This window comes from Aeribacillus sp. FSL K6-8394, from assembly GCF_038008865.1.
GTDB lineage: Bacteria > Bacillota > Bacilli > Bacillales > Aeribacillaceae > Aeribacillus > Aeribacillus composti.
The window spans coordinates 1,614,803-1,730,145 of sequence record NZ_JBBPAA010000001.1 but is presented as its reverse complement, the minus strand read 5'-3'; the positions used below and the strand labels follow the sequence as shown (position 1 = coordinate 1,730,145).

Genomic DNA, 115,343 nt, shown 5'->3' with positions numbered 1-115,343 from the left:
GCAAATTGTAAATGATGCTTCGTTAAAATTATTAGCCAAAACAGCTGTCAGTCAGGCAAAAGCCGGGGCGGATATAATTGCTCCATCCAATATGATGGACGGATTTGTCGCAGCCATTCGGGAAGCGCTTGATGAAGAAGGATTTGTTCATATTCCAATTATGTCATATGCGGTCAAATATGCCAGTGCTTTTTACGGACCGTTCCGGGAAGCAGCTGAAAGCACGCCGAAATTCGGTGATCGGAAGACGTACCAGATGGATCCGGCTAACAGGCTGGAGGCATTAAGGGAAGCAGAAGCAGATGTTGAACAAGGATGCGATTTTTTAATTGTGAAACCGGCGCTTTCTTATTTAGACATTGTCCGTGATGTTAAAAATCATTTTAACCTTCCTGTCGTTGCTTATAATGTAAGCGGCGAGTACTCAATGATTAAAGCGGCAGCTGAAAATGGATGGATTGATGAAAAAGGCACTGTCCTTGAAATGCTTACAAGCATGAAAAGAGCCGGCGCGGATTTAATGATTACGTACCATGCAAAAGATGTTGCCCGTTGGTTAGATGAACAGTCTGATTATTGAAAAGGGGGCTCATTTCATGAAATATGAACGTTCGAAAAAAGCATTTGAAAAAGCGAAGACGTTGATGCCCGGCGGGGTCAACAGCCCTGTGCGCGCGTTTAAATCCGTTCAAATGAATCCGATCTTTATTGAGCGCGGAAAAGGTTCTAAAGTGTATGACATTGATGGCAACGAATATATTGATTATGTTCTTTCATGGGGACCGTTAATTTTAGGACATGCCAATGACAGAGTTGTTGAAGCATTAAAGAAAATAGCGGAACAAGGAACGAGCTTTGGGGCGCCGACCTTGATTGAAAATAAGCTGGCGGAGCTCGTTGTGGAGAGGGTTCCTTCCGTTGAAATTGTGCGGATGGTGAACTCTGGTACGGAGGCGACAATGAGCGCATTGCGCCTTGCCCGCGGATATACGGGAAGAAATAAAATTTTAAAATTTGAAGGATGTTATCATGGCCATGGAGATTCGCTGCTCATTAAGGCTGGATCAGGAGTTGCCACATTAGGGCTTCCGGATAGTCCAGGGGTGCCGGAAGGAATTGCCCAGCATACGATTACTGTTCCATATAATGATTTAGAGAGCGTCCGCTTTGCTTTTGAAAAATTTGGCGAAGACATAGCTGCCGTGATCGTCGAGCCAGTAGCCGGAAATATGGGTGTTGTACCGCCTAAAGAAGGCTTTTTAGAAGGCTTGCGCGAGATCACCAAACAATACGAATCGCTTCTGATTTTTGACGAAGTGATGACCGGTTTTCGCGTTGACTATCATTGCGCTCAAGGATACTTTGGAGTGACCCCGGATTTGACATGTTTAGGAAAAGTCATTGGAGGAGGACTTCCAGTCGGAGCCTATGGCGGACGGGCGGACATCATGGAAAAAATCGCTCCTGTCGGTCCTATTTATCAAGCGGGGACACTTTCAGGAAATCCGCTTGCGATGACAGCCGGATATGAAACACTCATTCAGCTTACACCAGACACATATAAAGAATTTAAAAGAAAAGCGGATAAATTAGAGGAAGGATTGCGCAAAGCTGCTCAAAAATATGAAATCCCTCATACGATTAATAGAGCGGGATCAATGATCGGATTTTTCTTTACAAATGAAGATGTTGTCAATTACGAAAAAGCAAAAACATCAAACCTTGATTTTTTTGCAAAGTATTATCGTGTTATGGCGGATGAAGGCATTTACTTGCCTCCTTCCCAATTTGAAGGAATGTTTCTGTCAACAGAGCATTCGGATGAAGATATTGAAAAAACAATTGAAGCATGTGAAAAAGCTTTTTCGGTTTTGAGATAACGAGCTAAAAGGACTAGCTTCTGATTGAAGCTGGTCCTTTTATTTTTGTTTCCCGTGCATATTTTGTCATCCTCCTTCATACATCTTTAATGGCACGATAAATTAGATTGATTGGAGAAAGGAGGAAGTCCGCATGTCCATTGAAGAAACGTCCGTTTTACGATTTTCGGTAGAGGAATCGGTCTTGTTTCGCCATCATTTTCAACCTTCTGAACTATTGTCCATTTCACTGGAACCTGACATCTCAATTGAAGAACATGATGGATATGTAACGATAAAAGGTGCTCTAGAGCTTTCCGGAGAATACAAATTCGATGGAGAGGAGCAACAGAATGATAAACTTCTTCAAACCTCCTCCATCGCCCGTTATATACAAAATGTAGAAGCGAGAAATGACGGTGTAATGGAATTTAGACACGAGCTTCCGGTCGATATTACAATACCGAAAAAAAGAATTGCCAATTTAGAAGAGGTGTTTGTGGCGATTGAATCATTTGATTATGATTTTCCGGAAGCAAATGGTTTAAAGCTTATAGCTGATCTATCCATTTACGGAATTCGAGAAGAGCAGGCGGAAGAAACTGCTGTAAATGAAGTGGACGAGATCATAGATGCTGAAGCGGAAATCTCATCCGTTCGACAGTCTGATGAAAGGGAAGAAGATGAAACCGAATCAACGCTCAAAGAAAATCGTTTCAATGATGAACCAATCAACAAAGCGGAAAATATTGAAAAAGATAATGAACAGAAAAGTCTTGATGAATATTTCGAATTCGATACAGCCGAACGCGATCAAAATGAGCAAATCGAACATGATCGTGATGCTGTTCAAAAGGATGACAATGAAGAGACGGCAGACATTGTTTTTATGATGCCATTAAAGAGAGAAGAAGAAACGGAAACGGATTACGATACATTCACTGTTGAAGCGAAGAAAAATCAAGTCAGTTTGGAAGAGAAAGGCCGCATTGAAGAAGAAAAGCCAGTGATCAATAAAATTTCCAATTATGTCGAAAAAGACGATGAAGAAAAAGAATCTGTAAGGAAAAATGATAACACCTTATATTTAACAAAATTGTTTACGAAAAATGAAGAAGAAGAATTTTCTAAATTAAGAATGTACATTGTCCAGCAGGGAGACTCGCTCGAAAATATTTGCGAACGCTACAACATTACGCTCCAGCAGCTCAATCGAGTAAATCAATTTCACCATGATAAAGAGATTAGTGAAGGAGACATTTTATATATCCCGGTTCTTGAAACACAACAAACGTAATTTTTGCAAGCGGCTTGAGAGGGATCCAACCACCTCAAGCTTTTCTTTATTTTCTTTAAAGGCGTGTGGGAAGATGAGCGATGATCTGAAAACGGCCATGAGGATTTTGCAGCATTATCCAATCAAACCGATTTATTTAGAGAAAAAAACAAAAAATGTCTTGAAAATTCATTGTGAAAAAAGAACATATGCTTTAAAACGAACAACGATTAAAAAGCAAAGAAACATTCTAAAATTATATTCAATTTTTCACGACTTTCCATCTTTAGGAATCGTGCCGATTTATAGGACAACGAACGGAAATGTGTTTGTTAATGACTCAACACAATCGTTTTATTTAATGCCTTGGATGGAAGGTTCAATCGTTGATGAAAAAAATGCCTCAATCCTTTTTTACCACTTAGCGAAACTCCATAAAAAAACAAAACAGGAAATCAACATACCTCTAGTTCAGCTCGAAAATGTGTATCAACAGATTCAGAACAAGTGGAAGAGAAATTTCAACCTGCTGGAAGCATTTATGGAACAAATCGAAAAAAAATGGTATATGTCGCCTTTTGAATTGGCGGTCTTCAGTTATTATTTTGAAACGAGGCAAGCCATCTTATTTGCTGAAGCAAAGCTTGATGAGTGGTATAACGAAATAAAGCAATCCCCTCACATGCGAATTGCACTGAACAAAGTAAATGTCTCCTTATCTCATTTTCTGTTAGATCCAAAAGGGAAAATTTATTTTATTAATATGGAAGATGCAGCATTTGCTACTCCAATTTATGACCTTTTCTTAATGTTTATGAACCTCTCCGAAGCGGAACCAACCGTTAGTGATGAAAATGTGCAATATATATCAGATTACGAAAAAGTGCTTCCTTTAACAAAAACTGAGAGATTGCTGTTGGTAAGCTATTTATCCTATCCAGCTAAATTATTAAAGCTTGTCCGGCAATATCAAAAAAAGAAAAGCGAAAAGGGAGAATTAGAATATTGCAAACAGCTGTTAAGAGCATACTGGCAAATGAAAAATACCAGGTACATTGCTTTAAAATGGAATGAAAAACTAGAAAACGATTCATTGGCATCAGAATGAATGGGGGATCTGGCAGCTTTAGCCCCGTTCCATATACAACGCGGCTGCTAGAAATAGTAAAATGGCTAATAAAATAATATCAAACATAGTTGGTAAAAGAATTGTTCGAATTCCCTGAAAAATCGTTAAAGGAATGATGAACTGTTCAAGAGCAGATCGGAATTGTTTAATAAACGATTGAATATAGTATGGTTTTATTTTTTTTCTCATGCTGATCACCTTCAACTTTGTTAATTTATATTATGAAATAAAGAACATTTTGTGATTTTTGTTTAAAGGCTAAGGAAGATGGGGAAAATATTGACGAAAAAAACAATTTTTTAGTACTATTAAATATAGAAATTTATATAGTTTGTGAAAATGTGTTGAAGGGGAGTAGTACAACGAACGACTCCTTCCAGAGAGGGAAATCGCAGGCTGGAAGATTTCCTAGGAGATCCCGTTGGAAAGTCGCCCTGGAGCAGCTTCCTTGAAAGCTTTTTAGTAAAGGGAGCCGGCATTAGCCGTTACCTGAAAGAAGTGCACAGACGTATCTGTGAAAAAAGGTGGTACCGCGAAAACATCTCCTTTCGTCCTTTTAGGATGGAAGGAGTTTTTATATTTTAGAATGAAAATAAGGAGGTTTTCATAAATATGTCGAATTCAGAAATCACTCTTTCCCCAAAATACGATCCGAAAACGGTTGAAGAGGATCGGTATGCATTTTGGCTCGAGGGGAAATTTTTTGAAGCAAAAGATGATGAGGGGAAAACTCCTTTCACGATCGTTATTCCTCCGCCAAACGTCACCGGTAAGCTTCACCTTGGACATGCATGGGATACAACTCTTCAAGATATTATTACCCGAATGAAGCGAATGCAAGGGTACGATGTTTTGTGGCTGCCAGGGATGGATCATGCGGGAATCGCCACACAAGCCAAGGTGGAAGCAAAGCTGCGAGAAGAAGGGAAAAGTCGGTATGATCTCGGGCGGGAAAAATTTGTAGAAGAAACATGGAAATGGAAGGAAGAATATGCAGACCATATTCGCAAACAATGGGCAAAATTAGGCCTAGGTCTTGACTACACAAGAGAGAGGTTCACCCTTGATGAAGGTCTTTCAAAAGCTGTAAGAGAGGTTTTTGTATCGCTTTATAAAAAAGGTCTTATTTACCGAGGAGAGTACATTATTAACTGGGATCCGGTGACAAAAACAGCCCTTTCCGATATCGAAGTCATTTATAAAGAAGTGAAAGGGGCACTTTATCATTTAAAATATCCGCTGGCTGATGGATCCGGATATATTGAAGTCGCGACCACTCGCCCGGAAACGATGCTTGGGGATACAGCAGTGGCAGTTCATCCTGATGATGATAGGTATAAGCATTTAATCGGAAAAACAGTGAAGCTGCCAATAACAGGACGGGAAATTCCGATCGTCGCAGATGAATATGTCGATATGGAATTCGGTTCAGGAGCAGTAAAAATAACTCCTGCACACGATCCGAACGACTTTGAAATCGGAAACCGCCACAATTTAGAAAGAATATTAGTCATGAATGAAGACGGGACAATGAATGAAAAAGCTGGAAAATATGAAGGAATGGACCGCTTTGAATGCCGGAAGCAGTTGGTGAAAGACCTGCAGGAGGAAGGAATTTTATTTAAAATTGAAGAGCATATCCATTCCGTAGGCCATAGTGAACGAAGCGGAGCAGTTATCGAGCCGTATTTATCAACTCAATGGTTTGTGAAAATGAAGCCTTTGGCCGAAGCTGCTTTGAACCTTCAGAAAACAGAAGGGAAAGTTCATTTTATTCCTGAACGATTTGAAAAAACGTATTTGCATTGGCTGGAAAACATTCGCGACTGGTGTATTTCCCGTCAGTTATGGTGGGGACATCGCATTCCAGCTTGGTATCATAAGGAAACAGGCGAAGTTTATGTTGATCATGAGCCGCCTAAAGATATTGAAAATTGGGAGCAGGATCCAGATGTGTTAGATACATGGTTCAGCTCTGCTTTATGGCCGTTTTCAACAATGGGCTGGCCTGATAAAGAGGCAAAAGATTATAAACGCTATTATCCGACAGATGTCCTTGTTACCGGGTATGACATTATTTTCTTTTGGGTTTCGCGGATGATTTTCCAAGGATTGGAGTTTACTGGGAAAAGACCGTTTAAAGATGTTTTGATTCATGGACTTGTGCGCGATTCAGAAGGAAGAAAAATGAGCAAATCATTAGGCAATGGCGTCGATCCGATGGATGTTATTGACAAATACGGTGCGGACTCTTTGCGCTACTTTTTAGCTACCGGCTCAAGCCCAGGACAGGATTTAAGATTCAGCTTTGAAAAAGTAGAAGCCGTGTGGAATTTTGCCAATAAAATATGGAACGCCTCCCGCTTTGTACTGATGAATTTGAACGGTTTAACATATGAAGAAATTGATTTAAACGGAAAAAAATCAGTGGTAGATAAATGGATTCTCACACGGTTAAATGAAACGATTGAGCTTGTCACAAGACTTGCGGAAAAATATGAATTTGGCGAAGCCGGTCGGGTGCTGTACAATTTTATTTGGGATGATTTTTGCGACTGGTATATTGAAATGGCAAAAATTCCGCTGTACGGAAATGATGAGGAAGCGAAAAAGACAACTCGTTCCATTTTGGCATATGTGTTAGATCAAACATTGCGACTCCTTCATCCTTTTATGCCGTTTATAACAGAAGAAATTTGGCAGCACCTTCCTCATCAGGGAGAATCGATTACAATTGCTTCATGGCCGGTTGTACGTCGGGAGCTTTCTGATGAAAAAGCTGCAAACGAAATGAAGCTTCTAGTTGATGTGATTCGCTCAGTCCGTAATATTCGCGCTGAAGTGAACACGCCGATGAAGAAGCAGGTGGATATGATCATTCATGCTCATAGTGAAGAAGTTAAAAACCAGTTGGAGAAAAACCGCAGCTATTTAGAGAGATTTTGCAATCCTAGCTCATTAACAATTGATACAAACATTGAAGCTCCTGACAAGGCTATGACAGCTGTTGTGAGCGGGGCAGAAGTATTTCTTCCTCTTGAAGGACTCATTAATGTGGAAGAAGAAATCAAACGGCTTGAAAAAGAATTAGAGAAATGGAATAAAGAAGTCGAGCGCGTTCAGAAAAAGCTTGCCAATGAAGGATTTATTAAAAAAGCACCGAAAGAAGTCGTAGAAGAAGAGCGGGCAAAAGAAAAGGACTATTTAGAAAAACAGCAGGCGGTGTTAAAACGCCTTCAGGAGCTGAAAGGCTAAAACAAATCCGGGTATGCCCCGGATTTTCTTCCATCAAAACGTTTATGATACATCCGGCCATTCAAATTCATTGAAAATGTTCGAGAGTTCAAGGAGGGGAATTTATATGTTTCAAACATATGAAGAAGCACTCAAGTGGATACATTCCCGCCTAACCTTTGGAATAAAGCCTGGTCTCCAGCGAATGGAATGGATGATGGAAAAGCTTGATCATCCGGAAAGAAGATGCCGCTTCATTCATGTAGCCGGAACAAACGGGAAAGGATCAACGATTGCTTTTATGCAAGAGGTGTTAAAAGCCGCTGAATATAAAGTAGGTGCTTTCACCTCGCCTTATTTGGAATCATTCAATGAACGAATTACGATAGATGGCAATCCCATTTCTGAAGAGGAAATATTGCAGCTATCCAATGTGATCAAACCGGTTGTTGACGAGCTTGAGAAAACGGAGCTTGGAGCACCGACAGAGTTTGAAGTCATTACTGCGATGATGTTTTATTATTTTGGTAAAATCAACGTGCCGGATGTTGTTTTATTAGAAACAGGACTCGGGGGAAAATGGGATTCTACGAATATTGCGAATCCTATTCTTTCAGTGATTACAATGATTGGACATGATCATTTAAACATCCTTGGCTCAACGATAGAAGAGATTGCAGAGCAAAAGGCAGGCATTATTAAAAACGGAGTTCCTGTCATTACAGCTGTGGAACAAAAGGAAGCCCTTGATGTCATTGAGCGTGTTGCAAAAGAAAAAAAAGCAAAGCATTATTGGCTCACTAGGGATTTTCACGCAGGAGATTTTGATGAATTTTTTGTACAAACCCCCTTTAAACGATATAACAGCCTTTCATTACAGATGAAAGGAAACCATCAAGCGATCAATGCTGCACTGAGTGTCATGACGCTTGATTATTTAAGAGTTTATTATTCGTTTATTATTGAGGAGGAGCATATACAGGAAGGATTGAAGCGCACTTTTTGGAAAGGGCGGTTTGAAGAAGTAAAGGAAAAACCGAGAGTCATTTTGGACGGAGCACATAATCCGGAAGGAATGGCAGCGTTGAAAGAAACTGTACAAAAGTTTTACCCTGATAAGAAAATCATCATGTTATTTTCTTGTGTGAAGGACAAGCAATATAAAGAAATGATCGAGCAGGCTGCACAAATAGCAAATCGAATCATTTTTACAACCTTTCATTTCCCGAAAGCAGCTGATGCGAAAGAATTATACGAGGCTTGCGACATGAAGGATAAAGAGTATGAAGACAATTGGGAGCTTGCCTATGAAAAGATTATCAACACAATGGATGACGAAACGGTTCTCATTATTACAGGTTCCCTTTATTTTATCGGTGAAGTGAGAAAACATATAAAACATAGCTCATGAGTACGAGGATGTCGAAAAATAACGACAACAATTATGAACGAGGCGACAAATGTCTCGTTCTTTTTTATTTTACATATGTTAGCATAAAAAAAAGTTTGTCCAGCATAAAAAGGGCGGTGATCATTTTGGACAAGCCATCATCGAAAATAACCATTAAAATCAACGGTCAGGAAAACAATTTTTCCAACGATACGGATGTTTCTGCTGAACCAAGTGAAACTGGCAAACAATTAAAAGTATCCAGCTGGGAGGAGAAGGTGAAGGCTGAAAAAGAAATGGCAGCATCAGAGGATAAGAACGAAGAGGAGACATCTTTTCCTTGGATTTTGCCGGATGATGAGGAGGATAAGAAAGAAAACCCGAAAATAGCCTTCTCAAAGAACAATAGCAGAACGCTGCCTCCTAAAATAAAAAACTATGTGATATCGATCATATTTGCTGTTATTCTTGGACTGAGTTTTGGTGTTTTAGCCCTGCAATTTATTTCAAACGATTCAATGCCTGTATCATCTGAATTGAGGGATGTGTCAAAGTCTCCTCAAAGACAGAATGTTAGCAATGCTTCAGCGCCAAGCGGTGCGGAAAACATCGTTTTTGAAGTTTATATGGTACAAGCCGGAAAATTTACAAAAAAAGAAGGAGCGGAAACCGTCAGCGGGCAGATAAAGGCTAAAGGATTGCCTTCTGTTATCGTTCCACAAGGCGGCGATCATTACGTATTCGTTGGGGCAGCGTTGGATAAAAAGACAGCAGAAGAGTTGAAAAACATGGCTGAATCACATCAAATTGAAACGTTTGTGAAAAAGATGAAATGGGAAGGAAAGGTGGAAAACGAAAAAACTAAAACGGTCGTTGAGGAGATGCTGAAGCTGTCTTCGTCTTTTGTGAATGGAACCGCCCCGGAACAAGAGAAAGTAGAGTCATTATTAAATGAGGCTGGTCAAATAAAAGACGATTCAATTTTGGCAGCAGTAAAAAAACTGCAAACAGAAAAATCGGCAAATGAACAGCTATGGAGTCTGCAGCAGTCGCTGCTAGATTTTTTTGAAAAACTTTCTTGATAACGGGAAAGCGTTTGCTCGAGCATACGTTTTCTTTTTTTATTTTCACAAGCAGTTTTCCTTAGATAATGTAGTTTTTTCTGTAAATTGAATAAATGTTTTTATTAATGGCGATTAGATAATTCTTTTTTGAAAAATTGTTTGCAAAAGCCTTTTTTGATAACATACGGATAGTATTGGTTGAAAGGATGAAATAAAAATGGAACGCCTCATACTTGCATCAAGCTCTCCGCGAAGAAAAGAACTCCTCAAGCTGTTAGGAATACCATTTGCTGTGATTGAAAGCAATTTGGAAGAGAGGCTGGACGAAGAAGCTGAACCCGAAAAAGCCATTCAAAAACTTGCCTTTCAAAAAGCCTTTCATGTAGCCGAAAGGTATAAAGATGCATATGTCATCGGAGCAGATACGGCGGTGATCCTCGAAAATCGAATACTAGGAAAGCCGAAAGACCGCCGTGACGCCTATTACATGTTAAAATCACTTTCTGGGAAAACACATACTGTTTTAACAGCAGTTTCGATTATTCATGGTGAAAAGCATACGACATTTTCTGCATCAACAAAAGTTACTTTTTGGCCGCTTTCAGACGATGAAATCCTGGAATACATTGAGACAAACGAACCGATGGACAAGGCGGGTGCTTATGGAATTCAACATTTCGGCTCATTGCTAGTGAAAAAAATTGATGGCGATTATTTTACAGTTGTCGGTCTTCCTGTTTCAAGACTGTACAGAGAATTAAAAAATTTTGGATTTCACTGGTAACAAACAAGGGGGAAAGATATGCTCGCTATTCGAGATTTTCCAGAAGAAGAAAGACCAAGGGAACGATTGATACACAACGGACCAAAAGGCCTTTCCAACCATGAGCTGCTGGCAATTTTATTGAGAACAGGGACAAAGGGAGAATCAGTGCTTGAACTGGCGAATAAGCTTTTAAAAACTTTCGGGGGTCTTAGAATGTTAAAAGAGGCGTCAGTTCAGGAAATTATGGGCATACCCGGCATTGGAAAAGCAAAAGCGGTGCAAATTATAGCAGCATTAGAATTGGGAAAAAGAATTCATCAGCTCGCATACGAAGATCGGTATGTCATTCGTTCTCCACAAGATGCCTCCAATTATGTCATGGAAGAAATGCGCTTTTTAAAACAAGAGCATTTCGTAGGTTTATATTTAAACACAAAAAACCAAGTGCTGCATAAGCAAACGATTTTCATCGGCAGTTTAAATACATCAATTGTTCACCCAAGAGAAGTCTTCAAGGAGGCATTGAAATGTTCAGCTGCATCTTTTATTTGTATCCATAATCATCCATCAGGAGATCCCTCCCCGAGCAAAGAGGATATCGAAGTCACGAGGCGCTTGTCCGAATGCGGAAAGTTGATCGGGATTGAACTTTTAGATCATATCATAATCGGAGAGCGTAAATACGTCAGTTTAAAAGAAAAGGGATATTTATAACGCTTTTTAAAAGGTTTTATGTCAATTGTTGGGGTGCACTGGATATGAAGTGCACCTCTTTTTATGATGTGTGAAGATTAGATCTATGAAATTATTGATAAATGACTTCCAATTTTTTAAGCTTAAAAATGACATTCGCAGTTTTATGAATTTTTATCTTTGAATATCTATTGCTGATGGAGAATGGCTTGATATATAATCAATAGCATCCCTTTACTTTATTGGAAAACTTCCATATATAAGGTTCTATTTTATATTACTCATATGATGCTCCTGTCTTTTATAATAAATTGTAAGGAAGCATGTTTTCATTTAAGATTACAGACTTCTGAATTAAGATCCTCGTCGCACTGCTGCCTATGTGATTGTGCACTTGAATTTGTAGTGATGTTCTTTTTTTGGCAACCACATCAGATCAGCTAACTTATTATTGAAAAACAATTCATTTTACTCTAGTCATTCTACCTCAGTTTCAGCAACAAAGTTTTATGAAAACCACTTATATGTATAATCATTACATTTCACCCAAAATTTTGTCATTGCGAAAAAGGAGTTATTTTTACACACTTTATATGGTTAAAAAACTTATTTTCCCGAGTTATAAATGGGTGAAAAAGTATGCCTTCATTTAAAATCAATCCTAACACGTATTACAGTTAATAGCTTTGGATTCTGAACTGCTAGCGCTTTTTCGGACAGATTTTTGCGCTTCTAGATACGTAATGCGAGCAACCACCGTTTTGCTGAATTTGCAGGGGGACTGATGGGAGACAGCACAACGGTATATAACATACTGACCAGCCTCGCAAAGACACGATAAAAAGCTGCTTGAAGCAGGGCAGTAACGTTATTACAACGCGTAAGTGCATGATAGAAGGAATTTCAAAAAACATTTGCACGGCCTCGCGAGCTCCAAATGATGTCCGCATTTACAAAGGGTTTGCGACTTAAGAAGAGCCAAAGTTGGAGAAAAATCTCATATTTTAGTGATTTTCAATAATAGATGAACTTGAAACTTCGGCAGAATTGTTATGTAATACTTTATTGGAGTCATTTGAATTGAAACACAATCAACTGAAAAAACCATTATTTTTTATGACATTCTAAACCATTGCTAATAAAGAGTGCAAAGGGGGGATTTGTAAACATAAAATAATATTTTTTGTATGGACTTGTAATATTTTTAAGTTATTATTCTCAATCACTAGCGTCGCATTAAAATAATTTAACACCTTCAAATAAACCGAATTTTCTGAAACATAATCTAAACACAAAAAAATCCTTTATAATGGTTGGGTGGTAGTAAACCATCCAAATCCAATACAAAGGACAAAAGCATGGATAAGTTTACACGAAAAACATCATTTGAACAATGGTTTTCACCGATTAATCGTCCATTATTTGACGACCTAGTGAAAACACATCAATTAAATCACTATACCAAGAAGCTTTATATGGCTTCATTTATGAAACTGCTTTTGTATGCAGGGCTCCATGAAACCGAGAGTTTACGGGCGCTGAGTGACGCTGTCTTTTTAGAAGAATTACAACGAGCAACGGGATTGGAATCGATTAGTTTTTCACAGTTAGGGAGACGAATCAACGCCATTCCAACGGTTTTCTTTCAATCGATTTTTCTTAATTTAGTGGCTCAAATTCATGAGAAAACACATTTTCAAAAGCGAAGAAAGCTGACAACGCCACTAAAAATCATTGATTCGAGTACATTACCGCTTAATTTGACCAATCATAAGTGGGCAGAGTTTCGAAAAACAAAATCAGGAGTAAAGCTTCACTTACGACTTGTTTTTATGGAAAAAGGACTCTCCTATCCAGATCAAGCCGTACTCACGAATGCCAACGAACATGATCGTGGTCAACTAGAAGTATTCGTGGATGACAAAGAATGCCTGTACGTGTTTGATCGTGGTTACTTAGATTATGAACGTTTTGATCGTATGACAGATGATGGCTATTTCTTTGTTTCACGATTACGGAAAAACGCTGTAGTTCGTGTATTGGAGACCTTTTCTCTGCCGGAAAATTCATCTGTTTTGTCTGATGAAATGGTGGTCATTGGCACCACACAAAATCGTTCTGAGAATGCGTTCCGTTTACTGAAATTGGTTGATACAAAAGGAAACACACTGCATTTACTCACAAATCGTTTCGACATAAGTGCAGATGAAATAGCAGAAATCTATAAATCGCGCTGGGCGATTGAATTGTTTTTCAAATGGATGAAACAACATTTAAACATTAAAAAGTTCTATGGTCACAGTGAACAAGCTGTACACAACCAAGTGTACGTAGCCATGATAGTGTACTGTCTGAATGTTTTAGCTCAGTTGAACACAAATAGCGAACGCAGTTACTTACAAATTAGTCGCTATTTGAAGGCTTCTTTGTGGAAATCCGCTCACATTTGGTTACGAAAAATCGAAGGAAACGGCGTCCCATAAAGGTTTGCCAGTCGTTGTTGCACAAGTCATAGGTTATAGTAAAAAAATGGATGTTTACTACCCTCGCTTAGGTGTTTTCGTTTTTTCTCTAAAGTCCAGAAAAAAATAAAACTGAAAATTCAGACATCATTTATGCGACGGTAGTGATTCTCAATGGATAAATTAAATCAAGGCTTTCATACGGGCGGTATTTGCTGTGACATCTATTTTTCATCCTCTATTCTCCACTAGGAAAATTTTTTAGTAAAAATTTTTGAGATATCCAACACAATGATCAGCTTTTCATCAAGTTTCATGAAAAATACCTCGCAAATTTTTATTTTACGCAGGGTATTGATAGCACTTTTTTTTTTGAAAAATTACGTTATAATATAATTTATGGGTTTTTTCAATAATGATTAGACATTTACATGAATATAAAAACGTATTTATTTTGGAAGAAAGGGAGATACATCAGCTATGTTTGGAATTGGTACGAGAGACCTTGGAATAGATTTAGGGACAGCCAATACGTTAGTGTTTGTGAAAGGAAAAGGTATTGTAGTGCGTGAACCATCTGTTGTTGCTTTGCAAACTGATACAAAGCAAATTGTTGCAGTTGGTAATGATGCAAAAAATATGATCGGGCGTACGCCTGGAAATGTTGTAGCACTTCGACCAATGAAAGACGGAGTGATTGCTGATTATGAAACGACTGCTACGATGATGAAATACTACATAAAACAGGCAACAAAAAATGCAGGTATTTTTTCGCGAAAACCTTATGTGATGGTTTGTGTTCCTTCGGGAATAACTGCGGTTGAAGAACGTGCGGTCATTGATGCAACGAGACAAGCAGGCGCTAGAGATGCGTATACGATCGAAGAACCATTTGCGGCTGCTATTGGAGCCAACCTTCCAGTTTGGGAACCGACCGGAAGCATGGTTGTAGACATCGGCGGGGGAACAACGGAAGTTGCCATCATTTCTCTCGGCGGAATTGTGACAAGCCAATCTATCCGTGTTGCCGGTGATGAAATGGATGAAGCCATCATTAACTATATCCGTAAAACCTACAACTTAATGATTGGTGATCGGACAGCGGAAGCGGTGAAGCTTGAAATCGGTTCTGCAAGCGCTCCGGAAGGTGTTGAAAACATGGAAATTCGCGGAAGAGATTTGTTAACAGGCCTTCCGAAAACGATTGAAATTACTGCGACAGAAATTTCAGAGGCATTACGCGATACTGTCTATGCGATCGTAGATGCTGTAAAAATTACTTTGGAAAAAACTCCGCCTGAACTTGCGGCGGATATTATGGATCGAGGAATTGTTTTAACTGGTGGGGGCGCCCTTCTTCGCAATTTAGACAAAGTTATAAGCGACGAAACGAAAATGCCTGTAATCATTGCGGAAAATCCTCTTGATTGTGTAGCGGTCGGAACAGGAAAAGCTCTTGAACATATCCACCTATTCAAAAATCGTACAAAAGACCACAGATAAGTTAGAGGTGTAAATCATGCCACAATTTTTTCTAAATAAACGATTAATTGTGCTCCTTGTCGGGATCATTATTTTGGTGGCATTGATTGGTTTTTCCCTAAAGGAAGACCGCAATCTTTCGTGGCAGGAGAAGTTTATTCAAGATTCGGTTGGACTAGTCCAGAAGGTATTTCATCAGCCCGCACAATATATTGCGGGCTTCTTTGAGAATTTGAATCATTTAAAAAATACATACGAAGAAAACGAGCTGCTTCGCAAACAACTGAATAATTATATTCAATTGGAGGAAAAGCTGCAGGAATTAGAACAGGAAAACAAACAATTAAAAGAAGAATTAAAATTATCTGCTGATAACGATATAAGAAAATATAAGTCGATCCAAGGGACAGTCATCGCAAGAAATCCTGATCGTTGGCATGATTATATCAAAATTGATAAAGGCGAACAGCACGGAATCAAAAAAGACATGGCGGTTATAACGGCAAAAGGATTGATCGGGAAAGTGAAAAATACTTCTGAATTTACGTCCACCGTTCAGCTTTTAAGTGCTTCCGATAGAAAAAACCGGATTTCAGCAATGGTTCATACGAATAACGGAAAGGTATTCGGCCTCATTGTCGGCTACAGTGAGCAGGAAAATGCTCTTGAAATGAACATCATTGAATCAAATGCCCAAATAAAAGAAAATCAAATTGTAGCGACTTCTGGCCTTGGCGGAGTGTTTCCTGAAGGTTTAGTGATCGGAAAAGTAAAAAAAGTCGAACTTGATTCGTACGGATTAACAAAGATAGCTTATATAACCCCATCAGCTGACTTTTATGATATAGATCGTGTCATGATCATCGAGCGGGTTCTTCCAACAGTTGATATCAATCAATTGGAAGAGGAGGAAGACTCTTGAGAACATTTTTCCTCCCCGTAATGGTTATGTTTATTTTCGTATTGGAAAGCATCATCGTTGATCTTGTTCCGATCCCTTTTCTTTCAGATCATCAAGTGGCAGTTCCCCATCTTTTACTATTGATGATTGTCATCTTGGCGGCGTACGGCTCTCGGAAAATTGCCGTCATTTATGGAATTGTTTTCGGTTTATTGTTCGATGTTGTTTACACGCAAGTTATCGGCATATATGCTTTCGCATTTCCGACCTTGGCATATTTAGTGATGCAAGCTTTGCGGGTGCTCAATCCCAATATTTTTGTTTTAATTTTTTTAACTGAGCTTTCCGTTGCATTGCTTGAATTTTTTACATACGGTATTTATTTACTAATCGGGATGACAGCTGTTCCTCTGCAATTGTTTACAATTGATCGCCTGCTACCGACACTTGCTCTGAATTTTGTATTAGCTTGTGTGTTAATCTATCCTTTAAAGAAATTCGTTTTGGGCTTGAAAATAGGTGAACACAACGATTAAGTTTTAAAGTTTGATAGAGGAGTTTTTGTTATTGCTGTCGAAATAGATTTTTGTTGGGGTGAACTTCGTGAAAGCTCAAAGACCATATTATGTAACGATTAAAGGCACAAAGGATGGATTGACATTATATTTAGATGATTCCTGTTCGTTTCACGATATTGTGAATGAACTGGATTCGATGCTCTCCAAAAGGCAGTATGTTCAGGAAAATGAACCGATGATCAGGGTGACGATAAAGGCTGGAAATCGTTTTTTGACGGAGGAACAAGAAGAGAAAATAAAAGACGTAATAAGAAAAAAAAGAAATTTAATTGTCGATGCAATTGATTCAAATGTCATCTCAAAGGAAGAGGCGTTGAAGTGGAAAGAGGAAGCAGATGTTATCTCAGTTGCTAAAGTCGTCCGTTCTGGGCAAGTGTTGAAAATTAGAGGGGATTTGTTGCTGATAGGAGATGTCAATCCTGGCGGGACAGTCATGGCAACGGGCAATATTTTTGTCATGGGGGCTTTAAAAGGCATAGCTCATGCTGGTTTTGAAGGGAATCGAAATGCAGTGATTGCCGCCTCCTTGATGAAGCCGACACAGCTGAGGATCTCCGATATTTTAAGTAGGCCACCCGATCAGAAGGAGCCATCATTTCGAAATGATATGGAATGCGCATATATTGATGAAAATGGGACAATCATTATTGAACGGATTCAACAATTAGCTCATCTGAGACCCAATTTAACTAGGCTTGAAGGGGGAATAATGAATGGGTGAGGCAATTGTGGTCACTTCTGGCAAGGGCGGGGTCGGCAAAACAACAACTTCTGCAAATGTTGGTACAGCCCTTGCCATTATGGGAAAGAAAGTTTGTCTAGTTGATACAGATATCGGCTTGCGGAACCTCGATGTTGTCATGGGATTGGAAAACAGGATTATTTATGATTTAGTTGATGTTGTCCAAGAACGATGCAAAATTCATCAAGCTCTCGTAAAAGATAAACGCTTTAATGATTTTCTTTATTTGCTGCCTGCAGCGCAAACTAGCGATAAAACTGCCGTAACACCTGAGCAGATGAAAAAATTAATTGATCAGCTAAAACAAGATTTTGATTATATTATTATCGACTGTCCTGCCGGGATTGAACAAGGATATAAAAATGCCGTATCCGGTGCGGATCAAGCGATTGTCGTGACAACACCAGAAGTTTCCGCTGTGAGAGATGCGGATCGAATTATCGGTTTGCTGGAGAAGGAAGATATTGAGCCGCCACGATTAATTATTAATCGGATCCGAAATCATTTAATGAAAAACGGTGATATGCTGGATGTCGATGAAATTGTCAGCCATCTTTCTATTGATTTGTTGGGGATTGTAATTGATGATGATGAGGTAATAAAAGCGTCTAATAATGGTGAACCGATTGTAATGAACCCTGACAATCGTGCTTCCATTGCCTACCGCAATATTGCGAGAAGAATTTTAGGTGAAGCGGTTCCGCTTCAATCATTAGATGAGCCTGAAAAAGGTGTTATCGCAAAAATCAAAAAATTTTTTGGAGTACGTGCTTAATCCTAATCAATTTAAAAATCACACTTCCTTGAATAAGGCATTAGCTTTTTTCTTTGCACACATTAGAATCACTGCCATCACACTGATATATCTCCCACCTGCTGATCGGTTTTTTCTTCTATCTCTTGAGGTGGGAGATTTTTTGAAGGCTGTACAAAATATTTCCTCTTGAATCTTTTCCCTTTCAATATGATTCAATAATCGTCAATTTTTCTTCTGCGTTTGTCCGCTGTTTTGGTTCTGGGATTGAGGCAGGATAGCCAATATGTAGAAGGCCGACAATTTTTTCTCCTGGTTCTACTCCAACTTTTTGTCGGAAAGATGGTGAATAAATATAAGCACCTGTTTTCCATATAACGCCAATACCTTTTTCCCATGCAGCTAGTTGAAAATTTTGGATTAATGCACTTGTCGCTTTTAAATCCTCCTCCCACTGCTTTTGACGCGGATCCTCTTTCATGATTACTAATAAATGTGCTGGAATCGGCAGCAGCTTTTCTCGTAATCGATCGATATTTTTTCCATTGTTCGTTTCTTGTGCAATAGCAGCAACTAATTTTTCTTTTCCTTCATTCATAAACAGCACGAACCGCCATGGCTCTCTTAATCCATGATTAGGAGCCCAAACAGCCGTATTTAATAATTCACATATTACTTCTTTAGGGATTGGATCTTTCTTAAATTCTTTAATCGATCGACGCTCTTTAATTATATTGGCTACTTTGTATGTTTCCATTGGTATTTCTGATGCCTCCTTAATAATAATGATTTTCAATTAGAATTATTTCAAAATTGAGGCGATATGTAAATGTTTATTTCTACAGTCGTAATCGTTTACAAAGGGAAGGAGATAGGTGCGAGAAATCATTTCAAACAGCTGGTACAAGAGCAATGAAAACGATCGACCTAAAAATACAGAATATTCAATTAATAAAATATGAATTCTTTACATAAGAACTATAAATGAGAAAGTTTCGCATGGATGAACAATTGCTAAAACTAGATATAACAGGATGATGCGAAAATATGTTCATCCAGCAATTGATTCATGCACATTTATATTCCCTAATGAGAAAGATCATTCATAAGAAATATTAGATGACTCATTTCTACGTTCAAATCTCAGATGGAAGGTGACAGTGATGGAACATGGCAAATCCACAAAAAAGTGGCCGGCCGTTGGTCCGGGGTTAATTGTCGCAGCAACGGGCGTCGGAGCCGGTGATCTAGTTGCTGCCTTAGTTGCCGGTACAAATTTTGGACTTGTCTTTTTATGGGCAATCATGATCGGGGCTATTTTAAAATTTGCCTTAAATGAGGGTGTTGGCCGATATCATTTGCTGACTGGAAAAACTATTTTAGAAGGCTGGCATTCTATGGGATTATGGGCAACAAGCTATTTTGGCGTTTATTCGGTTATTTGGGGATTTGTTTATGGAGCGGCTGCGACTTCATCTTGTGCATTGGCTCTGTCTGCATTATTTCCTGTCTTGCCTTTATGGGTATGGGCGGTTATAAGCGGTTTGTTAGGTTTTTTATTAACATGGATGGGGCAATATAAGCTATTTGAAAAAGTTATGAATCTTTTAATTCTACTTATGTTTATTTCGGTTGTCGGCTCAGCTGTTATTGTTCTGCCGGAACTTTCTGATATCATGGACACTGCTGTTCCGGCGTTGCCGAAAGGGTCACTGCTTTACGCACTCGGATTAATTGGGGGAGTTGGCGGATCCATTACCATGGCGTCTTATGGCTATTGACTGCAGGAAAACAATTGGAAGGATCGATCCTACCTCCGCTACGTTAGATTTGACTCCATGATTGCCTATATTACTACAGCAGTTTTTACAATTTCTTTATTAATTTTAGGGGCTGCATTACTATATGGAACGAATACAAACATTAACGGTGAGCAAGGTCTCATATCATTTGCTACCATTTTAGGAAACGAGTTGTCCCCAACTGTACGTATCTTATTTCTCATCGGTTTTTGGTCAGCTTCCTTTACATCAGTATTAGGTGTTTGGAATGGCGTCTCTTATTTATTTGCTGATTTTGTCTATACAGTTAAAAAACATGATGTGAATAAAGAACAATTAAGTAAGACAAAAGCTTATAAATTTTTTGTTTTTTGGTTAACATTCCCGCCAATGCTCTTGCATTTTATAGGAAAACCTGTGAGCCTCATTATTTTGTATGGTGCCCTTGGTGCGCTATTTATGCCCTTTCTGGCGCTGACCCTTATCTATTTGCTTAATAGTAAAAAGCATCTTCCTCATACGGAAGATCGAAATAAATGGTTTTTCAACGTACTTTTGAGTTTAAATATTGTTTTATTTTTCATTTTATCGATCAATGAACTAGTCAACCTATTTCGTTAAGCGGCTTCAAATAAAAGGCAGTCTAGCTTTTGTGTTAATTCACCATATACTACTATTTCAAAAAGAGGACGACAAAAGCATTTTGTGGTCTTCTTTTTGATTTCAAAATTTTGCTTTTCTCGGATAGCGCCATATTTTATTTTTCCTTTGAATCAGAAAAGAGTGAAGAACCTGCTTACTAGGAGAATTTTGGCTTGTAGGTAAAAGTTCTTTATCAAGGTCAAAGATAAACATTTGCCTAGATATCGCTTTAAGAAATGCAAAATGGCTTTATTGTCATAAACGGTAAGGACAGGGCATAAACTTGTACAAAATTGCAAAAGGATGATGGATGATGAATCGTCGAGCAAAAGAAATAAAAAAACGAATAGCAAAGCGTAAACGAAAAAGAATGAACAGCATGCTTTCGAGCAGTTCAAGCAGCAGTGATGATATATCTGTTCCATTTATCAATCAAATCACACAAGAAAACGTGCAAGTTGACGCGGACTCCCCTCTTTATGTAGAGGCAGAAGGAAGTAAAAATTTTCATCCATTGTTCCGTTCGGACGTTTTTATAACAAAATTGCTAATCTCTGCCTGCATCGTCCTGATGATCGGTATTATTTTTAAAAATGACCGGGCAGAATTTCTGAAAGCTAGAGATTTCGTCAGCCATGTGATGGAAAAGGAGTTTAACTTTGCATATGTTTCCAAATGGTACGAAGAACAATTTGGGAATCCATTAGCGTTTTTGAAAAAACAATCGAAAGAAGAAAGTGGATCTAAAGAAAGTCAATATGCGGTTCCGGCATCAGGAAAGGTGCTTCAGAGCTTTAAAGATACCGGGCAAGGCGTGATGATCGAAACAAATAATAAAACGGTAGAGGCCATGAATGAAGGAATTGTTATTGAAGCTGGAAAGAAGGAGGATACTGGTCTGACTGTGGTGATTCAACATGCTGATGGAATAGAAACCTGGTATGGGAACCTGGAAGAGCTAAATGTAGCGCTGTATGACTTTGTTGAAACAGGAAAACCTGTAGGCAAAGTAAAGCAAAGCCAAAACCAGCATGGAACATACTATTTTGCCATAAAAAAGGGCGACACATTTATTGACCCGAGTCAGGTGATCTCATTTGAATAAATATTTTTCCTTATTGTCGAAAATACATATTCATCCTATCTTTTGGGTGTTGATTGCAATCGGAGCAATGACAGCGCAATTTAAAGCTCTTTGCATCCTTTTCTCAATAGTTTTTATTCATGAAATGGGGCATGCTGTTTGCGCCAGTTTTTTTTCATGGAGGATCAAGTCCATTCAGCTTCTTCCTTTTGGCGGTGTAGTGGAAATGGAGGAGCATGGAAATCGTCCCTTGAAAGAAGATCTGTTTGTTGTTATATCTGGACCGATTCAGCATTTATGGATGCAAATAGCTGCATGGATTTTTTGGGAAGCGAATTTCATAAACGACTCTACATATGAAATGTTTATTTTTTTTAATATGTCTATTTTCCTTTTTAATCTTGTTCCCATTTGGCCCCTTGATGGAGGAAAGCTTCTTTTTATTTTGCTGAGCAAACAAAAACCTTTTTCAGTTGCTCATAAGGAAATGCTTCGCATATCTGCAGTTGTTTTTTCATGTTTGTTCCTTTTTTTGCTTTTTTTTAACCCTACTCTTTTAAGCGGGTGGATTATCGCAGCCTTTATCGTCCACTCCATTTATACGGAATATAAACAAAGACAATTTGTATATATTCGCTTCTTGATGGAAAGGTATTATGGAAATCATCAAGCGTTTACAGTGTTAAAGCCGATCATTGTTGATCGCGATGATTTGATTTACCACGTGCTGCTGAAATTTCAGCGGGGTTGCAAGCACCCTATTATAGTGGAGGACGATGGAAAAAAACTTTTTCAGCTTGATGAAAATGAGCTGCTGCACAGTTTTTTTTCGGAAAAAAAGACGGACAGAAAAATGGGCGATTTACAGTACGTTTATTGACGCCTGCAGGAAAACATGATATTGAAATAGGAAACAATACATGAAAAGAGGTTGTTGGGTTGCGGCAATTAATTATAAATAAAAAAACGGATGATGAACGCATTGCATTATTGGAAAACGGACGACTGGCGGAAGTATGGATAAAAGAAAAAAACACGATTGTCGGCAACATTTATAAAGGAAAAGTAACAAAAGTCCTTCCTGGTATGGAGGCTGTTTTTGTTGATTTAGGTCAGGGAAGAAACGGCTATCTTCACCGGAATGACATTATGTCATATTTTGAGACGTCCCGAACGAATGAGGCATTAAAAAATAAAAATGTCCGACATTTTATTTCTCAAGGTGAAGAGGTAATCGTTCAAGTTGTAAAAGAATCAGGAGAATTTAAAGGCCCTAAAGTCACAATGAATATTGAATTGCGATCCCCTTTTTTTGTATATCAGCCCTTTGGCCGCACGGTAGCAATTTCCAAAAAAATTATTTCCCAGGAAGAAAGAAAAAGATTGCAGCTTCTCGGGGAAACGTTATGCTCAAACAAAGGGGGCATCGTTTTCCGAACTGCTGCTGAAAGAGCGGATGACCAAACAATAAAAAAATGGTTCGATGACATGCTGAGCAGTTTTGAACAACAGCTGAAAAGCAAAAAAGTGCCGAGCTTATTATTCGGTTCAGAAAGTTTTGTAGAGCAAATTATCGCTGAAATTTCACCGCATGTATTGGATGAAATTGTCATTGATGACATAAGCACTGTAAAAGAATTGAAAAAAAATTACGGAGATTTGTTCCCATTTTCCATTGATTTTTATTCCGAAAACGAAAATATTTTTTCTTATTATGCAATCGAACATGAAATCGAAAAGGCGCTGAAAAAAATTGTTTGGTTAAAAAACGGCGCGTTTATCGTAATTGAAGAAACGGAAGCAATGATTGTCATTGATGTTAATACAGGGAAATTTTCGGGGAAAAATACGTACCGAGATACGGTTTTAAAAACCAATGAGGAGGCGGCAAAAGAAATTGCCCGGCAGTTAAGATTAAGAAATTTGAGCGGAATCATTTTGATCGATTTTATTGATATGGAGAAGGAAGATCGAAGCCGGATTTTGAGATTGTTTCAAAAAGAATTGGAAAAGGACCGCATTTTCACAAAAGTCATCGGTTTTACCGAATTAAATATATTGCAATTAACAAGGAAAAAAACTCGAAAATCTCTTTCCGAGCTTTTGCTCGAACCATGTCCAGCATGCGGCGGAACAGGAAGAAAAAGGACGGTTGAAAGCATTGCTTTTGAACTTGAAAGAACCCTTCTTGAACATGCTGGATCAGATGACGAAGCCGTCCTTGTAGAAGCGGCCCCGGAAGTTTGCGATTTTTTTACATGTGAATATGAGAAACATTTAAAAAAGCTTGAAGAACTAATAGGCATGAAGATTTTCTTCAGTCCTTCCGATCATGTAAAAGGATTCGAAATTCGCCAATGGGGAACAGAAGAGGAAGTGGCTTTACGGATCTCCAAAATGTATTGACATATACATTCATATTTTGTTAAGATCAATTTGTTATTGTTTTTTGTAGCACCCGTGCTACAACCGCTCAGTTTGGGTTTGAAGCTCGGTTATCCGACACCCTAATCTGGCGAGTCTTAGTTAAATAGGAGGTGCAGAATATGTACGCAATCATTGAAACTGGCGGGAAACAAGTGAAAGTTGAAGAGGGTCAAGCCATTTATGTGGAAAAATTAGACGCTCAAGAAGGTGAAACAGTTACTTTTGACAAGGTGCTTTTCGTTGGAGGAGACAACGTAAAGGTAGGTAACCCGCTGGTAGAAGGAGCTACGGTTACGGCAAAAGTTGAAAAGCATGGCCGAGGTAAGAAAATTATCGTTTTTAAATATAAACCGAAAAAAAATTACCGTAGAAAACAAGGTCATCGCCAACCGTACACAAAAGTTGTCATTGAAAAAATTAATGCATAATAAAGGCTGTTTCATATGATACATGTGACCATCCATCGTTCGAAAGAAGGATTCATCCGGTCGTTTACAATGAAAGGGCATGCGGACTTCGCAGAGCACGGGAAGGACATCGTATGTGCAGGCGCTTCAGCTGTTTCTTTTGGAGCAGTAAATGCGATCAAAGCTTTAGCCAATGTCGATATGAATGTTGAACAATCGGAAGAAGGCGGATTTTTGCACGTACAGGTTCCTGATCAAGTTGACACGGATTCATTTGAAAAAATCCAATTATTGCTTGAAGGAATGCTTGTTTCATTACAAACGATCGAGCGAGGGTATGGAAAGTTTATTCGAATCGTTACAAAAAAAGATTAGGAGGTGGCACTCATGTTAAAATTGGATCTTCAATTTTTCGCATCGAAAAAAGGAGTTGGATCCACGAAAAACGGACGTGATTCCATCGCAAAACGATTAGGTGCAAAACGTGCGGACGGCCAATTTGTTACAGGCGGCTCCATTCTTTATCGTCAAAGAGGTACAAAAGTTTATCCTGGTTTGAATGTTGGCCGCGGCGGGGATGATACGCTTTATGCGAAAGTAGACGGCATCGTCCGTTTTGAACGATATGGACGCGACAAGAAAAAAGTCAGCGTGTATCCGATAGCAAAAGAAGCATAAGCAAACACTTGAAAAACTCTAGCCTTTTTGGTTAGAGTTTTCTTTTTCGGTGTTTTTTTAATGGAAAGTTGATATAATTTTTGTACATGTTTAAAAAGATAGCTTGATGGGAGTGGAACCATGGCTGATCAAAGAGAGAGATGGAGTATTGTTGACGCATTAAGCCACTCCAGACATGATTGGATGAATAAATTGCAATTAATTAAAGGCCATTTATCATTAAAAAAATACGATCGGGTGAAGGAAATTATTGATGAAATTGTCGTGGAAGCAAAGCAAGAATCAAAACTTTGCAATTTAAACATGCCCAGTTTTGCAGAGCTGCTTTTAACATATAACTGGAAAGGACACCTTCTCATTTTGGATTATGAAGTGCTAGGGGAAGCGATGGATTGTTCTGGTCTAGATGAAGAAATGTTCCATTTTACAACAGATCTTTTTCAAATCCTTAATCAAAATATTGATAAAAAACAAGAAAATCATATAACCATTACATTAGAACTCTTTAAAACAGAAAACAATGTCCGGTTCTTTTATGATTTTAATGGTATACTAACGGATGATAAGACTCTTTTAACATTTTTAGAGCAGTACCAATCAGATGCAATCACCATTCAACAAATACATTTTGATACATATGAATTTACATTGATGGTCAGTAAGTCGTGATGAAACAATGAAAGGAGGCTGAAGCTCAATGTTTGTCGATCAAGTGAAGGTATATGTGAAGGGCGGAGATGGCGGGAACGGCATGGTTGCTTTCCGCCGTGAAAAATATGTTCCGAAAGGAGGCCCTGCAGGGGGGGACGGCGGAAAGGGCGGAGATGTGATTTTTGAAGTGGATGAAGGTCTCCGGACGTTAATGGATTTTCGCTATAAAAAACATTTTAAAGCTCCAAAAGGCGAAAACGGGATGTCTAAAAATCAGCACGGGAAAAATGCCGACCCCCTTGTTGTGAAAGTTCCTCCCGGTACTGTTGTAATAGATGATGATACAAAAGAAGTGATCGCAGATTTAACCGAGCACGGGCAAAGAAGCGTGATTGCCAAAGGAGGACGGGGCGGTAGAGGAAACACCCGATTTGCCTCGCCAACGAATCCGGCGCCCGAAATATGCGAAAAAGGAGAGCCGGGCGAAGAACGATATGTAACATTGGAATTAAAGCTTTTGGCTGATGTCGGGCTTGTCGGATTTCCGAGCGTTGGGAAGTCCACTCTTTTATCAGTTGTATCAAGTGCTAAACCAAAAATCGCTGCCTACCATTTTACAACGATAGTGCCGAATTTAGGTGTTGTTGAGACCGAAGACGGACGCAGTTTTGTGATGGCAGATTTACCGGGTCTTATTGAAGGCGCTCATCAAGGAGTAGGTCTTGGACATCAATTTTTGCGTCATATTGAAAGAACAAGAGTCATCGTTCATGTCATTGATATGTCCGCAATGGAAGGCCGTGATCCGTATGAGGATTACCTGACGATCAATGAAGAATTAAAACAATATAATTTAAGGCTGACGGAGCGGCCGCAAATTGTTGTCGCCAACAAAATGGATATGCCAAATGCTGCTGAAAATCTTTCACAATTTAAAAGAAAGCTGCAAGACAAAAATGTCAGCATTTTTCCAATATCAGCCGTTACACGCCAAGGAATTCGCGAGCTGTTATTTGCTATTGCCGATTTATTGGAAAAAACGCCGGAATTCCCTCTTTACTTTGACGAAACGGAAACATCTGCTCCGAATCGTGTCGTGTATACATTAAAGGATGAAAAGCCGAGCTTTACCATCAGCCGTGACAGCGATGGAGCGTTTATTTTATCAGGTGAAAAGGTTGAAAAGCTGTTTAAAATGACCGATTTTTCAAGAGACGAATCCGTTCGCCGTTTTGCAAGACAGCTTCGCAAAATGGGGGTAGACGACGCATTAAGAGAGCGCGGTGCAAAAGATGGGGATACAGTAAGGCTGCTGGAATTTGAATTTGAATTCATTGAATAAAACATTTTGCACATAAAATCTGTGTCCTTCATGCTTCATCGCATATGGGTAGGAAAGGAGACGGTAGATGAAAGACGAAATTTTTTATTTGGTAAGGGAAGATGTGCTGCCGGAAGCAATGAAAAAAACGCTCGAAGTGAAAAAGCTTCTTGAACGAGGCAAAGTCTCGTCCGTTCAAGAAGCAGTGCAGCTCGTTGACTTGAGCCGAAGTGCGTTTTATAAATACAGAGACGCGGTTTTTCCTTTTCATACTGTTGTCAAAGAAAAAATCATTACGTTGTTTTTCCATTTAGAAGATCGTTCCGGAACGCTGTCGCATTTGCTTAAAGTTGTGGCTGAAGCAGGCTGCAATGTGCTGACAATTCACCAAACCATTCCGATTCAAGGGAGAGCCAATGTGACTTTATCATTAAACACGAACGGAATGAAAGAAGATATGAACGTTTTATTATTAAAATTGCGGAAGCTAGAATTTGTAGAAAAGGTCGAACTATTAAGTTCAGGTGCATAGAATTAGGAAGGAAGATATACAGATGAAAATCAGCTATTTGGGACCGAAAGCAACATTTACTCATTTGGCCGTGTCAAAATTTTTTGAAAACGATGTAAAACTAGTCCCTTACCGAACAATTCCACATGTCATGGATGCAGTCGTCAAGCAAGAAACAAACATTGCCGTTGTTCCGCTTGAAAACGCGCTTGAGGGGTCGGTCAATCTTACAATTGATTATTTAATTCATGAAAATACACTGCATATTGTCGGTGAAATTGTTGTTCCAATCAAGCAGCATTTAATGGTTCATCCTTGCAGGAAGGATGATTGGAAAAAAATCGAAAAAGTATTTTCTCATTCACATGCTATTGCACAATGCCATAAATTTTTACATGAGCATATGCCGGATGTTTCGATCGAATATGCCACATCGACAGGAGCCGCTGCAGAATATATCCATCAACATCCGGAAGAAAATATGGCTGTCATTGCCAATGAGTTGGCGGCAAAAGAGTATGATTTAGCTATTGTGAAATATAATATTCACGATTATGATTACAACCATACACGATTTGTTATTTTACATCCGGATCAAGATTTTCAAATAGAAAATAACCACCATAATAAAGTCGGTGAAAAGACGACATTAGTTGTAACGTTGCCGACAGACCATGTAGGCGCCCTGCATCAAGTATTGTCTGCATTTGCATGGAGAAAACTGAATTTATCAAAAATTGAATCTCGTCCAATGAAAACGGGATTAGGAGATTACTTGTTTATTATAGATATAGAATCAAAAATGGATGATGTTTTAATACCCGGGGCAATCCAAGAACTGGAGGCTTTAGGCTGCGGCGTCAAGATTCTCGGAAGCTTTCCGGCTTATAAACTATAAAAAAAGCCGAGCATCCATTGCAGGATGCCTGGCTTGATTAATCAATGATCGTCACGAATTAAAAATCCTGCTTGATCAAGAGCTGCACAAACTTCATTTAAAGTTTTTTCATTGTCGGCAAGAATGGTGTGCAAATGAATGCCGTTCGTTAATTCCGACAAATAAGAGGCGTTTGTTGTTTCGATTTTTTTTATGAACTCATCTACTTCTTTTCGATTGCTTACCATAATCGATGCGGTCAAGTCCCCATACACTGGATGTTCAACGATCACATCTTTTACGGTCGCTCCGTAATCAACAATAATGTTCAATTCCTCCTTTGTTTTTTCCGGAGCGTGCTTGCAGGCAATAAGACGTTTCGCTTTTTTTGCCTCATTCGTTCTTTCTTTTAAATACATATATCCCTGACTTGTGGCTAAAATCGGTTCTCCGAGTGCTTTTAAAAGAGAAATATCTTGAACGATGACTTGACGGCTGACATTCGTCCGTGAGGCCAATTCCCCGCCCGTGATCGGCCGATTTTCATTTTTTAACCATTCGAGAATCACTTCCCTCCGCTTGTCCCCTAATATTTTTTCCATAAACACCAACCTTTCAAAACTCTTATCGAACGATGGATAGAATCGCATTGATAAGCTCATCGACTTCCGAGATTGTATTTGTAATTCCAAAGGAAATACGAATAAATTGATGAGCGGAATCTTTGTCAAAGCCGATTGAAAGAAGGGTTTTAGAAGGATGACTATTTCCAGCTTGACAGGCGCTTCCAGTTGAGACCGCAAATCCTTTTCGGTTCAATTCGAGCATTACAAATTGACCTTCTAAACTGTTTGTGACAACACCAACAATATTTGGGAGAACCTCTTTTTTCGTTTCATTGACAATCGTTATCGTGGGCAGCTGTTTCTTTAATTGACTGATCAAATGCTGCTTGAGCTTGATGAAATGGTTAAAATACTTCTCTCTTTGATTATAAAACTCATTTGCGGCAGTGACAAAGGAAAAAATGCCTGGAACGTTGACAGTGCCTGGACGAAATCCGTCCTCATGTGTTGTTCCGGGAATCACTGGCGACCAGCTTGCTGCTGGATGAATATACACTGCTCCTACGCCCTTTGGACCGTAAATTTTATGTGAAGAAAATGTATAAGCATCAGCATTCATCTCATCGACGGGAATCAACAGTTTTCCAAACGTTTGCACACAATCGGTATGAAAGTATATTTTCCTCTTTTTTAAAAACAAGCCAATTTCCTTTATATTTTGAATTGTTCCGATTTCGGAATTGCCGTGCTGGATGGTGACAAGGGCCGTATCTTCACGGATTTCTTCTTCAAGATGCTCCATTAAAATATTTCCATTTTGATCATGCTTTAAAAATGTAATGTCATATCCTTTCGCACGCAATAAAGACAAATAATGGTCAATGGATGCATGTTCAAGTGAAGAAGCAATAATATGCTTTTTGTTTGGCGTGCTATTTAATAATGATTGGATGGCCAGTATGTTGCCTTCAGAACCGCCGCTAGTAAAATAAACACCGTTTGGATCTCCTCCTAATAACGCTGCAAATGCTTTCCTTGACGCTGTCAATAGTTCATACGCTTTGCCGCCGATATCATGCAGACTGCTTGAGTTTCCGTAAGCAAATTTTGCCGCTTCGGTGTATGAAGCAATCGCTTTTTCACTCATGGGGGTCGTTGCTGCAAAATCAAAGTATATCAATTGTTTTCGCCCCTCTCTATTCAAGCCTTAAAAATTTTGTGAAAAATTCCTCTTGTCAATATTGTATTTTTGTGTAAATATATGTGTCAAGACATGTGTAAATTTATAAGGGGGGTTGTTGATGACCCATTATGATGTCATCATCGTCGGAAGCGGTATTGCCGCATTAACGGTTGCAAGCGAATTATGTGAAAAAATGAACATATTAATGATTACAAAAACGATGAAAACTAGTTCTAATTCTCATTTGGCTCAAGGTGGAATTGCATGTGCCATACATGAAAATGATCATAGCTGCCTTCATTATGAAGATACATTATATGCTGGGCGCTACCACAATAAAAAGGAAGCAGTTGAGCTGCTCGTACAAGAAGGAAAGGAAATTATTTCATCCCTTATGGATGAGGGCTTTCCATTTGACAAGGACGAGCAAGGAAATGTGGATTTAGGAAATGAAGGGGCGCACTCCTTTCGCCGCATTCTCCATGCAGGAGGAGATGCGACGGGAAGGAAAATGGTAGAGCATTTTTTAAAAAAAATAACAAACCGGATAACAATCAATGAATATCAGTTTGTTTGTGATGTCGTTGTAAAGGACGGAAGGGCAGTTGGCATTATTACCAAAACAGCAGATGAAAATATACATGTCTATACAGCCTCCCATATTATTTTGGCAACCGGCGGCTGCGGTCAAGCTTATGAATGGACATCCAATCATCCGAACGCAACGGGAGACGGACTTGCCATTGCTTTTCGGGCTGGATGCAGGCTGATCGATATGGAGTTTACACAGTTTCATCCAACAATGCTTTATATAAACGGGACATGCAGAGGATTGATTTCTGAAGCGGTCAGGGGTGAAGGCGCTGTATTGATCGATGAAACGGGGCAAAGATTTATGAGCGAAATTCACCCATTAGGTGATTTGGCTCCTCGAGATGTTGTTGCCCGCGCAATTTATCGTAAATATCGGGATGGACATCAAGTGTATTTGGATATTTCAGAAATTCAATTTTTTTCCGAACGTTTCCCGACGATTGCTGAGATGTGTCGGAAAAATCGGGTAAATTTGAGCGAGAAGAAAATTCCTGTAGTGCCTGGCATGCATTTTTTAATGGGCGGAATTGAAACCGATTTAGTCGGCAGAACGAATATCGATCGGCTTTATGCTGTAGGCGAATTGGCGTGTACCGGTGTCCACGGGGCAAATCGTCTAGCATCAAATTCTCTTTTAGAAGGTCTTGTATTCGGAAAAAGGATTGCAAAATTTATACTGGATCAGCGGCTGTCTTCACAGGAGAGTTTTGGGGATTTCCATTGGAACGAACATGAAAAAACAGAGGTTCCAGAAAAAGGAGAAATACGCAAAATATTGACAAAATGGGTTGGAATCGAACGGACGCATGGAGAACTGGCATGGGCTGTTTCATGGCTGAAGCGATATGTCAAATATTTTCCATTAAATGCTATAAATTATTCAATTGAAGAAATCGAACGGATTAACATGATCACAGCCGGATATTTAATAGCTAAAGGAGCTCTTTTACGAAAGGAAAGCCGCGGCGGCCATTTCAGGATCGATTATCCAGGGGAAAAACCTGAATGGCTGGAAAAACGAATTGTACAAACAAACGAGCAAAGGATAGGGGCGGTTGAAACATGAATCAAATAAAACTCGAGCAGGCATTGAAGCAATTTTTTATGGAGGACATAGGAGACAATGATTTGTCCAGCGATGCGATTTTCTCAGAAAACGACCGAGGATCGGGCGTCATAAAAGCAAAACAAAGCGGAGTTTTTTGTGGAGAAAACGTGGTGAAAACCGCTTTTTCGATGTTAAACCCCAACCTTGAAGTTCACATGTTTGTAAAAGATGGACATGAGCTGACAGCGGGGGAAGAGATTGCCGTCATAAAAGGTTCTATTCGTTCCATCTTACAAGGAGAGCGCGTAGTGTTAAATCTGCTGCAGCGAATGAGCGGGATCGCAACTTTGACAAAACAAGCGGTGCTGACGTTAAATTCAACGCATACAAAAATTTGTGATACAAGAAAAACAACACCTGGGCTTAGAATGTTTGAAAAGTATGCTGTCCGCATAGGGGGAGGATATAATCACAGATTTGGTTTATATGACGGGGTGATGATTAAAGACAACCATATTGCCTTTTGCGGTTCGATTACAAAAGCAGTTGAAAGGATAAGAAATCGGGTCGGTCACATGGTAAAAATTGAGGTGGAGGTTGAAACGGAAGAGCAATTGAAAGAAGCAATTTCAGTACATCCCGATATTATCATGTTTGACAATTGCCCGCCTGAACAAGTGAAAAAATTTGTTGATATGACTCCGCCTGATATTATTACAGAAGCTTCAGGCGGAATTACGTTAAAAAATTTAGCGGATTACAAAGATACAAATGTTGATTTTATATCGCTTGGGTTTATTACCCATTCAGCACCTTCAATAGACATTAGTTTATCTTTTTCGGGGAGGAATGAGCTATGAATCTTTTTGAATTGTTGGATGCTTCAAAAACAGAAATGATGCCTGAAGATTATAAACATCGATCTGTGGAAGAATTGGAAAACCGTGTGATAGAAATTAAAAAGAAATTCGGAACAAGACTGATGATCCCAGGTCATCATTATCAAAAAGACGAAGTGATCCAATTTGCCGATGTAACAGGAGATTCGTTAAAGCTGGCACAAATAGCGCAAGAAACAAAAGATGCCGAATATATTGTCTTTTGTGGTGTTCATTTTATGGCAGAAACAGCAGACATGCTGACATCGCCTTATCAAAAGGTGATTCTTCCGGATATGAGAGCTGGCTGTTCGATGGCGGATATGGCAAATATCAAACAAACAGAAGCCGCTTGGAGCAAGCTGCAAGAGCTTTTTGACGACACGATTTTGCCATTAACATATGTCAATTCATCAGCAGAGATTAAAGCTTTTGTCGGTAAAAATGGCGGAGCAACGGTAACCTCCTCAAATGCTGAAACGATGCTGGCTTGGGCGCTGAAGCAAAAAAAGAGAATTTTGTTTTTACCTGATCAGCACTTAGGGAGAAATACTGCCTTTAAACTGGGTATTCCCCTTAATAAGATGGCTGTCTGGGATCCGATTGAACAAAAGCTGCATTATGATGGAACAAGGGAAGATGTCGCCATCATCTTATGGAAAGGCCATTGCTCAGTGCATGAGAAATTTACAGTAAAAAATATTGAACATATTCGCAGCAAATATCCCGATATGAAAATTATCGTTCATCCTGAATGTACATTTGAGGTTGTTCAGATGGCCGATTATTCGGGATCCACGAAATATATTATTGATACGATTCAAAACTCCCCGAAAGGAAGCAAGTGGGCAATCGGAACAGAAATGAATCTAGTGAATCGGTTAATACAAGATAATCCCGACAAAGAGATCGTTTCTTTAAATCCATATATGTGTCCGTGTTTAACAATGAATCGAATTGATCTGCCCCACTTAGTTTGGGCGCTGGAATCAATCGATAAAGGAAAAATAATTAATCAAATCATTGTGGATGAATCAATTAAAGAGTATGCAGTTCTTGCATTAAATCGCATGCTGGATCATAGCTCATAAAAAGGAAAAAATTGCAATCGCCCATATGCATGCGGGATAGCAAAAGTACGAAGAACAATTTGAATGCCTGGGGTCCTCCCCGGGTATTTTTATTTTTGTAATTTTTGCAGCATAAATCAGCAGCTGTGTACTGATATCGATATCAATTGGCTTTTAAAAAAGAGGATCGTTTTTCTTAGCCTTCATTTTTAAATCATAATCCCACTAAAATTTGCATAAGTTGTGATGAAGAAGATTTATGAATGTTTTGATTCGAAAGCTGTATAGGCAGTACGTTTTCACAGGAGGGGGAAACAGTGAAAATCCACATTGTTCAAAAAGGCGATACACTATGGAAAATTGCTCAAAAATATGGAGTCGATTTCCAGGAGTTAAAAAAGTTGAATTCCCAATTGAGCAATCCTGATCTTATTATGCCAGGAATGAAAATAAAAATTCCAACTGGCGATGTGCCAATTAAAAAGGAAGTGAAACATGAATTAAAGAAAGAAGTGCCAAAAGTAGCTTTTAAAAAGGAAGCAAAGGAACATCCTTTTGCAGAGGAAAAACCTGTTGCTCCTATTGAGACGGAGGAACCGGAAGCAAAGGAGAAGCCGTCTAAACCATATGTGCCTCCCGTTCCAAAAGTTTATCAGCCTTACTATCCGAAAAAAACTGATGTAAGCAATTATTTTATGCTCAATATGCCGATGATGAATATCCATGAAGAAGCGGAAAAGGCTCCAACGCATCCCTATGCTTCAAAAGATTCCAAACCGCAGCTTCCGAAAAAGCCTGAAAATGTGTTTCATGAAGTTTTGGATAAAGGAGAAGAAAGTAAAGAGGAGGACAACAAAGATATGACGAATCCGCAATTTTCGAATGTCAATCCATATTATGGGGCCCAATGGCAGCCTTATTACGCGCCTGTCTGGCCAAACATTCCGAACCCTGCCCCGAATCAATTTGTAAGCCCACAACAATATGACGAAGATTTTAATGATGATGAAGAATATGATGAAGCGTATGGTTACGAAAACGTTGCACCTAATATCCCGCCCAATATTCCACCTAATGTTGCACCTAACATTCCGCCAAACGTTTCACCAATACAATACAGTCCGCAACCCGTAGTTCCATATGTACCATATCCTGTTCTTTGTCCACCGTTTCCATTCTTAGGATGCCATCCGGTATCTCCTGTATATCCAGGATCAGGATTGGCGCCGACACCTTATGCTGCACCTTATGGAATACCGCACGGTCAATGGGTAAGCCCGGAGGCGGCGGAAAATCAAGAATTTGCAGAGAATATACCTCATACTGGAGCTTTTCCGAGTCATCAGGATGACTGCGGCTGCGGAGGTCCTGTACCTTATGGATATCGAGCGGCTCCATTTGTACCATATGGAATACCGCATTACCCTTATGCTGTGCCTTACTATGATTATAACCAGTTCGTTGCACCGCAAGATGAAGAAGATGAAGATTAATTTTATTGGAGACGATGATAAAAATCGTCTCTTTTTTCTTTGAAAATTTCATGACATGATTTATTTTTCGTAAAACACAATATGATACAATGGATAATAAAAAGAAATGATGCTAAGGAAGGTGCATGACATAATGCAGGAAAAAATTGCAAAACTAATCGAATGGCTTCAAAATCAAGTAAAAAACGCAGGATTAAACGGTGCAATTGTCGGAATAAGCGGGGGAATTGATTCCGCCGTAGTTGCTCATCTCATTAAGCGAGCGTTTCCTGAGCATTCGCTTGGCCTAATCATGCCATGTAAAAGCAATCCGAAAGATCAAGAAGATGCTTTAAAAGTAGTGAAAAGCTGCAACATTGATTATATGGTGATCGACTTGACCGAAACTCATGAAACGCTTTTTCACGCCATTCAAAAAAATATTCAAGCTAAAAACGATTGGAATGAAGAAGCATCAAGATTAGGCGACGCGAATACGCGCGCGCGGCTCAGAATGACAACATTATACGCTGTGGCAAACAATTATCGTTACATGGTTGTTGGCACTGATAATGCAGCTGAATGGTATACGGGCTATTTTACGAAATACGGAGACGGCGGTGTAGACCTTGTTCCTCTTGTACATTTTACAAAAGGCGAAGTAAGGGAAATGGCAAAAATTTTAGGAGTTCCGGATGAAATTATTAATAAAGCTCCAAGCGCCGGTTTGTGGGAAGGACAAACGGATGAAAACGAAATGGGAACAACATATGATATGATTGACAAATTTTTAAAGGGAGAGGAAATTCCTGAGAAAGATAAAGAAATCATTGAAGCGCTGCATAGACGTTCTGAGCATAAACGAAATTTAGCGGCAGCACCGCCAAAATTTTAATTAATTGCCGGGAACTAACAGCAATAAACCTCCCCTGATAGAACAAGCTATTGATGAGCTATTATGCTCAAATTGTTTTTCAGGGGGTTTTTTCATTGAGAAAATCAGTTTCCGCAGCTATTGCCCTTTCTTTTATGACAATTGGTCTTGCGGCGTGCAACAACAATAATGGTGCATTGGATGACCGTGATCGAAATGGTGCAGCACCAATTGGCTACTATTCAGCTGATCGGGATCGCAATTTTGATTACGTTGATAATGATGGACCGATCACTGAAATGTTTGACGGCGGAATGGATGACAATGACATGCTCCGCGATGCAAATGACCGCAATAGAGACCGCTCGCTGACAGTGAACGATAGAAGAAACAACGGCTTCCAAAGAAGCGATGTCAATTATCATAATCATTTACGGGATGTGGGCTCGAATAATGCTCAATTAGCCGAACGAATTTCTGATCAGGTAAGCCGGCTGAAAAACGTGCAGGATGTTGATACGCTCGTAACAAATGACAGGGTTGTAGTAGCGATCAATACAACTGATCGAAACGAACAGAATGTAAAAAATCGAGCCAAACGAGTTGTATCAAGACTGGCTGGAAATAAAAGCATCCATATTGTAACAGACGAGGAAACTTTTACTCGCGTGCGAAACATTAATAATAACTTGAATAACGGTACGGATGTTGGGGAAGATATCCAACGTCTATTCAATGATATTGGAGAAGCTGTAACAGAGCCTTTTGACGGAAATAACCGCTAACGAGACAGGGAGAACTCCTCCCTGTTTCTTTTGTGAAGAACAATTTTTCCCGCTAAATAAAATATGTTATATTAAAAATCGAGATTTGTTTATGAGAGGGGATTTTTAGAATGGCAGGACATTCTAAATGGAAAAATATTCAAAGAAGAAAAAATGCCCAAGATGCGAAGCGGGGCAAAATTTTTATGAAATTGGCAAAAGAAATTTATGTTGCGGCTAAACAAGGCGGAGGAGATCCTGACGCGAATCCGAGCCTCAGACTTGCCATTGACAAGGCTAAAGCTGCCAACATGCCGAACGATAATATAGAACGAGCAATTAAAAAAGCGACCGGCAGCCAAGATGGAGCCAACTATGAAGAAATTACATATGAAGGATATGGCCCCGGCGGTGTCGCTGTAATGGTAAAATGTCTGACGGACAATAAAAACCGTACAGCAACAAGTGTTCGCACTGCCTTTAATAAAAACGGAGGAAACTTAGGAGAAACTGGTTGTGTATCCTATATGTTCGAACGAAAGGGATATATTGTTATTGAAGGTAACGGAATTGAAGAGGATGACTTGTTTCTTGAAGCAATTGACGCTGGAGCAGAAGAATTAGAAGCGTCAGGTGGTGAGGCGTTTGAAATTTATACCGCTCCTGAAAATTTGAATAATGTAAAAACCGCTTTAGAAGAAAAAGGATATAAACTGGAAACAGCGGAAATCACATGGATTCCTCAAACGTACACGCAACTAGATGAAACAACAGCTGAAAAAATGTACAAATTAATCGATGTCCTTGAAGATGACGACGATGTCCAAGAAGTCTTCCATAATATGCAGGAAGATGAGTGATTGAAAATTTGTTGATATTAACGATTTAAAAAATCTAACAGCCGAAAAAAAATGAAATTGTTAAGTTATCCATTTTACTTTTTCTAATTGAAACGTATTAATATACAAGCATGCCATGATATACAAGGTAGTTTCCATAATATGTAATAAGATGAAGAATCAGGACTAAGGGTTAAAACTTCTCATGATGGCTACAATAAATAAAAACAAATGTGTTATAAGTTCAGGAGTGGTGGCATGTGAAAAAGGTATTTTGCCTCTTTTGTTATACTTTGATGATCTTAGCTTTTTGTCATTTCCATCCTGAAGCATCTTTCGCAAATGCGAATCATCATTCCTCGACAGTTGAAGTCATCTTGAGAAGAGTTTATCTTGATGGCGAAGTGAGCGAAGAGGTCAAAACAGAACATCTTCATTCTATCGCAGATGTAATTGCGAAATATCAAGATTGGCAGGTTGTTCGTCAGGATGGAGACGAAATTGTCTTTCAAAAGCAAATTGATGACCTCTCTCCTTTATTAAAAACAAATGGTTTTTTCGGTATTATGGAAGACGGGACTTTGTCGATTTTTAACGGGAAGCCTGACGCAGACAATGAAGTCATTCAGTCTTTTTTTCAGATCGATATAAAAAAACTGGAAAGCTATCGCCACCTGCAACTAAAAAGAGGAATTCCCGTAAAAAATAAAGAGAATTATTTAAATGTCATCAATACCTTTAAAGCTTATTCTGCTGATGAATTCAAATAAAAGGACCGATGCTTTTTGCATCGGTTTATTTTTGCAGTTCTATCCCTGACGGAGCGAGTTCTTTATGTTAAAATAGGTTAAGTGATGAGAGGTGAACGCAGTGATTGAGTTTATCCGCGGAGTTGTAGATCATATATCAATAGATTCAATTGTGATCGATCGGAACGGAATCGGCTTTCAAATTTTCACTCCCAATCCTTTCAGCTATCAAAAACATATCAAAAAAGAAGTGACAGTTTATACATATCAATATGTAAGGGAGGATCTCCTCGCTCTGTACGGATTTTCAAGCCGTGAAGAAAAGACTCTCTTTTCCAAGCTTTTAAACGTAACAGGAATCGGTCCGAAGGGTGCTCTGGCGATCCTGGCTTATGGGGATGCAAAGCAAGTAGTGGAGGCCATTGAAAATGAAGATGAAGCATTTTTAGTAAAATTTCCTGGTGTTGGAAAGAAAACAGCGAGGCAAATCATCTTAGATTTAAAAGGGAAGCTCGTCGAATTCGTTTCAGAACCGTCTTCCAACATGTTAGCTAATCATGTACAAACAAACCAAAAACATAGCAATCATTCGCTTATGGAAGCGATCGATGCACTGAAAGTTTTAGGATACAGTGAGAAAGAGATAGCAAAAATCAAGCCGTCATTGGAAGGTGAATCGCTCTCAACTGATCAATATGTGAAAAAAGCATTGAAACTGCTTTTGAAATAAGGTGATAGCAATGGAGGAAAGAATTGTTGCAGGCGAAGCTGAAGCGGGAGAAAAAGATTTTGAATTCAGCCTTCGTCCTCAATCTTTCGATCAATATATCGGTCAATCAAAGATTAAGGAAAACTTAAAAATATTTATTGAAGCGGCAAAGCTTAGAGAAGAAACGTTGGATCATGTTCTTTTATATGGACCTCCAGGGCTCGGGAAAACAACACTTGCAACGATTATCGCAAATGAGATGGGGACGAATATCCGCCATACTTCAGGGCCCGCGATTGAACGGCCGGGAGAATTAGCGGCTATTCTCACTTCTTTAGAACCGGGGGATGTTTTATTTATTGATGAAATTCACCGGCTACATCGTTCGATCGAAGAAGTCTTGTACCCAGCGATGGAAGATTTTTGTATAGATATCGTCATTGGAAAAGGATCAAGCGCCCGCACGCTCAGGTTGGATCTGCCACCGTTTACACTTGTTGGTGCAACAACTAGAGTCGGCTTATTAACTGCTCCTTTAAGGGATCGATTTGGTGTGTTAAGCCGCTTGGAATATTATCAAGAGCACGAGCTCTCAAAGATAGTCAAACGAACGGCCAATCTGTTAAATATCGAGATTGAAGAGGAGGCAGCCGTTGAAATAGCCAGAAGATCGCGGGGAACGCCAAGAATTGCGAACAGACTTCTTAAAAGGGTCAGGGATTTTGCGCAAGTGCTCGGATTTGAAAAAATCAGCGCCCATCTTGCTGAAGACGCCTTGGAGCGTTTGCAAGTGGATAAACTTGGATTGGATCATATCGATCATAAACTTCTTTTAGGGATCATTGAAAAATTCCAAGGAGGACCCGTTGGAATTGAGACCATTTCAGCGACAATCGGTGAAGAAGCGCACACAATTGAAGATGTTTATGAACCGTATTTATTGCAAATCGGTTTTATTCGGCGAACACCGAGGGGAAGAATAGTAACAGATCTTGTGTATAAACATTTTCAAATGGAGGTGCCGAAAAGATGACGGAATTTCCAAAGCTATTGATGGTGCTTGGCGGTATTTTGCTTTTTATCGGCTTATTTATGCAAGTTGTCGGAAGACTGCCAGGAGATATCGTAGTAAAAAAAGGAAATTTCACCTTCTTCTTTCCGATTGTCACATGCATTGTCATTAGTTTGCTTTTAACGTTCATTTTTTCTTTTTTAGGACGGTTTAAATAATGGACAGAAGCTAGGTGAACAGGATGAATATCGAATTATTTGACTTCGAATTGCCAGAGGAACTGATTGCCCAAACTCCGTTGAAGGAGAGGGATGCTTCAAGATTAATGATTGTTGATAAAAAAAGCGGAGATATTACGCACAGCAGATTTAAAAGCTTAATTGAGTATGTATCTCCGGGTGATTGCCTTGTTTTAAATGATACGCGGGTCATGCCGGCCAGATTGTACGGGGTGAAAGAAGAAACCGGGGCCAAAGTGGAAGTTTTATTGCTAAAAGAAAAAGAAGGGAATGTTTGGGAAACCCTTGTAAAACCTTCAAAGCGAGTCAAAGTAGGGACAACATTAAATTTCGGAAACGGCCTTTTAAAAGGAACATGTGTAGGAACTCTTGAACACGGCGGTAGAATCATTGAATTTCAATATGAAGGCATTTTTTTGGAAATTTTGGATCAGCTTGGGGAAATGCCATTGCCGCCATACATTAAAGAGCAGCTTGATAATAAAGAACGATATCAAACCGTTTATTCCCGAGAAATTGGTTCAGCAGCTGCACCGACTGCAGGTTTGCATTTCACGGATGAAATACTCGAAAATATAAAAAATAAAGGGATTCATATCGCTTTTATAACGCTGCATGTTGGGCTTGGGACATTTCGTCCAGTCAGCAGCACAAACATTACAGAACATAAAATGCATGCGGAATTTTATCAAATGACAGAGGGAACGGCCCGCTTATTAAATGAAGTAAGAGAAAAGGGAGGACGTATTATCGCAGTCGGTACGACTTCAACAAGAACGCTGGAAACAATTGCTGGAAAACATGAAGGCAAATTTGTCGAAGAAAGCGGTTGGACAGACATTTTTATTTATCCGGGCTACAATTTTAAAGGAATAGACGGACTCGTTACAAATTTTCATCTTCCTAAGTCTTCTCTGATCATGCTTGTCAGTGCGCTGGCTGGAAGAGAAACAATTCTTCGTGCGTATGAGGAGGCTATAAAGGAAAAATACCGTTTTTTCAGCTTTGGAGATGCCATGCTGATTATTTGAAGCAGAATAGAGGTACACTGAATAAAGGAGGGGCTTTCATTGAATAAGCCACCTATTCGATATGAATTGATCAAAACATGCAAACAAACAGGCGCCCGCCTTGGAATCGTACATACACCTCACGGTTCGTTTGAAACTCCGGTGTTTATGCCTGTAGGAACATTAGCGACCGTCAAAACTATGTCACCGGAGGAATTAAAAGAAATTGGCGCAAAAATCATTTTGAGCAATACATACCATTTATGGCTCAGACCAGGGGAAGATATCGTTAAGGAGGCAGGAGGTCTCCATTCTTTTATGAATTGGGATGGAGCGATTTTAACCGACTCCGGCGGATTTCAAGTGTTCAGCTTAAGCGAATTCCGGCGAATTGAAGAAGAGGGAGTATATTTTCGCAATCATTTAAACGGGGACAAGCTGTTTTTATCTCCAGAAAAAGCAACTGAAATCCAAAATGCTCTCGGATCAGATATTATAATGGCATTTGACGAATGCCCGCCTTACCCGGCATCATTTGATTATATGAAACAATCTGTAGAACGAACCTCCAGATGGGCTGAACGCTGTCTAGCAGCTCACAAAAGAGAAAATGAACAAGGGATGTTTGGAATTGTACAAGGCGGCGAATATGAAAACTTGCGGAAGCAAAGCGCACGCGATCTTGTCTCGCTTGATTTTTCGGGATATGCGGTTGGTGGTCTTTCTGTCGGTGAACCGAAAGAAGTGATGAATCGTGTGCTAGAATTTACCGTGCCTTTATTGCCAAGCGACAAACCTCGTTATTTGATGGGGGTCGGTTCTCCAGATTCACTGATAGATGGAGCGATTCGGGGCATTGATATGTTTGATTGCGTGCTTCCTACTAGAATTGCGCGCAACGGCACCTTAATGACATCAACAGGTCGGCTTGTCGTAAAAAATGCGAAATATGCGCGCGATTTCGGTCCATTGGATGAATCTTGTGATTGCTACGTTTGCCGAAATTATTCACGTGCTTATATCAGACATTTAATTAAAAGCAATGAAACATTTGGGATTCGATTAACATCTTACCATAATCTCTATTTTTTGATAAAATTAATGGAGCAGATTAGGGAATCAATCCGTGAAGACCGTTTAGGAGATTTCCGAGAAGAATTTTTTGAACGGTACGGATTCAATAAACCAAATGCGAAAAACTTTTAATGCTTAGAAAGGGGTGAAGAAATGTCAGAGAATTTTGTAGCAACAGTGCTGCCTTTTGTGCTGATGATTGCTATTTTTTACTTTTTGTTGATCAGACCTCAGCAAAAAAGGCAAAAGCAAATCCGTGACATGCAGGCAAACTTGAAGAAGGGTGATAAAATCGTAACGATTGGCGGTTTGCATGGGACGGTTGATTCATTGGATGAAGATAAAATCGTCATCCGTACGGGAGACGGCTCCCGCTTAACTTTTGACCGAAATGCTGTGAGAGAAGTCGTAGAACAATCATAGTTCTACAAAAAACAGGGCTGACTTAAATGTCAGCCTTTTTCTTTTTAAGCCTGCCGTTTTGGCGACGAAATATTGACACCCAGCATTCCTCCAACTATTGAAGTGATTAAAAATCCACCGTGATATAATAGCGATTCTAGCGAAAGCGTTTTTCCGTAACCTAAAAATTGAAACAACAACACAATTCCCGTGTAAGCGACCGCTGTCGCACCGCCTAAAAGCCACCCTTTTTCTTTACCTTTTCCGCCAGCTATAAAACCTCCGATAAAAACGGCTAAAAAACTTATAGATGTGATGACCCAAAAGAGCGAATCTTCTGTTAAACTAGTAAATCGTAATAAAATAGATAAAAGAAAACTGGAAATCAAAGCAATGATCAAAATGGTAAAAACACCGTAAAATACAGCTTTCCCCCACCGCTTTGCTTCAATCATCCATTCATCTCCTCCCATGTTCACCCGTACAAGGGTAATCACTTTTATACAAGCATATTCATAAAAAAAAGATTTAGAATTAAAATTGCCAGATCAGGGTGAAAGGAATGAAACGGATAGATTTTAACGATTTTTCTGCATCGGAATAAAGATTGCTATATACGGACCGATTAGGGGAATTCGCTTTACTTCTTCCTTTTCGACTAGTCGAAAGATGATGAGAAACAGACTGTAAATAACTGTTGTGATCATGCATGCATACATTAACTTTGGCAGCAAATGCAGTTGTTCCAATAAGATATCGTAAATATGATAGGAGATCCAACCTGTTAAAAATATGGCTGCAAAAGATAGAACATAGTCTCTTAAATAAATTGTGAACTTAAACACTTTCAGCACCGTTGCATAATGAAGAAGAGTAACGATCATAAACCCGCTTATAATGGCAAGAGCTGCGCCGATAATGCCGAGCTCAGGCCTAGTTGCGAAAACAAAAATGAGCGCTGTTTTTAAAATGGAACCGATTAAACTGTTGGTCATCGCTGCTTTTGCTAAATTTAATGCTTGCAATGCTGCTTGCAGTGGACCTTGGAAATAATAAAAGATGAAAAAAGGAGCCATAACTTTCACATAGATGGCAGATTGAGCATTTCCATACATAAAGATCATGATCGGTTCAGCGTACACGTATAAAATAACAACTGCTAGTCCGCCTGTAACAAGCGAGAGCCTTAAAGCTTGCCTCAGCCGATATTCTGCTAATCGAATCCTTTTTTGGGCAATCGCTTCGCTTAATGCGGGCACTAATGATGTTGACAGCGAAAAAGTGATGAAAGAGGGAAGCATTAATAAAGGAAGCGCATACCCCGTCAATTCCCCATATTGTTTTGTAGCTAAAGATGAATGAACGCCGGCGATCAGTAAACTGTGTGAAACAACGATCGGTTCGAGAAACCATGAAATGTTGCCGATAAATCGGCTGCCGGTTGTCGGCAGGGCAATTTTCATGAGCTGACTGAATGTTTCTTTTCCCTTTTTTAACGAACGGAAAAACGATTTTCTCACTCGAATTTGCTTTTTGAAACGGAACGCTATTAGTAAGTAAAGTAAGGAAGCAAGTTCTCCAATTGCTGCCGCAACAAAGGCGCCAGCGGCTGCATATTCGATTCCGTAAGGCAGCATAGCTTTTGTACAAACGGCGATAAAGGCGATTCTGACCGCTTGCTCAAGCACCTGGGAGAATGCCGCAGGCGTCATGTTTTGTTTTCCTTGAAAGTAGCCTCTCAAAACAGAGGATACAGCAATAATAGGAATAACAGGAGTGATGGAAATCAAAGGAAAGAATGTTCTTGGGTCTGTAAGCAATGTTTCAGAAATATATGAGGCGGAAAACAACACAAGCGGTGCGATGATAATGCTTAAACTGCACGTAATTGTTAAAGATACAACCAGTATTTTTTTAACCTTTTTGCTGTCTCCTTTTGCATCCGCTTCCGCGACCAGCTTGGAGATGGCAACCGGCAAACCGAGCTGTGTAGCTGCTGCGACAAGGCCAAACGTAGGCATCGCCATCATGTAGAGGCCAACCCCTTCTTCTCCAATCATTCTGGCTATGACAATTCGATTAATAAAACCGAGAATTCTTGTGATGAGGCCTGCCGTCATTAAAATGAGCATTCCTTTTAAAAAGGTTTGCTTCGGCATTTTTCTCCCTGCCTTCTCAAAAAACTTGATATCATATACAATTACTATATGCAGACTCGAAGTACAGGCATGACAACCTTTTAAGAAAGGAGCATAAAAGTGGAGAACTATTCGGTAGATGCCTATCGCAAGTATTTAAGGCCGTTTTTGAAAAGCAAGCTCGAAGAATTCCGGCTGTATGGATACGATAAAATGACAGAGGATGAATTGTGGGTTTTTTTGAAAAGAAAAAAATGGAAAAAAATTGAGGGTGTCAGAGTACATCGGTTAGTAGAAGGGATTATGTCAGTGAAAGTGTCCGATTTCATGAATTATACGACCATTGAGTTTATGAAAGATGCAAAATGGTTAGATAGTAAAGAAGGACAAGAAATATTAAAAGAATTAACCTAAAGATGATAAGGCGATGTTTCGCACATAAGCTTGAGGAGGATCAACATGGCAAAAAAAGGCCGAATTATATCATTTTTTATCATTGTTTTCGCCCTTTTAGGTTTGACTGGCGCAACGGCAAAACCAATCGTAGAAGGCATTACGCTTGGTCTTGATTTAAAAGGCGGCTTTGAAGTTTTATATGAAGTGAAGCCGGTAAATAAAGGAGATAAAATTGACCGTCAAGCCCTTTTAAGTGCAGTTGAAGCGTTGGACAAAAGGGCGAATGCACTCGGAGTGAGCGAACCAAATATCCAAATAGAAGGAAATGACCGAATTCGCGTTCAGCTTGCAGGCGTGAAGGATCAGACTGAAGCTCGGAAAATTTTGTCGACGCAGGCAGAGCTGACCTTTCGTGATGTCAATGACAAAGAATTACTAAACGGTTCAGACTTAGTGCAAGGCGGTGCCAAGCAATCATTTGACCAAAACGGTAAACCGAACGTTGTCGTTGAGCTAAAGGATGCGAAAAAATTTAAAGAAGTGACAGAAAAAATAGTAAAAATGGCGCCTGAAAATAAGCTGATCATATGGCTTGATTGGGAAGAAGGCGACTCGTATAAAAAAGAAGCAGCCAAAGCGAATCCGAAATTTTTGTCCGATCCGTACGTAAATGAAGTGTTTGATACAACTACGGTCACGATTGAAGGACAGTTTACGGTAGAAGAAGCGCAGCAATTAGCGAGTTTGCTGAATGCTGGAGCATTGCCAGTGAAGCTGCACGAAATTTATTCAACTTCTGTCGGGGCAAAATATGGGGAACAAGCGATGCAATCAACCATTTATGCGGGTTACGTCGGCGTAGCTCTCATTATGCTGTTCATGATCTTTTACTATCGCTTGCCGGGATTGGTCGCATCTATCACGCTTGTTTCATACATATACCTCATTTTAGTTGTGTACAATTGGATGCATGCGGTGCTTACATTGCCGGGGATCGCCGCACTTATTTTAGGGGTTGGGATGGCAGTTGACGCGAACATTATTACAGCCGAACGAATAAAGGATGAATTAAAGCTTGGAAAAAGTGTCCGATCTGCTTTTAAAGCAGGAAACAAAAGATCGCTCTTGACCATTTTTGATGCCAATATTACGACAATACTTGCAGCTGTTGTTTTGTTTATTTTTGGGACAAGCTCTGTAAAAGGCTTTGCGACAATGCTCATTGTCAGCATTATTATATCCTTCCTTACGGCGATTTATTTAAGCAGATTGCTGCTCGGATTGCTCGTGGAGAGCCGGGCATTTGACAAAAAGCCGCATTGGTTTGGCGTGAGGAAAAGCGATATTTTGGATATTACAAAAACGAATAAAGATACCGATGTCCCAACTCGCTTTGATCATATTGATTTTGTTAAACATCGGAAAAAGTTTTTCGTTTTATCTAGTGTTTTAATTGTCGCAGGCATCATCCTCCTCTTTGTTGCTAAATTGAATCTAAGCATCGATTTTACGAGCGGAACGCGGGTCGAACTGGCGACAAATGAGCCGCTATCGGCTGATACAATCGAAAAAGAATTCAAATCAATCGGCCTGGAGCCTGATGAAATTGTATTATCTGGTAATGACAAAAGCACAGCAGTTGTACGATTTGTAGGCGCATTTGATAAAGAAACGATTTCAAATGTAAAAGAACATTTCACAGAGCTGTATGGGATAGAGCCAAATATAAGCACGGTTTCGCCAACAGTCGGAAAAGAGCTGGCGCGAAATGCTCTCATCGGTGTTGCAATTGCTTCCATTGGGATTATCATATATGTATCCATCCGCTTTGAATTTTATATGGCGCTTGCAGCTGTGCTTGCCCTATTGCACGATGCCTTTTTTATCATTTCCTTTTTCAGCATCACCCGTCTTGAAGTAGACATTACATTTATCGCGGCCGTGTTGACGATTATTGGTTACTCGATCAACGATACGATTGTTACGTTTGACCGTATAAAAGAAAACATGGGAAAAGCGAAAAAAATAAAAACATTTGAGCAGCTTGCGGAAATTGTCAACAAAAGCTTGCGGCAAACCTTTACAAGATCGATTAACACCGTTTTAACCGTGATCTTTGCTGTTGTCGCTCTCATTTTATTCGGAAGCTCGTCCATTTTAAATTTCTCGATTGCTTTGTTGGTTGGATTGATCGCAGGCGTTTATTCCTCTTTGTTTATCGCTAGCCAGCTTTGGCTCGTTTGGAAATGGAAGCAAATTGAAAAACGTTCTGTAAAAGAAAACTAGTGAATAGCCGCTGTAAAAGTTCGAAGGGGCTGTCCAAAAAGTCAGGGTTAACTGACTTTTTGGGGCTCCTTCATTTTAGGGATTTATCGGACAGACTATTTTTCCTATCTTGTGTTTAGGGGCTGTCTTTGAAAGTCAAATCGCCATTGAAAACAAAAAATCATAAACACCGATATATCAACGTTTCTAAAACATTAATGGGGGCGTCAATAAGCCGTAAAAACGACTTATTAGACATCTCCCTTTTCTTATGCTCTCTTTCTTCATTACGTTCTCCAAAAGTTTTATAACGGACATTCAGCGCATACAATTTATTCCAGTTGGACTTCATTGCCTTTATGAAGGACATTTACAAATTTTATTCGATTATTTTTGTCCTTCACAATGTATTTCTCCAAACTCCTTCATTTTAGGAACTCATCGGACAGCCCCTCTCTTTCTTATGAAGAAACATAACCTTGAAAATAGTGTTTGAAAACATTTCATTTCGTTCTGTATAATAGGAGAAGTTGAGGGGTGAAATTATGCTGAGATCTAAATTTCGTTGGAATCGTTTATATAGGGATGAGTCCAACGAAGAGGCTGTTCGAGCATTAATCGACTCTTTGAATATTACATATTTGACTGCTCGATTACTTGTGAATCGCGGCATTCAAAATGTTGAAGAAGCAAAAGAGTTTTTACATATAAAGGAACCTTCATTTCATGATCCTTTTTTGTTGGATGGGATGGAGCGGGCATGTGAGCGTATTTTTGCAGCAATCCGCGCTGGTGAAAAGATTGTCGTATACGGTGATTATGATGCGGACGGCGTTTCCAGCACTGCCGTCCTGTTGATGGCATTAAAGGAATTGGGGGCAAACGTCGATTTTTACATACCGAATCGATTTTCAGAAGGATACGGGCCAAACGAACATGCTTTCCGAATGATTCATGAAAAAGGATGCAGGCTGATTATAACAGTTGATACCGGCATCGCGGCAATCAATGAAGCGGATTTAGCCAAAAGGCTTGGAATCGACCTCATTATCACAGACCATCATGAACCGGGGCCTGTTTTGCCTGATGCGTATGCGATCATTCATCCGAAATTGCCAAATTCAACATATCCTTTTAAGGAGCTGGCAGGTGTAGGCGTTGCTTTTAAAATGGCCCATGCCCTTTATGGCAAGGTTCCAGAATCTCTGATAGAGATCGCAGCCATTGGAACAATTGCTGATTTAGTACCTCTATACGGAGAAAATCGGCTTCTTGCGAAAAAAGGGATTGAAAAATTAAAAACGACGACAAGACCTGGCATAAATTCGCTTCTTTCCATTGCTGGAGTGGACAAATCTTCCGTAAATGAGGAAACGATAGGATTTGTTTTAGGACCGAGAATCAATGCGGCAGGGAGGCTGAAAGAAGCCGATCCTGCCGTTGAATTGTTGTTGACAGATGATGAAGAAAAAGCTGATATGCTTGCTAAGGAAATCGCTCAATTAAATAAACAAAGGCAGAAGCTTGTACAAGAGATAACGGACGAAGCGATTAAGGAAATTGAAAAAAATTTTCCAATCGAAGACAATCCTGTTTTAGTCGTCGCAAAAGAAAACTGGAATTCTGGAGTGATCGGAATCGTTGCTTCCAGATTGGTCGAAAAATTTTACCGTCCTGCCATCGTGTTGAGCATTGATCGTGAGACAGGTCTTGCCAAAGGGTCTGCGCGAAGCATTCAAGGGTTTGATCTATTTAAAAACTTATCGGAATGCAGGGAGCTTCTCCCTCATTTTGGAGGCCATACGATGGCTGCTGGCATGACGCTGAAAGCAGAGCATATTGACGAGCTGCGCCAAAAAATGATCGATCTTGCAAATAGCCAGCTTTCAGATGAAGATTTTATTCCTGTAAAAAACATTGAATGTGCCTGTTCATTGGAGCATGTCACAATAAAAGCAGTCGAAGAGCTGGAGAAGCTTGCCCCTTTCGGAGTCGATAATCCGAAGCCGCTCTTTTTACTAGAAAATGTCAATGCGGCAGATGTTAGAAAAATTGGGGTAAACGGAAATCATTTGAAAATGAAGATTGAGGAGAAGGAATTTGAATTAGATGTCGTCGGCTTTGGACAGGGAGAATTGGCAGAAGAAATATCTCCTTTCGCAAACGTTTCTATTGTCGGTGAGCTTGCGATCAACGAATGGAATTATGTAAAAAAGCCGCAGCTATTGCTTCAAGACCTTGCCGTGCCAGCGTGGCAGCTTTTTGATTGGCGAGGTTCAAGAGGAACGGAGGCTTTGCTCTCTAAACTTCCTGCTGAAAAACGATTGCTGATCGCCTTTCATGAAGAATCTATAAAATTATATAAAGATCAACCGTACATTCATGAAATTCATATAATATCAGAAATAAAGGATTACAAAAATATAGATGTTTCCAATAAGTATGTTGTATTTCTCGATATGCCCCCGGCAATCGAATTTCTTGTTTCAGCATTTGAGCAAGGAATGCCTGAAAGAATTTATGCTATTTTTTATCAGCATGCAGACCACTTTTTTCAAACAATGCCGACAAGAGAGCATTTTAAATGGTATTACGCATTCTTAACGAAAAAAAATTCTTTCGATTACAAAAAATATGGGGAAGATTTAGCCAAATACCGTGGCTGGACGAAAGAAACGATCTTTTTTATGACAAAGGTGTTTTTTGAACTTGAATTTGTTACAATAAACAATGGTGTGATTACATTAAACAAAAAGGTGAAAAAACGGGATTTATCAGAATCCGGGACATATCAGCAGAAGCTGGATCAAATGAAACTGGAACAGCAGCTTCTCTATTCTTCTTATCAAGAACTGAAGGAATGGTTTGAAAAGGCAGTCTTGAAACGAGATGCCGATAAATTTTTACAAGTTCATGAATGGTAAACAACCGAGGAGGACGAGTGATGGATTTAAAAAAATACGTGACAATTGTTGAAGATTTTCCAAAACCGGGCATTTCTTTTAAAGATATCACAACATTAATGGACAACGGGGAAGCATTTAAATATGCAACAGACCAAATTGTTCAATATGCGCGTGAAAAGAAGATTGATATTGTTGTCGGTCCAGAAGCAAGAGGGTTTATCATCGGCTGCCCAGTTGCTTACTCTCTCGGAGTTGGTTTTGCACCTGTTCGAAAAGAAGGCAAGCTTCCGCGCGAAACGATCAAGGTGGAATACGGGCTTGAGTACGGAAAAGATGCATTAACCATTCATAAAGATGCGATTAAGCCTGGCCAGCGAGTGTTAATAACCGATGATTTGCTGGCGACTGGAGGAACGATTGAAGCTACCATTAAATTAGTGGAACAGCTTGGCGGAGAGGTTGCCGGCATTGCCTTTTTAATTGAATTGTCTTATCTTGAGGGCAGAAAAAGGCTTGAAGGCTATGATATATTAGCATTGATTAAATATTAATCTGCGCAAATCTATAAATGAAGCACTCTTAATGGGTGCTTTTTTTTAAAACAATAAAATGAAAAACTTTAGAAATTGTAATATTTTCCATCCGCTCGCAAAATAGCTGCAGCAGCTCTATTTTTTTTACCCCTTTTCAAAAGGATCGTATTCTTCTCTTTACATGTTTGTTAATTTTATTTAATAATAAAAACAATAACGTATATACAATTAAAGGTGATCCCATGGCAAACGAACAAATGTTGACAGCTGAACAGATCTTCGAAAAAGCGGAAAAGTATCTTCCGCCTGACGATATAGAGTTTATAAAAAAAGCATACGAGTTTGCAAAAAACGCCCATCATGGGCAATATCGCAAATCAGGCGAACCATATATTATGCATCCGGTGCAGGTTGCCGGGATTCTAGTAGATTTGGAGCTGGATCCTACAACGATTGCCGGCGGCTTTTTACATGATGTTGTGGAAGATACGGATGTGACATTAGACGAGCTTCGACAAGAATTTAACGATGAAGTCGCTATGCTTGTGGATGGAGTAACAAAGCTGGGAAAAATTAAATATAAATCAAAAGAAGAGCAGCAGGCGGAGAATCACCGGAAAATGTTTGTCGCTATGGCGAAGGACATTCGGGTCATTTTAATTAAACTGGCAGACCGTCTTCACAATATGCGTACGTTAAAACATTTGCCGCAGGAAAAGCAGCGAAGAATCGCCAATGAAACGTTGGAAATATTTGCTCCTCTCGCCCATCGCCTCGGAATCTCAAAAATCAAATGGGAACTTGAAGATACAGCCTTGCGGTATTTAAATCCGCAGCAATACTACCGAATTGTCAATTTGATGAAAAAGAAACGTGCAGAACGGGAAAAGTATGTTGAAGAGGTAATTGAAGATTTAAAGAAGCGAATTGAAGAAGTAAAGATAAAGGCAGAGCTGTACGGCCGGCCGAAGCATATTTATTCCATTTATCGAAAAATGGTTCTCCAAAATAAACAATTTAACGAAATATATGATTTGCTGGCTGTGCGAATTATTGTGAACAGCATAAAAGACTGCTACGCAGTGCTTGGCATCATTCACACATGCTGGAAGCCGATGCCTGGCAGATTTAAAGATTATATTGCAATGCCAAAAACAAACATGTATCAATCCATTCACACGACTGTCATCGGTCCGAAGGGGGATCCCCTTGAGGTTCAAATTCGCACATACGAAATGCATGCGATCGCTGAATACGGGATTGCTGCCCATTGGGCTTATAAAGAAGGAAAAAGCATTACATCTTTTGATAAAAAACTGAGCTGGTTTAGAGAAATATTGGAGTTTCAAAACGATTCTTCCAACGCCGAAGAATTTATGGAGGCATTGAAAGTTGATCTGTTCTCTGACATGGTGTTTGTATTTACTCCAAAAGGAGATGTCATTGAGCTTCCCGCCGGGTCGATTCCGATTGATTTCGCCTACAGAATTCATTCTGAAATAGGCAATAAAACGATCGGAGCAAAAGTAAACGGAAAAATAGTGCCTCTTGATTATAAATTAAAAACCGGAGATATAGTGGAAATATTGACGTCGAAGCATTCTTACGGTCCGAGCCAAGATTGGCTTAAATTGACGCAGACCTCTCAAGCGAAAAATAAAATTCGCCAATTTTTCAAAAAGCAGCGCCGAGAGGAGAATGTTGAAAAAGGAAAAGAATTAATTGAAAAAGAAATTAAAGCGATGGATTTTGATGTGAAAGAAGTCCTTACTCAGGAAAATATAAAACGTGTCGCGGAAAAATTTAATTTTTCAAACGAGGACGATATGTATGCGGCAGTTGGCTTCAACGGCATTACTGCTTTACAGGTTGCAAACCGCCTAGTCGAAAAAATTCGCAAACAGCGGGATATAGAAGAGCAGGAAAAATTGATGGAAAAGGTGGTTCAACAAGGTGCAAGGCGGCCGAAGCGCCGTGATGCAGGAGTGTCTGTAAAGGGTATTGATAATTTGTTAATCAGGCTTTCCCGTTGCTGCAACCCAGTTCCTGGCGATGATATTGTCGGATTTATTACAAAAGGAAGAGGGGTATCTGTTCACCGGTCTGATTGTCCAAATGTCAATAAAGAGGATGCAAAAGACAGGTTAATTGAAGTGGAATGGGAAAATCAGCTGGACGGCCGGAAGGAATACAATGTGGAAATTGAGATTTTAGGTTTTGACCGGCGCGGCTTATTAAATGAAGTGCTCCAGTCTGTAACAGAGACGAAGACAAACATTACGACAATTTCGGGAAGAACGGACCGTAACAAAGTAGCGAACATCCATTTAGGAATTTCGATTCAAAATGTCAGCCATCTTCAAAAAGTTGTGGATCGGATCAAGCAAATACCGGATGTATATTCAGTGCGGAGAATTATGAATTAAGAAAGGAAATACATGATGAAAGTTGTAGTACAACGAGCAAGGAATGCAAATGTCAAAGTAGATGGACAAGTTGTTGGTTCGATTGAGTTCGGTTTAATGGTGCTAGTCGGTGTTACGCACGAGGATACGGAAAAAGATGCAGAGTTTTTAGCGGATAAAGTGGCCAATTTGCGCATATTTGAGGATGAAGAAGGGAAAATGAATTTATCTCTTTTAGATGTTGGGGGCGAAGTTTTATCCGTCTCCCAATTTACGCTGTACGGCGATTGCCGGAAAGGAAGAAGACCAAATTTTATGCAAGCAGCCAAACCGGATATTGCTGAAAAACTATATGAATCTTTCAACGACAAACTGAGAGAAAAAGGCGTACGTGTTGAAACGGGTTCTTTCGGAGCGATGATGGCTGTTGAATTTACAAACGTTGGCCCAGTAACATTGATTATCGAAAGCAAATAAAAAAATCGTGAGCGAGCTGCTCACGATTTTTTTATGAGTTTACATATTTGACGACCGCTTTATAAATCGCTTGTGAGATTTTCTCTTGGTAAGCGTTTGTGCTGACTGTCCACTCTTCCATAGGATTGCTCAAAAAACCTAGTTCAAGCAAAGCAGCAGGACGTTTATTTTCACGCAGCACAAAATAATTTCCAAATTGAACACCACGGTTTCTTAAATTGACATGCCTCACCATCTCTTTGTGAATTACATTTGCTAATGCTTTATCCTTTGCAGAATTGTAATAAAAAGTTGTGATTCCATTTGCGCTTGGAATGATTGAGCTATTATAATGGATGCTCACAAAGGCGTTTGCGTTGTTTTTTACAGAAATTCCTACACGGGATTGCAGGCTGATATATGTATCGTCGCTTCTAGTTAAAACTGCATTTACACCTGCTCTTTTTAATTTGTTGTACACAAGTTTAGCTGTTTTTAAGGTTAAATGTTTTTCCAGCGTCCCTCTGACACCGATCGTCCCGCTGTCATAGCCTCCGTGGCCCGGATCGATAATGACTTTTTTACCTTTTGACGGTATGCTTGTCCCTTTATTGGAAATGTTTTCGCTTGTTGTTGTGACGACCCAGCTTGCTACATAAGCTGTTTGACCGTTTCGGAGCTGAATTTTATACCAATTATTATAAATCCCTACAATTGGAAAAGTCTGCCCTTTGTTTCCTCTTTGAACAATTTTTGCAGAAGTGGAAGGTGCACTGCGCAAATTTGTTCCGTCGTATAAAAGGACAACTGATTGAGCGCCGTTTGTTTTCTTTGAGCCAGCTTCGATATATCTTTTGGATGCCCAGCCTGTTTTGTTTTTCGCATATATAATTTGATACCAATCTCCGTTTGCACCTATGATTTCTACCTCTGTTCCTTTTTTAATGGTACCGACAATTTTTGAGTGTAAAGACGGACCGCTTCTAACATTTAACGAGCTGGCTGTAATCCTTCCTTTTTGCGGGGAAGTGCTGCTGCTTTTAGCTGCTGCTTTGGTAATATATTGCTTCGACACCCACCCCGTCACATTGTTGTAGCGAATGTTATACCAATTGCCTTGTTCCGAAATGATTTCAACTTTCATGTTTTTTGTCAGCTTGCCGGTAATTGATGATTGTGCATTTGGTTTTGAACGAACATTTAATATAGTGGCTGTAACCGTACCGAGGCTATGCTTCTGATTCGAAGGGGTTTTGCTGGCTGCTGGAGCTACATATGCCGAAGAGACCCATCCTTGCCGGCCATTATAGGAAATTTTCACCCATTTCCCCTGTTTCATCAACACATGCGCTTTTTCCCCTTTAGGAAACTGTCCAACAACTTTATAGTTTGTCCCGGGGCCAGAACGGATTCTTAACCCGGTAGTCGTAGAAACGACATAATCCTTTTTTTGAAGCTCGGTTTCTACTGAAAGAAGCCAATCGGCTACCCACCCGGAAGAGCCCTGTTTTAATTGAATTTTCACCCAATCTCCTTTCCTTGCAACAATCGGGTATTTTTCACCGTACCGAACGCTTTTCATTACGGGATAGCTTAAACCGGGACCTGTCCGGACATTTACTTTATCTTGCTTAATGACTGCATATTGCGTATCCGCTTGGGCTGAATGAAAAACTGGAGCGGTAGAAGTAAAAAGCAGTGAAAGCAACAGAACGATTAAAAAGCATTTTTTTCGCAATGGCCATGCTCCTTTCACATTCATGCAAAAAACTATTTCTATTTTTATTTCGGCATTTCCTTTTTTACATTGAGTATTTTTTCATTTTTTTGCGGGAAGACTAAGACGCAAATTCTGATGAAAAAGAAAGGGGAAAAATATGCGGTCCAGTGAAAAACATTCTTTCTCCGCATCAATTTTTCATGACCAGTTTGGTATTTCTTTCATTGATCGTACGATGCAGGATATTTTAATAGAGGTTTCGTTTGAGCATGGTTTAAATCAAGAGGAGGCGAAAAAGCTCCGTGATCGGCTCAGCCGTTCTTGACATGACACAGTATTGTTCGTATGATAATATAAAATTCTAGATTTAAAAATAACGTACATAAACAACCGATGACGGAGACAAGTAGCTGGGATGCACATGGACAGAGAGGAAAGGCCTTAGGCTGAAAGCCTTTCCCCATGATCGCTTAGTGAAGAACACTCCGGAGGTTTTCCTCTGAAAGGTGTAAAAGTAGGAGGAAACGTAAATAGGCGTTAACTTTTAAGTGGAAGCATTGCTTCAATTAGGGTGGCACCACGGGAGACTCTCCCGTCCCTACGGGAATCGTCAGGGGACGGGTTTTTTTATGGAATTTATTTTATAAGTGGAGGAGAATCGACAATGGCTTTTCAAATCCCGCGAGGTACACAGGATATTTTGCCGTCGGAGGCTTCAAGATGGCAATATGTTGAGAAAAAAGCTAGGGAAATATGCCGTCTTTATCGCTTTCAAGAAATTCGAACCCCCATTTTTGAACATACGGAATTATTTCAAAGGGGTGTAGGCGAATCAACCGATATTGTCCAAAAAGAAATGTACACTTTTTCCGACAGGAAAGGAAGAAGTTTAACATTAAGACCGGAAGGAACGGCAGCAGTCGTCCGCGCTTTTGTTGAAAAGAAAATGTACGCCGATCCGAACCAGCCTGTAAAGCTTTTTTACATCGGTCCGATGTTTCGGTATGAAAGACCGCAATCAGGGCGTTTTCGGCAATTTGTTCAATTCGGTGTGGAGGCTCTCGGCTCGGACGACCCTGCGCTGGATGCTGAAGTTATTTCTTTGGCGATGGCGTTTTATCAATCGCTCGGCTTAAAAAAATTGAAGCTTGCCATTAACAGTTTGGGAGATCAAGAGAGCAGAGCTGCACATCGTGCTGCTTTAGTCAACCATTTTAAGCCGAGAATTGGAGAATTTTGCTCTGATTGCCAAAAGCGGCTTGAGCAAAATCCGTTAAGAATACTTGATTGTAAACAAGACCGCGAGCATGAATTGATGAAAAGCGCCCCTTCCATCATTGACTTTTTAAACGATGAATCAAAGCAATATTTTGATCAAGTGTTAAAATATTTAACGGAGCTTGGCATTGAGTATGAAATCGATCCAAATCTCGTTCGCGGATTGGATTATTATAACCATACAGCATTTGAAATCATGAGCAATGCGGAAGGGTTTGGGGCGATTACGACTTTATGCGGCGGCGGAAGATATAACGGCTTGGTCGAAGAAGCCGGAGGGCCAAGCACGCCGGGGATCGGCTTTGCTTTAAGCATTGAACGCCTGTTAGCAGCAATTGATGCTGAAAACATCGCTCTTCCGATTGAAAAAGGTCTAGATTGTTATATTGTGGCACTGGGAGATCGGGCGAAGGAACGGTCGGTATCTCTATTGCAGGAAATGCGGAAAGCTGGCATTTCTGCAGACAAAGATTATGAAAATAAGAAAATGAAAGCACAACTGAAGCAAGCGGACAGGCTTCAAGCCAAATTTGTCATCATCATAGGTGATGAGGAATTAGAAAAAGGCGTGGCGAACGTAAAAAACATGGCAACAGGCGAACAAGATGCGGTGGCATTTGAACGACTTGCAGAGTATATAAAAGAGAGAAAGTAAAGGAGAGTATGTAGGATGTTTGGACGTTCGTATTATTGTGGAGAAATTTCCGAAAAAGCAATCGGCGAAAAGGTCGTTTTAAAAGGATGGGTGCAAAGACGCCGCGATTTAGGAGGACTTATTTTTATCGACTTGCGCGACCGGACAGGAGTTGTCCAAATTGTTTTTAATCCTGAAGTTTCAAAGGAAGCGTTAGAAATAGCTGAAAAAATCCGCAGCGAGTATGTATTGGACATTGAAGGCGAAGTGGTGAAAAGATCGGAAGAGACGATTAATCCGAACATTCGAACAGGAAAAGTGGAAGTGGTTGTTCAATCGGTAACCATTTTAAACAGCGCCAAAACTCCTCCTTTTTCACTTGCGGATCAAAAAGCGGACATTTCCGAAGAGGTTCGTTTAAAATACCGTTATTTAGATTTGCGCCGTCCAGTCATGTTTGAAACGTTAAAAATGCGGCATCAAATTACGAGAGCGATTCGCAACTTTTTGGATGAAAATGGATTTATTGATGTGGAAACCCCCATTTTAACGAAAAGCACACCGGAAGGAGCACGGGACTATCTTGTCCCTTCTCGCGTCCATGAGGGGGAATTTTATGCGCTCCCGCAATCGCCGCAAATATTCAAACAGCTTCTAATGGTTTCAGGATTTGATAAATATTATCAAATTGCAAGATGCTTCCGCGATGAGGATTTGCGCGCAGACAGACAGCCGGAATTTACCCAAATAGATATAGAAACTTCTTTTATGAGCCAAGAAGATATTATGAATCTAACCGAAAAGATGATGGCTCATGTGTTAAAAGAAGTGAAAGGAATCGAGCTTACTCTTCCATTCCAACGCATGCCATATGATGAGGCGATGGCGCGCTTTGGGTCGGACAAGCCGGACGTTCGATTCGGCCTGGAACTTGTTGATGTATCTGAAATTGTGAAAAGCTCCGCTTTCAAAGTTTTCAGTCAAGCAGTTGCAGGTGGAGGGCAAGTAAAGCTAATCAATGTAAAAGGAAAAAAAGACGAATTTTCACGCAAAGATCTAGATGCTCTCCAAGAGTATGTTCACAATTATGGAGCGAAAGGTTTGGCTTGGCTTAAAGTAGAAGAAAATGAAGTAAAAGGCCCAATTGCAAAATTTCTATCAGAAAATGAACAAAATAGTATTTTGCAAGCAGCTGAAGGACAGAATGGAGACTTGCTTCTGTTTGTTGCCGACAAGCCGAATGTTGTTGCTGATTCGTTGGGGGCTCTCAGATTAAAACTAGGAAAAGATTTAGGGCTGATCGAAGAAGATAAACTTGAATTTTTATGGATTACGGATTGGCCGCTCGTTGAATATAATGAAGAAGACGGCCGCTATTATGCATTGCATCATCCGTTTACTATGCCGTTTCGTGAGGACTTGGAGTACTTTGAGAAAGACCCTCTCAAAATGCGGGCTCAAGCATATGACTTAGTGTTAAATGGATATGAACTCGGCGGAGGGTCGATTCGGATTTTTGAAAAAGACGTTCAAGAAAAGATGTTCAAACTTCTTGGTTTTACAGAGGAACAAGCAAGAGAACAGTTCGGATTTTTGCTGGAAGCCTTCGAATACGGTACGCCGCCGCATGGTGGAATTGCACTAGGATTGGATCGGATTGTAATGCTTTTGGCAGGAAGAACAAACTTACGGGATACGATTGCCTTTCCGAAAACAGCAAGTGCGAGCTGTTTGTTAACGGAGGCACCAAGCCAAGTAAGCAAAGAGCAATTGGATGAACTGCATCTTGAAGTGAAACATAGCTCAAGGTAATAATTTCCATTATTTGTTTTTTATCTTGAAATCTCATGCTAATTATGATATTCTTTATTCAAAATTTAAGTCCTGATGTGTGCGTCGTACACCTAGTTTTGACCGAACAACGATTTAAATGGGAGCCCGGAGTTTCTAAAGTGAGTAAATGCCTCTTATGCATATGGCACGAGGACTTACAAAGCTTTAGAACAGGGCACCCACCTGCTGAGAGCGGGTTCAAAACGAAGGAAACGGCGACGGCACAATTGGGACTTTTTTAGTTTGTACACTGAATTTTGACAAACTGGAGTGATTTTTTTTGCTTCATCAGTTTTCCCGAAATGAACTAGCGATTGGAAAAGAAGGTTTACATAAATTGAAAAACAGCTCCGTAGCCGTTTTAGGGGTTGGCGGAGTTGGATCTTTTGCCGTCGAAGCTCTAGCACGATCAGGCATCGGGCGATTGATTTTGATCGATAAAGATGATGTCGATATTACGAATATTAACCGGCAAATCCATGCGCTTTTGTCGACGGTTGGAAAACCGAAAGTGGATTTAATGAAAGCAAGAATTGCTGACATTAATCCGGATTGTGAAGTAATTGCATTAAAAATGTTTTACACGGAAGAGACGTATGAAGACTTTTTTAAGCTAAACCCTGACTATGTGATTGACGCCAGCGATACGATCAGCTATAAAATTCATTTAATGAAGGAATGCCTGAAACGGAATATTCCTATTATTTCAAGCATGGGGGCAGCCAACAAAACGGATCCAACCCGTTTCCGAGTAGCAGATATTTCAAAAACACATACAGATCCGATTGCCAAAGTGATTCGAACGAAACTGCGAAAAGAAGGGATCCGAAAGGGAATTCAAGTCGTATTTTCTGATGAACGCCCTGTTGTTATTAGAGAAGATGTCAGAAAAGAAGTCGGCAATAACGAATCAACGATCCGCAAAGCAAAAATGCCCCCGTCATCAAATGCCTTTGTGCCATCCGTAGCCGGATTGATTATGGCTGGTCATGTGATTAATGAATTGCTGAAGGATATAAAAATTTATCGTGTCGGCGACGACGATTAAAAAATGGGGGTGTCAAATAAGCCATTTTTCGGCTTATTGACGCCCCCTTTTATTTACGTTTTCCATGAGGTTTTGACATTTTGGACAATCCTATTTATTTTTTCAAGATGACGCGGACATGACCGAAGCTTCCTATTCGTCCTTTTCTTTTTTCTTTTTCTCGATATTTTCATATATTTGCGCTAAAGCCTGCTCGAATTTGCCCGTTCTTTTTGGCTTGTAATATTTTTTATGCTTGATGGGGTCAGGCAAATATTGCTGGTTTACCCAGCCTGATTCATAATCGTGCGGATATAAATAGTTCACTCCTCTTCCAAGCTGCTTTGCTCCTTTATAATGAGCATCCCGCAAGTGGGAAGGGACCTCGCCTGTCACTCCTGAGCGAATGTCGGCTAAAGCTGCATCAATCGCTTTATAAGCAGAGTTTGATTTAGGGGATAAACATAGTTCAATCACCGCATTGGCCAAAGGGATGCGTGCTTCGGGAAAACCGATGCGCTCAGCTGCTTCTATAGCCGAAAGAGTTCTAGGTCCCGCTTGCGGATTTGCAAGACCAATATCTTCATAGGCGATGACCGTTAAACGCCTTGCAATCGAAGAAAGATCCCCTGCCTCAATTAATCTGGCCAAATAGTGAAGCGCTGCGTTTACATCGGACCCGCGAATAGACTTTTGAAAAGCAGATAAAACATCGTAATGATGATCTCCGTCTTTATCGTGGGAAAAGCTCTTTTTTTGCATGCACTCTTCAGCAATTTCAACCGTAATGCAAATGTTCCCATTCTCATCTTCCTTTGTTGATAAAACGGCGAGTTCTAATCCATTTAACGCCGCACGCACATCTCCGCCGGAGCTTTCGGCAAAATGTCTTAGAGCTTCGTCGCTGATTTGAACAGGAAAGTCGCTCAGTCCTCTTGGGTCTGTAAGAGCTCTTTTCAGGGCAATCATAATGTCATCTGGAGAAAGAGGGTGCAATTCGAAAATTTGACAGCGGCTCCGAATCGCCGGGTTAATGGCATGATACGGATTGCTTGTCGTTGCACCGATTAAAATAATCATGCCGTTTTCTAAATATGGAAGCAAAAAATCTTGTTTCCCTTTATCAAGTCTGTGCACTTCATCTAAAATGAGAATGATTTGCCCTGACATTTTTGCTTCTTCTACAACAATTTCCATATCTTTTTTATTGTGGACAACCGCATTCAGCTTTCGAAAAGGCGTGTTAGTGCTGCCTGCTATTGCTGTTGCAATAGATGTTTTTCCGATTCCAGGAGGTCCGTATAAAATCATCGAGCTTAAATATTTAGCTCGCACCATTCGTTCAATAATCTTTCCTTTTCCAACTAAATGTTCTTGTCCAATAATATCTTCTATTTTGGTTGGACGCATTCTATACGCTAAAGGTTCCATTTTATCGCTCCCAAATAAAAATCATATCATCTCATTTACCCACTAATAAAATAATATGCTATAATGTCTAAAGTTTAAAGTAGAACCAAGATGGTGAAAATCTTGAAAAAAACTAAAAAATAGGAGTGTAGAAACGTGAGAATTTCAACGAAAGGACGCTATGGTTTAACGATTATGATTGAATTGGCGCGAAAGTACGGAGAAGGACCGACATCTTTGAAAAGTATTGCACAATCTCATGATTTATCAGAGCATTATTTGGAACAATTAATTGCTCCTCTCCGCAATGCCGGACTTGTCAAAAGCATTCGCGGAGCTTATGGCGGATATATTTTAGCGAACGATCCGTCCAAAATAACGGCTGGTGACGTTATCCGTGTGTTGGAAGGACCGATCACCCCTGTTGAAGGAATTGAAGATGAACCGCCTGCTCAAAGGCATCTATGGTTAAAAATCCGCGATGCGGTGAAGGACGTTCTTGACAACACGACACTTGATGATTTAGCAAGCCATACAGGAGATAATGAGCAGGACGCTTACATGTTTTACATTTAAAGTCGGGAGGAATTAACTTTGGAACGGATATATTTGGATCATGCGGCAACATCGCCAGTCCATCCCGCAGTTTTGGATAAAATGACAACCTTTATGAAGGATTATTTCGGCAATCCGTCTAGCATCCATTCTTTTGGCAGAGAAAGCAGACGAGAAGTGGATGAGGCTCGAGAGCTCCTTGCCAAAAGTATTCATGCCGATCCAAAAGAAATCATATTTACAAGCGGAGGAACAGAAGCAGATAATTTAGCGGTGATTGGAACAGCGCTTGCTAATAAAGAAAAAGGAAACCATATTATCACAACAGAAATTGAGCATCCGGCTGTCCTCCAATCTTGCCGCTATCTAGAAAAAAACGGATTTCACGTTACGTATTTGCCTGTCAATCAATCGGGAGTTATTTCTGTCGATGATCTTAAAAAAGCTTTAAAAGATGAAACGATTCTTGTCACAGTCATGTATGGAAATAATGAAGTAGGTGCCTTACAGCCTATTTCAGAAATAGGAAGCTTATTACAAAACCATCAAGCGTATTTTCATACCGATGCAGTTCAAGCATACGGACTCGTTCCAATTGATGTTCGCGAGCTGAATGTCGATCTGCTGTCGGTTTCCGGTCATAAAATAAATGGGCCGAAAGGGATCGGTTTTTTATATGCAAAAGCTGGGGTGAAATTCACTCCGCGCATGCATGGCGGTGAGCAGGAATTGAAGAGAAGAGCCGGAACGGAAAATGTTCCAGCGATTATCGGGTTTGCAGAAAGCGCAAAAATTGCAGAACAAACAAGAAAGGAAAAAACAGAGCAATATGTGCATTTTAAACAAATCATGATCGATGTGTTTGAACAAGAGGGCATTTCCTTCGCTGTGAACGGCTCGATTGACAACAGCTTGCCTCATATATTAAACGTTTTCTTTCCGGGAACAAATGTTGAATCGCTTCTTGTCAACCTCGATTTGGCGGGAATTGCGGCATCAAGCGGATCAGCTTGTACAGCAGGATCAGTTGAACCGTCGCATGTGCTCGTTTCAATGTTTGGCAAAAATTCAAAAGAAATAACTTCATCGGTTCGATTCAGCTTCGGCTTAGGAAATACGGAGGCACAAATTGAATCGGCTGCCAAAAAAACAGCCGAGATTGTTAAAAGGTTAACGTCAAAATAGAAAGAGGTGAGAGAGATGGAAAAGGCGCCGCATGAAACAAGAGTCGTAGTCGGGATGTCTGGCGGAGTAGATTCATCTGTAACTGCTTTGCTCCTAAAAGAACAAGGGTACGAAGTCATCGGGGTCTTTATGAAAAATTGGGATGATACGGATGAAAACGGCGTATGTACGGCAACGCAAGATTATGATGATGTAATCCGTGTATGCAATCAGCTTGGGATTCCTTATTATGCAGTGAATTTCGAAAAAGAGTATTGGGATAAAGTGTTCACTTACTTTTTAGAGGAATATAAAGCTGGAAGAACGCCAAATCCCGATGTCATGTGCAATAAAGAAATTAAATTTAAAGCTTTTTTGGAGCATGCAGCTGACTTAGGCGCGGACTATATCGCAACAGGCCATTATGCACGGGTAAAATACCGCGATGGTGTGTACAAATTGCTCAGAGGAAAGGATCCAAACAAAGATCAAACGTATTTTTTGAATCAGCTGAATCAGAAGCAGCTGTCAAAGGTCATGTTCCCCATCGGGCATCTTGAAAAAAAAGAAGTTAGAGAAATTGCGGAAAAAGCAAACTTGGCAACAGCAAAGAAAAAAGATTCAACAGGCATCTGCTTTATTGGCGAGCGGAACTTTAAAGAATTTTTAAGCCAGTATTTACCTGCTCAACCCGGCAAAATGGAGACGTTGTCTGGTGAGGTAAAAGGGAAGCATGACGGGCTTATGTATTATACGATCGGTCAACGTCATGGACTCGGAATAGGAGGAAATGGCGATCCTTGGTTTGTGGTTGGAAAAAATTTGAAAAATAATATTTTATATGTTGAACAAGGATTTCATAATGAACATTTATATTCAGACTCCATTATCGCAACAAATGTAAACTGGATAACCGGTGAAAAACCAACAGATGAGCTTGTTTGCACCGCAAAATTTCGCTACCGCCAGCCTGATCAGCCGGTAAAAGTGAAAATGATCGGTGATCAAACTGCACAAATTTCGTTTGAACAGCCGGTCCGTGCCGTTACACCAGGACAAGCTGTCGTTTTTTATAATGGAGAGGAATGTCTGGGAGGCGGCATTATCGATAAAGTATTTCGCAACGGCGAAAAACTGTGGTATGTCGGTTAAAGAGATAAGCTGTACCGATCGGAATGAGATTTGTTAACTTGGCGCAGCCTCTTTGCCTTTGGATGTGAAAGGATGAAATGGATGCATAAAAATCAACTGGCTTTAGAAGCAATAAAAGAAGGGAAATGGGAAGAAGCAGCGAAATATTTTGCAGAAGCATTGGAAGAAAATCCAAACGACCCTGTGTTATACGTAAATTTTGGGAATTTGCTTGCCTCTTCAGGTGATGCAGAAAGAGCATTGAAATTTTATGAAAAGGCGATTGAGATTGATAAAGGGACGGCTACTGCGTATTACGGCATTGGAACCGTTCATTATAATGCGGGAGATTATCACAAAGCGAAAACATTTTTTGATCAGGCGGAAAAGTATGGGCTTGCTCATAAAGATGTCTATTTTATGCTTGGAATGTCTCTTTACCAGCTTGAACAGCCCCGTCTTGCACTTCCATATTTTTTGCGGGCGGTTGAGATGGATGAACAAGACGCCAGCGCTCACTTTCAATATGGTTTATGTTTAGCACAAGCAGGCCACATTCAAGAAGCAAAAAAAGAGTTTGAAAAAACGATCGACCTCGATCAACATCACGCAGATGCTTATTATAATTTAGGTGTTGCGTACGCATTTGAAGAAAATAGAGAAGAAGCTTTAAAAATGTTTGATATGGCGCTTTCCATTCAACCGGATCATTTGCTTGCGGGCAACGGGAAAAGGCTGTTAGAAGAAATGATTTAAACGAAATTAGGAGGAAAGAGGATGGGCGGTCAACAGGAGAGTTTGTTTCATGAGGAAAGTACTCCTTTTGTTCGCGGAGTCATTAAACATATTGTGTTCCAGAATGAGCAAAATTTTTATACTGTTATTAAAGTGAAAATTGAAGAGACGAATGAACAGTTTGAGCAAGATCAAGTGACCGTGACGGGTTTTTTTCCTCTTCTCCAATTACATGACAGCTATACGTTTTTTGGCGCAAAAAAATACCATCCAAAATTCGGCGTACAATTTCAAGCTGAGCGTTTTCAAAAGGAGCTTCCAACTACGAAAGAAGGAGTTATTCAATATTTATCAAGCGGGCTTTTTAAAGGAATCGGCAAAAAAACAGCGGAAGCGATCGTGAATGAACTGGGGGAACATGCGATTTCGATTATTTTGGAGGATCCCGATTCATTAAAAAGAGTGAAGAAGCTTTCAAAGGAAAAAGCCAAAATACTGGCTGAAACACTGAAGGAACATCAAGGTTTAGAAGGGGTTTTAATCGGATTAAATCAGCTTGGCATTGGGCCTGCACTTGGGATGAAAATTTATCAGCTGTATCGGGAGGATACGCTTAAAATCATTCAAAAAAACCCATATCAATTGGTGGAAGATATTGAAGGGATCGGCTTTATTCGAGCGGATGAAATTGGGAGAGAGCTTGGGATCTCCGGCAATCATCCCGACCGGCTGAAGGCGGCTTGTTTGTTCACTATTGAACAAGATGCTGTAAAAGAAGGACATGTATATGTTACAAAAGTTCAGCTGATGGAAAAAGCGAAAAAATTGCTCACCCAAAATGGAGAAGACATATCTGATCAGGATATTGAAAGAATCATTCTTGAATTGGAAGAAGATCGAAAAATTATCGTCGAGGAAGATCGAATTTATTTACCCTCTCTTTACTATGCTGAAGTGGGACTTGCCAATAATATTGAAGAAATTTTAACCCAAACCCAATTTCAAGATATGTTTCCTGAATCAGAATTTTTGCTGGAGTTAGGAAAACTGGAAGAAAAAATGAATGTTCAGTATGCCCCCTCTCAAAAAGAAGCCATTCAGCGGGCTATTCATTCGCCGATTCTTTTGCTGACCGGCGGGCCTGGAACGGGAAAAACAACCGTTATCAAAGGCATCGTTGAAATTTATGCGAACCTCCACGGCCTTTCATTGAACCCAAAAGAATATCAAAAGAAGGAAGAGCCGTTTCCCATTGTACTGGTGGCACCTACCGGACGAGCTGCAAAAAGAATGGCAGAAGCAACCGGTCTTCCTGCCGTCACAATCCACCGCCTTTTAGGATGGAATGGTTCAGAAGGATTTGAACACAATGAGGATCATCCGATTTCTGGAAAGCTTCTGATTGTTGATGAAGTATCAATGGTTGATATTTGGCTCATGCATCAATTGTTTAAATCGCTTCCTTCGGACATACAAATTGTTCTTGTCGGAGACGAACACCAGCTTCCGTCCGTTGGACCCGGCCAAGTGCTTCGCGATTTGATTCAATCCGGACGAATCCCGGTTGTTACGCTGACAGATATTTATAGACAGGCAGAAGGATCTACAATTATTGATTTGGCCCATTCAATCCGCCAAGGAACTCTTCCAGCGAACCTTTTGCAAACGACACAAGACAGATCGTTTATTCCTTGTACAACATCACAAATAAAAGAAGTTATAACGAGAGTAATTGAGAACGCTTTGAAAAAAGGATATTCTGCGAAGGATATACAGGTGTTGGCACCGATGTACAGAGGGATTGCCGGCATTGATCAGTTGAATGAAATGCTTCAGGAAATGTTAAACCCCCCTTCAAAAGAAAAAAGAGAGATCAAGCATGGCAACGTTATTTACCGAATTGGGGACAAAGTGCTGCAGCTCGTCAATCAGCCTGATCAAAACGTGTTTAATGGCGATATTGGGGAGATTGTTTCTATTTTTTACGCAAAAGAAAATGTCGAAAAAGAAGATATGGTGGTTATTTCTTACGACGGTATCGAAGTAACCTATACGAAGCAAGATTTTAATCAGTTTACTCATGCTTACTGCTGCTCCATCCATAAAGCGCAGGGAAGCGAATTTCCGATTGTCATTTTGCCGGTAGTAAAAGGCTACTTTCGGATGTTGAGAAGAAATTTGATTTATACAGCGGTTACAAGGAGCAAGCAATTTTTAATTATGTGCGGAGAATGGGAAGCGTTAAAAATGGGAGTATACAACAATCAGGAGTCGATGAGGCAGACAACCTTAAAAGAGAGGCTGAAAACATCTGAACTTGCCGAGCTGAAAGAGGAGCTTCCTTTTCCACTAGAAGATGCCAATATTGGGATGGAGAACATCACTCCATATGATTTTATGGAAGAGGGCGAAGGATAATAAATTTGTTCCTTTCCATAAGATCGATAACGATTGACAGATGATGCTACAAACAGGGGACAAATTGTTTAAGCATAAAAAAGCATGCTTTATAGAGACGTATAATTTTTTGGAAAATGGTAACAAATAGTAGTGTGCATAGCGAGAATATACCGGATTAATAAATAATTAAATAAATGAATAAAGAAGGTGTCCCTGTTTGTTAACATGTCCGAATTGTAAAAGCAAAGATATTGGAAAAATCGGAGTCAATCAGTATTATTGTTGGCATTGTTTTATTGAGCTTACCGTTACAAAAGGCATTATTCACACACATCAAGTAGAAGAAGACGGAACACTAAGTTCTTTAGATGACTTGTTTCCTGAAGAAGATCGTGCGATTTGAGGCGCCTAAAATGGGCGCCTTCATGCATATTTTCGTGAGCATTCCTCAAAATAATAAGAGGAGGGATGCGGGATGAATGAGCGAGAGCGGAAATGGCTTTTCCGAATCATTTTTTTTCTCATTTTATCATTGTTTGTATATATGGTTCTTCAGCTAAAAGTCATTTGGTTTCCTATTTTCAAAATGTTAAAAGCTGTTTTAATTCCTTTTATGCTTTCCGGCTTCATTACCTACTTGCTTCATCCCGTAGTGGAAAAACTTTACCGTTCAGGTGTTCCAAGAACATGTTCGATTCTCATCATCTATTTTATTTTTTTCGGAGGAGTCGGTTTTAGCTTTTATAAAGGTGTCCCAATTTTTGTTGAACAAATGAAAGACCTTTCCGAAAATATCCCTATGTTTACAAAATATTACCAAAGCTGGATGGATAAAATTCATGACGGAACAACCAATTTACCTGGAGAAATTCATCATCGAATTGAATCTTTTATTGCTGGAATGGAAACATCCGTCGCTGCCTTTCTTGAACGGATGCTTTCAAGCATGAAGTCAATTATTGATTATGCTGTTATTATTGGTGTCATTCCCTTTCTCGTTTTTTATATGTTGAAAGATTATGAGAAAATGAAAAAGGCCATTTGGTACTTCACCCCGAAGAAATGGAGACGTGAAGGGAGACGTTTTTTAGAAAACGTCGATGAGTCGCTCGGAAGTTATTTGCGGGGGCAACTATTTGTTTGTTTTCTGATCGGGCTGGCGGCTTCGATTTTGTTTTGGCTGTTTAAAATTAAATATCCGTTAATTTTAGGGACGATTATCGGAATGACCAATATTATTCCTTATTTCGGTCCATTTATCGGGGCGGTTCCTGCTTTGATGGTCGCTGCGACGCTCTCCATTAACAAAATAATTGTAGTGCTTTTCATCATTTTTGGGCTGCAATTTATTGAAAGTAATATTCTTGGCCCTTTCATCGTTGGGAAAAGCCTGCATATGCATCCGATGGTGATTATTATGGCGCTCTTGGCGGGCGGAGAAATCGGCGGAGTGATCGGTTTAATTTTAGCTGTGCCTTTTATCACTGTTCTGAAAGAGATATTGCTGCATATCATCCGTCTGAGGAAAGCGCATTGACAAGCGATTTTTCCTTGTCTATAATTCGTGATAGACATGGAATAAGTGCATGAAAGCGATGACGAATCGAGTATGTTGCAGTCCATCTTAAAAGAGAGGGGCTTCCGAGGCTGAAAGAAGCTCTAGATGAAGGGCAACAGAACGCTAATTCTGAGTGCAGGCAAAACCTGACGAAAATGCCACGTTACGGCAAATGAAGGTGATGAGCAATTGGTTCATAATCAGGGTGGTACCGCGAGTAACTCTCGTCCCTGTGTAAATCAGAGCATTTACATAGGCGAGAGTTTTTATTTTGCGAGAAAAATGAAGACATTTTAGGAGGAATGCCATGAAAAAGCTCACTTCAGCACAAGTTCGTCAAATGTTTTTAGATTTTTTTAAGGAAAAAGGACATTCGGTTGAACCGAGCGCTTCTTTAATTCCGGTTGATGATCCGTCACTATTGTGGATCAACAGCGGTGTCGCAACATTGAAAAAATATTTTGACGGAAGGGTTGTTCCTGAAAATCCGAGAATTACTAACGCACAAAAATCAATCCGAACAAACGATATTGAAAATGTCGGAAAAACAGCGCGCCATCATACATTTTTCGAAATGCTCGGAAATTTCTCAATCGGCGACTATTTTAAAGAAGAGGCGATTGAATGGGCATGGGAATTTTTAACAAGCGAAAAATGGATTGGCTTCGACCCAAATAGATTATCAGTTACTATTCATCCGGAAGATGAAGAGGCGTATGACATTTGGAAAAATAAAATCGGGTTGCCGGAAGAACGAATTATCCGTTTGGAAGGGAATTTCTGGGATATTGGTGAAGGGCCAAGCGGACCAAATACTGAAATATTTTATGATCGTGGAGAAGAATTTGGAAACGATCCAAATGATCCGGAACTTTATCCCGGCGGTGAAAACGAACGCTATTTGGAAGTTTGGAATCTTGTTTTTTCTCAATTTAATCATAATCCTGATGGAACTTACACTCCGCTTCCAAAAAAGAATATTGATACAGGCATGGGCTTAGAGCGAATGGTTTCTGTCATTCAAAATGCGCCGACCAACTTTGACACAGATCTCTTTTTACCGATCATTCAAGCTACCGAAAAGATTTCGGGGGAAGCTTATCGAACCGACAAAGAGAAAGATGTCGCTTTTAAAGTGATTGCCGACCATATCCGCACGGTTACATTTGCTGTTGCAGACGGTGCGCTACCTTCTAATGAAGGCAGAGGGTATGTACTTCGCCGTCTTATCCGCAGAGCGGTTCGGTATGCAAAAACGATCAACATAGACCGCCCGTTTATGTATGAATTAGTTCCGGTTGTAGCGGAAATTATGAACGATTACTATCCGGAAGTAAAAGAAAAAGTATCCTTTGTTCAAAAGGTAATTAAAAATGAGGAAGAGCGTTTCCATGAGACTCTCCATGAAGGGCTTGCCATTTTAGCGGATGTAATCAAAAAGCAGAAAGGACAGGGTAGCCGAATAATTCCAGGCGAAGATGTGTTTCGGCTTTACGACACATACGGTTTTCCAGTGGAATTGACGGAGGAATACGCACAAGATGAAGGCATGGAGCTGGATTATGAAGGCTTTGAACGAGAAATGGAGCATCAAAAAGAACGTGCAAGAAAAGCCAGACAGGATGTCGACTCGATGCAAGTGCAAAGCGGAATTCTTGTGGAATTAAAAGAGGAAAGCAAATTTGTCGGCTACAATACCCTAGAAGCAAATGCACGGGTGCTTGTGATCATAAAAGATGGGGAATTAGTCGATCAAGCCGAGAGCGGGGAAGAGGTCCAAATTATATTGGACGAGACGCCTTTTTATGCTGAAAGCGGAGGTCAAATTGCTGACAAAGGAATCATCAAAAATGATGATGTGGTCTTAAACGTAAAAGATGTGCAAAAAGCGCCGAACGGCCAACACTTGCACCGGGCTGTCATCGAAAAAGGCGTTTTGACAAAAGGAGCAGCAGTTTACGCTTCCGTTTGTGCAGAGTCTAGAAAATCCATCGTGAAAAATCATACAGCGACACATTTGCTGCACCAAGCGCTGAAGGACGTGCTGGGCGTACATGTCAACCAAGCTGGATCGCTTGTTGCTTCCGACCGTCTCCGTTTTGACTTTTCACATTTTGGACAAGTTTCAACAGAAGAGCTGGAAGAAATTGAGCGAATTGTAAATGAGAAAATTTGGGAAAGCATTCCAGTCTCTATCGAGCACATGCCTCTTGACGAAGCGAAAGCGATGGGCGCGATGGCTTTATTTGGAGAAAAATACGGAAAAATTGTTCGCGTTGTTCAAGTAGGCGATTATTCGCTTGAGCTTTGCGGCGGATGCCATGTAACAAATACAGCGGAAATCGGACTGTTTAAGATTGTTTCCGAAACTGGAATTGGTGCAGGAACCCGCCGAATTGAAGCGGTGACAGGAAAAGAAGCGTACCGGTTTATGAATGAACAATATTTATTGTTAAAGGAAATTGGGGCAAAACTGAAAGCGAATGTAAAAAATCTGCCGGAGAGAATTGACAGTCTGCAGCAAGAAATAAAAGAACTACAGCGGGAAAACGAATCTCTTACGATGAAGCTTAGCAATCTGGAAGCGGGGAACATCGCTGAAAAAGCGGTAACGATCAACGGTGTAACAGTTCTTGCGGAAAAAGTTCAAGTGAAAGATATGAACAGATTGCGCGGCATGGTCGATGAACTGAAGCAAAAGCTCGGCTCGGCTATTGTTGTGCTAGCAACGGTATCAGACGGAAAAGTAAATTTAGCAGCCGGCATCACAAAAGACTTAGTTGACAAAGGGTTCCATGCTGGAAAATTAATTAAGGAAATTGCAAGCCGCTGTGGAGGCGGCGGCGGCGGAAGACCTGACATGGCTCAAGCGGGAGGAAAAAATCCTGAACGGTTAGCTGAAGCTCTTCGTTTTGTCGAAGACTGGGTGAAATTCGTTTCATAAATTCCAGTCATAGTGTAAAATGGATGTAGACAAGCAGATTCGCTTTTTAGTCTAGGAAAGAGGTGCAAAAATTGAGTTCCTTCGATAAAACGATGAAGTTTAATTTTTCAGAAGAACCTGTTGAGACAAATGTCAAGGAAGTTCTAAGTGCCGTATACAATGCACTGGAAGAGAAGGGTTATAATCCGATCAATCAAATCGTCGGCTATTTGTTGTCCGGAGATCCTGCTTACATTCCTAGACATAACGGCGCACGCAATCTGATTAGAAAAATTGAACGAGATGAATTAATTGAAGAGCTTGTAAAATTTTATTTGAAAAACAACCGTGAGGAATAAAATGCGAATCATTGGGTTAGACTTAGGTTCAAAAACATTAGGAGTTGCGGTAAGCGATGAGCTGGGATGGACTGCTCAAGGTGTGGAAACGATCAGCATAAATGAAGATGAAGGCGAGTTCGGGATTCAAAGACTCGCTGAACTGATAAAGAAATACGAGGTAGAAAAAATAGTAGTCGGGTATCCGAAAAATATGAACGGCACCGTTGGACCAAGGGGAGAAGCAAGCGAGCGCTTTGCCACGCTTTTGAAGGAGCAGTTTCAGCTTCCGGTCATTTTATGGGATGAGCGCCTTTCGACGATGGAAGCCGAAAGATTTCTCATTGAGGCGGATGTAAGCCGGCGAAAAAGACGGCAAGTCATTGATAAAATGGCTGCGGTGATTATTTTGCAAAGTTATTTGGACAGTCAACAATAAATTGAGGTGAAATAAGTGGAAGGTGAAAAACATATTACCGTTATTGATGAAAACGGTAATGAACAACTATACGAAATTTTGTTTACGTTTAATTCGGACGAATTTGACAAATCTTACGTTCTTTATTATCCGATCGGCATCGATGATGAGGAAGACGAAGATGGAATAGAAATTCATGCAGCAAGCTACATTCCCAATGAAGACGGTGAGGGCGGAAAGCTGGAGCCTGTGGAAACCGATGAAGAATGGGAAATGATCGAGGCCGTTTTAAATACATTTTTAGAAGAGGAATAAGCACCGTTTTGCGGTGCTTTTTTTGTTGAGGTGATTTACATCCAAATGAAAAAAACAATTTCTTCCTATAAAAAAATGGAGATTTTTGACGAATAAATGCGTGTATGTAGTATAATAATCGGGACGGAAGGAGGATGAATTGATGGCGGATTCGGATTCGAATAAGGAATTTTTGGATAAGAAACTCCAAGAAAAACTGCATATAGCGAAAATTGTTCGAAAAACTGTGTTAACTGTCCTGATTGCCTTTGTTGTTCTATTTGCTGGAGTGATTGGCGGCGGGTATTTATATGTGCGATCTGCATTAAAGCCTGTTGATCCGGATAATAAGGAACCTGTAAAGGTACAAATTCCGATTGGATCTTCCGTATCGCAAATTGCTTCTATTTTAGAAAAAAATGACATCATTAAAAGTGCGATCGTGTTTAAATATTACGTGAAATTTAAAAATGAATCAGGGTTTCAAGCAGGAAATTATCAATTTCATCAATCGATGACGATTCAAGAAATCGTTGAACGCTTAAAAAAAGGCGAATTAATGGGAGAAGCAGCTATTAAATTGACGATCCCGGAAGGATTGCAACTATCAGAAATTGCTGACATCATCGCCAAACATACTCCCTATTCAAAAAAAGAAATTATGAACCAATTAACAAACCAACAGTTTATCAAACAAATGCAAAAAAAGTATCCTAATACAATAACAGATGACATTTTCAACAGACGTATAAAATATGCATTGGAAGGATATTTGTATCCGGCTACTTATTCGTTTTATGAGGAATCTCCTCCGTTGTCGGAAATCATTGAAACAATGATTAAAAAGACAGATGAAATGCTTGTTCCTTATAGAAACAAAATGAAAGAGCTGAGTCTTTCCACTCATCAATTTTTAACATTAGCGTCTTTAGTGGAGGAGGAAGCGACGGAAAAAGCCGACAGGGAAAAAATAGCCAGCGTTTTTTACAATCGTTTAGAAAAGAACATGCCTCTCCAGACAGATCCAACCGTTTTATATTCATTAGGAAAGCATAAGGAGCGCGTATACTATAAAGATTTAGAAGTCAATTCTCCCTATAACACATATAAACATAAAGGACTTCCGCCGGGGCCGATTGCCAATGCTGGCAAGCAGTCACTAGATGCTGTAGCAAATCCTGCCGATACAAACTATTTTTATTTTCTCGCAACGAAAGAAGGGGAAGTTATATTTACGAAGACGCTGGATGAGCATAACAAAGAAAAAGCTAAGCATATTACGGAAAAGGATTAAAGGTTTGCGATTCGCATTCCTTTTTCTTTTATGTTAAAATATATCGAGCTAAAAAAACAAACTTGAAGAGTTCGAACAGAACTCTTCTTTGATTAAGGGAGTTTTTTAGGAGTGTCCATTTTGCCAAACAAAAAAATCGAGGAATATTTAGCAAATTTTTCTACTAACAAAGATGAAAAATTAGTTCAATTAGAAGCATATGCAAAAGAGCAGAAGGTGCCGATTATGGAAGAGCGGGCGCTGTCTGTCATGCTTCATATTTTAAAGCTCCATCAGCCGAACAAAATATTGGAAATTGGGGCGGCGATCGGCTATTCGGCGATTCGGATGGCAAAAGCGCTGCCGAACACAAAAATTGTAACGATTGAAATAGATCCTCATCGATTTGAACTAGCGGAACAAAATATTCGAGCTTGCGGTCTTGAAAATCAAATTACCATTTATCACGGTGATGCTCTAGAAATCGTACAGGAAGTCAAGCTTGACGGCCCGTTTGATGCGCTCTTTATCGATGCGAGCAAAGGGCAATATAAACGTTTTTTTCAAGCATATGAACCTTTGCTGTCAAAAAGAGCGGTCGTTTTTTCGGATAATGTTCTTTTTAAAGGACTAGTCGCTGAAGAAATGATAGAATCAAAAAGGTTAAAATCTTTAGCGAAGAAAATTAAAGAATATAATGAATGGCTAATGAATCAGTCCGATTGGGATACCGTTATTATTCCGATAGGCGACGGATTAGCCTTCAGTATAAAAAGGGGTGAAGGGGAATGAAAAAACCCGAACTGCTCGTCACACCTGTAAATGTCAAAAATATTGAGAGCCTTTGCAAAGCTGGCGCAGATGCTTTTATCATCGGCGAACAGCGTTATGGCTTAAGGCTTGCAGGGGAATTTCATCGAAAAGATGTATTAGATGCGATTGACCTTGCCCATCAATATGGAAAAAAAGTATACGTTGCAATGAATGCAATTTTTCATAATGATAAAGTAGACGAGCTTGCAGATTATGTAAAATTTGTTCATAATGCGAAGGCAGATGCGATTGTATTCGGTGATCCAGCAGTGTTAATGACTGTTAGGGAAGTTGCTCCGGAGATGAAGCTCCATTGGAATACGGAAACAACCGCGACCAACTGGTATGCATGCAACTATTGGGGAAGGAAAGGCGCCAAGCGTGCAGTACTAGCTCGGGAGTTAAGCATGGAAGCTGTCATTGAAACGAAAGAGCATGCAGAAGTGGAAATAGAAGTCCAAGTCCACGGAATGACGTGCATGTTTCAGTCCAAAAGATCTCTTATCGGCAATTATTTTGAATATCGTGGGAAAGCGATGGAAATTCACAATGATAAATACGGCAAAAATATGTTTTTGCATGATAAAGAGAGAAATAACAAATATCCAATTTTTGAGGATGAAAATGGAACCCATATTATGAGTCCGAATGATATTTGCATCATTGACGAGCTGGAGGAACTGGTTGATGCAGGAATTGATTCTTTTAAAATAGATGGCGTGCTGAAAACTCCGGAATATATTGTAGAAGTGACGAAAAAGTATCGAAAGGCGATCGATTTATGCGCTGAGGATCGAGAGCAATATGAAAATGTTAAAGACAAGCTGTACGCTGAAATTGAGGAAATACAGCCGCCAAACCGCCCGTTGGATACAGGATTTTTCTTTAAAGAGACCGTTTATTAAAAAAACGTTAAAGGAGGAGTTCGCATGCCGGTTGTGAAAGATAAAATTTCAACAATTATCAACGGCAAAAGGGTCATAACGAAAAAACCTGAACTTCTTGCACCTGCCGGAAATTTGGAGAAATTAAAAATCGCCGTCATGTACGGTGCTGATGCCGTCTTCATTGGCGGACAAGAGTACGGCTTGCGTTCCAATGCCGATAATTTCTCCATTGAGGAAATTAAAGAAGGAGTTCAATTTGCTAATCAGTACGGGGCAAAAATATATGTGACGACAAACATTTATGCACATAATGAAAACATTCCTGGACTCGATCAATATTTAAAAGCGCTCGAAGACGCAGGAGTGTCAGGGGTCATTGTCGCAGATCCCCTCATTATTGAAACGTGCAGAAAGGTAGCTCCAAAATTGGAAGTCCACTTAAGCACTCAGCAATCCCTTTCGAATTGGAAAGCTGTCCAATTTTGGAAGGAGGAAGGTTTGGAGCGGGTCGTTCTAGCACGGGAAACGAGCGCTGAAGAAATTAGAGAAATAAAAGAAAAAGTAGATATTGAAATCGAAACGTTTATTCACGGTGCGATGTGCATTGCCTATTCAGGCCGCTGCACATTAAGCAATCATATGACAGCGCGAGATTCAAACAGAGGAGGATGCTGTCAGTCCTGCCGGTGGGATTATGATTTATATGAATATTATAAAGGCAAAGAAGTGCCTATGTTTGATGAGCAAGACTCTCCATTTGCAATGAGCGCTAAAGACTTAAAATTGGTTGAGTCGATTCCGAAAATGATTGAAATGGGGATCGACAGCTTGAAAATTGAAGGCCGCATGAAATCCATTCACTATGTTGCAACTGTTGTCAGTGTATATCGCAAAGTCATTGATGCATACTGCGCCGATCCCGATCATTTTGTCATGAAACAGGAATGGCTGGAAGAATTGGATAAATGCGCGAACAGAGAAACGGCTCCTGCCTTTTTTGAAGGAGTGCCTGGTTATCAAGAGCAATTATTTGGCACTCACAGCAAAAAAACAGCATACGACTTTGTCGGGCTTGTGCTTGACTGGAATCCAGAAACGAAAATGGTGACATTGCAGCAAAGAAACCATTTCAGACCCGGTGACGAAGTAGAATTTTTCGGTCCGCAAATTGACAATTTTCGCATTGTCATCGATAAAATTTGGGATGAAGATGGAAATGAATTGGATGCAGCAAGACATCCTTTGCAAATAATCCGCTTCAAGTGCGAGCATCCGCTATATCCGTATAATATGATGAGAAAAGAGACAAGATAGGGGAAGAATCTGGATTTTTTTATAAAAAAGCAAAACGTTTCTTGAACTGCCGATTATTTTGTAATAACATATCATAGATAAATATTTCCTTCTATAACTATGTTATAAAAGATTCTTTTCTGTCGAAAGAACGGCAGAAAAGTTCTTTCATTTTTTAGGAACCATTAGGGGGATATAAAGAAAAGGAGGACTATTATGGCGGAAGAAAAGGTATTTCCTATGACGAAAGCTGGGAAAGAAAAACTTGAACAAGAACTTGAGTATTTAAAAACGGTAAAGCGAAAAGAAGTTGTAGAACGAATAAAAGTGGCAAGATCATTTGGCGACCTATCAGAAAACTCTGAATATGATTCAGCAAAAGAAGAGCAAGCTTTTGTAGAAGGACGAATTACAACGCTCGAAAATATGATTCGCAATGCGAAAATTATTGAAGAAGACACAGAAAATAAAACAACTGTTTCACTTGGAAAATCTGTTACGTTTATTGAATTGCCTGATGGAGAAGAAGAAACTTATACAATTGTCGGAAGTGCAGAAGCAGATCCTTTCGAAGGGAAAATTTCCAATGATTCTCCGATGGCTAAAAGCCTGCTCGGCCGTCAAGTAGGGGAAGAAGTTGTAGTTCAGACGCCTGGCGGCGATATGACAGTCAAAATTGTACGTGTTGATTAATGTTGATAGCCTTTAATATAGTTTAAGATGTGCGCACCTCGTCGAAAATATAAGACGAGGTGTTTTTTTATGAATAAGCGAATAAAATATATAGGCGTCTTCATCATTTTGTTAATGGGTGTTCTCATATATAGACTTGCGCAAATTCAACTGCTTGAAACCGAGTCATTTTCAGAACAAGATGTCAATTTGATGAAAGAAAGCGTCAAACAGAGGACACAAGAAGTAATTATAGATGATGGGCGGGGTCGATTTATTGATCGTGAAAATAAACCTTTGAACGAAACATATTTGCCTACGCTCGTTTTATTTCCATTTCTGAAAAATTATCAATGGCCGATCGATCAATTGGCGGCAGCCATTTCTGTTCGCAAGGATGAAATCGAACAATTATTGAAAGGAACGAAAAATGAACCTATTTTGTTGAATAAAGAAAAAGGATTTCAACTTGATGAACAGGATATAAAAGCCATCAATAAGTTAAAAATTCCGGGAGTATTCGGCATCTTTATGAAAACAGAGCAATCAGACAATATTGCTTCCCATCTTATTGGGATGACAAGCGAAAATGAAACAGAATGGAAAAAAAGATACCCTGACAAAGAGATCACGTCATTAAGTCCTGAAGTAGGCGTGACTGGACTGGAGGAGGCGTTTGATGAATTTTTGCAGCCGGAAGATGCGTCAAGACTTTTATATCATGTTGATGGTCTCGGCAGGCCTCTTTTCGGCGTCAATGTAAAATATATTGCCGATTCCAATCCATTTTACCCAATTGCCGTTCAAACAACGATTGACAAACATTTGCAAGAAAAAGCTGAACAAATTTTAACAAAACATCAAATAAATGAAGGCGGCCTCGTTCTGTTAGACATTGAAAACAGCGAAGTAGTTGCAATGGCCTCCAAACCGGATCTGGACCGGAATGATCCAAAAACATATGAAAATAAAATGCTTTCGGCAATGTTTCCTGGTTCTGTTTTTAAAACCGTTATCGCTGCAGCAGCGATCGACACAAACATGATCAAACCGGAAAGAACATTTAATTGTGACCGGAATGTCTACGGCCAAACAGAAAAAGAGGAAGAAAAGCGGGCTGGAACGCTTACGTTTGAAGAAAGCTTTGCGAAAAGCTGCAATTATGCGTTTGCTACGATCGGTCAGGAATTAATACAAAAAAAGAGCAATATAATTGAAGAATACGCAGAAAAGCTTGGCCTTCTCAGCTTCTCAGGCTGGTCGGGAAAAGTATACCATTACGATCAATTTAAACAATTTCCAAGGGAGCAAAGAGGAACGATTTGGGGAGATGACAGCGACAAAAAGTCAGCAAAGGCCATCGCACAAACCTCCATCGGACAAAAAAATGTAAAGGTTACTCCTCTAGCTGTCGCGAATATGATGGCTACAATTGCTCGCGGAGGAGAAAAAAGAGAAGTGAAAGTCGTGGATAAAATTTTATATAAAAACGGAGAAACGATGTATACATTCAAGAACCATTTGATGAAAGGAGAAAAAATTTCCCCTGCAACATCATCAAAATTAACGGATCTCCTGCTTCAAGTAGTCGCTCATCCTGATGGAACCGGCAGAGCGTTTCAAAGCTTGCCTGTTAAAGTAGCCGGCAAATCAGGCACTGCCGAAACGGGAACATTGAACGACAATGGAAAAAAATTATATCATAAATGGTTTGCCGGTTTTTTTCCTGCGGAACATCCGAAATATGCCTTAGTTGTTGTTGATATGAACAAAACGAGCGGTAGAGCAAAGACAAATGATGTTTTTTACGAAATGGTTGAACAGATTTATAATGTTAATGAAGAATAAAGTATGTTAAAATAATAACTCAAAGATTGGAGAAACAAAGGAGTTGACGGGGAATGGCGGGTTCTCGTTATGAAATTCGGGATAAAAAACGAAAAACGAATTTGATTTTAAATATTTTAATTGGAATTGTCGCCTTACTCATCCTCGTTATTGCTTCTCAGCTTTTTTTGGGAGGCGGTACTGAACAAGCGAATTCCAACAGTGAACAACAAAAAGAGCAATCAAGCTCATCTAAAAATATCGAAGAAGAGACAGCTGAACAATCTAACGATCAGCGGGAAGAAGAAAAAGCAGCTGAACAGAATGAAAGTAATGAAATTAAGGAGGAAGAGGACGAAAATACACAATCAGCAAATGAAGAAAAGGAATCGAGCGATGATCCTTTTGAAGGTGCAACAGTAACTGAAGGAGAAGCGGGTTCCGATGTTGAACAAATCATTGAAAATCCAAATTGGAAACCGATCGGAACAGTCCAGACAGGTGAGCACGTTACGACTTATAAAAAGTCATCTGTAGATTGGAAGGAAATGGAGAAAGCATTAAGCTATGCAACAGGTGTTTCTCTTGAAAATATGCAGACCCTTTGGATCGGCAATAACGGAAGCCCGAATGATGCGAAAGGAACGATTCAAAACAAAGCAGACGGAAAAAAATATAGAGTATCCATTACATGGATAGACGGAGAGGGCTGGAAACCGACTAGAGTTGAAGTATTAAAATAGACTGAAAAGCAAAAAAGACCCTCATGTGTAAAAAGCTGACTGTCAAACACTTGAGGGATCTTTTTTTATGATTTTTATAGCTATTCATGATAGAAAGGAATGTTGGAATATGAAAATTGCAATCATTGGTGCAATGGAAGAAGAAGTGCGCATCCTGCGCGAGAAATTGGATTGTACAAAAGAAGAGGAGATTGCAGGCTGCAGTTTTATGATTGGGAAATACAATCAAACTGATACGATTTTATTAAAATCAGGAATTGGAAAAGTGAATGCAGCCGTAAGCACCACTTTGCTGCTGGAGCGATATCAGCCGGATTATGTGATCAATACCGGTTCCGCCGGAGGATTTCATGAGTCTTTAAACGTAGGGGATGTTGTCATTTCCACAGAGGTTCGCCATCATGATGTAGATGTGACGGCTTTTGGGTATGAATATGGTCAAGTTCCCGGGCTTCCTCCTTCCTTTAAGGCCGATGAAAAACTGATTGAAATCGCTGAAAGAAAAGCAAAAGATATTTCAGGAATTCAGACGGTAAAAGGAGCGATCGCAACGGGGGATTCTTTTATGAACGACCCCGATAAAGTAGCTTTTGTCCGGTCTAAATTCAGCCATTTGTACGCTGTTGAGATGGAAGCTGCTGCTGTCGCGCAAGTGTGCTACAAATTTCAAACACCTTTTGTCATCATCCGGGCGCTCTCAGATATCGCCGGAAAAGAGTCGAACATTTCCTTTGAACAATTTTTAGACAAAGCGGCTTTCAATTCATCGGAATTGGTTCTGAAAATGATTGAAGAACTAAGTTGAATGTAAATGGAAACTATTACAAGCCTATTAGCCCGAATCGATATGTTATTCTTTTATAATATAGAATAACTAATTCGATTAGGTGATATCATGGAGGAGAAAAAATTAAAAGAATTAATAGAAGACTATAAGCATTTTGCTCTCGTTCTGCTAGCTGTCGGAACCTTTTTATACATCGGAATATGGATTCCTAATCATTCACCTCGGACAAATATACAAGAAATAATGCTAATCGGAACTTCAACGATGATGTTAGCCAGTTCTATTCTATTTTTTAAATTGTCATCGAAATATCAAAAAAAGCTTGATAAATTGCAATCTTAATCATTTCTTGAAAAAGGGCTCCAAAAAGTCAGCATAGCTGACTCTTTTGAGCCCCTCTTTTTTGATAAAACATTAGGTGAATGAAGGCGGCATTGTTCTGTTTCATATGAAAACAGCAACTAGCGCTGCAATAAAGGCTGCCTTTTTACAGATTGAAAGCAGTTGTAATGGGCTCTCAACCGTAACGTTCGCATCCTGTCAAATCATGTTACCACCATTTTACGTCAAACAGCGGATTCGCTTTCTGCGATTTTTATTAATCGGTCAATTTTGAGATTCGTTTTTATATCTCGATTTGCGCCAATGCGCTGGAAAACCTGTAGCAAGATTAATTTTGAGTTTTATGGGATGTCACATATCGGAAAGCCACTTTAAAATGAATTTTGCAGATATACGCGAGTAAATCATTCAGGAACTCTCGCAAATTTCGCACAAAATCTCGTTGAAAATGCTTTTCCTTTTATTCTTTTGACATCTTTTTTTCTTTTTCATTTCGGTAAAACTCATGAAACATTTTCATAAGTGCCCTTTTTTCGATTCTGGAAACATAACTCCTCGAAATGCCGAGCTCTTTCGCAATTTCACGCTGCGTTTTTTCCTGCTGCGTATTCAATCCAAACCGCCCGATAATGACTTCTTTTTCTCTTTCGTCTAGAACCGATAAATATTTTTTAATTTTTTCCAGCTCCATATTCAATTGAATCGTGTCGATAATATCTTCATTTTCTGATTTTAGCACATCTATTAAACTGATTTCGTTTCCTTCTTTATCTTGGCCAATAGGATCGTGTAGGGAAACATCTTTTTTTGTTTTTTTTAAGGAACGGAGATGCATTAAAATTTCATTTTCAATGCATCTTGCGGCATATGTAGCAAGCTTTGTCCCTTTGTTTTCGGAATAGCTTTCAATCGCTTTAATTAAACCAATTGTGCCGATGGATATGAGATCTTCCGAGTCTTCACCTGTATTTTCAAATTTTTTGACAATATGAGCGACAAGGCGCAAATTATGTTCAATTAATATATTTCTTGCTTCGTCATTTCCTTCGGCCATCAGGCGGAGATATTTTTTTTCTTCATTTGGGGAAAGCGGTTGAGGGAAAGCATTGTTTTTTACATATGAAACGAGAAAAACCAATTCTTTTATAAAATAGCTTAGTGCAGTCAAAATTCCAGACATGTTTTTCACCCCCGCATTACGTATTATTAAATTGTATGTGATTGCGGCTTTGTCCTTGTATGTCCTTCATGAAAAAGGGGAAAGAGTATGGAAAACAGCTGAGTTTTAGTTATAATGAGACAGTGAAGAAAAATGGATTGGTATCGGAGATCATCAGTTGAAAGGTATTAAGTCATTGTGGATTGACATCAACGATTATCTGTTAAAGGAGTTTAGCGGCTGTGGAACATGCAGCCATGCGCCGGGGGTAGGTTTTTAAGCAAAAAAAAAAAAAGACACCGCTAAGACGATGCTTTTAATAAGTGAGAGAGCGAGCGGCGCTTTATTTCCAATTCTATTAATTCGATGAATTCTTTGCTAAGCCTCATTTCGGTTGCTTTATAGTAAGATTCAATTAAAAATTCGTCCGATAAATTTTTCATAGAAGCGATCATGTTATGGAGAAAGCACCTCCTTTATTTATTACCATTAATTTACCATGTTTTTTAATAGAGAACAACCGTTCTGTTATCCACAGCCTTCGGTGGAAAACTTGTGGGTAGTTTGTTTATATACTTTACTAAAGATTGATATGAATAGGTGGATATTGTGTATAAAATTATCCACAGCTGTTGAATATGTTAAAAAATTGTCGAATTTTTTTTGTGAAAACAATATTGTTTTGAAAGTAAACTCGAAATTCGGTATGATGAAAAATAGTTTAACAGTAGTCTATTTATTGAATTAAGAGGTGTTCAATTTGCTGAAAAGGTTTTTGCCCGGAGAATATGCGAAAAGCGTTTTTCATATTTATCCTCATTTTTTAAAGGAAAAAGGTATAAAAGGTATTATTACCGATTTAGATAATACTTTAGTAGAATGGGACAGGCCGAACGCAACTCCGAAATTGAAAAATTGGTTTGAAATGATGGAACAGAACGGGATTAAAGTGACAATTGTTTCAAATAATAACGAAAAACGCGTCCGTTCGTTTTCTGAACCGCTGAATATTCCGTTCATTTCGAAAGCGGGAAAACCCCGTGCAAAAGCGTTTAAAAAAGCGGCTGAGCAGATGGGACTGAAAAAAGAAGAAGTTGTTGTGATCGGCGACCAGCTGCTGACAGATGTTCTCGGAGGGAATCTCTGCGGTTTTCATACGATTTTAGTTGTGCCTGTATCGTCTACTGACGGCTTTTGGACCCGGATCAACAGGAAAATTGAAAGGAAAATTTTAAAATTGTTAAAACAGAAAGGCATGCTGCATTGGGAGGAGTGATGAGTTTGGATGAGAAGGTTTGCGTCGGGTGCGGAGTAAAAATTCAAACGGAAGATCCATCTGAAATTGGATATGCTCCAAAAGCTGCTCTTGAGAAAGAACAGCCGATCTGCCAAAGGTGTTTTCGGCTGAAACATTATAACGAAATTCAAGATGTCTCGTTAACAAATGAGGACTTTTTAAAAATTTTGCACGGCATTGGCAATACGAAAGCTCTTGTTGTGAAGGTTGTCGACATTTTTGACTTTAACGGAAGCTGGATCAACGGCATACAGCGTTTTATCGGCTACAATCCAGTCATTTTAATCGGCAATAAAGCAGATCTCCTTCCAAAATCGGTGAAAAAAGAAAAGGTTATTCGTTGGATGAAGAGAGAAGCAAAAGAGTATGGATTAACGCCATTGGATGTGCTTTTAATCAGCTCAGAAAAGGGACATGGCATTAAAGAAGCGGCAGAGCAAATAGATCATTATCGCAACGGAGAAAACGTGTATGTTGTTGGATGTACAAATGTTGGGAAATCAACTTTTATTAATCGAATCTTGAAGGAGGTTACGGGAGAAGGGGATATCATTACAACTTCCCATTATCCCGGCACAACGCTCAATCTAATTGAAATTCCGTTAGATGACGGCGCAGTTTTATACGATACACCAGGCATTATCAATGATCATCAGATGGCGCACTTTATTGATAAGCGCGACCTAAAGCTTCTATCGCCGAAAAAAGAAATTAAGCCTAGAGTGTTCCAGTTAAATGAAAGGCAAACTTTATACTTCGGCGGATTGGCAAGACTGGATTATATAAAGGGAGGACGTTCCTCCATTGTGTGCTATATTCCGAACAGCATTGACATTCATCGAACAAAACTGGAGAAGGCGGATCATTTATATGCAACACATTTGGGGGAGCTTTTAACCCCTCCTAGTAAAGAAGCAGTCGAATCCTTTCCAGAACTTGTCCCGCACGAATTCACTATAAATGGAAAAAAGAAAGATATCGTGTTTTCAGGTCTTGGATGGGTAACGATCCACAATGGACCGAAAAGAGTCGTTGCTTATGCACCTAAAGATGTACATGTGGGCGTCCGTCATTCATTAATATAAAAACAAAAAGGTGGAGAGGATTTCAAATGGAGCAAGTTTACGGAGTAATAGGCGACCCGATCGGTCATTCGCTTTCCCCTCTCATTCATAACGATGCTTTCGATTACTTAAATATGAATGCCCGCTATCACGCATTTCAAGTAAAAGGGGAAGAGCTTGAACAAGCGGTAAAAGGGATGAAGGCTCTTGGCATAAAGGGGTTTAATGTAACGGTTCCGCATAAAGTGTCAATCATTCCTTTTCTTGATGAGTTGGATGAATCGGCTCAATTGCTTCACGCGGTAAATACAGTAAAAAACGAAGACGGGAGATTAATCGGTTTTAACACAGACGGATACGGATTTTACCTGTCATTGAAAGAGCATATTGACAATACCAATCCCCGAGATTTAAAAGTGCTGCTGATCGGGGCGGGCGGAGCCGCTCGGGCGATCTATACAACGCTGGCGAAAGAAGGCTTTGCGTTCATTGATATTGTAAACAGAACAGCAGAGCGGGCTCATCTGTTAAAGGAAAACTGCAGCTATGAGACAAAAGGAAACGTTTATTCATTCCAACAACTCGATCAAACGTCCAATGAATATGATGTCATCATTCAAACGACATCCATCGGGATGAAGCCGAATATCGAAGAAAAGCCGATTGAATTAACCGGACGCGTTCACGGCGGAACTGTCGTTGCTGATATCATTTATAATCCGCTGAAAACGATGTTATTAAAAGAGGCTGAAAAGCTGGGCCTTAAAACTGTTGACGGAGTAGGAATGTTTGTTTATCAAGGGGCATGTGCGTTTCAAATATGGACGAATGTGGAACCTGATGTCAGTCGAATGAAAAAGCTCGTATATGAAAAATTAGGAGGAAAATCATGACTTTAACTGGAAAACAAAAACGTTTTTTACGCTCTCTTGCACATCATCTGAACCCGATTTTCCAAATTGGAAAGGGCGGAGTAAATTCAAATTTGCTTCAGCAGGTGAACGATTGTTTAGAAGCAAGAGAGCTCATAAAAGTGAACGTGCTGAAAAATTGTGATGAAGACAAAGCAGCAGTTGCTCAAGCACTTGTTGATGGGACAAATGCCCATCTCGTCCAAATCATCGGAAATGTCATTGTTTTATATAAAGAATCAAAAGAAAAAAAACAAATCATTTTGCCTGAATAAACGAACGGATGGTGCGGAAAAATTGGGTAAAATCGGAATTTTTGGGGGGACATTTGACCCGCCCCATAACGGACATTTATTAATGGCCAATGAGGTTCTTCATTCTCTTAATCTGGACAAAATATGGTTTATGCCGAACAATATTCCACCCCATAAACAAAAGGAGCCGGTGACAGAAACACACCACCGGGTAAATATGCTGAAAAGAGCAATTGAAGGAAATCCATTTTTTCAAGTCCAATTAATTGAACTTGAAAGAGAGGGTCCGTCTTTTACGTATGACACAGTGAAAATATTGAAAGAAAGATATCCAAACGAAGAATTTTATTTTATTATTGGATCAGATATGATTGAAAATTTGCCTCATTGGCATCGAATAGAGGAATTGATGGATATGGTGCAATTTGTCGGCGTGAAACGTAACGGATACTCGAATGAGAGCACATTTTTCGTAAAAGAGGTGGAAGTTCCTCAGTTTGATGTTTCCTCTACAATGATCAGAGAGCGATTGAAAAACGGACAAGCGGTGGACTATCTTCTGCCCAAAAAAGTTATTCAATATATAGGGGAGAATCGATTATATGGAACGTGAAAAAGCGTTAGCAGTTGTGGAAAAGGCGATAACGAAACAGCGTTATCAACATACTTTAGGCGTAATGGAGACAGCCATCAGTTTGGCAGAGCGGTACGGCGCCGATGTGAAAAAGGCAGAATTAGCAGCTATTTTTCATGATTATGCCAAATTTCGGCCAAAAGATGAAATGAGAAAAATTATTATTGAACAAAATATGCCGAAGGACTTGCTGGAATATAATACAGAACTTTGGCATGCACCTGTTGGCGCCTATTTAGTCGAGAAGGAAGTCGGCATTTCTGATAAAGAAATTTTAGATGCGATCCGCTACCATACATCCGGAAGAGAAAACATGACTCTTCTTGAAAAAGTGATTTATTTAGCTGATTATATTGAACCGGGTAGAAGCTTCCCCGGAGTCGATGAAGTCAGGGAATTGGCACAAAAAGATTTAAATGAAGCGCTCGTTCAGTCGATATCCAATACGATTGCATTTTTAATGAAGAAAAAGCAGCCGATTTACCCTGAAACGTTTAAAACTTATAATGCGCTCGTAATGAAAAATTGAAGGAGTGAAGTGGATGAATTCGCGTGATATTCTAGCTTTAACTGTTAAAGCAGGCAGCGATAAAAAAGCAGAAGATATCGTAGTATTAAACATGCAAGGAATCTCTCTAATAGCTGATTATTTTATGATATGCCATGCGAATAACGAAAAAAATGTGCAAGCAATTGCCAGAGAAATGAAAGAGAAAGCAGAGGAAAACGGAATTCCCGTCAAGCGTCTCGAAGGGTTTGACGAGGCAAAATGGGTTCTCATTGATTTAGGAGATGTCGTTGCTCATGTTTTCCATAGGGATGAAAGAAGCTATTATAATTTAGAAAAATTATGGGGAGATGCTCCGCGCGAAGAAGTGAGCGAGTGGTTAGCTTGATTTATAAGCATTTTGCATCTGTGTACGACCGATTAATGAAAGATGTTCCTTATGATGAATGGGCGCAATTTTTGCATCAAGCGATTCAACGATATGGAAACGGCGGGAACCGGGTGCTAGATTTAGCTTGTGGAACAGGAGAAATATCGTATAGGATGGCAGAGCTTGGGTATGAGCTAACAGGTGTCGATCTCTCCGGAGAAATGCTCGCCGTTGCCCAGGAAAAGATGATGAAAAAAGGGTTTGATGCGCTCTTTATTGAACAAGATATGAGGGAGCTTAAAGGCTACAAGCCTTTTGATGCGGTGTTATTAAATTGCGATTCCATCAACTACTTGTTGAAGGAAGAGGATGTGGTCAAAACGTTTCAAGCCGTATACGACCACTTGAACCGAAACGGCTTATTTCTGTTTGATGCCCATTCTGTTCATAAAATGGAGAAAATATTTAAACATGCTGTATTCGCTGATAATGATGAGGATGTCAGCTATATTTGGAAATGCTTTGACGGTGAATATCCAAACAGTGTTATTCATGAATTAACCTTCTTTGTGAACAATGGAACGGATTATGTACGGTTGGATGAAGACCATTATCAAAGAACTTTTTCAATTTCTGAGTACCGACATATGTTGGAAAAGTGCGGCTTTACGATCGTTGACATAACGGATGGAATTTTTCAAAGCCCGGACATCGAGCAGGCGGAACGAATATTTTATATTGCGAAAAAAAGTTGAAACCATCGAATGTAATTTTTTTTCGATGGTTTTTTTCATTTTAGCAGGAATTTTCATGAGCCCTGCAGAATATTATTCATTGTCAAATTGATGCCTCACTTTTTGTAAATCTTCATCAAATTTTGCATGGGTGCTTTGAAATAAATGATGAAACATGTCGCCTAGTTCATTTTCAAGCACTTTAATCCCCTCTCCGGTAACTCCCCCTTTTACGTGCACTTTTTCCTGCAATGTCGGAAGCGTGTAATACCCGCTTTCAAGCAGCTTGCCTATGCCGATCATCATCTCGTTTGCTAATTGAACCGCATCCTCTTTCGAAATGTCTGTTTCCGCCTCAGCAGCTTCAATAAATTTTTGTAGCAAAAAGCTGAAAAAAGCCGGTCCGCAGCTGACGATATCAGATGCAACACGGGTAATGTTATTTTCTATTAAGATTGGCTTTGATATTTTTTCAAACATGGAAAGAATGGTATTTCTTGTATGTTCGCTGCATCTATTTCCAAATGTCAGCAAAGCAGCTCCCGCTTTAGCCCTGTTTGTTATGCTTGGTATGACTCGGGCTACTTGGCATGGAACAGCCGATTCGATTTGCTCGACTGAAATCGGGCTCGTAATGGAAATTAAACATTGATGTCCTTGTAAACCAGTTTTCAGTTCCTTTAAAAGGGGGTGTATATCTAAAGGCTTAACGCATAGAAATATGAAATCGCTTTGATGAACGACCTCTATACTTGATGTACAAACATGTATTTCAGGATATTTCCGTTTGATGGCATATGCCTTTTGAATCGTTCTATTCGTTATAAACAACGATGAGGGTGTTGATACTTTTGCCTCGCAAAAAGCTTCAATGAGAATACGCCCCATATTGCCGGTTCCTATAAACCCTATTTTCACTTTTCACCCCTCCTTTTTTTAACATTGTTCTCCTACACGATATGTTCTGCTGCCTTATTTTATGAATGAATATTTAGAAAGGGGAATTCATGTGTATGAACCATTTCCTTTTTATAAAAAAGTATGGGGTTTTTTTGTTAATCATTTTCGCTGCCATTTTGTTTTTTATCATCAACAACTGGCGTGATTCAAACGAGATCGAAGTTTCCGATGAACCATTGCTGGAAACGGATGAACGAACACCGATGCAAAAAAGCAGAGAAGGTGATGACGAAGAAGAGAATGAGCGCCGTAACGAACAGACGACGATGATTTTTATTGATGTAAAGGGGGCTGTTCGTAAGCCTGGTGTTTATGAATTGCCGTCATCCAGCAGGGTGTTTGAAGCAATCGAAAAAGCTGGAGGGATGAATGACCAGGCAGACGGAAATCGTGTGAATCTTGCCAGAAAGCTAACAGACGGTATGGTTGTTTATGTGCCAAAGCTAGGCGAAAAAATTGACGAAAATGCTCTTATGGATGAAAGCGGCGCAAATGCTGATGCTTTACAAAGACCGCAAGAGAAAGAAAAAATCAATATTAATACGGCGACAAAGGAAGAGCTGCAAAAATTAACGGGAATCGGCCCTGCAAAAGCGGAAGCAATTATCGCACACCGTGAAGAAAACGGGCCGTTTCAAAAAGAAGAGGATTTACTGGAGGTTACCGGTATAGGAGAAAAAACGTTTGAAAAGATCAAAAATGAGATTAGCGTTGACGAACATAAAGACTTGTCGATAAACTGAAAAAGAATGTTTACAAAATTCGGAGGGGTAAAAGTGGATCGAATTTCTTGGAATCATTATTTCATGGCGCAAAGCCATTTGCTTGCGCTGAGAAGCACATGTACAAGACTTGCTGTCGGTGCTACGATTGTCCGCGATAAACGGATTATTGCGGGGGGATATAACGGCTCGATCGCAGGAGGAGTTCACTGTATTGATGAAGGCTGCTATGTGATTGATAACCATTGTGTTCGAACGATCCATGCGGAGATGAATGCGATATTGCAATGCGCCAAATTTGGAGTGGCAACAGCAGGAGCGGAAATTTACGTCACGCATTTTCCATGCTTAGCTTGCACAAAAGCGATTATTCAAGCGGGTATTCAAAGTGTATATTATGCAAAAGATTACAAAAATCATCCATATGCAATGGAATTATTTGAACAAGCAGGTGTTCATATAGAAAAAGTCGCATTCGATGAAACGACTTTGGATTTAAAAAATGAAGAAAAGCGCGAATATGTTGAGCAGCTTTTAAATGCTTTAAAACATCTCGGCGTATCAGAAACGGACTTGAAAAAATGGAATGAACAAGCCCGTCAACTTTTCGGCTGATCTAATCGAAAAGGAGGTTATTTTTTTGAGAGGCCAGTGGGCATATGTCGCGATTTCCGCATTGTTGGCGATTGTTTCCGCTACCTCTTTTCCTTCCCTTCTTCCTTTTTTCATTTTTGCTGCACTTCTTTTTTTCTTATGGCTTCAACATAAAAGGAAATTAGCTTTCATCGCTGCTTGCTCGTTTTTGTTCATGCTTCCATATTTTCATTGGTATGATCAACAAAATAAAACAAATTATCACGAAGGCATGTTATCAGCAAAAGGAAAGGTAATCTCCTCTCCTGAAATCGACGGGGATCTGATGACATTTGCGGTCGAGACGAATCAGGGAGAAAAGCTGACGGTCCGTTATACATTGAAAACAAAACAAGAGATGAAAAGTACAAATAATATACGGCCAGGTGATATATGCAATTTTTCAGGAAAGCTTGAAAAACCGAAAAATAACACAAATGAAAATGCGTTTAATTATAAGCGCTATTTGTATTTTCAGCAAATCCACTGGCTGTATAAGCTCGACAAAATCGGGCATTGTACATATAAGCCGTCATGGAAAGATCATTTGGAAAATTACCGGCAAAAAATGATTGAATGGATTCATCATAAATTTCCAGAAAAAACAGCCGGCTTCGTCCTTGCTTTGACGGTAGGCTATCAGAACAATATTCCAGAAGAAGATCTTGCCGCTTATCGAAAGCTAGGGATTGTTCATATTCTTTCGATTTCAGGTCTTCACGTAAGCATATTAATCGCCTCACTTTACTTCTTCCTTTTGCGGCTGGGCATTTCAAAAGAACAAACCATTATGATTTTGATTTGCTTCCTCCCCTTTTATGCATTGTTAACAGGAGGAGCTCCGCCTGTCGTCCGCGCCTCTCTTATGGCAGCACTGATCATGGGAGGAACACTTTTTAAACAAAATATGCCCCTTTCTGATTCAATCTCATTCAGCTTTCTTCTCATGACATTTCTTGACCCGTATGAAGTTTTTCATCTTGGATTTCAGCTTTCTTACGCAGTCACATTTTCACTAATTTTATCAAGACAAATCTTTCAAAAATGCAGGAATTCATTGCAATTGTCGGCAGCAGTTTCATTTGTTGCCCAAACGGCTTCACTGCCGATTATATGCTACTATTTTTATCAATTTTCTCTATTGAGCTTTATCATGAATATTATGTTTGTGCCGCTATACACGTTCTTTTTGCTGCCGCTTACCATGATCACCCTCATTTTAACCGTAATTTCTTCTTCCATCGGTTCAATATTTGTTTCCCTTCTTCACACTTCTTTTACTTTGTCGTCCAAAACAGCATTATTTTTCAGTAATTTGCCTTTTTTCATGATAACAACTGGAAAACCGACTGTTTATTTATTTTTGCTGCAATGCGTCATTTTTATTGCTGTTTTCTTTCAAATGGAGCATAAGCCGATGAAAAAATGGGGAAAACCGATATTGTGCAGCAGCTTGCTCACTGCATTGCTTTTGATAGCAGGGAAAATGACCATGCCGGGAGAAGTAACAGTTCTTGATGTCGGACAAGGAGACAGCATTTTTATTAGAGAGCCCGGCTTAGGTAACAGTTATTTAATTGATACAGGAGGAATGGCTGTATTTGAAAAAGAAAGCTGGCAGATGCGAAAAAAACCGTTTTCCATCGCATTGGACGTCCTGATCCCTTATTTTCAGTCGAAAGGGGTAGAGGAAATTGAAATTTTGTTTTTAACTCATGGAGACTATGACCATATCGGCGAGTCATTAACCTTAATCAAACAATTTCGAGTAAACAAATTGGTTATTCCAAAATATTTTTCCAGAGAAGAGCTTGAAAAGCAAATAGTAAAAGAAGCGAAAAATCGAGGAATTGAAATATTTGAATTAGAAGCAGGAGATCGGATCACAGGCAGAACAGCTTTCCACGTTCTCTCTCCTTTCACAAAATCGGATTCTAAAAATAATGATTCTCTCGTCCTAATGGCAAAAATAGGCGGGTTGCGCTGGCTGTTTACCGGTGATCTTGAAGAAAGTGGAGAGCGGCACATGATTAAACAATATCCAAAAATGACTGCGGATGTGGTCAAAATCGGGCATCATGGAAGCAGAACTTCGACTAGCGATATATTTTTACAAACAATTGATCCGAAGATCGGGGTCATTTCAGCAGGAAGAAACAATCGTTTCGGACATCCTCATCAAGAAGTATTGAATCGATTAAAAAAACAAAACGTATCCATTTTTCGTACAGATCAAATGGGTGCTGTCCAATACAAATATCGAAAGTCTCAAGGAACCTTTTTATTCTACCCGCCATACGATACATTAACAAAATAGGGCAGTTTTGACAGCTTGAAAATGGAGAGATGATTGGACGGCTGGGTCCGGATTGTACAAGGAGCAAAAAGAAAGAGACTGCCGTTTGCAGCCTCTCTCTTTACGAGCCGATCAATTTAATCGCTGTTGCAATGATAAACAATGTGGCAAAAAAGCCAAAAGAAACAATAAAACCGACGGCAGAATCAACAGCATCATTACGTTTGCTTACATTTTGTTCAAATTCGTTCATCTATACCCCTCCTCATCGTCATAAGTAGTATAAGCGATTTCAGCAAAAAAATCTACATTCTTAAAAATGATTCATGTTAACGATTAACAACTATATTCTTTTTCGAAAGGGAGAATATATGAATGGGTAATCGTTTTTTTGTAAGTGTCCCGGGGCTTACAAAAAACGTTCATATAAATCGGAGGATTGGCTTCGCTGCCAATTCTCCATTATGTTGAAGTGTTGCGAAAAAATTTTTTTCCATATATGATGAATGAAGCACACTTCATTTTTTAGGGGAATCTTAAGATGATTGTCGATTTATGGAATTCATTTAAAAAGAAACAATTTCAGTCTCTTTATTTATTTTATGGAAAAGAATCATTTTTATTAAATGAAACAATTCGCAAATTGTTAACCGAGGCAATTAGTGAAGACGAACGGGAATTTAATTATTCCGTCTATGATATGGAAGAAACAAATATAGAAACGGCTGTTGAAGATGGGGAAACGATGCCGTTTTTAGGTGAACGCAGGATGGTTGTTGTGAAAAATCCTTATTTTTTGACGAGCGAAAAGAAAAAAGAAAAAGTGGAGCATAATCTTAAAAAACTTGAACAATATGTAGAAAATCCTGCCCCGTTTACTGTTTTTGTCTTTTTGCTTCCACATGAAAAAATTGATGAAAGAAAAAAGCTGACAAAACAAATAAAGAAAGCGGCAACAGTAGTTGAAATGAATTCCTTTTCAGAAGAGGAAACAGTCAAATGGATAAAGGAAAAAGCGGAAGCAGAAAATGTGGCGATGGAAAAAGAAGCGATCGATGAGCTTATGGAAAAAACATCTGGTAACTTAATGATCATAGATAAAGAGATGGAAAAATTATGTGCATATGTTGGAAGCGGAAATAAGTTGACTGCAGAAATGGTCAAGCAGCTCGTTGCACGCTCGCTTGAACAAAATGTTTTTGATTTAATTGATGCCGTCGTCAAAAAGAAAACAGAAGAAGCCTTTAAAATTTTTTATGATTTGTTAAAAATAAACGAAGAACCGATTAAAATTTTAAGCCTCCTTACACAACAATTCCGTCTATTATATCAAGTGAAGCAGCTTTCGAAATCCGGTTACGGACAGGATCGGATGGCGTCATCCTTAAAGGTTCATCCGTTTCGCATTAAGCTGGCTTTAAAACAGGAGAAGCAGTTTTCTGCCAGTGAATTGCAGAGCATCATAAAAGCTCTTGCGGAGACAGATTTTGAAATAAAAACAGGAAAAAAAGATAGACAATTAGCGTTAGAGTTTTTGCTGCTGAAGCTGTTTCAGCAAGAAAAAAAGCAATCAACAAGCGGGATAAAAGCTTGATGATTGCTTTTATTTTTATGCTGATAAGCTGTTTAATTTTTTAGCTAAGCGTGATTTGAAACGAGCGGCTGCATTTTTATGAATGATTCCTTTGGAAGCAGCTTTATCAATTTTTTTCGCAGCTACTTTAAACGCTTCTTTTGCTTGTTCAACATCTTTATTTACAACGTACGCTTCAAACTTTTTAATTGCTGTACGCATAGCCGATTTCATTGATGTATTGCGGGCACGGCGTGTTTCATTTGTTTTCATTCGTTTAATAGCGGATTTAATGTTAGCCATTGTTTCACCTCCTACTGACTATATAAAATCAAAGCTGCCGCATTCTTTTTTGGATATAGAACAAAAGTTATTCTATCAAACGGTTTTTTCTTTTGCAATACTAATGTAAATGAAATCCCCCTTTGAAGCTAAGAAATGGGATGAAATGAAATGACTTTGGAAAAAATAGATAAAAATGAACTTGGGGTGACAATGATGAACAACGCGCTTGATTTAAGCAAATATTCAATCAGAACGGATTTGGCGCTTGAAGCGAGAGATTTGGCTCTTGAAAAAAAGAAAGAAATGGAAGGGGTCATCGTTCAAGAAGAAGAGGAAGACGGTATGAAAATTGTCCATATGGACATTACGGATAAAGGTGCTGAGACAATCGGCAAAAAGAAAGGCAAATATTTAACGCTAGAGGTGCAGGGAATCCGCAATAAAGATACCGAACTGCAGGAAAAAGTAATCAAAATGTTTGCAAAGCATTTCAGTTCTTTTTTGGAACAGCTGCAAATTTCTAAAGATGCAAGCTGCTTAGTGGTCGGTCTTGGCAATTGGAATGTCACTCCAGATGCTTTAGGCCCTTTAACATGTGAAAATTTATTGGTCACAAGACATTTGTTTCAACTTGAACCAGAAAACGTCAAAGAAGGCTATCGACCTGTCAGCGCCCTTGCACCAGGAGTGATGGGGCTAACGGGAATTGAAACATCTGATATTATAACGGGAGTTGTAAAACAATCAAAACCTGACTTCATTATTGCCGTTGATGCATTAGCTGCAAGATCAATAGAGCGTGTAAACAGCACAATACAAATTGCCGATTCCGGCATCCATCCTGGATCCGGCGTAGGAAACAAAAGAAAAGAATTGAGTGTGGACACGATAGGCGTTCCGGTTATATCAATCGGAATTCCGACAGTAGTTGATGCTGTAACGATAACTAGTGATACGATTGATTTTATATTAAAGCATCTCGGCAGAGAAATGCGGGAAGGAAATCGCCCAAAAAATGCGTTGGCTCCGTCTTGGTTTAGCTTTGCTGAAAAAAAGAAGCTGACGGATGAAGATTTGCCTGAGGAAAAAGAGAGAAAGCAGTTTTTAGGGATAATCGGTACCCTGGAAGAAAATGAAAAGAGAATGCTGATTCATGAAGTGCTGAGTCCACTTGGACATAATTTAATGGTAACACCAAAAGAAGTAGATATGTTTATTGAAGATATGGCGAATGTGCTTGCGAGCGGTTTAAACATGGCGCTCCATTCCGCGGTGAATGAGGAAAATACCGGGGCTTACACACATTAAAAACAAAGTAAAAGTTCTATTCCTCCCAGTGCTGTCATACATATTTTGTAGACAAGCCTTGGAGGAGGATTTTCATGAAGCATCGCAGAATGGTCGTAACAGTTGATAGGACAAGCTTAAAAAAAATCATCTTAGCGGGATTTTTTTTAATCATTTTTATGTTTTTCATTACAGGGCTTTTGACGTCGATTAAGATTGAATATCGTCCCGCCTCTAGTTCTATTCATGAAATCACGGGAAATATAAACGGCAGAATGTTTCTTCATTTATTAAACTTTGAAAACCATTATTTTTCTCAAGGATTAGAAGAAAGTAAACCGGATTTTTCAGTTTCTTCCGTCCTTTTTCAATTAACGACAAGCATAAATCCTGATGATCCGCGCAGCTTGCTCGGACGGGAGCTTCCAGGGTTTACTTTGTTCGATGGCGACATCATTGTGGCTGGAGAAGGGACGAATTATACGAACATGCCGATTGAATCCGCTCCCCCGACAGAAGTGCTTTTAGAGGAAAGGGAAGCTTCGATTGACAAGCTTGAAGATGTGGAAGGCGAGGAAAAGCCAAAACAGTCTCCTAACTTAACAACGAATGGAAAAAAAGTCGTATTTATTTATCATACTCACACGACCGAATCTTATTATCCTTTATTAAATGGGGCAAAATCTCCTTTTCATTCAAAGGCGAATGTCACATTAGTCGGAGAAAAGTTTGGACAGGAGCTTGAAGAAAGAGGAATAGGAGCGGTTGTGGACAAAACGAATTTTCAAACTGTATTAAATGAGAAAAAATGGAAATATTACAAATCATATGATGCATCAAGACCTGTTGTTCAAGAAGCATTGGCATCGAATCGAGATCTTCAATACATTTTCGACATCCACCGTGATTCACAAAAAAGGGATAAAACAACCGTTACGATTAATGGAAAGAGTTATGCCAAAATTGCATTTGTGATTGGCGGGAATAATCCAAATGCTGATAAAAATAAAAAAATTGCACAAAATTTGCACAAATTGTTTGAAAAGAAATATCCGGGCTTAAGCCGTGGTGTGTTTTCCAAAAAAGGCGAAGGAGTTAACGGCGTTTACAATCAAGACTTATCAGAGAATTCGCTGCTGATTGAATTCGGGGGAGTTGATAATAACATGGAAGAACTCAGCAGAACTGTCGAAGCTGTTGCAAACATATTTAGCGAATATTATTGGCAGGCAGAAAAGGTGAGCGGGAGCGTTCAAAACGAGTGACGGCTTGAAAGGAGGAATGTTTGATGGCGAAGTTTATGGCCAAAAGTCTGCTTCTAACCTTCATTATGTTTTTAGGAGTAATAATTGGCATACAGCAAGCGAGCCATGGCATTCAACAAATGAGAGGCTATGAGACGGAAGAGACAGTCGAAGCCGTTCAACTAAAGCAAAAGGACGACGGAAAACTGGAAGCCACGATTTTGGGAAATCAAGTGACAAGCCACGATTTACAAAAAAAGCAGGAGCAGCTTGAAAAAATAGAGGCATTCAATTTCTTCTCTCAAATTGGAAAATCGCTTGCGAATCTAGTGCAAAAAGGAACGTCAGCGATCATTGAAGGAATATTGGAGCTGATTGAAGCATACACCTAAACAAATTTAAAAGAAAGACTTGAAGCAATCCGCAGGTCTAGTCTATTTCAAAACAGGGTTCAGACAGTCATTCTGATCCCTGTTTTGCGTATTCAATCACAGAATAAATTTTCATTGAATCTCCAATTTTCTACTGATATAATCAAAGCTAGTGTAGTTGGCTAGTAGGAGTGGTGACAAAAATATGAAAAGGGAAGAAAAATTAGAACGCCAGAAGAGAATTCGCAATTTTTCCATCATTGCTCATATAGATCACGGGAAATCAACACTAGCTGACCGGATTCTGGAAAAAACAGCTGCTGTTACCCAAAGGGAAATGAAAGAGCAGCTGCTCGATTCGATGGATCTTGAACGCGAAAGAGGTATAACAATTAAACTGAATGCGGTTCAGTTATCATATAAAGCGAAAGACGGGAATGAATATATTTTTCATTTAATTGATACCCCTGGACATGTTGATTTTACGTATGAGGTTTCGAGAAGCTTGGCTGCCTGTGAAGGCGCCATTTTAGTTGTGGATGCGGCGCAAGGGATCGAAGCGCAAACGCTGGCGAACGTCTATTTAGCGATTGACAACGACTTAGAAATTTTGCCTGTTATTAATAAGATTGACTTGCCGAGCGCTGAGCCTGAACGAGTGCGACAAGAAATTGAAGACGTGATTGGGCTTGATGCTTCTGAGGCTGTGTTGGCATCAGCAAAAGCAGGAATCGGCATCGAAGAAATTTTAGAACAAATTGTTCAAAAAGTCCCAGCTCCGCAAGGTGACCCAGACGCACCTCTCAAAGCGCTTATATTTGATTCTCTGTATGATGCATACCGTGGAGTTGTTGCTTATATACGCGTTTTTGATGGTACGGTAAAAGTCGGAGACCGTATAAAGATGATGGCGACGGGGAAAGAATTTGAAGTAACGGAAGTCGGTGTATTCAAGCCAAAAGCGCATCCTGTACAGGAGCTCACGGTTGGCGACGTCGGTTATTTAACGGCTTCCATTAAAAATGTCAGTGACACACGAGTTGGTGATACGATCACTAGCGCTGTCAATTCGGCTGCCGAGCCACTGCCGGGGTACCGAAAATTAAATCCGATGGTCTTTTGCGGGATGTATCCAATAGATACGGCAAAATACAACGATTTACGTGATGCTCTTGAAAAATTGCAGCTGAATGACTCCGCATTGCAATTTGAACCTGAAACATCGCAAGCGCTGGGCTTTGGATTTCGCTGCGGCTTTTTAGGTCTGCTGCATATGGAAATCATCCAAGAGAGAATTGAAAGGGAATTTCATATTGATTTAATTACGACGGCTCCTAGCGTTATTTATCATGTTTATTTAACAGACGGCAGCATGGTTCAAGTTGATAACCCTTCGAACATGCCGGATCCGCAAAAAATTGACCGAATAGAAGAGCCTTATGTGAAAGCCGGGATTATGGCTCCAAACGACTATGTTGGTGCGGTGATGGAGCTTTGCCAAGGAAAACGCGGCCAATTCATAGATATGCAATATTTGGATGAAACGAGAGTCAATATTGTTTATGAAATCCCCCTTTCGGAAATCGTTTATGATTTTTTTGATCAGTTGAAATCAAGCACAAAAGGGTATGCATCGTTTGACTACGAACTCATTGGCTACAAACCTTCAAAACTTGTGAAAATGGATATTCTTTTAAACGGGGAGAAAATCGATGCTTTATCCTTCATTGTTCATCGTGACAGCGCCTATGAACGTGGCAAAGTTATCGTTGAAAAATTAAAAGAGCTTATTCCAAGGCAGCAATTTGAAGTTCCTGTTCAGGCTGCAATTGGAAACAAGGTCATCGCACGTTCAACGATTAAAGCTTTACGTAAAAATGTGTTGTCAAAATGTTACGGTGGAGATGTGTCGCGTAAACGGAAGCTTCTTGAAAAACAAAAAGAAGGAAAAAAACGAATGAAACAAGTCGGCTCTGTCGAAGTGCCGCAAGAAGCCTTCATGGCTGTGCTGAAAATGGATGAAAACCAAAAATGATGTTGACGAGTGCCGCAGCCATTGCTGCGGCATTAGCGCTTTGGAAAGGCAGGAGAATGAAAAATGGCTGAAGCCGCGTATATTCATATCCCGTTTTGCGAACAAATATGCCACTACTGTGATTTCAATAAATTTTTTTTACAAAACCAGCCTGTTGATGACTATTTGCAAGCACTGCGTTTGGAAATGATAAAGGCAATGGAGGATCAAGTATTAAATGAAGAATTAAAAACGATATTTATCGGCGGCGGTACGCCTACTTCCCTGTCAGCCAAACAGCTCGATCATTTAATGGAGAGCATACATCAAACTTTGCCGATGCAATCCGTAGTTGAATTTACAGTTGAATGCAATCCAGATCAATTAACGATGGAAAAGCTGTCTGTATTGAAAAACGCCGGAGTCAATCGCCTATCCATCGGAGTGCAAGCCTTTCAAGATTCATTACTGAAAAAAATTGGAAGGACTCATAATAAAGAAACAGTATTTCAAGCAGTTGAACGGGCAAGATCGCTAGGCTTTGAAAATATTAGCATAGATCTTATGTACGGTCTTCCCGGCCAAATGATAGAAGAATGGAAAGAAACTCTTTCCGTTGCATTTTCATTAGAGGTCCAGCATATGTCTGCTTATTCGCTAATCGTAGAACCGAAAACGGTGTTTTATAATTTAATGCGAAAAGGAAAGCTTTTGCTTCCTTCTCAAGAGGAAGAGGCGTTTATGTATGAGACCGTTATGAATGAAATGGAACGGCACGGATACCATCAGTATGAATTAAGTAATTTCGCACGTAAAGGCTTTGAAAGCAAACATAATTTAACGTATTGGCATAATAACCATTACTATGGATTTGGAGCTGGAGCACACAGCTATTTGGACGGGATCCGGCGGGAAAACGCTCGACCGCTGAAAAAATATATTGAAATGATTTATAAAAATAATGGAACGGCTTTTGTTTCGGAGAATATGCTGACAAAAGAAGAAAAGATGGAGGAAGAAATGTTTCTCGGATTGCGGACGATTAGAGGGGTTTCCAAAAAACGGTTCCGAGATAAATACGGATTAGATGTTGGGGAAGTATTTGGCCCGCAAATTGAAGAACAATTAAGAAAAGGTCTTTTATCTGAAAGTGCATCACATCTTTTTTTAACAAGAAAAGGAATGCTTTTAGGCAATGAAGTATTTCAAGCATTTCTCGCAGTTAGTTAATTGACAATTCTTCTTTCATTTGATAACTTTATCATAGAATTAGCACTCGAGTAATATGAGTGCTAACAGAGGTGATGTTCCTTGCTGACAGATCGTCAATTATTAATTTTGCAAATTATAATTGATGATTTTATTCAATATGCTCAGCCGGTTGGCTCCCGTTCTTTATCGAAAAAGGAATCGATTACGTTCAGCTCGGCTACAATCCGAAATGAAATGGCGGACTTGGAAGAATTAGGATTGATTGAAAAGACCCATACGTCATCAGGCAGAGTGCCGTCCGAAAAAGGGTATAGATACTATGTCGACCATTTATTGTCACCAAAAAAATTAACGAAAAAAGAAATTATGGCGATAAGATCCATTTTCGCCGAGAAAATATATGAATTAGAAACGCTTGTTCAAAAATCAGCTCAAATTTTATCTGAGCTTACAAGCTATACAGCGATTGTTTTAGGTCCGAAAGTTTCGGAGAACCGACTCAAACGTTTGCAAATCGTTCCAATTAACGAAGATAAGGCGGTTGCCATATTTGTAACGAACACAGGTCATGTTGAGAATAAAATGATTACTTTTCCCGAAAAAATAGACATGAGCGAACTGGAAAAAATCGTAAATATTTTAAATGAAAAGCTTGCTGGCGTGCCTCTAAGCGAATTAAAGGATAAAATATACAAGGAAATTGCAAACATTTTACGGAAGCATATTAGAAATTATGATATTTTATTAAAATTGATTACTGGCACGCTGAATGTAGGTAACGAAAAAATATATTTCGGAGGAAAAACGAATATTTTGAGCCAGCCGGAGTTCCGCGATGTCTCTCAAATTCAAACATTTTTAGATTTCATAGAACAAGAAGATGAACTGTATGATTTGCTAAAGACAAACCCGTCAGGCATTACGGTGAAAATTGGTACGGAAAATAAAATATCTGCTATGGAAAACTGCAGCTTAATTACTGCCACCTATTCAATTGGCGAGAAGCAAATCGGCACAGTCGCGGTGCTTGGTCCGAAACGAATGGATTATTCAAGGGTCATCAGCCTTTTAAAATTTTTCTCGAAAGATTTATCACAAGTTTTAACAAAGCTATATCAAGGATAGGATGGGGGAATTCTCCATCCCTTTTCCTTTGCACTTTAAGGGAGGTGAAATGATGGCAAACGATCAGACTGAAAAAGAACAAACAATCCAAGAAGAAGTTGAATACAATAACGAGAAAGCCGAAAACGAGAAAGAAGAAATGCCTGATCAAGAAGAATTGCGCCAAGAGGGCAGCCAAGAGGAAAATGGTGAAGACCAATCTTCTTCAAATGCTGAAGAGGAATTGGTGAAAGCGAATGAAAAGATCGCTGAGCTTGAGGCAAAGCTGGAGGAAATGGAAAATCGCATGCTTAGAGCTCAGGCCGATTTTGAAAATTTTCGCCGGCGCAGCAGGCTTGATATGGAAGCACAGCAAAAATATCGTGCGCAAAGTTTAATATCAGATCTTTTGCCTGCAATTGATAATTTTGAACGGGCTTTGAAAATTGAGGCAGAGGATGAAAAAACAAAATCCGTTTTGCAGGGCATGGAAATGGTTTACCGTCAGATCCTTCAAGCACTTGAAAATGAAGGAGTTGAAGTGATCGAAGCGGTTGGGAAACCGTTTGATCCGCACCTTCATCAAGCGGTAATGCAAGTGAAAGACGAAAATTTCGAATCCAATGTTGTTGTGGAAGAGCTGCAAAAAGGCTACAAACTGAAAGACCGGGTTATTCGACCATCTATGGTAAAGGTTAATGAGTAATTACATATGATAATTAGCAGGAGGTTGTGATATATGGGTAAAATCATCGGTATTGACTTAGGAACAACGAACTCTTGTGTAGCGGTTCTGGAGGGCGGCGAACCGAAAGTGATTCCAAACCCAGAAGGAAACCGGACGACACCGTCGGTTGTTGCATTTAAAAACGGCGAGCGTCAAGTAGGTGAAATTGCAAAACGCCAAGCGATCACGAATCCAAATACAATTATTTCTATTAAACGCCACATGGGAACTGACTACAAAGTGGAGATTGACGGAAAAAAATATACGCCGCAGGAAATTTCTGCTATTATTTTGCAGCATTTAAAATCGTATGCAGAAGATTATTTAGGGGAAAAAGTAGAAAAAGCTGTCATTACTGTTCCTGCCTATTTTAACGATGCTCAGCGCCAAGCAACAAAAGATGCAGGAAGAATAGCCGGTCTTGAAGTTGAACGGATTATCAATGAGCCGACTGCAGCTGCTTTAGCTTACGGTCTTGACAAAATGGATGAAGATCAAACCATTTTAGTTTATGACTTGGGCGGCGGTACATTTGATGTGTCCATTCTTGAACTTGGGGACGGTGTTTTTGAAGTAAGAGCAACAGCGGGCGACAACCATCTCGGCGGTGATGACTTTGACCAAGTCATTATTGACTATTTAGTAGATCAATTTAAAAAAGAAAATGGCATTGATCTTTCCAAAGACAAAATGGCTCTGCAAAGATTGAAGGATGCTGCGGAAAAGGCGAAAAAAGACTTATCAGGCGTAACATCAACACAAATTTCTTTGCCGTTTATTACTGCAGGTGAACAAGGACCGCTTCATCTGGAAGTGACATTAACGCGGGCAAAATTTGAAGAATTGTCTGCGCATCTTGTAGAAAAAACTATGGGTCCTGTTCGCCAAGCATTGAGCGACGCTGGTTTAACGAAAAACGATATCGATAAAGTAATTTTAGTCGGAGGCTCCACTCGGATTCCTGCTGTTCAAGAAGCGATTAAAAAGGAAATTGGCAAAGAGCCTCATAAAGGCGTTAACCCGGACGAAGTCGTTGCGTTAGGTGCTGCAATTCAAGGCGGTGTCATCACAGGTGATGTGAAGGACGTTGTGCTCCTAGACGTTACTCCATTATCGCTTGGAATTGAAACGATGGGCGGAGTGTTTACAAAACTGATTGAACGGAACACTACGATCCCAACGAGCAAGTCGCAAATCTTTTCAACTGCTGCTGACAACCAAACTGCGGTCGATATTCACGTTCTGCAAGGGGAACGTCCGATGGCTGCTGACAATAAAACATTAGGACGCTTCCAATTAACAGATATCCCGCCTGCGCCGCGAGGAGTGCCGCAAATCGAGGTAACGTTTGATATCGACAAAAACGGAATTGTAAACGTAAGTGCTAAGGATTTAGGAACTGGAAAAGAACAAAAAATTACAATTAAATCATCCACGGGATTATCCGAAGAAGAAATTGAGCGCATGATTAAGGAAGCGGAAGAAAACGCTGAAGCTGACAAAAAACGAAAAGAACAGGCAGAATTAAGAAATGAAGCTGACCAGCTTGTCTTTACGACAGAAAAAACATTAAAAGAGCTGCAAGGAAAAGTTGACGAAGCAGAAGTGAAAAAAGCAAACGAAATAAAAGACGCATTAAAAGAAGCGATTGATAAAAATGATTTCGATCAAATAAAAGCGAAAAAAGAAGAACTTCAAGAAATCGTTCAGAACCTTTCTGTAAAACTTTATGAGGAAGCGGCTAAACAAGCACAGACAAATAATCAACAAAATAATTCTGAAAACAAAAATAAAAATGACGATGATGTGATTGACGCTGAATATAAAGAAGTAGATGACAAATAAAATGTTTTAATCTGAAAATGGATAAGTCAAAGTCAGGCATGTCTTGACTTTGACTTTTTTCAGTAAAGGCGGTTAACAGTTGCTTTCTTCCGTTTGTCAATGTTAAAATTTACTCTATGTGAGAAATCGGGAGTGTGAATATATGGCGAAGCGTGATTACTATGAGGTGCTTGGAGTTAGTAAGAACGCAACAAAAGAGGAGATTAAAAAAGCCTATCGCAAGCTGTCCAAAAAATATCATCCGGATATTAACAAAGACCCAGACGCGCCCGAAAAATTCAAAGAAGTAAAAGAAGCGTATGAAGTGTTAAGCGACGACACAAAAAGAGCCCAATATGACCGCTACGGTCATGCAGGTGCTACTCAAGGCTTCGGCGGCTTTAACGGTGAAGAATTTGAAGCGGATTTCGGGGGATTTGGATTTGATGACTTATTCAGTTCGATCTTTGGCGGAGGAAGAAGAAGAGATCCGAATGCTCCTCGAGCAGGTGCAGATATTCAATATACGATGACGATTTCATTTGAAGAAGCTGCGTTCGGAAAGGAAACGACAATTGAAATTCCTAGCGAAGAAACATGTGATACTTGCCACGGTTCAGGAGCGAAACCTGGTACTACTCCGGAAACTTGTCCGCATTGCGGAGGTTCGGGTCAAATCAGCTCAGAGCAGCGAACAGCTTTTGGTGTTTTTGTGAATCGGCGCGTTTGTTATCAATGTAACGGAACAGGTAAATTTATCAGACATCGCTGTACAACTTGTGGCGGCAGCGGAAAAGTGAAGAAACGCAGAAAAATCCAAGTAAAAATTCCAGCTGGTGTAGATGACGGTCAGCAGCTCCGCATACAAGGGAAAGGAGAGCCGGGAATTAACGGCGGTCCATCAGGTGATTTATATATTGTTTTCCACGTACAGGAACACGAATTTTTCGTCCGCGATGGTGATGACATCTATTGTGAAATGCCGCTGACATTCGCACAAGCTGCGCTTGGAGATGAGATTGAAGTTCCTACTTTATACGGTAAAGTGAAATTAAAAATACCTGCAGGCACGCAGACAGGCCGAAAATTCAGACTGTCTGGAAAAGGGATCAAAAATGTTCACGGACATGGCATAGGAGATCAATATGTAACTGTTCGCGTCGTTACACCAACTAACCTTACGGAAAAACAAAAAGAATTGCTGCGGGAATTTGCGGCTATCAGCGGGAATCAACCTGATGTACAGGAAGAAAGTTTTTTTGATAAAGTGAAGCGGGCGTTTAAAGGAGATTAAAGGATTGGGGTTACTAAAATGAAGTGGTCAGAGATTAGCATCCACACAACGGAAGAAGCGGTTGAACCTATCTCTAATATTTTACATGAAGCGGGTGCTGGTGGAGTAGTTATTGAAGATCCGTATGATCTTATAAAAGAAAGAGAAGATCAATATGGAGAAATATATCAGCTTGATCCTGAAGACTATCCTGATGAAGGTGTCATCATTAAAGCGTACCTTCCCGTGAATAGCTTTTTAGGCGAGACGGTGGAAGGGATAAAAGAACGGATAAATAACCTGCTGTTGTATGATATTGATTTGGGGCGGAACCATATTACAATTAGTGAAGTCAATGAGGAAGAATGGGCTACCGCTTGGAAGAAATATTACCGTCCTGTGAAGGTTTCAAAAAAATTTACGATTGTCCCCACATGGGAGCTGTATGAACCTGCTCACACCGATGAACTGATCATTGAATTGGATCCTGGTATGGCGTTTGGAACTGGAACCCATCCAACAACAGTTCTCTGCATACAAGCACTTGAAAAAAAGGTGCAAAAGGGAAATATTGTAATTGATGTCGGTACAGGGTCAGGCGTATTGAGCATCGCGAGTGCTTTGCTGGGGGCCGATAAAGTCATCGCACTTGATTTGGATCCAGTTGCAGTGGACAGCGCGCGATTAAATGTTAAATTGAATAAAGTGCAGCATCTTGTTCAAGTCAAGCAAAACAATTTGTTGGACGATATCGATGTTAAAGCAAACGTAATTGTTGCAAACATATTAGCTGAAGTCATATTGCGATTTGTTCGTGATGCGCATGAGCGTTTAGAAAACGGCGGTTATTTTATTACTTCCGGAATTATTCAAAACAAAAAACACGAAGTGGAGCAAGCTTTAATCGAAGCTGGTTTTACGATTGAAGAGACGATGACGATGGAAGATTGGGTCGCCTTTATCGCAAAAAAATAGAGGGATTGAAGATGCAGCGTTATTTTATTCATTATGCAAAAAAAGAATTAACTGATATTATTGACATCACCGGGGAAGATGTCCACCACATTTCCCGGGTGATGCGGATGAAACAGAATGATCAAATTATATGTGTAACAAAGGATGGATATTCAGCCCTTTGCCAAATTGTTCAAATATCTGCCGATAAAGTATGCTGTTCCATTTTAGAGTGGATCGAGAACAATTCAGAGCTTCCGGCAAAAGTGATATTAGCGAATGGGCTGCCTAAAGGGGATAAATTGGAGCTCGTCATTCAAAAAGGGACGGAGCTTGGTGCTTCCAAGTTTATCCCTTTTAATGCTGCTCGTTCAATTGTAAAATTAAATGAAGGTAAAATAAATAAAAAATTAGAGCGGTGGAATAAAATTGCGAAAGAAGCTGCGGAACAGTCACATCGGACCATAATTCCTGAGGTGACGAAGCCAGCTTCATTAAAGGATGTCATTTCTTATGCTGCATCAGCCGATGTAAAAATTGTCGCTTATGAAGAGCATGCAAAAAAAGGTGAAACGAGCAATTTATTTCGTGCTTTAAATTCTTTGCAGCGGGGAGGATCATTATTCGCTGTTTTTGGACCAGAAGGAGGTTTTACAGCCGAGGAGATTAAGCAGTTATCCGATAACGGCTTTCTTTTATGCGGGCTAGGTCCGAGAATATTGCGGGCGGAAACGGCTCCTCTTTATTTATTATCTGCAGTATCCTATCATTTTGAACTGTCGAGGTGAAAAACATGCCGACTGTTGCTTTTCATACATTAGGATGTAAGGTAAATCATTATGAAACAGAAGCTATTTGGCAGCTATTTAAAGAAGCGGGATATGAGCGCCGGGATTTTGAAGCGATTGCGGATGTATATGTCATTAACACTTGTACGGTGACGAATACAGGTGATAAAAAAAGCCGCCAAGTAATACGGAGAGCGATCCGCAAAAACCCTGACAGTGTTATTTGCGTTACAGGTTGTTATGCGCAAACGGCACCCGCAGAAGTCATGGCCATTCCTGGGGTTGATATCGTTGTCGGTACACAAGATCGAAAAAAAATGCTCGATTATATTGAGCAGTTTAAGAAGGAGCGCCAGCCGATCAACGGTGTGACAAACATTATGAAAGCTCGGGTATTCGAGGAGATGGACGTACCTTCCTTTACAGACCGGACGCGGGCGTCTTTAAAAATACAAGAAGGCTGCAATAATTTTTGCACGTTTTGTATTATTCCTTGGGCACGCGGTCTCATGCGGAGCCGGGATCCAAAAGAAGTGATTAAACAGGCTCAAAAGCTGGTGGATGCTGGATATAAAGAAATTGTTTTAACCGGCATCCATACAGGAGGATATGGGGAAGATTTAAAAGATTATAATTTTGCGCAGCTTCTTCGCGATATTGATTCTGAAGTGAAAGGATTAAAGCGGCTTAGAATTTCTTCAATTGAAGCGAGCCAAATAACTGATGAAGTAATTGAAGTGCTGAAAACGTCCGATAAAATTGTCCGCCATTTGCATATACCGCTTCAATCAGGATCAAACAGCGTCTTAAAGCGGATGCGACGTAAATATACGACGGAATTTTATGCTGAGCGTCTGAAACGGCTGCGAGAAGCTTTGCCTGGGCTTGCGGTAACTTCTGATGTGATTGTAGGTTTCCCGGGTGAAACGGAAGAAGAATTTATGGAAACATACAACTTTGTTAAAGAACACCGTTATTCTGAGCTTCATGTTTTCCCTTATTCGAAGCGGACAGGAACACCAGCTGCCCGAATGGAAAATCAAGTTGACGAAGACATAAAAAACGAACGCGTACACCGGCTGATCGAATTAAGCGATCAACTAGCAAAAGAATATGCCTCAAAATTTGAGGGACAAGTACTGGAGGTTATTCCAGAAGAACCTTATAAAGAAGCTCCAGACAGCGGCAAATATGAAGGATATACGGACAATTATTTAAAAGTTGTTTTTCCGGCGTCGAAAGAGATGGTTGGGAAAATTGTGAAGGTGAAATTAACTAAGGCTGGTTATCCATATAATGAAGGACAAGTAGTCCGTATAGTCGATGAAGACTATTTACAGAAGTCTTCTTAATCTAGCTTTTTCTTGTGTAAAACAGACTTTGATGTAAGCTGTACCACTTTTTATGAAGGGAGCCTTCTCATGAAAAGGGATATTGCGAAGTATATTGACCATACTGTTTTAAAGCCGGATGTCACGCAGGCAGATATTGAAAAGCTTTGTTTTGAGGCGAAGGAGTACGGATTTGCATCTGTCTGTGTTAACCCCGTATGGGTGGAAACAGCAGCTAATTTGCTGCAAAAATCAGATGTGAAAGTTTGCTCAGTGATTGGTTTTCCGCTTGGAGCAACAACTACTGAAGTAAAGGCATATGAAACGACAGAGTTGGTTCAAAAAGGTGCAGCGGAATTAGATATGGTGATAAACATCAGCGCATTAAAGGATCAGCGTTATCATGCAGTTGAAGAAGATATTCGTGCTGTCGTTGAAGCGGCAAACGGAAAAGCTTTGATAAAGGTGATTATTGAAACATGTCTATTAAATGTTGATGAGAAAAGAAAAGCGTGTGAGCTAGCTGTAAAAGCCGGAGCAGATTTTGTCAAAACATCGACAGGATTTTCTACCGGTGGTGCAACAGTTGACGATGTGAAGCTTATGCGTGCAGTAGTAGGTCCGAAATTCGGCGTGAAAGCATCTGGCGGAATCCGCGATTATAAAACTGCGATCATGATGATAGAAGCCGGTGCGACAAGAATTGGTACTAGTTCTGGAGTGGCGATTATAAAAGGAAGTGAACGTTAATCTATTATAATCACAGAATTGCTGGATTTTTTACATTTAGTTTAAAAAAGTTTTCCCGCAGTTTGTTGCGGGATTATTTTTTTATCCATGCTGAAATAGTTTTTGTCCACCATAATACAAAATTTGCATATTGATTCGCAAACGGGAGAATGATTAAAGAAGTTATCAAGTTAAAAATCAGACTAAAGTGAGCGATTTGGAAATCTGGTTCATTTGTTAACAATTTTAAATTATTTGCGAAAAAAGGAATAAGCGGAACGAACAGGATCACTCCAAACACATTCAGCCAAAGATGGGCAAAAGCAGTATATTTCGCTTCTTGTTTAGAGCCGATCGAGGCCAATAAAGCTGTAATGCAGGTGCCGATATTTGCGCCGAGAACAAAAGCTAATCCTGTTTCTAATGGCAGCAGCTGTTCGTTCATAAAGCTCATGACAATTCCGATTAATGCAGTTGATGATTGAATAATTCCGGTGAAGACCGCGCTTATTCCGACAGAAAAAAGCAAATGGTCACTCGATTTGGCAAGCAGATCAGACATAACCTGCAGGTCAGACAAAAGAAAAGCAGCTTTTTCAAACCCGTTCAAAGCTAAAAAAATACACGATATGCCGAAGCATGAACAGCCTAATGAAAATAAAATTCTGTTTTTAAAAATCATGAGAAGAAGAGAAATTGCAAACATCATCCCTAAATAGTCATCTATTTCAACGGCTAGAAATTCGGTCGTAAAGGTCGTCCCGACATTGGAACCTAAAATAATTCCAATTGCATCTTTAAACTTTAACAAACCAGCGGAAACAAAACTAACTGTAATCACCATCACTAGAGAACTGCTATGAACAAGAGCTGTTGCAATCATGCCGGTTAGAAAGGATTTGATTGGGGCATTCGTGCAGTTGTACAGCCATTTCTCCAGCTGCCTATGGGACATTTGCTGAAATCCGTATTTCATCATTGCCATTCCGCAAAAAAATAAAAGGAAACAAGAAAAAAATAATAACAGCAATTGCATTCCCATGAAAACCACCTCATCAACAGTCTATGGACAAGGTGTCACAATAAGACCTTATGAACGAGTAATTTTTTTCAATCGAACTAGTTATATTTTTTCAGACAGCTGTTTAGCGGCTTTCAAACGATCTTGAATCATTTCCTTATATACATGATGAATTTGGAAATTCTTCCATACAAAAGCTGATATGAAACAGTCTTGTAAACCTGTCCGATAAAAAAAGTCATAAGGAATAGGAAAGATGTTTTGAACATTGACCAAATAAATCGATTATATTATACTAACTTAGTAAATGTTCTTTTTGATAAGGAACATGAACTGGCTTTGTTCGGAGGGAGGGAAAAAGGATGTCTAAAACGATCGTACGTAAAAACGAATCGCTTGAGGATGCTCTTCGCCGCTTCAGACGCCAAGTATCAAAAACTGGTACTTTGCAGGAATATAGAAAGCGCGAATTTTATGAGAAGCCTAGCGTAAGACGCAAGAAAAAATCTGAAGCTGCAAGAAAGCGTAAATATTAAAAGAGGGTGTATATTAATTATGGGTCTTCTTGAGCGTTTAAATCAAGATATGAAGCAAGCGATGAAAAATAAAGAGAAAGATCGCCTTTCAGTCATTCGCATGGTAAAAGCATCCTTGCAAAATGAAGCGATTAAACTCGGAAAAAGTGAGTTGACTGAAGAAGAGGAATTAACGGTACTTTCTCGAGAATTAAAGCAACGTAAAGACTCCCTCCAAGAATTTGAAAATGCAGGTCGTTCAGATTTAGTTGAAAAAGTGAAAGCTGAAATTGCAGTAATAACTGAATATATGCCTGAGCAATTATCTGAAGAGGAATTAATACAAATTATTAAAACAACAATTTCGGAAGTGAACGCAACGTCCAAATCCGATATGGGGAAAGTAATGGGAGCCGTTATGCCAAAAGTAAAAGGAAAAGCAGATGGCTCGCTTGTCAATAAATTGGTTCAGGATTTGCTTTCATAATTCGAGTAAAAAGCTTGCCGCTTTCTATGTGCGGCAAGCTTTTAAGTTTTTGCAGCGGATTCATCCTATGGACTGCGGCAGTCGATTAATGAATGTAGCTGCCTTGCAATTCATCAATAGTGGTTCAGTTGTTGATAGCAAGCTTGTCGGCGAAAGAATATAACTGCTATGCAAATGTCCGCAAAAAATTGAGCAGAGGGCAACAATGAAGGAAAACATTCGGAAAGATCGCTGGTCTCAATGAAGATTATCGGGAAAATACGGCGGCAATAAAGGAAAACCTCTCGAAAAGGGAGCACACGTCTATCTGGCTGTGAGAACAGGGAAAAACGACAGCACTATTTGCTCTGAAAGGGAAAGGATTTATTTCGGAGTTAACCCAAATATTTTCATTGAAACATCAACGGGATCAACATGACGGAGCGTATAAGCGGCGCCTGAGCTGTTCATACGCTCTTTTTTGATGAAGGGAAAACCGTTCTATCCATATAGTTTGAGCAGTTTTTCTTTTGACATCATTAAATATTTCGGCGGCCGCTTCAAGCTATCGAAACGATATTGAATGATGAAATACATAGGGGTAAATGTCAAAAGCTTATACCATTTATAAAATGGATTTTGAATGGAAAACGTTTCAAAGCCCAGCCGTTCAGAGCCTTTATTTAAAATAGTTATTCCAATAATCCCTTTCACATTATGAAATTGTGAATGATTCCGCAAGTATTGAACGATATTTGGCAGCCCTTTTTCTGTTTTAGAGTAAATGTATCTTCCTTTTTGAATTTCGCTCTTAAAACGATTCAGTTCCTTCATTAAATAGACGTTATGAAGATGTATTTTTAACAGAAGATCATTTTTTTTAATTTTTGTACCGTCTGAAAGAATTATTTCCCTTCCTTTATATTTTGTCAATCGAACCCGGAAAATGTCACGATTATTCTCCTTGTCCCTCACATACTCAAGCCGCGAACAAAGGTAATAAATGGGATCCAATAGGCACCAAAACTTAAAAAAACAATATCTCAACCTTCCCATTTGCAACACCTTTCACTTTTTTTCTTACAGTTTATTTTTAGCATACGAATTGTTTTTATTTATAAAAATTTTTTCGAATAGCCATGCGAAATTAAGAAAAAACTTTTAAAGAACTCCATCAATAACAATGGTGAGCGATATGAAAAAAATTTTATATCTTCCTTTTTTGACCATACCTTCAGGCCATCATCAAACAGCTGATGCCCTGATGGAAGGGTTGTTACGGCTTGATCCTGACATTCATTGCGAAAAAATGGACCTTTTGTCATCGAAATTTGGAAAAATAGAAAGGCTGATATCTTCCTTTTATTTGCAATGGATTGGCCGTTTTCCTAAATCATACAGCCATATGTACCACAGGTCAGTGCTCGCGGAACAAAATAGCGGCAAAAGGTTTGTCCATTATGAGGCACTTTTTCTCCGGCATTTAAAAAAGATCATTGATGAATTGAATCCGAAAATGATTGTTTGTACTCATGCTCTTCCTTCCTACTTGCTTGCCAGGCTGAAAGCCTTTTCTCAAATCAACATCCCTGTTATCAATGTATACACAGATTTTTTTATTCATCATCTTTGGGGAAAAAGAGAAATTGACTATCATTTTGTCGGTCACTCATATATGAAAGATTATTTGCTCGAAAAAGGTATAAAAAAAGAACAGATTTTTGTTACAGGGATTCCTATTCACCCAACTATTACAAAAAGGAAAGATGAACATGTACATAGCATGCGTTTTTATCGAGGATTAATTTCGGGAGGAAGTTCAGGCGTCGGTTCAATAGAGAAGATAACGGAAAAAATCAGCCGCGATGATGATATCCATTATATGGTGTTATGCGGAAAAAACAGAAAGCTTTATGATCGATTAATAAAACAAAACCATCCACGAATTACTCCTTTACCTTACATCTCTTCAAGAGAACAAATGAACGATCTGTACAATCGCGTCGATTTTATCGTGACAAAGCCCGGTGGTGTGACAATCAGTGAATGTTTATACAAAAATATCCCTATATTTGTGTACCACACTCTTCCAGGACAGGAAGAAATAAATTTGGAGAAATTAACAAAATTCGGGATGGTGTTTGATTTTCGAAATTGGCAAGAGGAAACAAATATTTCGGCCTCCATTATTCGAGCGCTGCAATCTAAGCAGCTATCAAAATTTTTATCGAAAGTGGATGAATATCATAAAAGTTTAGCTCCGATTGAACCAGCGGGATTGATCAAACGTTTAATGAATGAATAGCTCCTGGAAGCCATTAAAGCTTCTAGGAGCATTAGTTTGAAAATTATTTATCGATAAAGGGATGACCCGCCCTCTATAAATTCTTTTGCTTTTTGCCTCAAACCTTCCTGAACGAAATCAGAATCACTTGAACCGGCCATTTTTCTTAAATTGTGGGAAATTTTCATCGAGCAAAATTTTGGACCGCACATAGAACAAAAATGGGCAATTTTCGCTCCTTCTGCCGGCAAAGTTTCGTCATGATATTCGCGTGCCCGTTCAGGATCGAGAGAAAGATTAAATTGGTCGTTCCAGCGGAATTCAAAACGGGCTTTTGATAAAGCATCATCCCTTATTTGGGCGCCTGGATGCCCTTTTGCCAAATCTGCGGCATGGGCTGCAATTTTATAAGCAACAACACCTTGGCGCACATCCTCTTTATTGGGAAGGCCT

At 39.6% G+C, this 115,343-nt stretch carries 111 protein-coding genes, 1 other RNA gene, 3 pseudogenes and 4 other annotated features (2 of these 119 running past the window's edge); of the genes and pseudogenes, 99 read left to right on the top strand and 16 right to left on the bottom strand.

What is annotated here, in order from left to right; all coding sequences use genetic code 11:
- From hemB to ysxE, 4 genes are all read left to right on the top strand, one after another.
- Positions 1-580, top strand: the 3' portion of a protein-coding gene (hemB, locus tag NSR00_RS08195) for a porphobilinogen synthase (protein ID WP_144597681.1). Its footprint begins 404 nt before the window's first position; 580 of the gene's 984 nt are visible here — the last part of the coding sequence; its start codon lies off the left edge, out of view; the stop codon is at positions 578-580.
- 16 nt (positions 581-596) lie between these two features.
- Positions 597-1,880, top strand: coding sequence for a glutamate-1-semialdehyde 2,1-aminomutase (gene hemL / locus NSR00_RS08190; protein WP_063387472.1), 1,284 nt, complete (start codon positions 597-599; stop codon positions 1,878-1,880).
- A gap of 133 nt (positions 1,881-2,013) precedes the next feature.
- Positions 2,014-3,156 (top strand): stage VI sporulation protein D, encoded by a 1,143-nt coding sequence (gene spoVID / locus NSR00_RS08185; protein ID WP_340788070.1) that lies wholly within the window; start codon positions 2,014-2,016, stop codon positions 3,154-3,156.
- A 73-nt stretch (positions 3,157-3,229) separates the two neighbouring features.
- Positions 3,230-4,243, top strand: a complete 1,014-nt coding sequence (gene ysxE, locus NSR00_RS08180; RefSeq protein WP_340788068.1) for a spore coat protein YsxE — start codon at positions 3,230-3,232, stop codon at positions 4,241-4,243.
- 18 nt (positions 4,244-4,261) lie between these two features.
- Here the strand turns inward: ysxE and NSR00_RS08175 are convergent, their stop codons facing one another.
- Positions 4,262-4,453: a hypothetical protein gene (locus NSR00_RS08175; protein WP_340788065.1), complete on the bottom strand. Its 192-nt coding sequence runs from the start codon at positions 4,451-4,453 to the stop codon at positions 4,262-4,264.
- Between the two features lie 146 nt (positions 4,454-4,599).
- Positions 4,600-4,823 (top strand) — a binding site (T-box leader).
- A 53-nt stretch (positions 4,824-4,876) separates the two neighbouring features.
- On the opposite strand from NSR00_RS08175, the gene NSR00_RS08170 reads away from it, so the two are divergent.
- The 11 genes from NSR00_RS08170 (at position 4,877) to minD (ending at position 18,351) form a co-directional block, all read left to right on the top strand.
- Entirely contained in the window at positions 4,877-7,519 is a 2,643-nt protein-coding gene (locus tag NSR00_RS08170; RefSeq protein WP_340788063.1) for a valine--tRNA ligase, read from the top strand.
- A gap of 106 nt (positions 7,520-7,625) precedes the next feature.
- Positions 7,626-8,909 (top strand): bifunctional folylpolyglutamate synthase/dihydrofolate synthase, encoded by a 1,284-nt coding sequence (locus tag NSR00_RS08165; RefSeq protein WP_063387845.1) that lies wholly within the window; start codon positions 7,626-7,628, stop codon positions 8,907-8,909.
- A 125-nt stretch (positions 8,910-9,034) separates the two neighbouring features.
- A complete protein-coding gene (locus NSR00_RS08160) occupies positions 9,035-9,970 on the top strand; it encodes an SPOR domain-containing protein (RefSeq protein ID WP_161939813.1) in 936 nt (311 codons plus the stop codon).
- A 199-nt stretch (positions 9,971-10,169) separates the two neighbouring features.
- The gene (locus tag NSR00_RS08155) at positions 10,170-10,736 is read left to right on the top strand and encodes a Maf family protein (protein WP_327847809.1); all 567 of its coding nucleotides are present in this window, start codon (positions 10,170-10,172) and stop codon (positions 10,734-10,736) included.
- Positions 10,737-10,754: 18 nt separating this feature from the next.
- On the top strand, positions 10,755-11,432 hold the full coding sequence (gene radC / locus NSR00_RS08150; protein WP_130156096.1) for a RadC family protein: 678 nt from the start codon (positions 10,755-10,757) through the stop codon (positions 11,430-11,432).
- A gap of 1,337 nt (positions 11,433-12,769) precedes the next feature.
- A complete protein-coding gene (locus NSR00_RS08145; protein WP_340787371.1) occupies positions 12,770-13,894 on the top strand; it encodes an IS4 family transposase in 1,125 nt (374 codons plus the stop codon).
- Between the two features lie 459 nt (positions 13,895-14,353).
- Positions 14,354-15,376 carry a rod shape-determining protein gene (locus NSR00_RS08140; protein ID WP_063387942.1) on the top strand — a complete coding sequence of 341 codons (1,023 nt, stop codon included), beginning with the start codon at positions 14,354-14,356 and terminating at the stop codon, positions 15,374-15,376.
- A 16-nt stretch (positions 15,377-15,392) separates the two neighbouring features.
- The gene (mreC, locus tag NSR00_RS08135; RefSeq protein ID WP_063387943.1) at positions 15,393-16,277 is read left to right on the top strand and encodes a rod shape-determining protein MreC; all 885 of its coding nucleotides are present in this window, start codon (positions 15,393-15,395) and stop codon (positions 16,275-16,277) included.
- Positions 16,274-16,792, top strand: coding sequence for a rod shape-determining protein MreD (gene mreD, locus NSR00_RS08130; RefSeq protein WP_063387944.1), 519 nt, complete (start codon positions 16,274-16,276; stop codon positions 16,790-16,792). The genes mreC and mreD overlap by 4 nt, the downstream gene beginning before the upstream one ends.
- Before the next feature lie 58 nt (positions 16,793-16,850).
- On the top strand, positions 16,851-17,555 hold the full coding sequence (minC, locus tag NSR00_RS08125) for a septum site-determining protein MinC (RefSeq protein ID WP_082829524.1): 705 nt from the start codon (positions 16,851-16,853) through the stop codon (positions 17,553-17,555).
- The gene (gene minD, locus NSR00_RS08120) at positions 17,548-18,351 is read left to right on the top strand and encodes a septum site-determining protein MinD (RefSeq protein WP_063387946.1); all 804 of its coding nucleotides are present in this window, start codon (positions 17,548-17,550) and stop codon (positions 18,349-18,351) included. The genes minC and minD overlap by 8 nt, the downstream gene beginning before the upstream one ends.
- A 184-nt stretch (positions 18,352-18,535) precedes the next feature.
- Here the strand turns inward: minD and NSR00_RS08115 are convergent, their stop codons facing one another.
- A complete protein-coding gene (locus NSR00_RS08115; protein ID WP_063387948.1) occupies positions 18,536-19,087 on the bottom strand; it encodes a nitroreductase family protein in 552 nt (183 codons plus the stop codon).
- A gap of 406 nt (positions 19,088-19,493) precedes the next feature.
- Between NSR00_RS08115 and NSR00_RS08110 the strand changes: the two are divergent.
- The 11 genes and pseudogenes from NSR00_RS08110 (at position 19,494) to pheA (ending at position 28,730) form a co-directional block, all read left to right on the top strand.
- A pseudogene (locus NSR00_RS08110) lies at positions 19,494-20,732 on the top strand (Nramp family divalent metal transporter).
- Between the two features lie 331 nt (positions 20,733-21,063).
- Complete coding sequence (locus NSR00_RS08105; protein ID WP_063387950.1) at positions 21,064-21,858, top strand: M23 family metallopeptidase; 795 nt, start codon at positions 21,064-21,066, stop codon at positions 21,856-21,858.
- Positions 21,851-22,717 carry a M50 family metallopeptidase gene (locus NSR00_RS08100; RefSeq protein ID WP_117016766.1) on the top strand — a complete coding sequence of 289 codons (867 nt, stop codon included), beginning with the start codon at positions 21,851-21,853 and terminating at the stop codon, positions 22,715-22,717. Before NSR00_RS08105 ends, NSR00_RS08100 begins: the two co-directional genes overlap by 8 nt.
- Positions 22,718-22,776: 59 nt before the next feature.
- Entirely contained in the window at positions 22,777-24,243 is a 1,467-nt protein-coding gene (locus NSR00_RS08095; RefSeq protein ID WP_340788051.1) for an Rne/Rng family ribonuclease, read from the top strand.
- A 51-nt stretch (positions 24,244-24,294) separates the two neighbouring features.
- Positions 24,295-24,370, top strand: a sequence feature (ribosomal protein L21 leader region).
- Between the two features lie 13 nt (positions 24,371-24,383).
- The gene (gene rplU / locus NSR00_RS08090) at positions 24,384-24,692 is read left to right on the top strand and encodes a 50S ribosomal protein L21 (RefSeq protein WP_063387953.1); all 309 of its coding nucleotides are present in this window, start codon (positions 24,384-24,386) and stop codon (positions 24,690-24,692) included.
- 15 nt (positions 24,693-24,707) lie between these two features.
- The gene (locus NSR00_RS08085; RefSeq protein WP_063387954.1) at positions 24,708-25,046 is read left to right on the top strand and encodes a ribosomal-processing cysteine protease Prp; all 339 of its coding nucleotides are present in this window, start codon (positions 24,708-24,710) and stop codon (positions 25,044-25,046) included.
- 12 nt (positions 25,047-25,058) lie between these two features.
- Positions 25,059-25,349: a 50S ribosomal protein L27 gene (gene rpmA / locus NSR00_RS08080; RefSeq protein WP_063387955.1), complete on the top strand. Its 291-nt coding sequence runs from the start codon at positions 25,059-25,061 to the stop codon at positions 25,347-25,349.
- Positions 25,350-25,469: 120 nt separating this feature from the next.
- Positions 25,470-26,018, top strand: a complete 549-nt coding sequence (locus NSR00_RS08075; protein WP_130156085.1) for a Spo0B C-terminal domain-containing protein — start codon at positions 25,470-25,472, stop codon at positions 26,016-26,018.
- Between the two features lie 28 nt (positions 26,019-26,046).
- Positions 26,047-27,342, top strand: coding sequence for a GTPase ObgE (gene obgE / locus NSR00_RS08070; RefSeq protein ID WP_327856489.1), 1,296 nt, complete (start codon positions 26,047-26,049; stop codon positions 27,340-27,342).
- Positions 27,343-27,409: 67 nt separating this feature from the next.
- Entirely contained in the window at positions 27,410-27,853 is a 444-nt protein-coding gene (locus tag NSR00_RS08065; RefSeq protein WP_063387958.1) for an ACT domain-containing protein, read from the top strand.
- Positions 27,854-27,875: 22 nt separating this feature from the next.
- Positions 27,876-28,730 (top strand): prephenate dehydratase, encoded by an 855-nt coding sequence (gene pheA / locus NSR00_RS08060; protein WP_063387959.1) that lies wholly within the window; start codon positions 27,876-27,878, stop codon positions 28,728-28,730.
- Positions 28,731-28,771: 41 nt separating this feature from the next.
- Here pheA and NSR00_RS08055 read toward each other — a convergent pair whose 3' ends face one another.
- Together NSR00_RS08055 and NSR00_RS08050 are read right to left on the bottom strand one after the other, a co-directional pair.
- Complete coding sequence (locus tag NSR00_RS08055; protein WP_063387960.1) at positions 28,772-29,311, bottom strand: transcription repressor NadR; 540 nt, start codon at positions 29,309-29,311, stop codon at positions 28,772-28,774.
- 22 nt (positions 29,312-29,333) lie between these two features.
- A complete protein-coding gene (locus NSR00_RS08050; RefSeq protein WP_412674431.1) occupies positions 29,334-30,422 on the bottom strand; it encodes an IscS subfamily cysteine desulfurase in 1,089 nt (362 codons plus the stop codon).
- 154 nt (positions 30,423-30,576) lie between these two features.
- Between NSR00_RS08050 and nadB the strand changes: the two genes are divergently transcribed.
- From nadB to yajC, 14 genes and pseudogenes are all read left to right on the top strand, one after another.
- Positions 30,577-32,118 carry an L-aspartate oxidase gene (gene nadB, locus NSR00_RS08045; protein WP_340788045.1) on the top strand — a complete coding sequence of 514 codons (1,542 nt, stop codon included), beginning with the start codon at positions 30,577-30,579 and terminating at the stop codon, positions 32,116-32,118.
- On the top strand, positions 32,115-32,960 hold the full coding sequence (gene nadC / locus NSR00_RS08040) for a carboxylating nicotinate-nucleotide diphosphorylase (protein WP_340788043.1): 846 nt from the start codon (positions 32,115-32,117) through the stop codon (positions 32,958-32,960). The genes nadB and nadC overlap by 4 nt, the downstream gene beginning before the upstream one ends.
- On the top strand, positions 32,957-34,069 hold the full coding sequence (gene nadA, locus NSR00_RS08035; protein ID WP_340788040.1) for a quinolinate synthase NadA: 1,113 nt from the start codon (positions 32,957-32,959) through the stop codon (positions 34,067-34,069). The genes nadC and nadA overlap by 4 nt, the downstream gene beginning before the upstream one ends.
- A 296-nt stretch (positions 34,070-34,365) precedes the next feature.
- Positions 34,366-34,513: pseudogene (safA, locus tag NSR00_RS18065) on the top strand (SafA/ExsA family spore coat assembly protein); the annotation flags it as partial.
- A gap of 1,161 nt (positions 34,514-35,674) precedes the next feature.
- Positions 35,675-36,415, top strand: a complete 741-nt coding sequence (gene nadE, locus NSR00_RS08025; RefSeq protein ID WP_130156071.1) for an NAD(+) synthase — start codon at positions 35,675-35,677, stop codon at positions 36,413-36,415.
- A 95-nt stretch (positions 36,416-36,510) separates the two neighbouring features.
- Positions 36,511-37,179 (top strand): YhcN/YlaJ family sporulation lipoprotein, encoded by a 669-nt coding sequence (locus tag NSR00_RS08020; protein ID WP_066249549.1) that lies wholly within the window; start codon positions 36,511-36,513, stop codon positions 37,177-37,179.
- A gap of 110 nt (positions 37,180-37,289) precedes the next feature.
- On the top strand, positions 37,290-38,018 hold the full coding sequence (locus NSR00_RS08015) for a YebC/PmpR family DNA-binding transcriptional regulator (RefSeq protein ID WP_340788033.1): 729 nt from the start codon (positions 37,290-37,292) through the stop codon (positions 38,016-38,018).
- A 239-nt stretch (positions 38,019-38,257) separates the two neighbouring features.
- The gene (locus tag NSR00_RS08010) at positions 38,258-38,767 is read left to right on the top strand and encodes a BofC C-terminal domain-containing protein (RefSeq protein ID WP_340788030.1); all 510 of its coding nucleotides are present in this window, start codon (positions 38,258-38,260) and stop codon (positions 38,765-38,767) included.
- Between the two features lie 100 nt (positions 38,768-38,867).
- Positions 38,868-39,476 carry a Holliday junction branch migration protein RuvA gene (gene ruvA / locus NSR00_RS08005; RefSeq protein ID WP_340788029.1) on the top strand — a complete coding sequence of 203 codons (609 nt, stop codon included), beginning with the start codon at positions 38,868-38,870 and terminating at the stop codon, positions 39,474-39,476.
- A 10-nt stretch (positions 39,477-39,486) separates the two neighbouring features.
- Positions 39,487-40,488, top strand: a complete 1,002-nt coding sequence (gene ruvB / locus NSR00_RS08000) for a Holliday junction branch migration DNA helicase RuvB (RefSeq protein WP_339210158.1) — start codon at positions 39,487-39,489, stop codon at positions 40,486-40,488.
- Entirely contained in the window at positions 40,485-40,685 is a 201-nt protein-coding gene (locus NSR00_RS07995; protein ID WP_063387970.1) for a DUF2905 domain-containing protein, read from the top strand. The genes ruvB and NSR00_RS07995 overlap by 4 nt, the downstream gene beginning before the upstream one ends.
- A gap of 23 nt (positions 40,686-40,708) precedes the next feature.
- Positions 40,709-41,737 carry a tRNA preQ1(34) S-adenosylmethionine ribosyltransferase-isomerase QueA gene (gene queA / locus NSR00_RS07990; protein ID WP_340788026.1) on the top strand — a complete coding sequence of 343 codons (1,029 nt, stop codon included), beginning with the start codon at positions 40,709-40,711 and terminating at the stop codon, positions 41,735-41,737.
- 39 nt (positions 41,738-41,776) lie between these two features.
- The gene (tgt, locus tag NSR00_RS07985; protein WP_063387972.1) at positions 41,777-42,922 is read left to right on the top strand and encodes a tRNA guanosine(34) transglycosylase Tgt; all 1,146 of its coding nucleotides are present in this window, start codon (positions 41,777-41,779) and stop codon (positions 42,920-42,922) included.
- 21 nt (positions 42,923-42,943) lie between these two features.
- On the top strand, positions 42,944-43,213 hold the full coding sequence (gene yajC, locus NSR00_RS07980; protein ID WP_063387973.1) for a preprotein translocase subunit YajC: 270 nt from the start codon (positions 42,944-42,946) through the stop codon (positions 43,211-43,213).
- 44 nt (positions 43,214-43,257) lie between these two features.
- Here the strand turns inward: yajC and NSR00_RS07975 are convergent, their stop codons facing one another.
- Positions 43,258-43,647 carry a TIGR04086 family membrane protein gene (locus tag NSR00_RS07975; protein WP_066249537.1) on the bottom strand — a complete coding sequence of 130 codons (390 nt, stop codon included), beginning with the start codon at positions 43,645-43,647 and terminating at the stop codon, positions 43,258-43,260.
- A 123-nt stretch (positions 43,648-43,770) separates the two neighbouring features.
- A complete protein-coding gene (gene spoVB / locus NSR00_RS07970) occupies positions 43,771-45,351 on the bottom strand; it encodes a stage V sporulation protein B (protein WP_094246274.1) in 1,581 nt (526 codons plus the stop codon).
- Between the two features lie 99 nt (positions 45,352-45,450).
- Between spoVB and NSR00_RS07965 the strand changes: the two genes are divergently transcribed.
- The 6 genes from NSR00_RS07965 to dtd all read left to right on the top strand — a co-directional run bounded on the left by NSR00_RS07965 (position 45,451) and on the right by dtd (position 54,312).
- The gene (locus NSR00_RS07965; RefSeq protein WP_094246273.1) at positions 45,451-45,744 is read left to right on the top strand and encodes a post-transcriptional regulator; all 294 of its coding nucleotides are present in this window, start codon (positions 45,451-45,453) and stop codon (positions 45,742-45,744) included.
- Positions 45,745-45,789: 45 nt separating this feature from the next.
- Positions 45,790-48,012, top strand: a complete 2,223-nt coding sequence (gene secDF, locus NSR00_RS07960; protein WP_340788020.1) for a protein translocase subunit SecDF — start codon at positions 45,790-45,792, stop codon at positions 48,010-48,012.
- Between the two features lie 524 nt (positions 48,013-48,536).
- Entirely contained in the window at positions 48,537-50,915 is a 2,379-nt protein-coding gene (gene recJ / locus NSR00_RS07955) for a single-stranded-DNA-specific exonuclease RecJ (RefSeq protein WP_340788016.1), read from the top strand.
- Positions 50,916-50,935: 20 nt separating this feature from the next.
- Positions 50,936-51,448, top strand: a complete 513-nt coding sequence (locus NSR00_RS07950; RefSeq protein ID WP_063387979.1) for an adenine phosphoribosyltransferase — start codon at positions 50,936-50,938, stop codon at positions 51,446-51,448.
- 224 nt (positions 51,449-51,672) lie between these two features.
- Positions 51,673-53,856, top strand: a complete 2,184-nt coding sequence (locus NSR00_RS07945) for a RelA/SpoT family protein (RefSeq protein WP_063387980.1) — start codon at positions 51,673-51,675, stop codon at positions 53,854-53,856.
- 15 nt (positions 53,857-53,871) lie between these two features.
- Positions 53,872-54,312, top strand: a complete 441-nt coding sequence (gene dtd, locus NSR00_RS07940; RefSeq protein WP_063387981.1) for a D-aminoacyl-tRNA deacylase — start codon at positions 53,872-53,874, stop codon at positions 54,310-54,312.
- A gap of 31 nt (positions 54,313-54,343) precedes the next feature.
- Here dtd and NSR00_RS07935 read toward each other — a convergent pair whose 3' ends face one another.
- Complete coding sequence (locus tag NSR00_RS07935; protein ID WP_340788014.1) at positions 54,344-56,029, bottom strand: SH3 domain-containing protein; 1,686 nt, start codon at positions 56,027-56,029, stop codon at positions 54,344-54,346.
- Positions 56,030-56,168: 139 nt separating this feature from the next.
- Here NSR00_RS07935 and NSR00_RS07930 point away from each other — a divergent pair, with 139 nt between their 5' ends.
- From NSR00_RS07930 to NSR00_RS07910, 5 genes are all read left to right on the top strand, one after another.
- Positions 56,169-56,336, top strand: a complete 168-nt coding sequence (locus tag NSR00_RS07930; protein ID WP_157728017.1) for a hypothetical protein — start codon at positions 56,169-56,171, stop codon at positions 56,334-56,336.
- A gap of 59 nt (positions 56,337-56,395) precedes the next feature.
- Positions 56,396-56,614 (top strand) — a binding site (T-box leader).
- A gap of 61 nt (positions 56,615-56,675) precedes the next feature.
- Positions 56,676-57,944, top strand: a complete 1,269-nt coding sequence (gene hisS, locus NSR00_RS07925; protein WP_063387983.1) for a histidine--tRNA ligase — start codon at positions 56,676-56,678, stop codon at positions 57,942-57,944.
- Between the two features lie 15 nt (positions 57,945-57,959).
- Positions 57,960-59,735 (top strand): aspartate--tRNA ligase, encoded by a 1,776-nt coding sequence (gene aspS / locus NSR00_RS07920; RefSeq protein WP_327873386.1) that lies wholly within the window; start codon positions 57,960-57,962, stop codon positions 59,733-59,735.
- 66 nt (positions 59,736-59,801) lie between these two features.
- Positions 59,802-59,994, top strand: a non-coding RNA gene (ssrS, locus tag NSR00_RS07915) — 6S RNA.
- A gap of 42 nt (positions 59,995-60,036) precedes the next feature.
- Complete coding sequence (locus tag NSR00_RS07910; protein WP_063387985.1) at positions 60,037-60,804, top strand: tRNA threonylcarbamoyladenosine dehydratase; 768 nt, start codon at positions 60,037-60,039, stop codon at positions 60,802-60,804.
- Between the two features lie 132 nt (positions 60,805-60,936).
- Here the strand turns inward: NSR00_RS07910 and NSR00_RS07905 are convergent, their stop codons facing one another.
- A complete protein-coding gene (locus tag NSR00_RS07905; RefSeq protein ID WP_063387986.1) occupies positions 60,937-62,214 on the bottom strand; it encodes a replication-associated recombination protein A in 1,278 nt (425 codons plus the stop codon).
- A 135-nt stretch (positions 62,215-62,349) separates the two neighbouring features.
- Here NSR00_RS07905 and cymR point away from each other — a divergent pair, with 135 nt between their 5' ends.
- The 20 genes from cymR (at position 62,350) to NSR00_RS07805 (ending at position 82,346) form a co-directional block, all read left to right on the top strand.
- Entirely contained in the window at positions 62,350-62,769 is a 420-nt protein-coding gene (gene cymR, locus NSR00_RS07900) for a cysteine metabolism transcriptional regulator CymR (RefSeq protein WP_063387987.1), read from the top strand.
- A gap of 18 nt (positions 62,770-62,787) precedes the next feature.
- The gene (locus tag NSR00_RS07895; protein WP_130158149.1) at positions 62,788-63,933 is read left to right on the top strand and encodes a cysteine desulfurase family protein; all 1,146 of its coding nucleotides are present in this window, start codon (positions 62,788-62,790) and stop codon (positions 63,931-63,933) included.
- 15 nt (positions 63,934-63,948) lie between these two features.
- Positions 63,949-65,064: a tRNA 2-thiouridine(34) synthase MnmA gene (gene mnmA / locus NSR00_RS07890; protein ID WP_340788009.1), complete on the top strand. Its 1,116-nt coding sequence runs from the start codon at positions 63,949-63,951 to the stop codon at positions 65,062-65,064.
- A gap of 81 nt (positions 65,065-65,145) precedes the next feature.
- Positions 65,146-65,799, top strand: a complete 654-nt coding sequence (locus NSR00_RS07885; protein WP_340789190.1) for a tetratricopeptide repeat protein — start codon at positions 65,146-65,148, stop codon at positions 65,797-65,799.
- A 21-nt stretch (positions 65,800-65,820) separates the two neighbouring features.
- Positions 65,821-68,196 (top strand): SF1B family DNA helicase RecD2, encoded by a 2,376-nt coding sequence (gene recD2 / locus NSR00_RS07880; RefSeq protein ID WP_340788007.1) that lies wholly within the window; start codon positions 65,821-65,823, stop codon positions 68,194-68,196.
- A 199-nt stretch (positions 68,197-68,395) separates the two neighbouring features.
- The gene (locus NSR00_RS07875) at positions 68,396-68,581 is read left to right on the top strand and encodes a hypothetical protein (protein WP_094246265.1); all 186 of its coding nucleotides are present in this window, start codon (positions 68,396-68,398) and stop codon (positions 68,579-68,581) included.
- Positions 68,582-68,653: 72 nt separating this feature from the next.
- On the top strand, positions 68,654-69,715 hold the full coding sequence (locus tag NSR00_RS07870) for an AI-2E family transporter (protein WP_327848039.1): 1,062 nt from the start codon (positions 68,654-68,656) through the stop codon (positions 69,713-69,715).
- Positions 69,716-69,764: 49 nt separating this feature from the next.
- Positions 69,765-69,971 (top strand) — a binding site (T-box leader).
- A 72-nt stretch (positions 69,972-70,043) separates the two neighbouring features.
- A complete protein-coding gene (gene alaS, locus NSR00_RS07865) occupies positions 70,044-72,680 on the top strand; it encodes an alanine--tRNA ligase (protein ID WP_340788002.1) in 2,637 nt (878 codons plus the stop codon).
- A 71-nt stretch (positions 72,681-72,751) separates the two neighbouring features.
- On the top strand, positions 72,752-73,018 hold the full coding sequence (locus NSR00_RS07860) for an IreB family regulatory phosphoprotein (RefSeq protein ID WP_063387994.1): 267 nt from the start codon (positions 72,752-72,754) through the stop codon (positions 73,016-73,018).
- A gap of 1 nt (position 73,019) precedes the next feature.
- Positions 73,020-73,436, top strand: a complete 417-nt coding sequence (ruvX, locus tag NSR00_RS07855; protein WP_339196903.1) for a Holliday junction resolvase RuvX — start codon at positions 73,020-73,022, stop codon at positions 73,434-73,436.
- A 15-nt stretch (positions 73,437-73,451) separates the two neighbouring features.
- Positions 73,452-73,730, top strand: a complete 279-nt coding sequence (locus NSR00_RS07850; RefSeq protein ID WP_063387996.1) for a DUF1292 domain-containing protein — start codon at positions 73,452-73,454, stop codon at positions 73,728-73,730.
- A 142-nt stretch (positions 73,731-73,872) separates the two neighbouring features.
- On the top strand, positions 73,873-75,003 hold the full coding sequence (gene mltG, locus NSR00_RS07845; protein ID WP_340787998.1) for an endolytic transglycosylase MltG: 1,131 nt from the start codon (positions 73,873-73,875) through the stop codon (positions 75,001-75,003).
- A 120-nt stretch (positions 75,004-75,123) separates the two neighbouring features.
- Positions 75,124-75,774, top strand: a complete 651-nt coding sequence (locus NSR00_RS07840) for an O-methyltransferase (protein ID WP_340787995.1) — start codon at positions 75,124-75,126, stop codon at positions 75,772-75,774.
- A complete protein-coding gene (locus NSR00_RS07835) occupies positions 75,771-76,700 on the top strand; it encodes a peptidase U32 family protein (RefSeq protein WP_340787993.1) in 930 nt (309 codons plus the stop codon). Before NSR00_RS07840 ends, NSR00_RS07835 begins: the two co-directional genes overlap by 4 nt.
- A 24-nt stretch (positions 76,701-76,724) precedes the next feature.
- The gene (locus NSR00_RS07830) at positions 76,725-77,996 is read left to right on the top strand and encodes a peptidase U32 family protein (protein WP_063388000.1); all 1,272 of its coding nucleotides are present in this window, start codon (positions 76,725-76,727) and stop codon (positions 77,994-77,996) included.
- A gap of 195 nt (positions 77,997-78,191) precedes the next feature.
- Positions 78,192-78,668, top strand: coding sequence for a transcription elongation factor GreA (gene greA / locus NSR00_RS07825; protein ID WP_063388001.1), 477 nt, complete (start codon positions 78,192-78,194; stop codon positions 78,666-78,668).
- Between the two features lie 69 nt (positions 78,669-78,737).
- Positions 78,738-80,495 (top strand): peptidoglycan D,D-transpeptidase FtsI family protein, encoded by a 1,758-nt coding sequence (locus NSR00_RS07820; RefSeq protein WP_144596741.1) that lies wholly within the window; start codon positions 78,738-78,740, stop codon positions 80,493-80,495.
- Between the two features lie 53 nt (positions 80,496-80,548).
- Entirely contained in the window at positions 80,549-81,217 is a 669-nt protein-coding gene (locus tag NSR00_RS07815; RefSeq protein WP_063388003.1) for a YrrS family protein, read from the top strand.
- A gap of 109 nt (positions 81,218-81,326) precedes the next feature.
- Positions 81,327-82,022, top strand: a complete 696-nt coding sequence (gene mtnN, locus NSR00_RS07810) for a 5'-methylthioadenosine/S-adenosylhomocysteine nucleosidase (RefSeq protein WP_063388168.1) — start codon at positions 81,327-81,329, stop codon at positions 82,020-82,022.
- A gap of 90 nt (positions 82,023-82,112) precedes the next feature.
- A complete protein-coding gene (locus NSR00_RS07805) occupies positions 82,113-82,346 on the top strand; it encodes a YrhC family protein (protein WP_063388004.1) in 234 nt (77 codons plus the stop codon).
- A 460-nt stretch (positions 82,347-82,806) separates the two neighbouring features.
- Here NSR00_RS07805 and sigK read toward each other — a convergent pair whose 3' ends face one another.
- The gene (sigK, locus tag NSR00_RS07800; protein WP_340734009.1) at positions 82,807-83,526 is read right to left on the bottom strand and encodes an RNA polymerase sporulation sigma factor SigK; all 720 of its coding nucleotides are present in this window, start codon (positions 83,524-83,526) and stop codon (positions 82,807-82,809) included.
- A 281-nt stretch (positions 83,527-83,807) separates the two neighbouring features.
- Positions 83,808-83,948: a sporulation histidine kinase inhibitor Sda gene (locus tag NSR00_RS07795; RefSeq protein WP_063388169.1), complete on the bottom strand. Its 141-nt coding sequence runs from the start codon at positions 83,946-83,948 to the stop codon at positions 83,808-83,810.
- A gap of 317 nt (positions 83,949-84,265) precedes the next feature.
- On the opposite strand from NSR00_RS07795, the gene NSR00_RS07790 reads away from it, so the two are divergent.
- Genes NSR00_RS07790 through NSR00_RS07755 form a run of 8 tightly spaced genes read left to right on the top strand, consistent with a single transcriptional unit; the run spans position 84,266 to position 89,298 of the window.
- The gene (locus NSR00_RS07790; RefSeq protein WP_063388006.1) at positions 84,266-84,781 is read left to right on the top strand and encodes a YqeG family HAD IIIA-type phosphatase; all 516 of its coding nucleotides are present in this window, start codon (positions 84,266-84,268) and stop codon (positions 84,779-84,781) included.
- Positions 84,781-85,887, top strand: a complete 1,107-nt coding sequence (yqeH, locus tag NSR00_RS07785) for a ribosome biogenesis GTPase YqeH (RefSeq protein ID WP_445659560.1) — start codon at positions 84,781-84,783, stop codon at positions 85,885-85,887. The genes NSR00_RS07790 and yqeH overlap by 1 nt, the downstream gene beginning before the upstream one ends.
- Positions 85,888-85,913: 26 nt before the next feature.
- Positions 85,914-86,759, top strand: a complete 846-nt coding sequence (aroE, locus tag NSR00_RS07780; protein WP_066250548.1) for a shikimate dehydrogenase — start codon at positions 85,914-85,916, stop codon at positions 86,757-86,759.
- The gene (gene yhbY / locus NSR00_RS07775; RefSeq protein WP_063388009.1) at positions 86,756-87,052 is read left to right on the top strand and encodes a ribosome assembly RNA-binding protein YhbY; all 297 of its coding nucleotides are present in this window, start codon (positions 86,756-86,758) and stop codon (positions 87,050-87,052) included. Before aroE ends, yhbY begins: the two co-directional genes overlap by 4 nt.
- A 22-nt stretch (positions 87,053-87,074) precedes the next feature.
- The gene (locus NSR00_RS07770; RefSeq protein ID WP_066250550.1) at positions 87,075-87,644 is read left to right on the top strand and encodes a nicotinate-nucleotide adenylyltransferase; all 570 of its coding nucleotides are present in this window, start codon (positions 87,075-87,077) and stop codon (positions 87,642-87,644) included.
- A complete protein-coding gene (gene yqeK, locus NSR00_RS07765; protein WP_340787979.1) occupies positions 87,634-88,194 on the top strand; it encodes a bis(5'-nucleosyl)-tetraphosphatase (symmetrical) YqeK in 561 nt (186 codons plus the stop codon). Before NSR00_RS07770 ends, yqeK begins: the two co-directional genes overlap by 11 nt.
- Positions 88,195-88,207: 13 nt before the next feature.
- A complete protein-coding gene (rsfS, locus tag NSR00_RS07760; RefSeq protein ID WP_063388012.1) occupies positions 88,208-88,561 on the top strand; it encodes a ribosome silencing factor in 354 nt (117 codons plus the stop codon).
- On the top strand, positions 88,549-89,298 hold the full coding sequence (locus tag NSR00_RS07755) for a class I SAM-dependent DNA methyltransferase (RefSeq protein ID WP_235600443.1): 750 nt from the start codon (positions 88,549-88,551) through the stop codon (positions 89,296-89,298). Before rsfS ends, NSR00_RS07755 begins: the two co-directional genes overlap by 13 nt.
- Before the next feature lie 72 nt (positions 89,299-89,370).
- Here NSR00_RS07755 and comER read toward each other — a convergent pair whose 3' ends face one another.
- The gene (comER, locus tag NSR00_RS07750; RefSeq protein ID WP_340787976.1) at positions 89,371-90,195 is read right to left on the bottom strand and encodes a late competence protein ComER; all 825 of its coding nucleotides are present in this window, start codon (positions 90,193-90,195) and stop codon (positions 89,371-89,373) included.
- Positions 90,196-90,290: 95 nt separating this feature from the next.
- Here comER and NSR00_RS07745 point away from each other — a divergent pair, with 95 nt between their 5' ends.
- From NSR00_RS07745 to NSR00_RS07735, 3 genes are read left to right on the top strand one after another with little or no spacing between them, the layout of a single operon-like run.
- A complete protein-coding gene (locus tag NSR00_RS07745) occupies positions 90,291-90,980 on the top strand; it encodes a helix-hairpin-helix domain-containing protein (protein WP_311066346.1) in 690 nt (229 codons plus the stop codon).
- Between the two features lie 33 nt (positions 90,981-91,013).
- A complete protein-coding gene (locus NSR00_RS07740) occupies positions 91,014-91,574 on the top strand; it encodes a ComE operon protein 2 (protein WP_063388016.1) in 561 nt (186 codons plus the stop codon).
- A gap of 25 nt (positions 91,575-91,599) precedes the next feature.
- On the top strand, positions 91,600-93,909 hold the full coding sequence (locus NSR00_RS07735) for a DNA internalization-related competence protein ComEC/Rec2 (protein WP_340787971.1): 2,310 nt from the start codon (positions 91,600-91,602) through the stop codon (positions 93,907-93,909).
- 100 nt (positions 93,910-94,009) lie between these two features.
- On the opposite strand, the gene NSR00_RS07730 is transcribed toward NSR00_RS07735, so the two are convergent.
- Entirely contained in the window at positions 94,010-94,141 is a 132-nt protein-coding gene (locus tag NSR00_RS07730) for a YqzM family protein (RefSeq protein WP_065095531.1), read from the bottom strand.
- Positions 94,142-94,429: 288 nt separating this feature from the next.
- Here NSR00_RS07730 and holA point away from each other — a divergent pair, with 288 nt between their 5' ends.
- The gene (gene holA, locus NSR00_RS07725) at positions 94,430-95,482 is read left to right on the top strand and encodes a DNA polymerase III subunit delta (RefSeq protein WP_063388017.1); all 1,053 of its coding nucleotides are present in this window, start codon (positions 94,430-94,432) and stop codon (positions 95,480-95,482) included.
- A gap of 15 nt (positions 95,483-95,497) precedes the next feature.
- On the opposite strand, the gene rpsT is transcribed toward holA, so the two are convergent.
- Positions 95,498-95,764: a 30S ribosomal protein S20 gene (gene rpsT / locus NSR00_RS07720; RefSeq protein WP_063388018.1), complete on the bottom strand. Its 267-nt coding sequence runs from the start codon at positions 95,762-95,764 to the stop codon at positions 95,498-95,500.
- A 195-nt stretch (positions 95,765-95,959) separates the two neighbouring features.
- On the opposite strand from rpsT, the gene gpr reads away from it, so the two are divergent.
- From gpr to deoC, 13 genes are all read left to right on the top strand, one after another.
- Entirely contained in the window at positions 95,960-97,054 is a 1,095-nt protein-coding gene (gpr, locus tag NSR00_RS07715) for a GPR endopeptidase (protein ID WP_063388171.1), read from the top strand.
- 74 nt (positions 97,055-97,128) lie between these two features.
- A complete protein-coding gene (gene spoIIP / locus NSR00_RS07710; protein ID WP_340787968.1) occupies positions 97,129-98,298 on the top strand; it encodes a stage II sporulation protein P in 1,170 nt (389 codons plus the stop codon).
- Between the two features lie 23 nt (positions 98,299-98,321).
- Entirely contained in the window at positions 98,322-98,669 is a 348-nt protein-coding gene (locus NSR00_RS07705) for a DUF3679 domain-containing protein (RefSeq protein ID WP_063388020.1), read from the top strand.
- Between the two features lie 184 nt (positions 98,670-98,853).
- On the top strand, positions 98,854-100,683 hold the full coding sequence (gene lepA / locus NSR00_RS07700; protein ID WP_340787966.1) for a translation elongation factor 4: 1,830 nt from the start codon (positions 98,854-98,856) through the stop codon (positions 100,681-100,683).
- A 63-nt stretch (positions 100,684-100,746) separates the two neighbouring features.
- On the top strand, positions 100,747-101,892 hold the full coding sequence (gene hemW / locus NSR00_RS07695) for a radical SAM family heme chaperone HemW (RefSeq protein WP_340787964.1): 1,146 nt from the start codon (positions 100,747-100,749) through the stop codon (positions 101,890-101,892).
- 81 nt (positions 101,893-101,973) lie between these two features.
- Positions 101,974-102,999 carry a heat-inducible transcriptional repressor HrcA gene (hrcA, locus tag NSR00_RS07690; protein WP_340787963.1) on the top strand — a complete coding sequence of 342 codons (1,026 nt, stop codon included), beginning with the start codon at positions 101,974-101,976 and terminating at the stop codon, positions 102,997-102,999.
- 52 nt (positions 103,000-103,051) lie between these two features.
- Positions 103,052-103,684: a nucleotide exchange factor GrpE gene (gene grpE, locus NSR00_RS07685; protein WP_277874773.1), complete on the top strand. Its 633-nt coding sequence runs from the start codon at positions 103,052-103,054 to the stop codon at positions 103,682-103,684.
- A gap of 33 nt (positions 103,685-103,717) precedes the next feature.
- On the top strand, positions 103,718-105,550 hold the full coding sequence (gene dnaK / locus NSR00_RS07680; protein WP_063388025.1) for a molecular chaperone DnaK: 1,833 nt from the start codon (positions 103,718-103,720) through the stop codon (positions 105,548-105,550).
- Between the two features lie 142 nt (positions 105,551-105,692).
- Positions 105,693-106,823 carry a molecular chaperone DnaJ gene (gene dnaJ / locus NSR00_RS07675; RefSeq protein ID WP_063388026.1) on the top strand — a complete coding sequence of 377 codons (1,131 nt, stop codon included), beginning with the start codon at positions 105,693-105,695 and terminating at the stop codon, positions 106,821-106,823.
- 18 nt (positions 106,824-106,841) lie between these two features.
- The gene (prmA, locus tag NSR00_RS07670) at positions 106,842-107,777 is read left to right on the top strand and encodes a 50S ribosomal protein L11 methyltransferase (RefSeq protein ID WP_063388027.1); all 936 of its coding nucleotides are present in this window, start codon (positions 106,842-106,844) and stop codon (positions 107,775-107,777) included.
- 11 nt (positions 107,778-107,788) lie between these two features.
- Positions 107,789-108,544, top strand: a complete 756-nt coding sequence (locus NSR00_RS07665; protein WP_340787958.1) for a 16S rRNA (uracil(1498)-N(3))-methyltransferase — start codon at positions 107,789-107,791, stop codon at positions 108,542-108,544.
- 5 nt (positions 108,545-108,549) lie between these two features.
- A complete protein-coding gene (gene mtaB / locus NSR00_RS07660; protein WP_340787956.1) occupies positions 108,550-109,896 on the top strand; it encodes a tRNA (N(6)-L-threonylcarbamoyladenosine(37)-C(2))-methylthiotransferase MtaB in 1,347 nt (448 codons plus the stop codon).
- A gap of 69 nt (positions 109,897-109,965) precedes the next feature.
- Complete coding sequence (gene deoC, locus NSR00_RS07655) at positions 109,966-110,625, top strand: deoxyribose-phosphate aldolase (RefSeq protein ID WP_063388030.1); 660 nt, start codon at positions 109,966-109,968, stop codon at positions 110,623-110,625.
- Positions 110,626-110,698: 73 nt separating this feature from the next.
- Here the strand turns inward: deoC and NSR00_RS07650 are convergent, their stop codons facing one another.
- The gene (locus NSR00_RS07650; protein WP_340787953.1) at positions 110,699-111,646 is read right to left on the bottom strand and encodes a Na/Pi symporter; all 948 of its coding nucleotides are present in this window, start codon (positions 111,644-111,646) and stop codon (positions 110,699-110,701) included.
- Positions 111,647-111,987: 341 nt separating this feature from the next.
- On the opposite strand from NSR00_RS07650, the gene rpsU reads away from it, so the two are divergent.
- Together rpsU and NSR00_RS07640 are read left to right on the top strand one after the other, a co-directional pair.
- Entirely contained in the window at positions 111,988-112,161 is a 174-nt protein-coding gene (gene rpsU / locus NSR00_RS07645; RefSeq protein WP_063388032.1) for a 30S ribosomal protein S21, read from the top strand.
- Positions 112,162-112,180: 19 nt separating this feature from the next.
- A complete protein-coding gene (locus NSR00_RS07640; RefSeq protein WP_063388172.1) occupies positions 112,181-112,627 on the top strand; it encodes a GatB/YqeY domain-containing protein in 447 nt (148 codons plus the stop codon).
- A 480-nt stretch (positions 112,628-113,107) separates the two neighbouring features.
- On the opposite strand, the gene NSR00_RS07635 is transcribed toward NSR00_RS07640, so the two are convergent.
- On the bottom strand, positions 113,108-113,662 hold the full coding sequence (locus NSR00_RS07635; protein ID WP_340787950.1) for a YkoP family protein: 555 nt from the start codon (positions 113,660-113,662) through the stop codon (positions 113,108-113,110).
- 139 nt (positions 113,663-113,801) lie between these two features.
- Between NSR00_RS07635 and NSR00_RS07630 the strand changes: the two genes are divergently transcribed.
- Positions 113,802-114,911 (top strand): MGDG synthase family glycosyltransferase, encoded by a 1,110-nt coding sequence (locus tag NSR00_RS07630; protein WP_340787947.1) that lies wholly within the window; start codon positions 113,802-113,804, stop codon positions 114,909-114,911.
- A 47-nt stretch (positions 114,912-114,958) separates the two neighbouring features.
- Here NSR00_RS07630 and thiC read toward each other — a convergent pair.
- Positions 114,959-115,343, bottom strand: a pseudogene (gene thiC / locus NSR00_RS07625) (phosphomethylpyrimidine synthase ThiC); it runs 1,358 nt beyond the window's last position.

What these genes read in the sequence shown, in the direction of transcription:
- hemL (WP_063387472.1), top strand. Translation starts at nt 597, where the DNA reads ATGAAATATGAACGTTCGAAAAAAGCATTTGAAAAAGCGAAGACGTTG.
- spoVID (WP_340788070.1), top strand. Translation starts at nt 2,014, where the DNA reads ATGTCCATTGAAGAAACGTCCGTTTTACGATTTTCGGTAGAGGAATCG.
- ysxE (WP_340788068.1), top strand. Translation starts at nt 3,230, where the DNA reads ATGAGCGATGATCTGAAAACGGCCATGAGGATTTTGCAGCATTATCCA.
- NSR00_RS08175 (WP_340788065.1), bottom strand. Translation starts at nt 4,453, where the DNA reads ATGAGAAAAAAAATAAAACCATACTATATTCAATCGTTTATTAAACAA.
- NSR00_RS08170 (WP_340788063.1), top strand. Translation starts at nt 4,877, where the DNA reads ATGTCGAATTCAGAAATCACTCTTTCCCCAAAATACGATCCGAAAACG.
- NSR00_RS08165 (WP_063387845.1), top strand. Translation starts at nt 7,626, where the DNA reads ATGTTTCAAACATATGAAGAAGCACTCAAGTGGATACATTCCCGCCTA.
- NSR00_RS08155 (WP_327847809.1), top strand. Translation starts at nt 10,170, where the DNA reads ATGGAACGCCTCATACTTGCATCAAGCTCTCCGCGAAGAAAAGAACTC.
- radC (WP_130156096.1), top strand. Translation starts at nt 10,755, where the DNA reads ATGCTCGCTATTCGAGATTTTCCAGAAGAAGAAAGACCAAGGGAACGA.
- NSR00_RS08145 (WP_340787371.1), top strand. Translation starts at nt 12,770, where the DNA reads ATGGATAAGTTTACACGAAAAACATCATTTGAACAATGGTTTTCACCG.
- NSR00_RS08140 (WP_063387942.1), top strand. Translation starts at nt 14,354, where the DNA reads ATGTTTGGAATTGGTACGAGAGACCTTGGAATAGATTTAGGGACAGCC.
- mreC (WP_063387943.1), top strand. Translation starts at nt 15,393, where the DNA reads ATGCCACAATTTTTTCTAAATAAACGATTAATTGTGCTCCTTGTCGGG.
- minD (WP_063387946.1), top strand. Translation starts at nt 17,548, where the DNA reads ATGGGTGAGGCAATTGTGGTCACTTCTGGCAAGGGCGGGGTCGGCAAA.
- NSR00_RS08115 (WP_063387948.1), bottom strand. Translation starts at nt 19,087, where the DNA reads ATGGAAACATACAAAGTAGCCAATATAATTAAAGAGCGTCGATCGATT.
- NSR00_RS08105 (WP_063387950.1), top strand. Translation starts at nt 21,064, where the DNA reads ATGATGAATCGTCGAGCAAAAGAAATAAAAAAACGAATAGCAAAGCGT.
- rplU (WP_063387953.1), top strand. Translation starts at nt 24,384, where the DNA reads ATGTACGCAATCATTGAAACTGGCGGGAAACAAGTGAAAGTTGAAGAG.
- NSR00_RS08085 (WP_063387954.1), top strand. Translation starts at nt 24,708, where the DNA reads ATGATACATGTGACCATCCATCGTTCGAAAGAAGGATTCATCCGGTCG.
- rpmA (WP_063387955.1), top strand. Translation starts at nt 25,059, where the DNA reads ATGTTAAAATTGGATCTTCAATTTTTCGCATCGAAAAAAGGAGTTGGA.
- NSR00_RS08075 (WP_130156085.1), top strand. Translation starts at nt 25,470, where the DNA reads ATGGCTGATCAAAGAGAGAGATGGAGTATTGTTGACGCATTAAGCCAC.
- obgE (WP_327856489.1), top strand. Translation starts at nt 26,047, where the DNA reads ATGTTTGTCGATCAAGTGAAGGTATATGTGAAGGGCGGAGATGGCGGG.
- NSR00_RS08065 (WP_063387958.1), top strand. Translation starts at nt 27,410, where the DNA reads ATGAAAGACGAAATTTTTTATTTGGTAAGGGAAGATGTGCTGCCGGAA.
- pheA (WP_063387959.1), top strand. Translation starts at nt 27,876, where the DNA reads ATGAAAATCAGCTATTTGGGACCGAAAGCAACATTTACTCATTTGGCC.
- NSR00_RS08055 (WP_063387960.1), bottom strand. Translation starts at nt 29,311, where the DNA reads ATGGAAAAAATATTAGGGGACAAGCGGAGGGAAGTGATTCTCGAATGG.
- NSR00_RS08050 (WP_412674431.1), bottom strand. Translation starts at nt 30,422, where the DNA reads ATGAGTGAAAAAGCGATTGCTTCATACACCGAAGCGGCAAAATTTGCT.
- nadB (WP_340788045.1), top strand. Translation starts at nt 30,577, where the DNA reads ATGACCCATTATGATGTCATCATCGTCGGAAGCGGTATTGCCGCATTA.
- nadC (WP_340788043.1), top strand. Translation starts at nt 32,115, where the DNA reads ATGAATCAAATAAAACTCGAGCAGGCATTGAAGCAATTTTTTATGGAG.
- nadA (WP_340788040.1), top strand. Translation starts at nt 32,957, where the DNA reads ATGAATCTTTTTGAATTGTTGGATGCTTCAAAAACAGAAATGATGCCT.
- nadE (WP_130156071.1), top strand. Translation starts at nt 35,675, where the DNA reads ATGCAGGAAAAAATTGCAAAACTAATCGAATGGCTTCAAAATCAAGTA.
- NSR00_RS08015 (WP_340788033.1), top strand. Translation starts at nt 37,290, where the DNA reads ATGGCAGGACATTCTAAATGGAAAAATATTCAAAGAAGAAAAAATGCC.
- ruvB (WP_339210158.1), top strand. Translation starts at nt 39,487, where the DNA reads ATGGAGGAAAGAATTGTTGCAGGCGAAGCTGAAGCGGGAGAAAAAGAT.
- NSR00_RS07995 (WP_063387970.1), top strand. Translation starts at nt 40,485, where the DNA reads ATGACGGAATTTCCAAAGCTATTGATGGTGCTTGGCGGTATTTTGCTT.
- queA (WP_340788026.1), top strand. Translation starts at nt 40,709, where the DNA reads ATGAATATCGAATTATTTGACTTCGAATTGCCAGAGGAACTGATTGCC.
- yajC (WP_063387973.1), top strand. Translation starts at nt 42,944, where the DNA reads ATGTCAGAGAATTTTGTAGCAACAGTGCTGCCTTTTGTGCTGATGATT.
- NSR00_RS07975 (WP_066249537.1), bottom strand. Translation starts at nt 43,647, where the DNA reads ATGATTGAAGCAAAGCGGTGGGGGAAAGCTGTATTTTACGGTGTTTTT.
- spoVB (WP_094246274.1), bottom strand. Translation starts at nt 45,351, where the DNA reads ATGCCGAAGCAAACCTTTTTAAAAGGAATGCTCATTTTAATGACGGCA.
- secDF (WP_340788020.1), top strand. Translation starts at nt 45,790, where the DNA reads ATGGCAAAAAAAGGCCGAATTATATCATTTTTTATCATTGTTTTCGCC.
- recJ (WP_340788016.1), top strand. Translation starts at nt 48,537, where the DNA reads ATGCTGAGATCTAAATTTCGTTGGAATCGTTTATATAGGGATGAGTCC.
- NSR00_RS07950 (WP_063387979.1), top strand. Translation starts at nt 50,936, where the DNA reads ATGGATTTAAAAAAATACGTGACAATTGTTGAAGATTTTCCAAAACCG.
- NSR00_RS07945 (WP_063387980.1), top strand. Translation starts at nt 51,673, where the DNA reads ATGGCAAACGAACAAATGTTGACAGCTGAACAGATCTTCGAAAAAGCG.
- dtd (WP_063387981.1), top strand. Translation starts at nt 53,872, where the DNA reads ATGAAAGTTGTAGTACAACGAGCAAGGAATGCAAATGTCAAAGTAGAT.
- NSR00_RS07930 (WP_157728017.1), top strand. Translation starts at nt 56,169, where the DNA reads ATGCGGTCCAGTGAAAAACATTCTTTCTCCGCATCAATTTTTCATGAC.
- hisS (WP_063387983.1), top strand. Translation starts at nt 56,676, where the DNA reads ATGGCTTTTCAAATCCCGCGAGGTACACAGGATATTTTGCCGTCGGAG.
- aspS (WP_327873386.1), top strand. Translation starts at nt 57,960, where the DNA reads ATGTTTGGACGTTCGTATTATTGTGGAGAAATTTCCGAAAAAGCAATC.
- NSR00_RS07905 (WP_063387986.1), bottom strand. Translation starts at nt 62,214, where the DNA reads ATGGAACCTTTAGCGTATAGAATGCGTCCAACCAAAATAGAAGATATT.
- mnmA (WP_340788009.1), top strand. Translation starts at nt 63,949, where the DNA reads ATGGAAAAGGCGCCGCATGAAACAAGAGTCGTAGTCGGGATGTCTGGC.
- NSR00_RS07885 (WP_340789190.1), top strand. Translation starts at nt 65,146, where the DNA reads ATGCATAAAAATCAACTGGCTTTAGAAGCAATAAAAGAAGGGAAATGG.
- recD2 (WP_340788007.1), top strand. Translation starts at nt 65,821, where the DNA reads ATGGGCGGTCAACAGGAGAGTTTGTTTCATGAGGAAAGTACTCCTTTT.
- NSR00_RS07870 (WP_327848039.1), top strand. Translation starts at nt 68,654, where the DNA reads ATGAATGAGCGAGAGCGGAAATGGCTTTTCCGAATCATTTTTTTTCTC.
- alaS (WP_340788002.1), top strand. Translation starts at nt 70,044, where the DNA reads ATGAAAAAGCTCACTTCAGCACAAGTTCGTCAAATGTTTTTAGATTTT.
- ruvX (WP_339196903.1), top strand. Translation starts at nt 73,020, where the DNA reads ATGCGAATCATTGGGTTAGACTTAGGTTCAAAAACATTAGGAGTTGCG.
- mltG (WP_340787998.1), top strand. Translation starts at nt 73,873, where the DNA reads ATGGCGGATTCGGATTCGAATAAGGAATTTTTGGATAAGAAACTCCAA.
- NSR00_RS07835 (WP_340787993.1), top strand. Translation starts at nt 75,771, where the DNA reads ATGAAAAAACCCGAACTGCTCGTCACACCTGTAAATGTCAAAAATATT.
- NSR00_RS07830 (WP_063388000.1), top strand. Translation starts at nt 76,725, where the DNA reads ATGCCGGTTGTGAAAGATAAAATTTCAACAATTATCAACGGCAAAAGG.
- greA (WP_063388001.1), top strand. Translation starts at nt 78,192, where the DNA reads ATGGCGGAAGAAAAGGTATTTCCTATGACGAAAGCTGGGAAAGAAAAA.
- NSR00_RS07820 (WP_144596741.1), top strand. Translation starts at nt 78,738, where the DNA reads ATGAATAAGCGAATAAAATATATAGGCGTCTTCATCATTTTGTTAATG.
- NSR00_RS07815 (WP_063388003.1), top strand. Translation starts at nt 80,549, where the DNA reads ATGGCGGGTTCTCGTTATGAAATTCGGGATAAAAAACGAAAAACGAAT.
- mtnN (WP_063388168.1), top strand. Translation starts at nt 81,327, where the DNA reads ATGAAAATTGCAATCATTGGTGCAATGGAAGAAGAAGTGCGCATCCTG.
- NSR00_RS07805 (WP_063388004.1), top strand. Translation starts at nt 82,113, where the DNA reads ATGGAGGAGAAAAAATTAAAAGAATTAATAGAAGACTATAAGCATTTT.
- sigK (WP_340734009.1), bottom strand. Translation starts at nt 83,526, where the DNA reads ATGTCTGGAATTTTGACTGCACTAAGCTATTTTATAAAAGAATTGGTT.
- NSR00_RS07795 (WP_063388169.1), bottom strand. Translation starts at nt 83,948, where the DNA reads ATGAAAAATTTATCGGACGAATTTTTAATTGAATCTTACTATAAAGCA.
- yqeH (WP_445659560.1), top strand. Translation starts at nt 84,781, where the DNA reads ATGAGTTTGGATGAGAAGGTTTGCGTCGGGTGCGGAGTAAAAATTCAA.
- aroE (WP_066250548.1), top strand. Translation starts at nt 85,914, where the DNA reads ATGGAGCAAGTTTACGGAGTAATAGGCGACCCGATCGGTCATTCGCTT.
- yhbY (WP_063388009.1), top strand. Translation starts at nt 86,756, where the DNA reads ATGACTTTAACTGGAAAACAAAAACGTTTTTTACGCTCTCTTGCACAT.
- yqeK (WP_340787979.1), top strand. Translation starts at nt 87,634, where the DNA reads ATGGAACGTGAAAAAGCGTTAGCAGTTGTGGAAAAGGCGATAACGAAA.
- rsfS (WP_063388012.1), top strand. Translation starts at nt 88,208, where the DNA reads ATGAATTCGCGTGATATTCTAGCTTTAACTGTTAAAGCAGGCAGCGAT.
- NSR00_RS07745 (WP_311066346.1), top strand. Translation starts at nt 90,291, where the DNA reads ATGAACCATTTCCTTTTTATAAAAAAGTATGGGGTTTTTTTGTTAATC.
- NSR00_RS07730 (WP_065095531.1), bottom strand. Translation starts at nt 94,141, where the DNA reads ATGAACGAATTTGAACAAAATGTAAGCAAACGTAATGATGCTGTTGAT.
- holA (WP_063388017.1), top strand. Translation starts at nt 94,430, where the DNA reads ATGATTGTCGATTTATGGAATTCATTTAAAAAGAAACAATTTCAGTCT.
- rpsT (WP_063388018.1), bottom strand. Translation starts at nt 95,764, where the DNA reads ATGGCTAACATTAAATCCGCTATTAAACGAATGAAAACAAATGAAACA.
- gpr (WP_063388171.1), top strand. Translation starts at nt 95,960, where the DNA reads ATGAACAACGCGCTTGATTTAAGCAAATATTCAATCAGAACGGATTTG.
- spoIIP (WP_340787968.1), top strand. Translation starts at nt 97,129, where the DNA reads ATGAAGCATCGCAGAATGGTCGTAACAGTTGATAGGACAAGCTTAAAA.
- NSR00_RS07705 (WP_063388020.1), top strand. Translation starts at nt 98,322, where the DNA reads ATGGCGAAGTTTATGGCCAAAAGTCTGCTTCTAACCTTCATTATGTTT.
- lepA (WP_340787966.1), top strand. Translation starts at nt 98,854, where the DNA reads ATGAAAAGGGAAGAAAAATTAGAACGCCAGAAGAGAATTCGCAATTTT.
- hemW (WP_340787964.1), top strand. Translation starts at nt 100,747, where the DNA reads ATGGCTGAAGCCGCGTATATTCATATCCCGTTTTGCGAACAAATATGC.
- grpE (WP_277874773.1), top strand. Translation starts at nt 103,052, where the DNA reads ATGGCAAACGATCAGACTGAAAAAGAACAAACAATCCAAGAAGAAGTT.
- dnaK (WP_063388025.1), top strand. Translation starts at nt 103,718, where the DNA reads ATGGGTAAAATCATCGGTATTGACTTAGGAACAACGAACTCTTGTGTA.
- dnaJ (WP_063388026.1), top strand. Translation starts at nt 105,693, where the DNA reads ATGGCGAAGCGTGATTACTATGAGGTGCTTGGAGTTAGTAAGAACGCA.
- prmA (WP_063388027.1), top strand. Translation starts at nt 106,842, where the DNA reads ATGAAGTGGTCAGAGATTAGCATCCACACAACGGAAGAAGCGGTTGAA.
- NSR00_RS07665 (WP_340787958.1), top strand. Translation starts at nt 107,789, where the DNA reads ATGCAGCGTTATTTTATTCATTATGCAAAAAAAGAATTAACTGATATT.
- mtaB (WP_340787956.1), top strand. Translation starts at nt 108,550, where the DNA reads ATGCCGACTGTTGCTTTTCATACATTAGGATGTAAGGTAAATCATTAT.
- deoC (WP_063388030.1), top strand. Translation starts at nt 109,966, where the DNA reads ATGAAAAGGGATATTGCGAAGTATATTGACCATACTGTTTTAAAGCCG.
- NSR00_RS07650 (WP_340787953.1), bottom strand. Translation starts at nt 111,646, where the DNA reads ATGGGAATGCAATTGCTGTTATTATTTTTTTCTTGTTTCCTTTTATTT.
- rpsU (WP_063388032.1), top strand. Translation starts at nt 111,988, where the DNA reads ATGTCTAAAACGATCGTACGTAAAAACGAATCGCTTGAGGATGCTCTT.
- NSR00_RS07640 (WP_063388172.1), top strand. Translation starts at nt 112,181, where the DNA reads ATGGGTCTTCTTGAGCGTTTAAATCAAGATATGAAGCAAGCGATGAAA.
- NSR00_RS07635 (WP_340787950.1), bottom strand. Translation starts at nt 113,662, where the DNA reads ATGGGAAGGTTGAGATATTGTTTTTTTAAGTTTTGGTGCCTATTGGAT.
- NSR00_RS07630 (WP_340787947.1), top strand. Translation starts at nt 113,802, where the DNA reads ATGAAAAAAATTTTATATCTTCCTTTTTTGACCATACCTTCAGGCCAT.